107 protein-coding genes (2 of these 107 cut by a window edge) are annotated in these 112134 nt (G+C 73.1%); 64 read left to right on the forward strand and 43 right to left on the reverse strand.

What is annotated here, in order from left to right:
- On the forward strand, window positions 1–554 hold the 3' portion of the coding sequence (locus C9F11_RS31700; RefSeq protein ID WP_138962466.1) for a site-specific integrase. It extends 694 nt beyond the left edge of the window; only the last 554 of its 1248 coding nucleotides appear in the window; the start codon falls outside the window, past its left edge; the stop codon is at window positions 552–554.
- A gap of 77 nt (window positions 555–631) precedes the next feature.
- Here the strand turns inward: C9F11_RS31700 and C9F11_RS31705 are convergent, their stop codons facing one another.
- Both C9F11_RS31705 and C9F11_RS31710 read right to left on the reverse strand, forming a co-directional pair.
- Window positions 632–1141 carry a hypothetical protein gene (locus tag C9F11_RS31705; protein ID WP_138962467.1) on the reverse strand — a complete coding sequence of 170 codons (510 nt, stop codon included), beginning with the start codon at window positions 1139–1141 and terminating at the stop codon, window positions 632–634.
- 235 nt (window positions 1142–1376) lie between these two features.
- Entirely contained in the window at window positions 1377–2546 is a 1170-nt protein-coding gene (locus tag C9F11_RS31710) for a magnesium and cobalt transport protein CorA (RefSeq protein ID WP_138962468.1), read from the reverse strand.
- Between the two features lie 395 nt (window positions 2547–2941).
- Between C9F11_RS31710 and C9F11_RS31715 the strand changes: the two genes are divergently transcribed.
- The 3 genes from C9F11_RS31715 (at window position 2942) to dmpI (ending at window position 5456) form a co-directional block, all read left to right on the forward strand.
- Window positions 2942–4063 carry a winged helix DNA-binding domain-containing protein gene (locus tag C9F11_RS31715; protein ID WP_138962469.1) on the forward strand — a complete coding sequence of 374 codons (1122 nt, stop codon included), beginning with the start codon at window positions 2942–2944 and terminating at the stop codon, window positions 4061–4063.
- Between the two features lie 44 nt (window positions 4064–4107).
- On the forward strand, window positions 4108–5001 hold the full coding sequence (locus C9F11_RS31720; RefSeq protein WP_138962470.1) for a LysR family transcriptional regulator: 894 nt from the start codon (window positions 4108–4110) through the stop codon (window positions 4999–5001).
- Window positions 5002–5273: 272 nt separating this feature from the next.
- Window positions 5274–5456, forward strand: a complete 183-nt coding sequence (gene dmpI, locus C9F11_RS31725) for a 4-oxalocrotonate tautomerase DmpI (protein ID WP_138962471.1) — start codon at window positions 5274–5276, stop codon at window positions 5454–5456.
- A gap of 51 nt (window positions 5457–5507) precedes the next feature.
- Here dmpI and C9F11_RS31730 read toward each other — a convergent pair whose 3' ends face one another.
- A complete protein-coding gene (locus C9F11_RS31730) occupies window positions 5508–6347 on the reverse strand; it encodes a LuxR C-terminal-related transcriptional regulator (RefSeq protein WP_138962472.1) in 840 nt (279 codons plus the stop codon).
- A 151-nt stretch (window positions 6348–6498) separates the two neighbouring features.
- Between C9F11_RS31730 and C9F11_RS31735 the strand changes: the two genes are divergently transcribed.
- Window positions 6499–8424: an AMP-binding protein gene (locus tag C9F11_RS31735; protein WP_138967235.1), complete on the forward strand. Its 1926-nt coding sequence runs from the start codon at window positions 6499–6501 to the stop codon at window positions 8422–8424.
- The gene (locus tag C9F11_RS31740) at window positions 8421–10076 is read left to right on the forward strand and encodes an AMP-binding protein (RefSeq protein WP_275940276.1); all 1656 of its coding nucleotides are present in this window, start codon (window positions 8421–8423) and stop codon (window positions 10074–10076) included. The genes C9F11_RS31735 and C9F11_RS31740 overlap by 4 nt, the downstream gene beginning before the upstream one ends.
- 21 nt (window positions 10077–10097) lie before the next feature.
- Here the strand turns inward: C9F11_RS31740 and C9F11_RS31745 are convergent, their stop codons facing one another.
- Window positions 10098–10823: a hypothetical protein gene (locus tag C9F11_RS31745; protein WP_138962473.1), complete on the reverse strand. Its 726-nt coding sequence runs from the start codon at window positions 10821–10823 to the stop codon at window positions 10098–10100.
- Window positions 10824–11132: 309 nt separating this feature from the next.
- Between C9F11_RS31745 and gcl the strand changes: the two genes are divergently transcribed.
- Window positions 11133–12911 (forward strand): glyoxylate carboligase, encoded by a 1779-nt coding sequence (gcl, locus tag C9F11_RS31750; RefSeq protein ID WP_171076140.1) that lies wholly within the window; start codon window positions 11133–11135, stop codon window positions 12909–12911.
- A 12-nt stretch (window positions 12912–12923) separates the two neighbouring features.
- Here the strand turns inward: gcl and C9F11_RS31755 are convergent, their stop codons facing one another.
- Window positions 12924–14252: an MFS transporter gene (locus C9F11_RS31755; protein ID WP_171075890.1), complete on the reverse strand. Its 1329-nt coding sequence runs from the start codon at window positions 14250–14252 to the stop codon at window positions 12924–12926.
- 135 nt (window positions 14253–14387) lie between these two features.
- Here C9F11_RS31755 and C9F11_RS31760 point away from each other — a divergent pair, with 135 nt between their 5' ends.
- Window positions 14388–15092 (forward strand): TetR/AcrR family transcriptional regulator, encoded by a 705-nt coding sequence (locus tag C9F11_RS31760; protein WP_138962475.1) that lies wholly within the window; start codon window positions 14388–14390, stop codon window positions 15090–15092.
- Here C9F11_RS31760 and C9F11_RS31765 read toward each other — a convergent pair.
- The 4 genes from C9F11_RS31765 to C9F11_RS31780 form a co-directional block, all read right to left on the reverse strand.
- Entirely contained in the window at window positions 14984–15568 is a 585-nt protein-coding gene (locus C9F11_RS31765; RefSeq protein WP_249401953.1) for a hypothetical protein, read from the reverse strand. The genes C9F11_RS31760 and C9F11_RS31765 overlap by 109 nt on opposite strands.
- Before the next feature lie 402 nt (window positions 15569–15970).
- Complete coding sequence (locus C9F11_RS31770) at window positions 15971–17428, reverse strand: catalase (protein ID WP_138962476.1); 1458 nt, start codon at window positions 17426–17428, stop codon at window positions 15971–15973.
- A 187-nt stretch (window positions 17429–17615) separates the two neighbouring features.
- Complete coding sequence (locus C9F11_RS31775; RefSeq protein WP_138962477.1) at window positions 17616–18512, reverse strand: 2-hydroxy-3-oxopropionate reductase; 897 nt, start codon at window positions 18510–18512, stop codon at window positions 17616–17618.
- 49 nt (window positions 18513–18561) lie between these two features.
- Window positions 18562–19395, reverse strand: a complete 834-nt coding sequence (locus C9F11_RS31780; RefSeq protein WP_138962478.1) for a TIM barrel protein — start codon at window positions 19393–19395, stop codon at window positions 18562–18564.
- A gap of 191 nt (window positions 19396–19586) precedes the next feature.
- Here C9F11_RS31780 and C9F11_RS31785 point away from each other — a divergent pair, with 191 nt between their 5' ends.
- The 8 genes from C9F11_RS31785 (at window position 19587) to C9F11_RS31820 (ending at window position 26898) form a co-directional block, all read left to right on the forward strand.
- The gene (locus C9F11_RS31785) at window positions 19587–19850 is read left to right on the forward strand and encodes a thiamine-binding protein (RefSeq protein WP_138962479.1); all 264 of its coding nucleotides are present in this window, start codon (window positions 19587–19589) and stop codon (window positions 19848–19850) included.
- The gene (locus C9F11_RS31790) at window positions 19847–20209 is read left to right on the forward strand and encodes a helix-turn-helix domain-containing protein (protein WP_138962480.1); all 363 of its coding nucleotides are present in this window, start codon (window positions 19847–19849) and stop codon (window positions 20207–20209) included. Before C9F11_RS31785 ends, C9F11_RS31790 begins: the two co-directional genes overlap by 4 nt.
- Before the next feature lie 229 nt (window positions 20210–20438).
- On the forward strand, window positions 20439–20957 hold the full coding sequence (gene uraD / locus C9F11_RS31795; protein WP_171075891.1) for a 2-oxo-4-hydroxy-4-carboxy-5-ureidoimidazoline decarboxylase: 519 nt from the start codon (window positions 20439–20441) through the stop codon (window positions 20955–20957).
- Window positions 20958–20963: 6 nt separating this feature from the next.
- Window positions 20964–21362, forward strand: a complete 399-nt coding sequence (gene uraH, locus C9F11_RS31800; protein WP_138962482.1) for a hydroxyisourate hydrolase — start codon at window positions 20964–20966, stop codon at window positions 21360–21362.
- A 3-nt stretch (window positions 21363–21365) separates the two neighbouring features.
- On the forward strand, window positions 21366–22337 hold the full coding sequence (gene pucL / locus C9F11_RS31805) for a factor-independent urate hydroxylase (RefSeq protein ID WP_138962483.1): 972 nt from the start codon (window positions 21366–21368) through the stop codon (window positions 22335–22337).
- A 63-nt stretch (window positions 22338–22400) separates the two neighbouring features.
- A complete protein-coding gene (locus C9F11_RS31810) occupies window positions 22401–23798 on the forward strand; it encodes a nucleobase:cation symporter-2 family protein (protein WP_138962484.1) in 1398 nt (465 codons plus the stop codon).
- Window positions 23799–23876: 78 nt separating this feature from the next.
- The gene (locus tag C9F11_RS31815) at window positions 23877–25265 is read left to right on the forward strand and encodes an 8-oxoguanine deaminase (RefSeq protein ID WP_138962485.1); all 1389 of its coding nucleotides are present in this window, start codon (window positions 23877–23879) and stop codon (window positions 25263–25265) included.
- A 202-nt stretch (window positions 25266–25467) separates the two neighbouring features.
- A complete protein-coding gene (locus C9F11_RS31820) occupies window positions 25468–26898 on the forward strand; it encodes a nucleobase:cation symporter-2 family protein (protein WP_138962486.1) in 1431 nt (476 codons plus the stop codon).
- 68 nt (window positions 26899–26966) lie between these two features.
- Here the strand turns inward: C9F11_RS31820 and C9F11_RS31825 are convergent, their stop codons facing one another.
- Entirely contained in the window at window positions 26967–27920 is a 954-nt protein-coding gene (locus C9F11_RS31825; protein WP_138962487.1) for an alpha/beta hydrolase, read from the reverse strand.
- A gap of 119 nt (window positions 27921–28039) precedes the next feature.
- Window positions 28040–28903 (reverse strand): chitosanase, encoded by an 864-nt coding sequence (locus C9F11_RS31830; RefSeq protein ID WP_138962488.1) that lies wholly within the window; start codon window positions 28901–28903, stop codon window positions 28040–28042.
- Between the two features lie 465 nt (window positions 28904–29368).
- Here C9F11_RS31830 and C9F11_RS31835 point away from each other — a divergent pair, with 465 nt between their 5' ends.
- Complete coding sequence (locus C9F11_RS31835) at window positions 29369–30013, forward strand: DUF4360 domain-containing protein (protein ID WP_138962489.1); 645 nt, start codon at window positions 29369–29371, stop codon at window positions 30011–30013.
- A 105-nt stretch (window positions 30014–30118) separates the two neighbouring features.
- On the opposite strand, the gene C9F11_RS31840 is transcribed toward C9F11_RS31835, so the two are convergent.
- Window positions 30119–32338: an alpha-N-acetylglucosaminidase gene (locus C9F11_RS31840; protein ID WP_138962490.1), complete on the reverse strand. Its 2220-nt coding sequence runs from the start codon at window positions 32336–32338 to the stop codon at window positions 30119–30121.
- A 245-nt stretch (window positions 32339–32583) separates the two neighbouring features.
- Between C9F11_RS31840 and C9F11_RS31845 the strand changes: the two genes are divergently transcribed.
- A complete protein-coding gene (locus C9F11_RS31845) occupies window positions 32584–34401 on the forward strand; it encodes an alpha-L-fucosidase (RefSeq protein WP_138962491.1) in 1818 nt (605 codons plus the stop codon).
- Here the strand turns inward: C9F11_RS31845 and C9F11_RS31850 are convergent.
- The 4 genes from C9F11_RS31850 to C9F11_RS31865 form a co-directional block, all read right to left on the reverse strand.
- Window positions 34370–35197, reverse strand: a complete 828-nt coding sequence (locus tag C9F11_RS31850; RefSeq protein ID WP_138962492.1) for a GNAT family N-acetyltransferase — start codon at window positions 35195–35197, stop codon at window positions 34370–34372. The genes C9F11_RS31845 and C9F11_RS31850 overlap by 32 nt on opposite strands.
- The gene (locus C9F11_RS31855; protein WP_138962493.1) at window positions 35194–35772 is read right to left on the reverse strand and encodes a TetR/AcrR family transcriptional regulator; all 579 of its coding nucleotides are present in this window, start codon (window positions 35770–35772) and stop codon (window positions 35194–35196) included. The genes C9F11_RS31850 and C9F11_RS31855 overlap by 4 nt, the downstream gene beginning before the upstream one ends.
- A gap of 9 nt (window positions 35773–35781) precedes the next feature.
- Window positions 35782–36987: a Cmx/CmrA family chloramphenicol efflux MFS transporter gene (locus C9F11_RS31860; protein WP_138962494.1), complete on the reverse strand. Its 1206-nt coding sequence runs from the start codon at window positions 36985–36987 to the stop codon at window positions 35782–35784.
- 150 nt (window positions 36988–37137) lie between these two features.
- On the reverse strand, window positions 37138–37965 hold the full coding sequence (locus C9F11_RS31865) for an MOSC N-terminal beta barrel domain-containing protein (RefSeq protein WP_138962495.1): 828 nt from the start codon (window positions 37963–37965) through the stop codon (window positions 37138–37140).
- 254 nt (window positions 37966–38219) lie between these two features.
- On the opposite strand from C9F11_RS31865, the gene C9F11_RS31870 reads away from it, so the two are divergent.
- Window positions 38220–38900 (forward strand): S1 family peptidase, encoded by a 681-nt coding sequence (locus C9F11_RS31870; protein ID WP_138962496.1) that lies wholly within the window; start codon window positions 38220–38222, stop codon window positions 38898–38900.
- On the opposite strand, the gene C9F11_RS31875 is transcribed toward C9F11_RS31870, so the two are convergent.
- Together C9F11_RS31875 and C9F11_RS31880 are read right to left on the reverse strand one after the other, a co-directional pair.
- The gene (locus C9F11_RS31875) at window positions 38894–39142 is read right to left on the reverse strand and encodes a DUF397 domain-containing protein (protein WP_171075892.1); all 249 of its coding nucleotides are present in this window, start codon (window positions 39140–39142) and stop codon (window positions 38894–38896) included. The two genes, C9F11_RS31870 and C9F11_RS31875, sit on opposite strands and share 7 nt — an antisense overlap.
- Entirely contained in the window at window positions 39142–39972 is an 831-nt protein-coding gene (locus tag C9F11_RS31880; RefSeq protein ID WP_171076142.1) for a helix-turn-helix transcriptional regulator, read from the reverse strand. The genes C9F11_RS31875 and C9F11_RS31880 overlap by 1 nt, the downstream gene beginning before the upstream one ends.
- 192 nt (window positions 39973–40164) lie before the next feature.
- Here C9F11_RS31880 and C9F11_RS31885 point away from each other — a divergent pair, with 192 nt between their 5' ends.
- Window positions 40165–40557 carry an ATP-binding protein gene (locus C9F11_RS31885; RefSeq protein WP_138962499.1) on the forward strand — a complete coding sequence of 131 codons (393 nt, stop codon included), beginning with the start codon at window positions 40165–40167 and terminating at the stop codon, window positions 40555–40557.
- Between the two features lie 60 nt (window positions 40558–40617).
- Here the strand turns inward: C9F11_RS31885 and C9F11_RS31890 are convergent, their stop codons facing one another.
- Together C9F11_RS31890 and C9F11_RS31895 are read right to left on the reverse strand one after the other, a co-directional pair.
- A complete protein-coding gene (locus C9F11_RS31890; RefSeq protein ID WP_138962500.1) occupies window positions 40618–41049 on the reverse strand; it encodes a hypothetical protein in 432 nt (143 codons plus the stop codon).
- A 425-nt stretch (window positions 41050–41474) separates the two neighbouring features.
- Complete coding sequence (locus C9F11_RS31895) at window positions 41475–42146, reverse strand: DNA-binding response regulator (RefSeq protein ID WP_138962501.1); 672 nt, start codon at window positions 42144–42146, stop codon at window positions 41475–41477.
- A 101-nt stretch (window positions 42147–42247) separates the two neighbouring features.
- Between C9F11_RS31895 and C9F11_RS31900 the strand changes: the two genes are divergently transcribed.
- Window positions 42248–43168: an oxidoreductase gene (locus C9F11_RS31900; RefSeq protein ID WP_138962502.1), complete on the forward strand. Its 921-nt coding sequence runs from the start codon at window positions 42248–42250 to the stop codon at window positions 43166–43168.
- Between the two features lies 1 nt (window position 43169).
- On the opposite strand, the gene C9F11_RS31905 is transcribed toward C9F11_RS31900, so the two are convergent.
- The 6 genes from C9F11_RS31905 to C9F11_RS31930 all read right to left on the reverse strand — a co-directional run bounded on the left by C9F11_RS31905 (window position 43170) and on the right by C9F11_RS31930 (window position 48622).
- Window positions 43170–43622 carry an acyl-CoA thioesterase gene (locus C9F11_RS31905; protein ID WP_249401954.1) on the reverse strand — a complete coding sequence of 151 codons (453 nt, stop codon included), beginning with the start codon at window positions 43620–43622 and terminating at the stop codon, window positions 43170–43172.
- 117 nt (window positions 43623–43739) lie between these two features.
- Window positions 43740–44372, reverse strand: coding sequence for a hypothetical protein (locus C9F11_RS31910; RefSeq protein WP_138962503.1), 633 nt, complete (start codon window positions 44370–44372; stop codon window positions 43740–43742).
- Between the two features lie 419 nt (window positions 44373–44791).
- Window positions 44792–45391 (reverse strand): histidine phosphatase family protein, encoded by a 600-nt coding sequence (locus C9F11_RS31915; protein ID WP_138962504.1) that lies wholly within the window; start codon window positions 45389–45391, stop codon window positions 44792–44794.
- Between the two features lie 93 nt (window positions 45392–45484).
- Complete coding sequence (locus tag C9F11_RS31920) at window positions 45485–46702, reverse strand: FAD-dependent monooxygenase (protein ID WP_138967243.1); 1218 nt, start codon at window positions 46700–46702, stop codon at window positions 45485–45487.
- 48 nt (window positions 46703–46750) lie between these two features.
- Window positions 46751–47368, reverse strand: coding sequence for a C39 family peptidase (locus C9F11_RS31925; protein ID WP_138962505.1), 618 nt, complete (start codon window positions 47366–47368; stop codon window positions 46751–46753).
- Between the two features lie 42 nt (window positions 47369–47410).
- Entirely contained in the window at window positions 47411–48622 is a 1212-nt protein-coding gene (locus C9F11_RS31930; protein WP_138962506.1) for a pyridoxal phosphate-dependent aminotransferase, read from the reverse strand.
- A gap of 84 nt (window positions 48623–48706) precedes the next feature.
- Here C9F11_RS31930 and C9F11_RS31935 point away from each other — a divergent pair, with 84 nt between their 5' ends.
- Complete coding sequence (locus C9F11_RS31935) at window positions 48707–49342, forward strand: winged helix-turn-helix transcriptional regulator (protein ID WP_138962507.1); 636 nt, start codon at window positions 48707–48709, stop codon at window positions 49340–49342.
- 52 nt (window positions 49343–49394) lie between these two features.
- Here C9F11_RS31935 and C9F11_RS31940 read toward each other — a convergent pair whose 3' ends face one another.
- Window positions 49395–50147, reverse strand: coding sequence for a hypothetical protein (locus C9F11_RS31940; protein ID WP_138962508.1), 753 nt, complete (start codon window positions 50145–50147; stop codon window positions 49395–49397).
- Window positions 50147–51430, reverse strand: coding sequence for a VWA domain-containing protein (locus C9F11_RS31945; RefSeq protein WP_138962509.1), 1284 nt, complete (start codon window positions 51428–51430; stop codon window positions 50147–50149). The genes C9F11_RS31940 and C9F11_RS31945 overlap by 1 nt, the downstream gene beginning before the upstream one ends.
- Before the next feature lie 71 nt (window positions 51431–51501).
- On the opposite strand from C9F11_RS31945, the gene C9F11_RS31950 reads away from it, so the two are divergent.
- Complete coding sequence (locus C9F11_RS31950) at window positions 51502–52398, forward strand: HipA family kinase (protein ID WP_138962510.1); 897 nt, start codon at window positions 51502–51504, stop codon at window positions 52396–52398.
- A gap of 51 nt (window positions 52399–52449) precedes the next feature.
- Here C9F11_RS31950 and aceB read toward each other — a convergent pair whose 3' ends face one another.
- Together aceB and C9F11_RS31960 are read right to left on the reverse strand one after the other, a co-directional pair.
- Window positions 52450–54072, reverse strand: a complete 1623-nt coding sequence (aceB, locus tag C9F11_RS31955) for a malate synthase A (RefSeq protein WP_138962511.1) — start codon at window positions 54070–54072, stop codon at window positions 52450–52452.
- A 370-nt stretch (window positions 54073–54442) separates the two neighbouring features.
- A complete protein-coding gene (locus C9F11_RS31960; protein ID WP_138962512.1) occupies window positions 54443–55066 on the reverse strand; it encodes a nucleotidyltransferase family protein in 624 nt (207 codons plus the stop codon).
- A 97-nt stretch (window positions 55067–55163) separates the two neighbouring features.
- Here C9F11_RS31960 and C9F11_RS31965 point away from each other — a divergent pair, with 97 nt between their 5' ends.
- A complete protein-coding gene (locus tag C9F11_RS31965; protein WP_138962513.1) occupies window positions 55164–55475 on the forward strand; it encodes a DUF5955 family protein in 312 nt (103 codons plus the stop codon).
- A gap of 199 nt (window positions 55476–55674) precedes the next feature.
- Here the strand turns inward: C9F11_RS31965 and C9F11_RS31970 are convergent, their stop codons facing one another.
- Entirely contained in the window at window positions 55675–57144 is a 1470-nt protein-coding gene (locus C9F11_RS31970) for a PLP-dependent aminotransferase family protein (RefSeq protein WP_138962514.1), read from the reverse strand.
- Between the two features lie 120 nt (window positions 57145–57264).
- Between C9F11_RS31970 and C9F11_RS31975 the strand changes: the two genes are divergently transcribed.
- On the forward strand, window positions 57265–57786 hold the full coding sequence (locus tag C9F11_RS31975; RefSeq protein WP_138962515.1) for a universal stress protein: 522 nt from the start codon (window positions 57265–57267) through the stop codon (window positions 57784–57786).
- A gap of 111 nt (window positions 57787–57897) precedes the next feature.
- Here the strand turns inward: C9F11_RS31975 and C9F11_RS31980 are convergent, their stop codons facing one another.
- Complete coding sequence (locus C9F11_RS31980; RefSeq protein ID WP_138962516.1) at window positions 57898–58710, reverse strand: IclR family transcriptional regulator; 813 nt, start codon at window positions 58708–58710, stop codon at window positions 57898–57900.
- 344 nt (window positions 58711–59054) lie between these two features.
- Here C9F11_RS31980 and allB point away from each other — a divergent pair, with 344 nt between their 5' ends.
- The gene (gene allB, locus C9F11_RS31985; protein ID WP_138962517.1) at window positions 59055–60392 is read left to right on the forward strand and encodes an allantoinase AllB; all 1338 of its coding nucleotides are present in this window, start codon (window positions 59055–59057) and stop codon (window positions 60390–60392) included.
- Between the two features lie 5 nt (window positions 60393–60397).
- Window positions 60398–61510, forward strand: coding sequence for an allantoicase (gene alc / locus C9F11_RS31990; RefSeq protein ID WP_138962518.1), 1113 nt, complete (start codon window positions 60398–60400; stop codon window positions 61508–61510).
- Window positions 61511–61652: 142 nt separating this feature from the next.
- Here alc and C9F11_RS31995 read toward each other — a convergent pair whose 3' ends face one another.
- Window positions 61653–62393, reverse strand: coding sequence for an SDR family oxidoreductase (locus C9F11_RS31995; RefSeq protein WP_138962519.1), 741 nt, complete (start codon window positions 62391–62393; stop codon window positions 61653–61655).
- 238 nt (window positions 62394–62631) lie between these two features.
- On the opposite strand from C9F11_RS31995, the gene C9F11_RS32000 reads away from it, so the two are divergent.
- A complete protein-coding gene (locus C9F11_RS32000; RefSeq protein ID WP_138962520.1) occupies window positions 62632–63240 on the forward strand; it encodes a dihydrofolate reductase family protein in 609 nt (202 codons plus the stop codon).
- A 208-nt stretch (window positions 63241–63448) separates the two neighbouring features.
- A complete protein-coding gene (locus C9F11_RS32005; protein WP_138962521.1) occupies window positions 63449–63883 on the forward strand; it encodes a ribonuclease domain-containing protein in 435 nt (144 codons plus the stop codon).
- A gap of 16 nt (window positions 63884–63899) precedes the next feature.
- On the opposite strand, the gene C9F11_RS32010 is transcribed toward C9F11_RS32005, so the two are convergent.
- Window positions 63900–64109 carry a hypothetical protein gene (locus C9F11_RS32010; protein ID WP_138962522.1) on the reverse strand — a complete coding sequence of 70 codons (210 nt, stop codon included), beginning with the start codon at window positions 64107–64109 and terminating at the stop codon, window positions 63900–63902.
- Window positions 64110–64410: 301 nt separating this feature from the next.
- Here C9F11_RS32010 and C9F11_RS32015 point away from each other — a divergent pair, with 301 nt between their 5' ends.
- The 5 genes from C9F11_RS32015 to C9F11_RS32035 all read left to right on the forward strand — a co-directional run bounded on the left by C9F11_RS32015 (window position 64411) and on the right by C9F11_RS32035 (window position 70360).
- The gene (locus C9F11_RS32015) at window positions 64411–65610 is read left to right on the forward strand and encodes a histidine kinase (RefSeq protein ID WP_249402249.1); all 1200 of its coding nucleotides are present in this window, start codon (window positions 64411–64413) and stop codon (window positions 65608–65610) included.
- Between the two features lie 162 nt (window positions 65611–65772).
- Window positions 65773–66981, forward strand: coding sequence for a hypothetical protein (locus C9F11_RS32020; protein WP_138962524.1), 1209 nt, complete (start codon window positions 65773–65775; stop codon window positions 66979–66981).
- Entirely contained in the window at window positions 66978–68165 is a 1188-nt protein-coding gene (locus C9F11_RS32025) for a hypothetical protein (protein ID WP_212767844.1), read from the forward strand. The genes C9F11_RS32020 and C9F11_RS32025 overlap by 4 nt, the downstream gene beginning before the upstream one ends.
- 59 nt (window positions 68166–68224) lie before the next feature.
- Window positions 68225–68893: a response regulator transcription factor gene (locus C9F11_RS32030; protein WP_138962525.1), complete on the forward strand. Its 669-nt coding sequence runs from the start codon at window positions 68225–68227 to the stop codon at window positions 68891–68893.
- Between the two features lie 282 nt (window positions 68894–69175).
- Window positions 69176–70360: a cytochrome P450 gene (locus tag C9F11_RS32035; protein ID WP_138962526.1), complete on the forward strand. Its 1185-nt coding sequence runs from the start codon at window positions 69176–69178 to the stop codon at window positions 70358–70360.
- A 145-nt stretch (window positions 70361–70505) separates the two neighbouring features.
- Here C9F11_RS32035 and C9F11_RS32040 read toward each other — a convergent pair whose 3' ends face one another.
- Window positions 70506–71525 carry a Gfo/Idh/MocA family oxidoreductase gene (locus tag C9F11_RS32040; protein ID WP_138962527.1) on the reverse strand — a complete coding sequence of 340 codons (1020 nt, stop codon included), beginning with the start codon at window positions 71523–71525 and terminating at the stop codon, window positions 70506–70508.
- A 141-nt stretch (window positions 71526–71666) separates the two neighbouring features.
- On the opposite strand from C9F11_RS32040, the gene C9F11_RS32045 reads away from it, so the two are divergent.
- From C9F11_RS32045 to C9F11_RS32075, 8 genes are all read left to right on the forward strand, one after another.
- Window positions 71667–72416, forward strand: coding sequence for a GntR family transcriptional regulator (locus C9F11_RS32045; protein ID WP_138967246.1), 750 nt, complete (start codon window positions 71667–71669; stop codon window positions 72414–72416).
- A gap of 132 nt (window positions 72417–72548) precedes the next feature.
- Window positions 72549–72671 (forward strand): hypothetical protein, encoded by a 123-nt coding sequence (locus tag C9F11_RS49705; protein ID WP_269078101.1) that lies wholly within the window; start codon window positions 72549–72551, stop codon window positions 72669–72671.
- A gap of 191 nt (window positions 72672–72862) precedes the next feature.
- Window positions 72863–73846 carry a sugar ABC transporter substrate-binding protein gene (locus C9F11_RS32050; protein ID WP_138962528.1) on the forward strand — a complete coding sequence of 328 codons (984 nt, stop codon included), beginning with the start codon at window positions 72863–72865 and terminating at the stop codon, window positions 73844–73846.
- On the forward strand, window positions 73843–74901 hold the full coding sequence (locus C9F11_RS32055; protein WP_138962529.1) for an ABC transporter permease: 1059 nt from the start codon (window positions 73843–73845) through the stop codon (window positions 74899–74901). The genes C9F11_RS32050 and C9F11_RS32055 overlap by 4 nt, the downstream gene beginning before the upstream one ends.
- The gene (locus tag C9F11_RS32060) at window positions 74898–75734 is read left to right on the forward strand and encodes an ATP-binding cassette domain-containing protein (protein WP_138962530.1); all 837 of its coding nucleotides are present in this window, start codon (window positions 74898–74900) and stop codon (window positions 75732–75734) included. The genes C9F11_RS32055 and C9F11_RS32060 overlap by 4 nt, the downstream gene beginning before the upstream one ends.
- Window positions 75735–75950: 216 nt before the next feature.
- Complete coding sequence (locus C9F11_RS32065; RefSeq protein ID WP_138962531.1) at window positions 75951–77108, forward strand: ROK family glucokinase; 1158 nt, start codon at window positions 75951–75953, stop codon at window positions 77106–77108.
- Window positions 77109–77699, forward strand: coding sequence for a sugar kinase (locus C9F11_RS32070; RefSeq protein WP_138962532.1), 591 nt, complete (start codon window positions 77109–77111; stop codon window positions 77697–77699).
- A 268-nt stretch (window positions 77700–77967) separates the two neighbouring features.
- Window positions 77968–79236: a sulfite oxidase gene (locus tag C9F11_RS32075; protein WP_138962533.1), complete on the forward strand. Its 1269-nt coding sequence runs from the start codon at window positions 77968–77970 to the stop codon at window positions 79234–79236.
- A gap of 6 nt (window positions 79237–79242) precedes the next feature.
- On the opposite strand, the gene C9F11_RS32080 is transcribed toward C9F11_RS32075, so the two are convergent.
- Window positions 79243–80136 (reverse strand): ornithine cyclodeaminase family protein, encoded by an 894-nt coding sequence (locus C9F11_RS32080; protein ID WP_249401955.1) that lies wholly within the window; start codon window positions 80134–80136, stop codon window positions 79243–79245.
- A gap of 322 nt (window positions 80137–80458) precedes the next feature.
- Between C9F11_RS32080 and pcaC the strand changes: the two genes are divergently transcribed.
- The 3 genes from pcaC to C9F11_RS32095 all read left to right on the forward strand — a co-directional run bounded on the left by pcaC (window position 80459) and on the right by C9F11_RS32095 (window position 83296).
- Complete coding sequence (pcaC, locus tag C9F11_RS32085) at window positions 80459–81754, forward strand: 4-carboxymuconolactone decarboxylase (RefSeq protein ID WP_138962535.1); 1296 nt, start codon at window positions 80459–80461, stop codon at window positions 81752–81754.
- A gap of 81 nt (window positions 81755–81835) precedes the next feature.
- The gene (locus tag C9F11_RS32090) at window positions 81836–82468 is read left to right on the forward strand and encodes an MBL fold metallo-hydrolase (protein ID WP_138967248.1); all 633 of its coding nucleotides are present in this window, start codon (window positions 81836–81838) and stop codon (window positions 82466–82468) included.
- A gap of 48 nt (window positions 82469–82516) precedes the next feature.
- The gene (locus tag C9F11_RS32095; RefSeq protein WP_138962536.1) at window positions 82517–83296 is read left to right on the forward strand and encodes an exodeoxyribonuclease III; all 780 of its coding nucleotides are present in this window, start codon (window positions 82517–82519) and stop codon (window positions 83294–83296) included.
- Here C9F11_RS32095 and C9F11_RS32100 read toward each other — a convergent pair.
- On the reverse strand, window positions 83293–85068 hold the full coding sequence (locus C9F11_RS32100; protein ID WP_138962537.1) for an SGNH/GDSL hydrolase family protein: 1776 nt from the start codon (window positions 85066–85068) through the stop codon (window positions 83293–83295). The two genes, C9F11_RS32095 and C9F11_RS32100, sit on opposite strands and share 4 nt — an antisense overlap.
- A 170-nt stretch (window positions 85069–85238) precedes the next feature.
- Here C9F11_RS32100 and C9F11_RS32105 point away from each other — a divergent pair, with 170 nt between their 5' ends.
- From C9F11_RS32105 to C9F11_RS32130, 6 genes are all read left to right on the forward strand, one after another.
- Window positions 85239–85682 carry a DUF3093 domain-containing protein gene (locus C9F11_RS32105; RefSeq protein ID WP_138962538.1) on the forward strand — a complete coding sequence of 148 codons (444 nt, stop codon included), beginning with the start codon at window positions 85239–85241 and terminating at the stop codon, window positions 85680–85682.
- Between the two features lie 189 nt (window positions 85683–85871).
- Window positions 85872–86312: a DUF6278 family protein gene (locus C9F11_RS32110; RefSeq protein ID WP_138962539.1), complete on the forward strand. Its 441-nt coding sequence runs from the start codon at window positions 85872–85874 to the stop codon at window positions 86310–86312.
- A 179-nt stretch (window positions 86313–86491) separates the two neighbouring features.
- On the forward strand, window positions 86492–87235 hold the full coding sequence (locus C9F11_RS32115; RefSeq protein ID WP_138962540.1) for an amino acid ABC transporter ATP-binding protein: 744 nt from the start codon (window positions 86492–86494) through the stop codon (window positions 87233–87235).
- Window positions 87236–87251: 16 nt separating this feature from the next.
- On the forward strand, window positions 87252–88166 hold the full coding sequence (locus tag C9F11_RS32120; RefSeq protein ID WP_249401957.1) for a glutamate ABC transporter substrate-binding protein: 915 nt from the start codon (window positions 87252–87254) through the stop codon (window positions 88164–88166).
- 9 nt (window positions 88167–88175) lie between these two features.
- Window positions 88176–88820, forward strand: coding sequence for an amino acid ABC transporter permease (locus C9F11_RS32125; RefSeq protein WP_138962542.1), 645 nt, complete (start codon window positions 88176–88178; stop codon window positions 88818–88820).
- Window positions 88817–89707 (forward strand): amino acid ABC transporter permease, encoded by an 891-nt coding sequence (locus C9F11_RS32130; protein WP_138962543.1) that lies wholly within the window; start codon window positions 88817–88819, stop codon window positions 89705–89707. Before C9F11_RS32125 ends, C9F11_RS32130 begins: the two co-directional genes overlap by 4 nt.
- Before the next feature lie 48 nt (window positions 89708–89755).
- Here C9F11_RS32130 and C9F11_RS32135 read toward each other — a convergent pair whose 3' ends face one another.
- From C9F11_RS32135 to C9F11_RS32145, 3 genes are all read right to left on the reverse strand, one after another.
- Window positions 89756–91330, reverse strand: coding sequence for an alpha/beta fold hydrolase (locus tag C9F11_RS32135; RefSeq protein WP_138962544.1), 1575 nt, complete (start codon window positions 91328–91330; stop codon window positions 89756–89758).
- 136 nt (window positions 91331–91466) lie between these two features.
- Entirely contained in the window at window positions 91467–92645 is a 1179-nt protein-coding gene (locus C9F11_RS32140) for an Ig-like domain-containing protein (RefSeq protein WP_249402250.1), read from the reverse strand.
- Window positions 92646–92801: 156 nt separating this feature from the next.
- Window positions 92802–93548, reverse strand: a complete 747-nt coding sequence (locus tag C9F11_RS32145) for a hypothetical protein (RefSeq protein ID WP_138962546.1) — start codon at window positions 93546–93548, stop codon at window positions 92802–92804.
- Between the two features lie 104 nt (window positions 93549–93652).
- Between C9F11_RS32145 and ggt the strand changes: the two genes are divergently transcribed.
- Window positions 93653–95539, forward strand: coding sequence for a gamma-glutamyltransferase (ggt, locus tag C9F11_RS32150; protein ID WP_249401958.1), 1887 nt, complete (start codon window positions 93653–93655; stop codon window positions 95537–95539).
- Window positions 95540–95645: 106 nt separating this feature from the next.
- Here ggt and map read toward each other — a convergent pair whose 3' ends face one another.
- Window positions 95646–96413, reverse strand: coding sequence for a type I methionyl aminopeptidase (gene map / locus C9F11_RS32155; RefSeq protein WP_138962548.1), 768 nt, complete (start codon window positions 96411–96413; stop codon window positions 95646–95648).
- 48 nt (window positions 96414–96461) lie between these two features.
- Here map and C9F11_RS32160 point away from each other — a divergent pair, with 48 nt between their 5' ends.
- Complete coding sequence (locus C9F11_RS32160) at window positions 96462–96713, forward strand: helix-turn-helix transcriptional regulator (protein ID WP_138962549.1); 252 nt, start codon at window positions 96462–96464, stop codon at window positions 96711–96713.
- Here C9F11_RS32160 and C9F11_RS32165 read toward each other — a convergent pair.
- Window positions 96670–97881 carry a Cmx/CmrA family chloramphenicol efflux MFS transporter gene (locus C9F11_RS32165; protein WP_138962550.1) on the reverse strand — a complete coding sequence of 404 codons (1212 nt, stop codon included), beginning with the start codon at window positions 97879–97881 and terminating at the stop codon, window positions 96670–96672. The genes C9F11_RS32160 and C9F11_RS32165 overlap by 44 nt on opposite strands.
- 494 nt (window positions 97882–98375) lie before the next feature.
- On the opposite strand from C9F11_RS32165, the gene C9F11_RS32170 reads away from it, so the two are divergent.
- The 6 genes from C9F11_RS32170 (at window position 98376) to C9F11_RS32195 (ending at window position 105633) form a co-directional block, all read left to right on the forward strand.
- Window positions 98376–100067 carry a hypothetical protein gene (locus tag C9F11_RS32170; RefSeq protein ID WP_346347395.1) on the forward strand — a complete coding sequence of 564 codons (1692 nt, stop codon included), beginning with the start codon at window positions 98376–98378 and terminating at the stop codon, window positions 100065–100067.
- A 196-nt stretch (window positions 100068–100263) separates the two neighbouring features.
- Complete coding sequence (locus C9F11_RS32175) at window positions 100264–101106, forward strand: nitrilase-related carbon-nitrogen hydrolase (RefSeq protein WP_138962552.1); 843 nt, start codon at window positions 100264–100266, stop codon at window positions 101104–101106.
- Entirely contained in the window at window positions 101103–102383 is a 1281-nt protein-coding gene (locus tag C9F11_RS32180; protein ID WP_138962553.1) for an aspartate aminotransferase family protein, read from the forward strand. Before C9F11_RS32175 ends, C9F11_RS32180 begins: the two co-directional genes overlap by 4 nt.
- Before the next feature lie 69 nt (window positions 102384–102452).
- Window positions 102453–103856: a dihydropyrimidinase gene (hydA, locus tag C9F11_RS32185; RefSeq protein WP_138962554.1), complete on the forward strand. Its 1404-nt coding sequence runs from the start codon at window positions 102453–102455 to the stop codon at window positions 103854–103856.
- A 9-nt stretch (window positions 103857–103865) separates the two neighbouring features.
- On the forward strand, window positions 103866–104864 hold the full coding sequence (locus C9F11_RS32190; protein ID WP_138962555.1) for a TIGR03842 family LLM class F420-dependent oxidoreductase: 999 nt from the start codon (window positions 103866–103868) through the stop codon (window positions 104862–104864).
- A 52-nt stretch (window positions 104865–104916) separates the two neighbouring features.
- Window positions 104917–105633 carry a DUF4232 domain-containing protein gene (locus C9F11_RS32195; protein ID WP_138962556.1) on the forward strand — a complete coding sequence of 239 codons (717 nt, stop codon included), beginning with the start codon at window positions 104917–104919 and terminating at the stop codon, window positions 105631–105633.
- Here the strand turns inward: C9F11_RS32195 and C9F11_RS32200 are convergent.
- Window positions 105599–106663, reverse strand: coding sequence for a lipoate--protein ligase family protein (locus C9F11_RS32200; protein ID WP_138962557.1), 1065 nt, complete (start codon window positions 106661–106663; stop codon window positions 105599–105601). The two genes, C9F11_RS32195 and C9F11_RS32200, sit on opposite strands and share 35 nt — an antisense overlap.
- 107 nt (window positions 106664–106770) lie before the next feature.
- Here C9F11_RS32200 and C9F11_RS32205 point away from each other — a divergent pair, with 107 nt between their 5' ends.
- The 5 genes from C9F11_RS32205 to C9F11_RS32225 form a co-directional block, all read left to right on the forward strand.
- Window positions 106771–108594, forward strand: coding sequence for a gamma-glutamyltransferase (locus C9F11_RS32205; protein ID WP_138962558.1), 1824 nt, complete (start codon window positions 106771–106773; stop codon window positions 108592–108594).
- Between the two features lie 133 nt (window positions 108595–108727).
- Window positions 108728–109582: an inositol monophosphatase family protein gene (locus C9F11_RS32210; RefSeq protein ID WP_138962559.1), complete on the forward strand. Its 855-nt coding sequence runs from the start codon at window positions 108728–108730 to the stop codon at window positions 109580–109582.
- Between the two features lie 107 nt (window positions 109583–109689).
- Window positions 109690–111111 (forward strand): NAD(P)/FAD-dependent oxidoreductase, encoded by a 1422-nt coding sequence (locus tag C9F11_RS32215; RefSeq protein WP_138962560.1) that lies wholly within the window; start codon window positions 109690–109692, stop codon window positions 111109–111111.
- Window positions 111108–111638, forward strand: a complete 531-nt coding sequence (locus C9F11_RS32220) for an O-acetyl-ADP-ribose deacetylase (RefSeq protein ID WP_138962561.1) — start codon at window positions 111108–111110, stop codon at window positions 111636–111638. Before C9F11_RS32215 ends, C9F11_RS32220 begins: the two co-directional genes overlap by 4 nt.
- Window positions 111639–111789: 151 nt before the next feature.
- Window positions 111790–112134: the beginning of an AlkA N-terminal domain-containing protein gene (locus C9F11_RS32225; RefSeq protein ID WP_138967250.1), read on the forward strand. Its footprint extends 1155 nt past the window's final position; 345 of the gene's 1500 nt are visible here — the first part of the coding sequence; it begins with the start codon at window positions 111790–111792; its stop codon lies beyond the right edge, outside the window.

A 112134-nucleotide genomic window follows, 5' to 3' on the forward strand; every position in this document is an offset into this window, starting at 1 on the left:
TCCGCGTGCGCAGGCAGGTCCAACTACTCAACGGCCGCTTGTACTTCGCCCTGCCCAAGGGTGGGAAGACGCGCATCGTCGACATGCCTGGGTCGGTCGCGGCCGAGTTGGCAGCGCACTTCCTGCAGTACCCGGCCGTCGAGGTCGAACTGCCGTGGGGCGGGCCGGAGCCGGAGCGGGAGAAGCGGACGTTCCCGCTCGCCCTGACGACGACGTACGGCAACGCGCTGCGGGCCAACATCTTCAACGACGAGGTCTGGAAGCCCGCCCTCGCCGCGGCCGGGGTCATCCCGATGCGGGAGAAGGGGCAGCGCTGGAAGGCATCCCGCAAGGACGGCTTCCACGTGCTCCGGCACACCTTCGCCTCGGTCATCCTCGAAGCGGGCGAATCCGTCGTCACCTTGGCCCGCTGGCTCGGACACTCCAGCCCGACGATCACGCTCGACCACTACGCGCACTTCATGCCGGAGGCGGGCGGCAAGGGGCGTGCGGCCGTCGACGCTCTGCTCGGTGTGGTTCCCGAGTACGTCCCGGACAACCTCGCCAGCGCCTGAGGAAACAGAAGACGGGTGGTACAGCACATGCTGTGCCACCCGTTTCGCTGTGTGGACTCCGTGACGAGCCGCCAGAGTCAGCTCGTGAGGCTCTTGCGGCGAACACGCAGGGTGTACGTCTTCCTTCCCCCAGGTGCGCCGCTGCTGCCCCAGCCGCCGCTCGTGGCCACGTCCCACCCCTGCTGTTGCTTCATCTGAGCGGCGAAGGTGTGCCGGTCGTGAATCTCGCAGCCGCAGTCCAGCATGACGTCGACGCTGATGTAGGGGCTTCGAGGGCTGTCGTTCGCGTGGGATGCTGGCTCCCATCGCACGTCGTGGACGTGCTCCTTGAGGCCGGTTCGCTCCTCGTCGTGTTTGATGCCGTGCGCCTTCGCGTACTCGTCCAGGTCGTCGATCACGAACAAGTGGCTCGACCACTCGCCGGGCCAGACCGCGAACAGGCGGGACTTGCCGGCCACGGTCCGCTCGTACGCGGCGTGGCCGCCCCCGTGCGTCACGGTGCCGTCTTCGTGGATCTCGATGTAGCACGTCGTACGTGCGGTGTAAGGGAAGTCCTTCCCTGCCGCCGCGGCACTCCTCGGTTCCAACCGGTCCTCCCTGTGTACGCGGTCCTGCGGACCGTTCAGTCAACACTCACCGTGACGGCGTACGCGGGGATGTCGGCGGAAGTTGGCTGGCCGAGGCTTGTGGAATGGCTGGTGATGCGGACGGTGCCCCGCTCCCCGGCGCCGCTCATTCTCCCCAGATTCTCCCCAGAGGGGTCGGCAGCGCCCTTCGATTCCTTCGCACACGCGAAGTTGATCAAGGGTCGTCGGCTCCCCGCTACAGCCAGTCCCGGCGCTTGAACACGAAGTACAGACTCACGCACACGACACCCATCAGCAGAATCGCGAACGGATACCCCGCCGCCCACTTCAGCTCCGGCATCGTCTCGAAGTTCATGCCGTAGATCGTTCCCACCAACGTGGGAGCAAACAGAATCGCCGCCCACGACGAGATCTTCTTGATCTCCTCGTTCTGTTCGAAGCCCGCTTCGGCCAGGGCTCGCATTTCTGCGTTCTGTTGTTGGGTGACCAGGGTGGCGTTCACCGTGAGGATGTCTGCCAGGGCCTGGCGGAAGCCGTCCACCCGTTCGCTGGTGTGGGTGACGTGGTCGGCGACGTCGCGGAGGTAGCGCTGGAGTTCCTCGTCGGTGCCGTACTTGGCGAAGCCTGCCATGAGGGCGTGGAGCATGCCGACCAGGGGGCGGGTGGCGCGCTGGAACTCGACCATTTCCCGGGCGAGTTCGTAGATGCGCCGGGAGACCTCCGGGGCGCCGCTGAAGACCTCGGTCTCGATCTCGTCGATGTCGTTCTGGACGCCCGCGACGACCGGCGCGTAGCCGTCGACCACCGCGTCCAGGATGGCGTACAGGACGGCCTCGGGGCCCAGGCGCAGGAGTTCGGGGTCGTCCTCCATGCGGTGGCGCACCGCGGACAGGTCGGGGGCGGCGCCGTGCCGGACGGTGATGAGGAAGTCGGGGCCGACGAAGACGTGCAGCTCGCCGAAGTCGACCTCCTCGGGGGCGTCGAGGTAGCGGGCGGCCCGCAGGACCACGAAGAGGGTGTCGCCGTACCGCTCCAGCTTCGGGCGCTGGTGGGCCTCCATCGCGTCTTCCACGGCCAGCTCGTGCAGGTCGAACTCGGCCGCCAGGGAGAGCAGTTCGGCCTCCGTGGGGCGGGCGAGGCCGATCCACGCCATGCCGTCGGGGCGGGCGCGCAGTTCGCGGTAGGTCTCGGCGAGCGTGGTGGGCGAGGACACGCGGACGCCGTCGCGGTAGAGGGCGGCCTCCACCACGCTCGGTGCCTGGGGCGCGGTGTGCTCGGGTCGGCGGCGGGGCGGGTCGGCGGCCGGTGGTGTCGCGGGCCGCTCGGGCGTGCGGCGTTCCGCCGCGCGCCGCCAGGAGTGCTTGCGGGTCGACTGTGGGCGGTGTGCTCGTCGCTCCGGGGTCACCGGTAGCCCTTCCTGTCGCCGTACGGTCCTCACGCCTGCGGCCGCGAGGACCCTGAGCAGGATATATGCGGCAGATGACGCGAGTGTGACGCTGGTGTGCGGCCGCCCCGGGCCCCGGTGCGTCGCTGTCCTGGGCTGTGGCGCGTCGCCGTTCCGGGTCGGGGTACGTCGCCGTCCTGGGCGGTGGTGCGCCGCCGCTCCGGGCTCGGGCGTGCGGGCGGCCCGGCTGTGGTGCGCCGCCGCCCCGGCCCCGCCCCTTGGCGCGCTACCGCCCCCGCCCCCGCCCCAGGCCCTGGCCCGCCACCCCTCCCCGGCCCTGGAGCCCCCCGCCCCAACCCCCGGCACACCCCCCCTCGCGGACCAAACCTGTCCGCAACGCGCGTTAGCGTGCGGGCATGACGAAGACCCCGTCGGCCCCGGTGCTGAGTCGCCGCGCGCTGAACCGTGCCACCCTCGGGCGGCAGCTACTGCTGTGCCGGGTGCGGATGTCCGCCGCGGACGCCCTCGCGCACCTCGTGGGCCTCCAGGCGCAGAACGTGCAGCCGCCGTACGCCGCGCTCGCCGCCCGCCTCGACGGGTTCGCGCCCGAGGAGCTCTCGGGCCTGATGAGCGATCGCGCGGCCGTGCGGGCGGTCACCATGCGCTCCACCGTGCACACCCTCACCGCCGACGACCTGCTGCTGCTGCGCCCGCTGACGCAGGCCGCGCTGGACCGTGAGCTGCGGACGTTCCGCGAGGGGCTCGGCGGCGTCGGCCTGGACCGGCTCGCCACGCTCGCCCGCGCGTACGTCGAGGACGAGCCGCGCACCCCGGCCCAGCTCCGCGCCGAGCTGGCCCGCCACTGGCCGGGGGCCGACCCGCGGTCGCTCGGCATCGCCGCCCGCGCCCTCCTGCCGCTGGTCCAGGTCACCCCGCGCGGCCTGTGGCGGCGCAGCGGCCGGGTCGCGCTGACCACGGCCGAGCACTGGCTGGGCCGCCCGCTCGTGGTGGGGGCGGCGCCCGACGCCGTCGTGCCGCGCTACCTCGCCGCCTTCGGGCCCGCCTCCGTACGGGACATGCAGGCCTGGATGGGGCTGACGCGGCTGCGGGACGCCTTCGAGCGGCTGCGGCCCGGACTGCGTACGTTCCGCGACGAGAACGGCGTCGAGCTCTTCGACCTGCCGGACGCGCCCCGGCCGGACCCGGACACCCCGGCGCCGCCGCGCTTCCTGCCCGAGTACGACAACGTCCTGCTGTCCCACGCCGACCGCTCCCGCGTCGACCCCGCCGGGTACAAGGCCCGCACCTGGAAGGTCAACCAGCCCTTCCGCACCTTCCTGGTGGACGGGTCGCTCGCGGGGGTGTGGCGTCTCGACGAGGCCGCGGGCGGGGCGGTCACCGTCGTCGTCGAGCCGTTCGGGGCGCTGACGAAGGCGCAGCGCGCGGACGTCGAGGACGAGGCGGTCCGGACTGCGCGGGTGCTCGCCGAGGGGGCGCCCTCGTACGACGTGCGGTGCGGGGCCGTGGTCGACGGCTGAGCCCGCGGTCCGGGCGGGCGGCGCGGCTGCGTAGGGTCTCCGGCATGGAACTGCGGCAGCTGGGCTACTTCGTGACGGTCGCCGAGGAACTGCACTTCGGGCGGGCCGCGGAGCGGCTGCACATCGTGCAGTCGGCGGTGAGCCAGCAAGTGCGGCGCCTGGAGCGGGAGCTGGGGGCAGAGCTGTTCGACCGCGCGCCGCGCCAGGTGCGGCTCACCGCCGCGGGGGAGCGGCTGCTGCCCGAGGCGCGGGCCGTGCTCGCCGCCGCCGAGCGGGCCCGGGCCGCGGTCGGCGCGCGCCCGCCCGGCCTGCGGCTCGGCACCTGCACGGGGCTCGGCGAACACCTGGAGCGCGTGCTCGCCCACTTCGCCGAGCGGGCGCCCGGGGTGCCGGTCGAGCTCGTGGCCACCGGCGCGGGGGAGCGGCTCGCCAGGGTCGCGGACGGGCGGCTCGACGCGGCCTTCGTCCGGGCCGCCGAACCCGTGCCCGGGGTGCGGGTCGTACCGCTGTGGCGCGACCCCCTGGTGGCGGTCGTACCGGCCGGGCACCCGGTGGCCGCGCGCGCCGAGGCCGCCCTGGCCGACCTGGCGGAGGTGCCCCTCGCGCTCACCGCGCGCCGGGCCAACCCGGCCCTGGTCGACCTCGTCGTCGGCGCCTGTCACACGGCCGGTTTCACCCCGGTGCGCGGGCCGGTGGGCGGCTCGCTCCAGGACAACCTCGCGATGATCGGCGCGGGGACCGCGCCGCTGTGGACCGTCGTGTACGCGTCGCACGCGCGGCTGCTGCGCGGTCCTCGGGTGGCCTTCGTGCCGTTCGCGGCGGAGCTCGCCCTGGAGACGGGGCTCGCGGTACCGGAGGGGGCGCGGCGCGGCGCGGGCCCGCTGGACGGGTTCCTCGGGGCGTGCGCGGCCGCGGCCCAGGATCTCGGCGGGGCCTGACGATCCCGGGGAGGGCTGACGACCCCGGCCAGGGCTGACGGTCCCGGCCGGTGGTCCCGGGGTGCGCTGACTGGTCCCGGTCGCGGCCGGTGGTCCCGGCGGGGGCCGGTGGTCCCGCCCGCCGCTGACGATCTCGGTTCGTGATCGCCGCGATCGCGGGCTGCTCCTTGGTCGCGGCGCGCGGGTGGGCTGAACTGGTGTCGTCCCGCAGGGGGCACCGAGAGATCGCCTCACCTGGCCGGTGACTCCGGCCGTACACAAGGGAGTTCAGCATGCCTACCGTCACCGTTCAGCAGGGTCCCCGGGACGTCGTGCTCAAGCGGGAGCTGGTGCGGCGGATCACGGACGCGTTCGTGGACGCGTACGCGATTCCGGCGGAGACCGTCACGGTGTGGATCGAGGAGTACGGGGCGGAGAGCTGGGGGGCGGCGGGCACGCTCACCGCCGACAAGTAGGCCCGGGGCCGCGCCCCTCGCGGTCCGGCGGGGCGGCGGCGCGGTGGCCCGCTACGGCAGCAGCCCCGCCCGCCGTGCCGCCACCACCGCCTCCCACCGCGTGTGGACGCCCAGCTTGCGCATGGCCGAGCGCAGATAGGCCTTCACCGTCTCGGGGCGAAGGCCCAGGCGCTCCGCGGCCGTGGCATTGGTGGTGCCGAGGGCCACGCAGGTCAGGACGTCGAGTTCGCGCGGGGTCAGGGCGACGACGGGGGAGTCGCCCGCGGAGGTCAGCGTGGCGCAGACCGCGAGCAGCTCGTGGCGCAGGGCGGGGTCGCAGGTGCGCGCGGCCAGCGCCCGCAGGGCGCCGTGCGCCTCCCGTACCCGCTCCCAGGCGGCCGGGCCGGGCCCGGCCGCCGTGTCCCGCGCCGCCGCCACCAGGGCGCGGGCCTCGTCGCGCACCACGAGGGCCTGTTCGACGTCGCGCGCGGCGGCCACGGCCGCGGCCAGCGCGCGGTCCCCCAGCGGCTGCGCCGTGCGCAGGGCGCCGTACAGCAGGCCGCGCACCCGGCGGCGCACCACGAGCGGCACCGCGAGCACCGAGCGCAGGCCCTCGGCCTCGACGGCGGCGTCGTACTCGTGGCTGATGTGCCGCGAGGAGCTGTAGTCGGTGACGGCGCACGGCCGGGCCAGGGCGAGGGCCTTGCCGCCGAGGCCGTTGCCCAGGCGGATGCCGAGGCCCCGCAGGACGTGCGTGCCGGTGCCGCTGAGCTCCGCGATCCGCAGGTGCGGGGTGGCGGCGGGGGGCGTGTCCGTGAGCCCGCCGAACGCCACCGGAAGCCCGGTGGTACGCCGCAGCCGCACCAGCGCGGCCCGTACGTCCCCCGCCTCACCCGCGCCCGCAGCCGTCACGCGCCCGCCCTTTCACCGCACCGCACCCCCGTCCGGGGGTAGTGAGACCCACATCACGAACTCCACGATGGTACGGATGCGGAGTCGGCCGGGGAACGGCCGCGCGCCGGCCGTGTGGACGGCGGGGACCTAGGGAGAGCGGGGCATGCCGATGACGGTGACGGAGACGGGGGGCGCCACGGAGACGTTCCGGGCGGCCCGGGACTTTCTGCTGCGCCACCGCGAGGACTACGCGGCCGCGTACGAGGGCTTCGCCTGGCCGCGGCCGGAGCGGTTCAACTGGGCGCTCGACTGGTTCGACGTCATCGCCGACGGCAACGACCGCACGGCGCTGCACATCGTCGAGGAGGACGGCTCCGAGGTCCGGCTGACCTTCGCCGAGCTGGCGCGGCGCTCCGCGCGGGCCGCCAACTGGCTGCGCGGGCTCGGCGTCACCGCCGGGGACCGCCTCGTCGTCATGCTCGGCAACCAGGTCGAGCTGTGGGAGGTCGCGCTCGCCGCGATGAAGCTGCGCGCCGTGGTCATCCCGGCGACGCCGCTGCTCGGCGCGGCGGACCTGCGCGACCGGATCGAGCGCGGCCGGGCCCGGCACGTGGTGGTGCGGGCCGAGGACACCGCCAAGTTCGCGGACGTGCCGGGGGACTACACCCGGATCGTGGTCGGCCCCGGGGCGGCCACGCCCACCGGGGCAGCCACGTCGGCTGGGGCGGCCACACCCGCTGGGGCGGCTGCGTCAGCCGGGGCGGCCACACCCGCTGGGGTGGCCACGCCCGCCGGGGCAGCCACGCCCACCGGGGCGGCCACACCCGCCGGGGCGCCCGCGCCCGCCACGGCCACCGAGCCCGAGGGGCCCGCCGAGCCCGTCACGGCCACCACGGCCACCACGGACACCGCGCCCGCAGGGCCCGCAGGGCCCCTCTGGATCTCGTACGACGGCGTCGACACCGCCCCCGACGCCTTCACCCCCGACGGCGTCACCCTCGCCACCGCCCCGCTCATGCTCTACTTCACCTCCGGCACCACCGCCCGTCCCAAGCTGGTCGAGCACACCCATGTGTCCTACCCGGTCGGGCACTTGGCGACGATGTACTGGATCGGGCTCAAGCCCGGCGACGTGCATCTGAACATCTCCTCGCCCGGCTGGGCCAAGCACGCCTGGTCGAACCTGTTCGCGCCGTGGAACGCCGAGGCGACCGTCTTCATCCACAACTACACGCGCTTCGACGCGGGCCGGCTGATGCGCGAGATGGACCGCGCGGGCGTCACCAGCTTCTGCGCCCCGCCCACCGTGTGGCGGATGCTCATCCAGGCCGACCTGACCCAGCTGAAGACCCCGCCGCGCGAGGTCGTGGCCGCGGGCGAACCGCTGAACCCCGAGGTCATCGAGCGGGTGCGGAGCGACTGGGGAGTGACCATCCGCGACGGCTTCGGCCAGACGGAGACGGCCGTACAGGTCGCCAACACGCCCGGCCAGCGCCTCAAGCCCGGCTCCATGGGGCGCCCCACACCAGGCTTCCGCGTCGTGCTGCTCGACCCGGTGACCGGTGAGCCGGGGGCGGCGGAGGGCGAGGTCGCGCTCGACCTGTCCGCCGCGCCGGTGGGCCTGATGACGGGCTACCACGGCGACCCGGAACGCACCGCCGAGGCCATGGCGGGCGGCTTCTACCGCACGGGTGACATCGGCGCGCGCGACGCCGACGGCCATCTGACGTACGTGGGCCGCTCCGACGACGTCTTCAAGGCCTCCGACTACAAGATCTCGCCCTTCGAGCTGGAGAGCGCGCTGCTCGAACACGAGGCGGTCGCGGAGGCCGCCGTCGTGCCCGCGCCCGACCCGGTGCGCCTCGCCGTGCCGAAGGCGTACGTGGTGCTCGCCGAGGGCTACGCGCCGGGGCCCGACACCGCCAAGGCGCTCTTCGCGCACTCGCGCGCGGTCCTCGCGCCCTACAAGCGCCTGCGCCGCCTGGAGTTCGGCGCCCTGCCCAAGACGGTGTCCGGCAAGATCCGCCGCATCGAGCTGCGCGAGGCCACGGCCCAGGGGTCCGACGCCGAGTACCGCGAGGAGGACTTCCGGTGAGCGCCCCCGCTCCGGGCGGCGCCGCGGAAGCCGTCGAGGCCTCGTACGCGCACGAGCTGTCGTACGCGCACGGCACCAGCTCCGTCCCGCTGCTCGGCGACACCATCGGGCAGAACCTCGACCGGGCCGTCGCCGCCTGGCCCGACCGGGAGGCGCTCGTCGACGTGCCGTCCGGGGCGCGCTGGACGTACGCCGAGTTCGGCGCGGCCGTCGAGCGGCTCGCGCGGGCCCTGATGGGGGCCGGGGTCGCGCGGGGCGACCGGGTCGGGATCTGGGCGGTGAACTGCGCCGAGTGGGTCCTCGTCCAGTACGCGAGCGCACGCGTGGGCGCCATCATGGTGAACATCAACCCGGCCTACCGCTCCCACGAGTTGGCGTACGTCCTGAAGCAGGCGGGCATCGGTCTGCTCGTCGCCTCGCAGACGCACAAGAGCAGCGACTACCGCGCGATGGTCGAGCAGGTCCGCCAGGAGTGTCCGGAGCTGCGCCGGGTCGTCTATGTCGCGGACGGCTCGTGGGAGGAGCTGCTCGCCGCCGCGGACGCGGTCACGCCCGCGGAACTCGCCGCCCGCGAGGCCGGGTTGACCTGTGACGACCCGGTGAACATCCAGTACACGTCGGGCACCACGGGCTTCCCCAAGGGGGCCACCCTCTCCCACCACAACATCCTCAACAACGGCTACTGGGTGGGCCGCACCCTCGGCTACAGCGAGCAGGACCGCATCTGCGTGCCGGTGCCCTTCTACCACTGCTTCGGCATGGTCATGGGCAATCTCGCGGCCACCTCGCACGGGGCGTGCGTGGTCATCCCCGCGCCGTCCTTCGACCCGGTCTCCACGCTGCACGCCGTCGAGCGCGAGCGGTGCACGTCCCTGTACGGCGTGCCGACGATGTTCATCGCGGAGCTGAACCTCGCCGACTTCGCCACGTACGACCTGTCGTCGCTCCGGACCGGGATCATGGCCGGGTCGCCGTGCCCCGTCGAGGTCATGAAGCGGGTCGTCGCCGAGATGCACATGGAGCGGGTCTCCATCTGCTACGGCATGACCGAGACCTCGCCCGTGTCCACGCAGACCCGCGGGGACGACGACCTGGAGCGGCGCACCGCCACCGTCGGCCGCGTCCTGCCGCACATCGAGGTCAAGGTCGTCGACCCGGTCACCGGTGTCACCCTGCCGCGCGGCAGCTCGGGCGAGCTGTGCACCCGCGGCTACAGCGTGATGCTCGGCTACTGGCGCGAGCCCGAGCGCACCGCCGACGTCATCGACTCCGGGCGCTGGATGCACACGGGCGACCTCGCGGTCATGCGGGACGACGGGTACGTCCGGATCGTGGGCCGCATCAAGGACATGATCATCCGCGGTGGCGAGAACGTCTACCCGCGCGAGATCGAGGAGTTCCTCCACGCCCACCCGAAGATCGCGGACGTCCAGGTGGTCGGGGTGCCGGACGAGCGCTACGGAGAGGTGCCCCTGGCCTGCGTGATCCTCCACGAGGGCGTGGCGGAACTGACCCTCGACGAACTGCGCGGCTTCTGCGAGGGCCGCCTCGCGCACTACAAGGTCCCCGCGGCCCTCCGGATCCTGGACACGTTCCCGATGACGGTGTCGGGCAAGGTCCGGAAGGTGGAACTGCGCGAGCGGTTCGGCTGACGCACGCCTGACGGGCGGGGCCTAGGAACCGCGGGCGGCCAGCTCGTCCGCCGCCCCGTTCAGCGCCACGGGCACCCCGTCCAGCTCGATGCGGAACAGCGGTACGCCGAGCTCCGCGGCGCGCTCGCAGGCCTCGGGCGTGAAGTCGGACAGGGCGAAGCACACGCACGTGACCTCGTGGGTGAGCGCGGTGAGCCACGCGCACTCCAGGTCGCGCAGGCACGCGGGCCGCGCCGACGGCTCGACGTGCGCGAGGACGCCCCGCGCGGTGAGCCGCGCCCCGGACGGGGCGCGGCCGCCGGAGCCGGGCTCGGCGTCCCGCACGTCCGCGTAGCCGAGCCAGCGCAGATACAGCGCGGCCGTGGTCACGGCGTCGCGCGCGCTGCGCACCGGGACGGGCCGGAACGCGGGCCGGGGCGCGGGCGCCACCGCGGAGAGCGGCGGCCGGGGCGGAGCGGGGTCGGGCCCCGCCGGTGAGACGGCCTCCGTGAGGACCGGGATCCGCAGCACCGCCCCGCACGCGCAGCCGACTTCGGGCTGGGGCCAGTCCGCCGCGCGCCCGCAGGCCCGGCAGCGCACGGTCACCCAGTCGTCCGCCCAGCTCCGCTCGGTGACGGGGGTGGCGGCGGCGCCGTACGCGACCGGCGGGACGACGGGCGCGCCGCAGGAACAGGGGAACGCGGGGGGAGCGTAGGCCTGCTCGTGACGGCACACCGGGCAGTGCACCGGGACCCCGTCCGTCGTCATCTCCCTCACCGCCTCCCTCTCGTCACCCGTCACCCGTGGCCGCATCAGCCTGGGCCCATGGTCTTACGGAACGCAACTACCCCGATACGCGATTTTGAGCTTCGGGCCGCTCCGGGACCGGCACTCCCTTGACGGTCGGGCCGCCCCGTCCTACATTGCTTCCACATAACAGAATCTAAATTCCGCAATGTGAAAGATTAGCCCACGGCCGCGAGGCCGGCCCACCGCAGGACCGGAATTCACAGCTCACCGCGGGGCGCGACGGGAGCCCGGATCCGCCAGCTGGAGCAGGAGAACCCCATGGCTCGTATGACCGCCGCCCGCGCGGCAGTGGAGATCCTCAAGCGCGAGGGCGTCACCGCCGCCTTCGGCGTGCCGGGTGCCGCGATCAACCCCTTCTACAAGGCGCTGAAGGAGGGCGGTGGCATCGACCACACGCTCGCCCGCCACGTGGAGGGCGCCTCGCACATGGCCGAGGGCTACACCCGGACGAAGCCCGGCAACATCGGCGTCTGCATCGGCACGTCGGGCCCGGCGGGCACCGACATGATCACCGGCCTGTACTCGGCCATCGGTGACTCGATCCCGATCCTGTGCATCACGGGCCAGGCGCCCACCAGCGTGATCCACAAAGAGGACTTCCAGGCCGTCGACATCGCCTCCATCGCGAAGCCGGTGACGAAGATGGCCGTGACGGTCCTGGAGGCCGCCCAGGTCCCCGGCGTCTTCCAGCAGGCGTTCCACCTGATGCGCTCGGGGCGGCCCGGGCCCGTCCTGATCGACCTGCCCATCGACGTCCAGCTCACCGAGATCGAGTTCGACCCGGAGACGTACGCGCCGCTGCCCGTCTACAAGCCCGCCGCGACCCGCGCCCAGATCGAGAAGGCCATCGGCTTCCTCCTGGAGTCGGAGCGGCCGCTGATCGTCGCGGGCGGCGGCATCATCAACGCCGACGCCTGCGACCTCCTGGTCGAGTTCGCCGAGCTGACGGGCACTCCGGTGATCCCCACCCTGATGGGCTGGGGCGCCATCCCGGACGACCACGAGCTCAACGCGGGCATGGTGGGCCTGCAGACCTCGCACCGCTACGGCAACGCCACCTTCCTGGAGTCGGACTTCGTCCTCGGCATCGGCAACCGCTGGGCCAACCGCCACACCGGCTACAAGCTCGACGTGTACCGCGAGGGCCGCACGTTCGTGCACGTCGACATCGAGCCCACCCAGATCGGCAAGATCTTCGCCCCCGACTACGGCATCGCCTCCGACGCCAGGGCCGCGCTCGCGCTCTTCGTCGAGGTCGCGCGCGAACGGAAGGCGGCGGGCAGGCTGCCCGACCGCACCGACTGGATCGCCGCCGGGCAGGAGCGCAAGGCCACGCTCCTGCGCCGCACCCACTTCGACGACGTGCCGATCAAGCCGCAGCGCGTGTACGAGGAGATGAACAAGGCCTTCGGCCCCGAGACGCGGTACGTCTCCACGATCGGCCTCTCCCAGATCGCGGGCGCGCAGATGCTGCACGTCTACAAGCCCCGGCACTGGATCAACTGCGGCCAGGCGGGCCCGCTCGGCTGGACCATCCCCGCCGCGCTCGGCGTCGCGAAGGCCGACCCGGAGGGCCAGGTCGTCGCGCTCTCCGGCGACTACGACTTCCAGTTCCTCATCGAGGAGCTGGCGGTCGGCGCCCAGCACCGCATCCCGTACGTCCACGTCCTGGTGAACAACTCCTATCTGGGGCTGATCCGTCAGGCCCAGCTGGGCCTCGACATCAACTTCCAGGTCAACCTGGAGTTCGAGAACGTCAACTCCCCGGAGCTCGGCGTCTACGGCGTCGACCACGTCAAGGTCGCCGAGGGCCTCGGCTGCAAGGCGATCCGCGTGACCGACCCCAGTGAGCTCGGGGCGGCGTTCGAGCAGGCCAAGAAGCTGGCTCAGGAGTTCCGGGTGCCGGTGGTCGTGGAGGCGATCCTGGAGCGGATCACGAACATCTCGATGAGCCGCACGGCCGACATCAGCGACGTGACCGAGTTCGAGGAGGTCGCCACCGAGGCCTGGCACGTCCCGAGCGCGATCAAGACCTTCAAGGCCTGACGCTCCCCGCCCTCACGGGGCGACGTCCGCGTCCCCCCGGGCGGAACGCGCGGCCGCCGCACCGGAGTTCGGCTCCGGCGCGGCGGCCGCGGCGGCCGCGGTCCCGAGCCGCGCGCCCCGCAGCGACGGGAACGCCGCCGCCACCGCGAGCGTGGCCGCCACACAGACCAGGCCGCCCACCGTCACCGCGGCGGCGGGCCCGGTGAGTTCCGCGAGGAGGCCGACCGCGGCGTTGCCGAGCGCGGGCGACACCGTGGCCTGGGCCATCCACAGGCTGCTGACGCGGCCCCGCAGCCCGTCCGGCGTGCCGTGCTGGAGCAGCGCCGAGCGCAGCGTCTCGGAGATCAGGTCGCCGAACCCGGCGAGCGCGAGCAGCACGAGCGCGAGCGGCAGCCACGCGCTGAGCCCCACCCCGGTCAGCGCGGCGCCCCACAGCAGGACGGCGCCGATCAGCGCGTGCCCGCCCGCGCGGGCCGTCCAGCCGCTGGTGGCCGCCCCGGCGAGCGCGCCGAACGCGGGCGCCGCGTACAGGAGTCCGACGGCCGCGGGCCCGCCGCCGAACCGCTCGTCGGCCAGGGCCGGGTACAGGGCCTGCGGCATCGTGAAGACCATCGCCGCGGCGTCGATGAGGAGCAGGCCGAGGATCGCGCGGTGGCCCCGCACGAAGCGCAGGCCCTCGGCGAGCGAGCCGAACGCCTGCCGCACGCCCTTGCCCCCGGCGGTGGGCGCCGACGGCACGGGCAGCGGCCCGACGAAGAACAGCGCCGCCGTGAACACCAGGAACCCGGCCGCGTCCACCGCGTAGCACGCGGCGAGTCCGGGCCCGGCGATGAGCGCGCCGCCGATGGCGGGTCCGCCGAGCGCGGCGAGCTGGGTGGAGCCGGAGAGCAGGGCGCCCGCCGCGGCGAGGCGCTCGGTGCCCGCGAGGGCCGGGACCGCGGCCAGCATCGCGGGTCCGCCGAGGCCCGCGAGGAGCCCGGTCGCGGCGGTGGCCGCGTAGATCACCCAGAGCCGGGGCTGCGGAGCGAGCGCGTTGGCCGCGAGCGCGGCGGCCACCAGGACCAGCGGCAGCCGCGTGGCGATCATCAGCGTCCGGCGGTCGAACCGGTCGGCCAGGACCCCGCCGACGAGGACGCCGACGACCACGGGAAGCGCCCGGGCCAGGCTCACCAGGCCGATGTGGAGGGACGAGCCGGTCAGGTCGTACACCTGCACCGCGACAGCCACCGAGGTCATCAGGGTACCGGTCATCGCCCCGAGGAAACCGGCGTAGAGCAGCCGGAAGTCGCGGCTTTCGCGCAGCGGTCCGAGGTCCATGGCGAGGCCGGAGAGACGGGGCATCGAGACTCCAAGCTAGGTGAGGCAACCCTTAGTCGCCCTCACCCTGGCGGGCGTGACGCTTAAAGTCAACAGGTGTGAAGTTCAGGGCGCGGGCCGTGTCACCGGCGGCCCGCGCACCTCCGTTAGCCTCGGGGGATGAGCGGAACGACGCGGCGCAGACCCACCCACCGCAAGGGCCGGGCCACCCTGACCCGGGAGTCGGTGGGGGAGGCCGCGCTCGCCTATCTGGGGGAGCACGGCGCCGCGGCGCTCACCATGCGCTCGCTGGCCGCCGAACTCGGGGTGTCCGCCCGCGCCCTGTACAACTACGTGGACGACCGGCGGGACCTGGTCGCCGTCGCCGCCGGGATCTTCCAGGCGGGCTGGCGGCCGCCCCGCCTGGACCCGGCCCCCGGCGCCTGGCGCGCCGGCCTGGCCGCCTTCTGCGCGGACCTGCGCGCCCACTACCGCCGCCACCCCGGCATGACCACGCTCGCCCTCAGCGAGAACGTGACGATGGCCGGCCATCCCGTGATGCTCCGCAACGTGGACGCGCTCATCGGCTTCTACGCGGCCGTCGGGCTCACCCCGGCGGACGCCTACCGCGCCTGCATGGAGACCGTGCGCCTGGTCGTCGGCTTCGTGGAGTTCGAGGACGCGCCGCGGGACCGTCCCCCGGCCCATCTGGACCCGGGGGACCTCGCGGCGCACCCGCCGCCGTGGCTCCGTACCGAGGAGGGGGACGCGCTGCCTCACCTGGCGGCGGTCGCGGAGCTCGCGCCCGACTCGGCGGACACGCGGTTCGCCTTCGCCGTGGAGGTGTTCACGGAAGGCCTCGCCGCCCGGCGGCGCCGCGCGTAGTGCGCGGTGAGCGCCAGGACCAGCGGCCCCCACAGGCCCACGGGCAGGACGCAGATCCTGAACAGCAGGTCCCAGGCCGCGTTGTCGCCGGGGTCGAAGCCGAAGCCGATGCCGAGGGCGCCGAGGGTGAACGGCCCGAACAGCAGGGTCGCGCCGATGCCGCCGAGCGTCGCCGGGACCAGGGCCACCGCCGGGTGCAGCCGCCGTCCGCCGACCAGCGGCACCCAGTCCGGCGCCACTTCGCCCCAGCCCCGGATCAGGCCGAAGGACAGCAGCGCGAGCGCCTCGGTGAGCAGGCTCAGGCCGAAGACGTACGGCACGGAGATCCACAGGCTGCCGATGGAGCCCGTGCCGGTGCCCATGTCGAAGCCGAAGGCGAAGGGGAGTCGCCACAGGCACTGGGGGAGCAGGACGAGCGGGATGAGGTGGGCCACGCGCTCGGCCCAGCGGGGTACGGGGACTGCGGTCGTCGTCATGCCCCTGAGCCTTCCGCGGGGGCTCGCGGAGATCGTCACCGCACAAACTGAACCGCCTCCGCCGTGCGGCGGAGGCGGTGGTCGTCCCTGGGGGAGGAGCGGACAGTGCGCAGAATCGAGCCCGTCCGGCGCTTGAGGACGAGGCCGAAGGCCGATCGGCCGGTTCTGGCACGCTTCGCGAGGCACCGCGGCGACCGGGCGATGGCCCTCGGCCACGCCTCCTCTGGTCGAAGGGGCGGCCGGGGCCTTCACCACCGCACTGGCTCGCCTCGAGCCGCCGCGGTCCTCGTCCCCCCGCGTGCCGTGTGCCACCCCTCATCCGGGCGCACGGCCTCGCGGGATCCGCGCTGGGGGACCGACCTCCCGTCAAGTCCCCGGCGCAGTACTGGAGGTGAGGGTGGGTCAGTCCTCGCGCAGGGCGCGGACGGCCTCCTCCACGCGCTTGCCGTAGTCGGCGTCGGCGGCGTGGAAGTGGGCGAGGTTCTTCTCGACGACGTCCTCGCGGGACACCTGGGACAGACCGCCCGCGATGTTCGCGACCAGGCGGGACTTCTCCTCGTCCGACATCAGCCGGTACAGCTCGCCGGCCTGGAAGAAGTCGTCGTCCTTGGTGTGGGCCGGCGCCTCGTGCGTGCCGGTGTGGCCGGTCACGGCCAGCGGTGCGGAGAGCGGCCTGCCGGTCTCGACGGGGCCGTCGTAGGAGTTGGGCTCGTAGTTCTTGCGCTCGCGGCCGTAGGCGTTGGTGGCCATGAGGCCGTCGCGGCCGTAGTTGTCCGCCGTGGTCGCCTTCGGCGCGTTCACCGCGAGCTGGGTGTGGTTCACGCCCAGGCGGTAGCGGTGCGCGTCGGCGTACGCGAAAAGACGGCCCTGGAGCATCTTGTCCGGCGAGGGGCCGATGCCCGGCACGAAGTTGTTCGGCGAGAAGGCGGCCTGCTCGACCTCGGCGAAGACGTTGTCGGGGTTGCGGTCCAGGACCAGGCGGCCGACGCGCTGGAGCGGGTAGTCGCCGTGCGGCCACACCTTCGTCAGGTCGAAGGGGTTGAAGCGGTAGTGCGCCGCGTCCGCCGCCGGCATGAGCTGCACGTGCAGGGTCCAGGACGGGTTCACACCGCGCTCGATGGCCTGGAGCAGGTCCGTCTGGTGGGAGTTGGGGTCCTTGCCCGCGATCTCGGCGGCCTGCTCGGAGGACAGGCTGCGGATGCCCTGGTTCGTCTTGAAGTGGTACTTGACGAAGAAGGCCTCGCCCTGGGCGTTGGTCCACTGGTAGGTGTGCGAGCCGTAGCCGTTCATGTGCCGGTACGAGGCCGGGATGCCGCGGTCGCCCATCAGCCAGGTCACCTGGTGCGTGGCCTCGGGGGCATGCGCCCAGAAGTCCCAGACGTTGTCCGGCTCCTGCTTGCCCGTGAACGGGTCGCGCTTCTGCGAGTGGATGAAGTCGGGGAACTTCAGCGGGTCCTTGATGAAGAAGACCGGCGTGTTGTTGCCGACGAGGTCGTAGTTGCCCTCCTCGGTGTAGAACTTCAGGGCGAAGCCGCGCGGGTCGCGGACGGCGTCGGCGCCGCCGAGGTTGTCGGCCACGGTCGAGAACCGCAGGAAGACCTCGGTGCGCTTGCCGACCTCGGCGAGGAAGTCGGCGTGGGTGAAGCCGGTGACGTCGTCGGTCACCTCGAAGTAGCCGTACGCGCCCGAGCCGCGGGCGTGCACCACGCGCTCCGGGATGCGCTCGCGGTTGAAGCGGGCGAGCTTCTCCAGGAGGTGCTGGTCCTGGAGGAGGAGCGGGCCGCCGACACCTGCGGTGGCGGAGTTCTGGTTGTCGGCGACAGGGGCGCCGGACTCGGTCGTGAGCACGCGCTTCGGCATGGTGGTAGGTCGGCCTTCCGTGCAGAAATGCTGGAGCTGCTTGAGGTGACGCGAGCGTAAGGACGCCGGATCCGTCACGTCAACAGTTTGTTGAAGTTGGAGGTGGAGCGGGGTTCCGGGCCGCGGCGGAGCTTGGGCGCGACAGGACAGGTGTCAGCGCCGCCGCGGCCCGGAAGTCTGGGGGCGCTCAGACGGCCGGGCCGCCGGAGAGCCGCTCGACGGAGCGGAGCAGCGCGGAGTGGTCGAGGCCGCCGTCGCCCTGGGCGCGCAGGCTGGCGACGAGCTGGGCCACCACGGCGCCGACGGGCAGCGCGGCACCGACGTTGCGGGCGGCGTCCGTGACGATGCCCATGTCCTTGTGGTGCAGGTCGATGCGGAAGCCCGGCTTGAAGTCCCGGTTCAGGAAGTTGTCCTTCTTGCGGGTCAGGACGGTGGAACCGGCGAGCCCGCCGTTCAGCACGTCGAGGGCCGCGGCCAGGTCCACGCCGGACTTCTCCAGGAAGACCACGGCCTCGGCGCAGGCCTGGATGTTGACCGCGACGATGAGCTGGTTGGCGGCCTTCACGGTCTGGCCCGAGCCGTGCGGGCCGCACAGCACGACGGTCTTGCCGAGGGCGTCGAACAGCGGCCCGGCCGTGTCGAAGTCCGCCTGCTCGCCGCCGACCATGATGGACAGGACGGCCTCGATCGCGCCGGCCTCGCCGCCGGAGACCGGGGCGTCGAGCACCCGGATCCCCTTGGCCGCGGCGGCCCGCGCGAGGTCCACGGAGGTCTGCGGGGTGATCGACGACATGTCGATGAGCAGCGCGCCGGACCTGGCGTTCTCCAGGATGCCGTCGGGGCCGTAGGCGATGGCCTCGACCTGCGGCGACGCGGGCACCATCGTCACAATGACGTCGGCGTCGCGCACGGCGTCGGCGATCGAGGCGGCCGCGGTGCCGCCCGCGGCGGCGAGCCGGTCCAGCTTGTCCTGCTCCAGGGTGTAGCCGGTGACGGGGTAACCGGCCTTGATCAGGTTCTCGGACATGGGCGAGCCCATGATCCCGAGTCCGATCCACGCGACCTTGGGGAGCGTGCTGCTCATGAGGGGGACCTCTCTGCTTGCGTCGGTACGTGGTGAGATGGGCCGGGCGTCAGCCGCGGGCCCCGGCGGGCAGCCAGTCGAAGGACTCGTGGCTCGGGCGGTCGCCGGGCTTGTACTCCAGTCCGACCCGGCCCTCGTACCCGGCCTTGCGCAACTGGTCGAGCAGGTCCTCCAGGGGGAGCGACCCGGTGCCGGGGGCGCCGCGCCCCGGGTTGTCGGCGATCTGCACGTGGGCCGTCCTGTCGGCGTAGGCGGCGATCACCTGCGGCAGGTCCTCTCCGTTCATGGAGAGGTGGTACAGGTCCATGAGGAACTTCGCGTTGCCGAGCCCGGTCGCCTCGTTGACCTCGTCCACGACCTCGATGGCCTTGGGGGCGCTGACGATCGGGCAGCGCGGCGACTCGGGGGCGTTCAGCGCCTCGACGAGCAGCACCGCGCCCACGCGGTCGGCGGCACGGGCGGCCAGCACCAGGTTCTCCAGGGCGAGTGCGTCCTGGGCGGCCGGGTCGACGCCGTCGACGCGGTTGCCGTACAGGGCGTTGAGCGCCGTGCAGCCGAGGGACGCGGCGAAGTCCGCGGCGACGTCGACGTTCGCGCGGAACTTCTCGCTCTCCTCGCCGGGGATCGACAGGGCTCCCCGGTCGGGGCCCGGCAGCTGTCCGGCGTAGAAGTTCAGGCCCACCAGCTGGACGCCCGCGTCCTCGATCGCCTGCTTCAGGGCGTCGAGCTCGGACCGCTCGGGGGTGGGGGTCTCGACCCAGGGCCACCACAGCTCGACGGCCTTGAACCCCGCCGCGGCGGCGGCCGCGGGGCGCTCCAGGAGCGGGAGCTCGGTGAAGAGGATCGACAGGTTCACATCGAAGCGCTGGTCGGAGAATCCCATGGGGCTTCCGCGCTCCTTCCGTAGTGCCGTGGCCGGGGCGCGGTGGGGCCCGGAGTGCCGGGGCCGTGGCGCCGTGGGGCTGATTTCGTATGGCGGAAGTTCGTTTCTGCTTGATGGAAGACTGCCTCCGTTCTGCGGAAGCTGTCAAGAGGGGCTGCCGCGGATTCCGGAGTCCGACGTAGGTTGAGCCCGTGCGATTGAGAGTGGAGTTCACGACCGAGCCCTTCGATCTGGACGAGGCGCCCCCGCACGCGGTGGTCGCCCGCGAGGTGGTCCAGGGGGCGGGCCTCGACGCCGTGGACGTCGGCCCGTTCGGCAACACCGCGGAGGGCGACGCGGACGCCGTGCTCGCGGCCGTCGACGCGATGCTGCGCAAGACCCTGGGCGCGGGCGCCACCCGCGTCTCCCTCCAGGTGAACGTCGTCGAGGGCGGCGCCGGGGAGGCTGCGGGATGACCGGTTTCGCGGATGACCCCTTCGCCCTCGCGGTGAAGCCGCTGGTGGACGCGATGGGCGGGCGGATGCTGGCCCCCGAGGAGGCGGGCGAGGACGACGTCGTGCTCGCCTGGGAGGGGCGGGACGTCCTGGCCGTGCGGCTGCCGCAGCTCGCCGACTCCCTGGACCACATCCTGCTCGCCCTGGAGCGCAAGCACGGCAAGCCCCTCGCGGACCTCGACCGCAAGGCCAAGCAGGAGGTCGTCCGGATACTCGAGGCGCGGGGCGCCTTCGCCGTGCGCCACGGCGTGGAGACGGTCGCCACGGCGATCGGCGTGAGCAGGTTTACGGTCTACAACTACCTGAATCGCTCCACGTAGCCGCCGTCGGACAGGCTCCCGCGGGCCCGTCCGACGGGTGCGGACGGGGCGTCCGGCGTGTGTGGACGGGGCGTCCGGCGTGTGCGGACGGGGCGCGAAGCGCCGGTGAAGCCGCGCCCGGGGACCCGAGGCCCTTGTTAACCAAAGTTTTCAACAAAGTGTTGACGTCGACTTTCGGACGGCGTTAGCTATGCCCAGCCCGTCCAGCACAAAGGCCCCGGAGGCCCCCGTGACTTCGAGCACCAAGACGCCGGGCCTGACCCGGTTCAACGCCCTCGACGAGGCCGCGGCGCGCTCCGCACTCCACGAGGCCTGCGCCTCGACCGTCTGGGGCGACACGATCCTGGCCCGGCGCCCCTTCGCCACCGCCGACGCCCTGTACGCCGCGAGCGACGCCGCCACGGCCGAGCTGACCGCGGCCGACCTGGCCGAGGCGATGGCGGGACACCCGCCGATCGGCCGCCCGAAGCCGGGTGACCCGACCTCGTCCCGCGAGCAGCGGGGCATGGCCGGGGCGTCCGCGGAGCTCAAGGCCGAGATGCTCGAACTCAACCTGGCCTACCAGGACAGGTTCGGCCACGTCTTCCTCATCTGCGCCACCGGCAGGACCGGGGAGCAGATGCGGGACGCGCTCAGGGACCGGATCGGCAACACGCCCGAGCGCGAACGCGAGATCGTCCGCGCCGAGTTGGGCAAGATCAACCGGATCCGCCTCGCCCGACTCGTCGACGCCGTTGAAGAGGACTGACGCAGCATGAGCACAAGCACCACGGCCTCGGTGTCCACGCACATCCTGGACACCTCGGCCGGCCGGCCCGCCGCCGCGGTCGCCGTCCGGCTCTCCGCCCGCGGCGGGGCAGCCGCGGACTGGCGGGAGCTCGGCGGTTCGGTGACCGACGCGGACGGGCGCTGCAAGGACCTCCCGGCGCTGCCGGAGGGCACCACCCACGTGCGCCTCGACTTCGCCGTCGAGCCGTACTTCCTGAGCAAGCAAGCCAAGCAAGCCGAGGCGCAGCAGGACGCCCCCGCGAATCGGGACAGCGGTGCGTTCTTTCCAGAAGTGGGGATCACGTTCGCCGTCAAGCCCGGCGAGCACTACCACGTACCGCTGCTGCTCAACCCGTTCGGCTACTCCGTATATCGAGGGAGCTAGCAGATGGTCGACTCTTCCCGCCCCGCCCGCCCTGTGGTCCTGGGACAGAACCAGTACGGCAAGGCCGAGAACCGAGTCGTGAAGATCACGCGGGACGGCGACACCCACCACATCAAGGACCTGAACGTCTCCGTCGCCCTCTCCGGCGACCTGGACGACGTCCACTACAACGGCTCGAACGCCAACTGCCTGCCGACGGACACCACGAAGAACACCTGCTTCGCCTTCGCCAAGGAACACGGCATCGAGTCCGCCGAGAGCTACGGCATCCACCTCGCCCGGCACTTCGTGGAAAGCCAGCCCTCCATCCACCGGGCGCGCATCCGCATCGAGGAGTACTCCTGGGAGCGCATCGCCGCTTCCGACAGCAACTCCCAGTTCATCGGCGCCGACGAGGTCAAGCACTCCTTCGTGCGCAAGGGCCAGGAGACCCGCCTCGCCCAGATCACCTACTCCGCCGAAGGCGACGGGGAGCCGCAGTTCGAGGTGCTCGGCGGTCTGAAGGACCTGACCGTCATGAACACCACGAACTCGGAGTTCTGGGGCTACATCAAGGACAAGTACACGACGCTCAAGGAGGACTACGACCGCATCCTCGCCACGTCCCTGTCGACGTGGTGGCGGTACACCTGGACGGGCGACGACCAGCGCACGCCGAGCTGGAACAAGTCCTACGAGCAGGCGAAGAAGCACATCCTCCAGGCCTTCGTGGAGACGTACTCCCTCTCGCTCCAGCAGACGCTCTACCAAATGGGCTCGCGGGTCCTCAACAACCGCGGCGAGATCGACGAGATCCGCTTCTCCGCGCCCAACAAGCACCACTTCCGCCAGGACCTCTCCTTCTGCGGCCTCGACAACGACGCCAAGGACGGCGCGGTCTACTACGCCGCGGACCGCCCCTACGGCCTCATCGAGGCCACGATCCTGCGCGACGGCGCCGAGGCCAAGATCCCGGTCGACATGACCAACCTCTGACGCGGGACGCGCGCCCCGCCCGCCGCAGGGGCGGGGCGCGCCACACCGGAGGGAACGACAGCTATGGCACAGCCTGCCGAAGGGCCGACCGACGGCCCGTGTTCCACCCCGCCGGACGCATGCCACCCGGTGGATGAGAAGCTCCACGTCTCGCGGCTCGTCCCCGCCGCGCTCCAGCACATCGCCGCCATGTACGCGGGTGTCGTCACCCCTCCGCTCATCATCGGGCAGGCCGTCGGCCTCGACGCCGCCGCGCAGACCCGGCTCATCGCGGCCGGCCTGCTCATCGCCGGACTCGCCACGCTCCTGCAGACGCTCGGCGTCAGGAACGTCGTCGGCAACCGGCTGCCGTTCGTCAACGCCGCCTCCTCCGCGGGCATCGCGCCGATGCTCGCCATCGCCGAGAACAGCGCCACGGGCCACCAACTCCCCGCGATCTACGGGGCAGTGATGGTCGCCGGGCTCTTCTGCCTCGTCGTCGGACCGTTCTTCGGGCGGCTCCTGCGGTTCTTCCCGCCGCTGGTCACCGGCGTCGTCATCACGCTCATCGGCGTCACGCTCATGCCGGTGCCCGTCGGCTGGGCCCAGGGCGGCGACAAGGAGGCCGCCGACTTCGGCGACATGCGCCACCTCGCGCTCGCCGCGTTCACACTCGTGGTGATCCTGCTCTTCCAGCGGTTCGCACGCGGCTTCTTCAAGCAAGTGGCCCTGCTCATGGGCCTGTTGGTCGGCACGCTCGTGGCGGTCCCGTTCGGGCTCGCGGACTTCTCCTCGCTGCGGTCCGCGCCGGTCGCGGCGCTGCCCACGCCCTTCGCGTCCGGGGCACCCGAGTTCCAGCCGGCCGCGATCCTCTCGCTGTGCATCGTGATGCTCGTCCTCATGACCGAGTCCAGCGCGGGCATGCTCGCGCTCGGCGAGATCTGCGAGCGCAGGACCGACGGCGCCACCATCACCCGGGGCCTGCGCACCGACGGCATCGCCACCCTGGTCGGCCCCGTCTTCGGGGGATTCCCGACCTCGGCCTTCGCCCAGAACGTCGGCGTGGTCTCGCTGACCCGGGTGCGCAGCCGCTACGTCGTCGCCGTCGCGGGCGGCGCCCTGATCGTGCTCGGCGCCTTCCCCGTGCTCGGCGCGGTCGTCAGCCTCGTACCGATGCCGGTGCTCGGCGGCGCGGGCATCGTGCTCTTCGGCTCCATCGCGGTCAGCGGCATCCGCACGCTGTCCGAGGCGGGCCTCGACGACAGCTCCAACATCGTCCTGGTCGCGGTGGCGCTCGGCGCGGGCATCATCCCGCTCGCCGCGCCCACCTTCTACGCCGACTTCCCGGCCTGGGCGCAGACCGTGCTCGGCTCGGGGATCAGCGCGGGCGCGCTGGTCGCCGTCACGCTGAACCTGTTCTTCCACCATCTCGGCACCCGGGACGGCGCGCGCAGCGACGTCGCGGCACTCAAATCTCCCTAGGGTCCTGCCGTGCCCTCCCTCGCGCTCATCCGGAGCAGAGGGACCCCCTCCACGCCACCCACCCCAGAAGGACGCACCATGGCACCTTCGGCAGCCCCGCAGCGCACCGTCATCGAGAACGTCGCGATCGCGACCGTCGACGCCGAGGACACCGAGTACGCCTCCGGCCACCTCGTCGTCGCCGACCGCCGCATCGAGTCCCTCGGCGCCGGCCAGGCCCCCGAGGGCCTGGAGAACGTCGTACGCCGCGTCGACGGCACCGGACACCTCGCCACGCCCGGCCTCATCAACACGCACCACCACTTCTACCAGTGGATCACCCGCGGCCTCGCCACCGACCACAACCTCTTCGACTGGCTGGTCGCGCTGTACCCGACGTGGGCGCGCATCGACGAGGACATGGTCCGCGCCGCCGCCCGCGGCTCCCTCGCGATGATGGCCCGCGGCGGCGTCACCACCGCCATGGACCACCACTACGTGTACCCGAAGGGCTCCGGCGACCTGTCCGGGGCCATCATCGGCGCGGCCCGCGACATGGGCGTGCGCTTCACCCTCGCCCGCGGCTCCATGGACCGCGGCGAGAAGGACGGCGGCCTGCCGCCGGACTTCGCCGTGGAGAGCCTGGAGGGCGCGCTCGCGGCCACCGAGGAGACCGTGCGGGCGCACCACGACGCGTCCTTCGACGCCATGACGCAGATCGCCGTCGCGCCCTGCTCGCCGTTCTCCGTCTCCACCGAACTCATGGCGCAGGGAGCGCAGTTGGCCCGGCGCCTCGGGGTGCGGCTGCACACGCACGGCAGTGAGACGGTGGAGGAGGAGAAGTTCTGCCACGAGCTGTTCGGCAAGGGGCCCACCGACTACTTCGAGTCCACGGGCTGGCTGGGCGAGGACGTGTGGATGGCGCACTGCGTCCACATGAACGACTCCGACATCGCCGCCTTCGCCAGGACCGGCACGGGCGTGGCCCACTGCCCGTCCTCCAACGCCCGGCTCGCGGCGGGCATCGCCCGCGTCCCCGACCTGCTCGCCGCCGGGGTGCCCGTCGGGCTCGGCGTGGACGGCACCGCCTCCAACGAGTCCGGCGAGCTCCACACCGAGCTGCGCAACGCCCTGCTGATCAACCGGCTCGGCGCCCACAGGGAAGCCGCCCTGAACGCCCGTCAGGCCCTGCGCCTGGGCACCTACGGAGGCGCGCAGGTCCTCGGCCGCGCGTGTGAGATCGGCTCCCTGGAGGCGGGCAAGCTCGCCGACCTGGTCCTGTGGAAGATCGACGGCATCGGGCACTCCACGATCGCCGACCCGGTCACCGCACTCGTCTTCGGCGCCGCCGCGCCGGTGACCCTCTCCCTTGTGAACGGCGAACCCGTGGTCGAGCACGGCCGTCTGCTGACGGCCGACGAGGACGCCATCGCCCGCACCGCGCGGGACGAGGCACAGCGACTCGCGCGCATCGTCGCGGAGCGCTGACCGCGCGGGCGAGCGCAGATGTCCGGCTGAGGGGGACGGCCCTCAGTCGGCACCCGTGGACCCGAGCGGGGTCCGCGGTCACCGGGCCCGGGGGTGCGCACGCCGTGTGCGCCCCCGGACCCTCAGCTCCCACCTGCTCCACAGCACCACCTCCCTGACACCCGCGTCACACGGTGACGCGTAACCGACCGGAGGGTCCGCCGTGGCCAAGCCAAGCTCCCGCACGGACGCAGCGACTGCCGCTGCGCAGCACCCTGTCGACGAGCGCCTCCCGGCGCTCAAGATGGCCACCACCGGCCTCCAGCACGTCGCCGCGATGTACGCGGGCGTCGTGGCGCCGCCGCTGATCGTCGGCGCGGCGGTGGGCCTGTCCGCCACCGAACTGACCTTCCTCACCGGGGCCTGTCTGTTCACCGCGGGGCTGGCCACGTTCCTGCAGACCCTCGGCGTCTGGAACATCGGCGCCCGCCTCCCGTTCGTCAACGGCGTCACCTTCGCGGGTGTCGCGCCGATGCTCGCGGTGGTGGACTCCACCAAGGACAAGGACGACGCGCTGCCCGTCATCTTCGGCGCGGTGATCGTCGCCGGGATCCTCGGCTTCGTCGCCGCCCCGTTCTTCTCCAAGGCGGTCCGCTTCTTCCCGCCCGTCGTCACGGGCACGGTCATCACCCTCATCGGCATCTCCCTGATGCCGGTGGCCTTCGGCTGGGCCCAGGGCCCGAACCCGGGGGCCGACGACTACGGTTCGCGCAAGTTCCTGGCCCTCGCGGGCATCACGCTGCTGATCGTGCTGCTGCTGCGCCGGTTCACGCGCGGCTTCGTCAAGCAGGTCGCTGTCCTGCTCGGCCTGGTGATCGGCACGCTGGTGGCGATCCCGTTCGGTGTGACGGACTTCGACCCGGTCACGCAGGCGGACGTGGTCGGCTTCCCGACGCCGTTCCACTTCGGCGCCCCGCAGTTCACGGCGGCGGCGATCGTCTCCCTGTGCGTCGTCATGGTCGTCTCCATGACGGAGTCCACGGCCGACATGCTCGCGCTCGGCGAGATCGTCGACCGCCCCGCCGACGAGAAGACCATCGCGGCGGGCCTGCGCGCCGACACCCTCGGCTCGGCGGTCAGCCCGCTGTTCAACGGCTTCATGTGCAGCGCCTTCGCACAGAACATCGGCCTCGTGGCGATGACGAAGATCCGCAGCCGCTACGTCGTGGCGACCGGCGGCGGCTTCCTCGTCCTGATGGGCCTGTGTCCGATGGCGGCCTCGCTGATCGCGGTCGTGCCCCGCCCGGTCCTCGGCGGCGCGGGCGTCGTGCTCTTCGGCTCGGTCGCCGCCAGCGGCATCCAGACCCTCGTCAAGGCGGGCCTGGACAAGGACAACAACGTCCTGATCGTCGCGGTGTCCCTCGCCGTGGGTCTGATCCCGATCTCGGCGCCGGAGTTCTACCACGCGTTCCCGGAGACCGCGAGGATCATCCTGGACTCCGGCATCTCCACGGGCTGCGTCGCCGCGGTGGTCCTCAACCTCCTCTTCAACCACATCGGCAGGGGCAGCGAGGACGACGAGGTCACCGCCCCGATGGAGCCCGGCGACGAGATCTCGCAGTCCCGGGTCCCCAAGCAGGTGACCGCGCACTGACCGCCCGGCGCGGGGGCGGCGCCCACGGCCCGCCCCCGCGCCCTCGGCGTCTCAGCACCCTCGGCGTCTCAGTGCCCCAGCTCGGCGAGCGCGGCCACCAGCGGCTCGGGGTCGAGCGGTCCGATGTGCGAGGCCGTCGCGAAGTTCCGTACGCGGAAGGGGTTGCCGGGCGTCCGCTCGTCCGCGGCGGCGATCATGAGGTCCTGGAGGGCCGGGGTGATGAGGCGGTCCTTGCCGAAGCGCAGATACGTGCGCGGCACCCGGCCCCAGGTCCCGGCCCCGCCGACGGCGCGGTCGGTGGCCACCCGGTCCGACTCGTCGGGCTGGAGCCCGGCGAGCACGTTCCGGAAGGCGGCGTCGGGGTAGTCCGCGCAGACCATCTCCTTGAACAGCGCGAGGTCCTTGGGGTCGCCGGTGCGCAGGTTGAGCCGGATCACCCCCAGGACCGCCGGGTCGCCGATGACCTGCTCCTCGGGCACGATCGCGTCGGCGGCCTCGGGGGTGCCCATGCAGGCGGTGATGGTGGGGAAGGCGGGGGCCGGGCAGTACGCCGCCATGTAGACGAGGTGTTCCAGGAGTTCGGGCACGGCGTCGGCGACCCGGCTGACGGAGACGCCGCCCATGCTGTGCCCGACGAGCACCACCTTGCCGCCGCGCGCGCCGCGGGCCGCCCGGCGCACCACGCCGGTGACCCGCCGCTCGAAGTCGTCGAGTCCGATCCGTCCGAGCGGCGTCGGCTCGGTCGCGAACGCCGCCAGGTCCTGTGTCTGGTAGGAGGCGGGAAGGTATGCCTCCGCTCCGTGGTAGGGCTGGTCCACCGCGACGACGCGGTGCCCGCGCAGGGTCAGCTCCCGGGCGATGGGGGCCCAGAAGGCGCCCGCGCTGTTGGTGCCGTGCACCAGGACGTAGGTCCGCGCCGCGGTGGCCGCGGCCGCCGCGGGCCCGGCCGCCGTGAGCCCCAGCGCCGCGGCGCCCACGGCTGCGCCGGCACCGCCGCGCAGGATGTTCCTCCGGTCAGTCATGGTCGCGAACGTAGAGAGTCCGGAGGTGTGCCCACAAGAGCCTTTGGGGCAGATGTGGCGCGGGGTGCGCGCGGCCCCCCACGGGCCGTGCGCACCCCGCGCCCGCGACGGGGCGTTGCTCAGCGGTCGATGCGGTACGACTCGCCGTAGACCTTCCATGCCAGCGGCGGGTCCAGGTTCAGGTTCTTCTTGTTGAGGAAGACGCGCTGGGCGGTGTCCACACGGCTGGTGTCCTCGTGGGCCTCCTCCTGCTTCATGGCCCAGACGCGGGCGTCGAGGAAGGCGTTCAGGTACTTGGTCTCGTCGCCGCCCTGCGCCGGGGGCTTGGCGCTGCGCAGGGCGCGCTTGCGGATGCCGCTGAAGCTGGTGCTGTCGCCGCCGTCGCCGTGCATGACGATCGCGTCGTAGTACGCGAACTGGCCGAGGACGCCGATGCCGTCGGCCTTGCCCTGCTTGACGGCCGGGTTGAAGTAGACGCGGTCGCGCTCGTCGTTCTGCGCCTGCTGGAAGGCCGGGTCCTTGGCGGCCTTCTCCCAGTCCTTGGTGTAGTTGGGGTCCAGACCCGCGTGCGAGTCGGAGCCGTTCACGCGGCGCAGCGCGGGCAGGTACTTCTCCAGGACGTTGCCGGGCTTGCGCTTGGCGTAGAGCTCGACGAGGTCGAGCATGTCGCCGGTGCCGGAACAGAAGCCGATGATCCCCGCGGTGTAGCCGCGCTTGTCGCCGATGTCCTCGATGTACTTGTACTGCGCCTTCCAGTCGAGCGAGGAGTTCTCCGCGCTGGAGACCAGCTTCATGGCGATCTCCTTCTTCGCCGGGTCGTCCAGGCCGACGGCGGCGGAGCTCGCCGGTGCGGTGGCGCGGGGCGCGGGCGCGGCGCCCGCTGTCTGGGTGGCTATCAGGGGGCTCGCTATCAGGGCGGCGCCGATCAGGCCGATGACGGTGCGCCGTGTGCTGGTGCGGTGGGGGGTGTGGTGGGAGTGCAACGGAACCTCCAGAGGGGGGAGTTCGTGGTGCCGTGTGCGGGCCGTGCTTTGTTAGGAAGGTTTCCTACCAGAAATCGAGGATGACGTATACCCGTCAAGCACGGTCCGGTGTGCGGCCCGGTGCGCGCCCGGTTGGCCGCCCGGCCCGGTCCGGTTCGCGGCACAGGAGTCACGGCGGTCCCCCGACGCGGCACGAGGGCGTGTCCCAAAGGGCCCACGAGCGCGCTCGCACATGGCCGGTCATCGCCCTAGTCGCTGCTCACGCTGGTCCGTACGATCCCAACACCCTCAGCCTCCGCTCATCGCACGCCGACCGGTCGCCGACCCGTGAGCGGACCGCGTGAGCGGACCCGTGCGATGGCTGAGTCAGTTCCTCCCAGCACACGCTCCATCCCCCACCTCGCGGCGGCACGCCCTGCGTGCGTGCCGTCACGGGCCGAAGCACTCGATGGGAGAACCACGAACATGTCCGCTGCACTGCTCGCGGGTGGCGCCCTCGCCACCCTGCTCGCCGCGGGTCTGCCCGCTCACGACCCGACCGAGTTCAGCGACCCGCCGCCCGACAAGATCGTGATCGAGATCGCGACCGTGAACGGCTCGGGCTGCCCCAGAGGGACGGCAGCCGTCGCCGTCTCCGAGGACAACACGGCGTTCACCGTCACCTACAGCGACTACCTCGCCCAGGCGGGCGGCAACTCCGCCCCCACGGCGTTCCGCAAGAACTGCCAGCTCAGCCTGATCGTGCACGTCCCGCAGGGCTTCACCTACGCGATCGCGAGCGCCGACTACCGCGGCTTCGCGTCGCTGCAGCAGGGCGCCAGGGGCATCGAGAAGGCGTCGTACTACTTCCAGGGCTCCCCGGACACCGGCGCCAAGTCCCACGTCTTCAACGGCCAGATAGCCGACAACTGGCAGGCCACCGACGAGACCGAGGTCACCCAGCTGGTCTGGGCGCCCTGCGGCAAGAAGCGCAACTTCAACATCAACACCGAGCTGCGGGTGGACGTCGGCACCTCGGACCGCACCAAGACCAGCTTCATGACGATGGACTCCACCGACGGGGCCATCAGCACCATCTACCGCGTGAAGTGGAAGGAGTGCCCGCGCTGATCCGGCTCGGCTGAGGTACTGACCAGCTAGTTCCTGGTGAGGGGGCCGTGCCTCCGGCGGGGCTGACCGCCGTCCGGAGGCACGGCGACGACACCGGGCCCCGCGTCAGCGGGACCCGGCGAGCGCGTCGCGCACCTTCTTCGCGATCGCGTACGTGTCTCCGGCGGGGGCCACGGCGAGGCGCCCCGGCTCGCGGATCCAGCGTTCCTCCAGGGCGAACCAGTCGAACGCGTCGTCGGGCTCGGGCTCGCGGCCCTCGTCGAGCGCGGCCCGCAGCGCGTCGAAGTACGTCGTCCAGCGCAGCCGGTACAGACCACCGACGAGGCCCGCCCACTCGCGGTTGGCGTAGTCCTTCAGGCCCGCGTCGGCCCCGGCGCGGGTACCCCACACGGTGACCAACGACAGCTGGTCATAGGCCAGTTGCTCACGCTCCCGGGCGTTGGTGCCCCACGCGCGGGCGTCCGCCACCCACCGCCCGAGCAGCTGCCCGGCATCGGTGGCGGCGAGCCGGTCGAGCAGGTCCAGCAGGTGCAGCCAGGTGCGGGTGAGCCGCTCGAAGCGGGCGGTGTCCCGCGCGTCGTGGGCCGCCTTGATCCGGGGCAGCAGCACGCGGCTCCGGTTGGACAGCGCCTGCCGCGCCACGTCGAGCAGGTCGCGCCGGTAGGCCGCCGAGTCCCTCAACTCCCTTTTCACCAGCAGGAGTGCGTCGAGCGCGGGCTCGAAGTCCGCGGCCGGATAGCGGAGCTCCTTCGGTGACCAGGAGGCGGCGGAGCGCACGGTCAGGCCGGGCCGGGCGCCGAACAGGCCGTCGGCACCCTCGGCCCACCCGTCGGCGCGGGTGGTGCCGTAGCAGGTGCGCCGCAGCACGTGCCAGGCGCGCGCGGCATGCGCGTCGGTGCCGCCGTACCGGCTGGTGGCCCACTGCGCGAACCACTCCTTGAGGTCCAACGCGCCCTGTCTCCAGGCGAGTTCGGAGAACAGCTCGAAGGCGGCCGGGTTGTTGTCGGCGGCCTCCGGCAGCAGCGCGATGCCGCGCAGGGCGCTGCCGTCCCTGGTGCGCCACCGCTCGTACAGCTCCGCCCAGTCGGGGGTGTTCGCGCCGAGCGCGGTGTGCCCGCCGAAGTTCCAGATCGAGCCGAAGGCGTACGGCGTACCGCCCCAGTCGGCCTCGCGGTCGGTGACGTGCGGGAAGCGGTCGGACAGACCGTCGACGACGAGCATGCGGTCCCTGTCGACGGCGTCCGTGAGGGCCTTCGGCGGGTTGTGCTGCCAGCCGAGGATCACCCACAGGGCGTCCGGGCGGGCGGTCCGCAGCGCCCGCTCGACGGCCCGCGCGGCCTCGCCCACCGGTACGTCACCGGGATTCCCGCCTTCGTGGAGCAGGTCCATCTTGTACATCGTGGACGGTCCGAGGAGCTCGCCCTGGACGCGGTAGAAGGCGGCGGCGACCCGCGCGAAGGGGTCGGTGCGCGGATCCAGCCAGTCGGGCCGCGCGAAGCCCACCCAGTCGCCCTGCGGCACGGTCCGCGCGCCCGGGTTCCGCGCGGCGAAGCCGGGCGGGACGGTGCCGAAGTAGCCGGGGAACACGGGCGTCATGCCGAGCGCCCGGAGCCGGTCCGCGATGCGCCGCCCGAGCCGGGCGCGGTGCTCCAGGAGCTGCCGTGACACCGGGTGCGGGAAGGACGCCATGTTCTGCAGCAGCCACCATGGCTGGTGCGCCGGGCCCGGCACCCAGGCCCGCAGCTCCTCGTCCCCGTACCCGAACTCCTGGAACACCCGGTGGCGGACGGCGTCCGCGCCCGTGTGCACGAGGACCTCGTTGTAGCCGTGCAGCGCGAGCACGTCGATCTCGCGCTCCCAGTAGGCCCAGTCGTGGTAGGCGTTCGTGTAGCCGTCGTTGGTGTCGTTGAGGGCGAAGCGGTGCGGGGTGTTGGCGCGGCCGGTGAGCGGCGCGCCGGGTGCCGGGAGCACCCTGGGCAGGGCGAGTTGGTGCCCCGCCCAGGTGATGTTGGTGTGGCAGACGTGCTTCAGGTAGTGGTACAGGCCCTTGAGCTGGACGGCCGGGGTCGGTCCCGTGACGGTGACGCGGCCGCGCGTCCCGGAGACGCGGTAGGCGTCCGGGTCCCCGGACGCCTCGAACGCGAGCTGTTCCGCGTGCCGGGGCAGCAGCCGCCGCGCGGCGGCCGCGGCGCCCCCGGGGTCCCCGCTCGGGCCCACGGCCGCCCGGGAGGCGCCGTCGGCGGCGTGCCTCCCGGAGCAGGCCGCGGCGGTCCCGGCCGTGCCGGCGAGGGCGGTCAGCAGAGTGCGGCGGGGCAGGGGGGACATCGGGGCTCCCGGGGTCGGGCGGGCGGGGCGGACACCGAGGTGACTCCTGCCCCGGACGCCCCCGGTTCCTAACCACCCGTCAGAGAGCGCGCGGCGCACACCACGCCGGTGAGCAAGGAGATTCATCGGATCGGAAAGACCGGAGGAGGCTGATTGGTGGAAGACGAGGGGAAGTTGGGCCCATTGACATCCGATGTATCCGCTCCTACGTTCCCGAGCGTCCCGTAGTCGAACAGGAGCCGCTCATGCGACGAAGAGTCACCACGCTCGCCCTGCTCCTCACCGCCGCCGCCCTGCCGCTGTCCGCGCTCACGCCCGCGCAGGGCGCCCCGCGGCACCAGCGGGCCGCAGGGCCCGGTACGGACCACGCCGCCGACGACCCCTTCACGGCCGACCGCACCGACTGGTTCCGCCAGGACCGGTTCGGCATGTTCATCCACTTCGGCGCGTACTCCCAGCTGGAGGGCGAGTACGCGCGCCCCGACGGCACGGTCTGCCGCAACGCCGAGTGGATCAAGCGCCAGTGCAAGATCCCGACGGCCGAGTACGAGCAGCGGGCGCGGTCGTTCGATCCGGCCGACTTCGACGCCGGGGCCGTCGTGAAGGCGGCGAAGGACGCCGGGATGAAGTACATCGTGATCACGTCCAAGCACCACGAGGGCTACGCGATGTGGCCGACGAAGGTCAACTCCTGGAACCTGCGCGACCATTCGTCGTTCGACAAGAAGCGCGACATCCTCGCCGAGCTGAAGCGCGCCGCCGACGCGGCGGGCATCAAGCTCGGCTTCTACTACTCCATCTGGGACTGGCACGACCCGGACTTCCCCGACCCCGCGACCTTCCCGAAGTACGAGAAGCGCATGTACGCGCAGCTCAAGGAGCTGATCGACAGCTACGACCCGGCGCTGCTCTGGTTCGACGGCGAGTGGGACACCGACGAGCCGCACAACCCGTGGACCGCCCGCGACGGCGAGCGCCTGGAGGCGTACCTGCGCGGCCTGAACCCCGACCTGGTCATCAACAACCGCGTCGGCAAGCGCCGCGTGGTCGACGGCGACTACGGCACGCCCGAGCAGGAGATCCCCGACGCCCCGGTGGACGGCCAGCTCTGGGAGTCCTGCATGACCCTGAACGACCACTGGGGCTTCGCCCGCTACGACCAGAACTGGAAGTCCGGCGGGACGCTGGTGCGCAACCTCCTCGCCACGACCTCGCGCAGCGGCAACTACCTCCTGAACGTCGGCCCCGACGCGCGCGGCCGCATCCCGCGGCAGTCCGTGGACCGGCTCAAGGAGATGGGCACCTGGCTGCGCACGGCGGGCCAGGGCGAGGCGGTCTTCGGCGCCCGCTACGGCGGCCTGGTCGAGGAGCCGGACTGGGGCACGGTCAGCCGCAAGGGCGACACCCTGTACGCGGCGGTCACGCGCTGGCCGGGCGCGGGCCGACCCCTGCACCTGCGGGCGCGTACGGACTTCACGGTCACGTCGGCCCGGGTCCTCGGCAGTTCCCAGCAGGTCACCGTCGCCAAGTCCGGCGACGGGTACGACCTCACGCCGTCCGGCGCGGCCACCAACCCCACCGCCACCGTGATCGAGCTGAGGACCGACCCCGGCCGCGCGTCCCGCCCCGGCGACGGCAAGGGCCTCAAGCAGGAGGTCTTCGACAACGCGGAGCTGTCCGGCACGCCGAAGGTCACCCGGACCGACCCCACGGTCAACCACTCCTGGAAGTACACGGGTTCACCGCACCCGTCCGTCCCGGCGGACCGGTTCGGGGTGCGCTGGACGGGCTCGGTCGAGCCGCGCCGCTCGGAGACGTACACGCTCACCACGGTCTCCGACGACGTCGTGCGCGTCTGGATCGACGGCAAGCTGGTCATCGACTCCTGGAGCCCGCACGAGCCCAAGGTCGACAAGGCCCGGGTGCGCCTGGAGGCGGGCAGACGGCACGCCGTCCGCGTCGACTACGCGGAGCAGACCGGCGAGGCCCACATGAAGCTCCTGTGGTCCAGCCCGAACCAGCCGCAGGAGGTCATTCCCTCGACGCAGCTGCGGACCCGCTGACCACGGCGTACTCGGTGAACGTGCCGCAGACGGCGAAGCCGAGGGCGCGGTAGACGGGCTCGCCCTCGGGGGAGGCCTGGAGCACCGCCGTGCGCGCCCCCGCGGCGCGCGCGGCGTGCAGCGCGGCCAGGGTGACGGCCCCGCCGTAGCCGCGGCGGCGGTCGGCGGCGAGGGTCGAGATGTTGTAGATCCCGGCGACGCCCGCGTGCAGGAACGCCTCAGCGCTGCACACCGGCCGCCCGGCGACGTACCCGACGAGGTAGCGCGCGGGCGAAGCGGCGGCGAGCGCTCCCTCGGCGACGGCCGCGTAGAAGGCGCGGACCGTCGCCGCCGGGGGCTCCCAGTTGGCGGCCAGGACCGTGGCGTACGCGTCGAGTTCGGCGGGCGTGGTCACGGGGCGGATCTCCAGGCCGTCCGCGTGCGCGGGCGGCAGGGCGGCGTCCAGGCCGAGGCGCATGCCGGTCTCGGTCCCGGACGCGGGAAGACCGGCGGCGGCGAGCCGCGCCCCGAGGTCACCCGGCGTCGAGGTGTCACCCACCCACCACGAGAAGGCGCGCCCGGTGCCGGTCAGCTCCTTCACGGTGGCGGCGACGCGGGTGTCCGCGCTCTCCTCGGTGAACCGTGCCGCCGCGACGATGTTGAAGGTGTCGTCGTCGATGCCGCTGTCCGCGACGACCAGGTCCCCGTGGTCGGTGACGGTGGCGCCCGGCAGGTACCGGTGCAGGTGCCCGGCGTGCGCGGCGAGGTTCCGCTCGACGGCGTCGAGCGGCTCCGGGCCGGTCGCGGTCCCGCTCACAGTCCCTCCAGGACGGTGTCGACGGTGCTCTCCAGGGCCTTCCTGCCGTCCCGTACGCGGGCCAGGACGCGCAGGCCGTAGTACGTGCTCTGCACCAGGCGCGCCACCTCGCGCGGGTCGCGGCCGGGGGAGATCTCGCCGGCGGCCTGCCCGGCCCTGGTCACCGCGCACACCTCGTCCTCGACGCGGTCGAAGCCGCGCCGCACCGCCCGGCGCACGTCGCCGTCGAGCCCGGCCCGTTCGATGGCCGCGTTGATGGCGAAGCAGCCCCGGCCGTCGTCCGCGTCCAGGTCGCTCTCCAGGGAGTGCAGCATCATCGCCCGCAGCCGCTCCTTGGCGGAGCCGGGGCCCTGGAGCCGCTCGACCTGCGCGGCGGTGACCGTGTCGTAGTAGCGGTCGAGCGCGCGCAGATACAGCTCGCGCTTGCCGCCGAAGGTGTTGTAGAGGCTCGACGGGCCGAGGCCCGTCGACTCGGACAGGTCGCGCGTCGACGTGCCCTCGTACCCGCGGCGCCAGAAGGTCTCCATGGCCGCGCTGATGACGCGGTCCTCGTCGAACTGTCGTGGCCTGGCCATGGGCGGACCCTACCCGTTTTGGAATACCTTTTCAAAACTGGCCGACGCCGAGGCGGGAGGCGTCGGGGAGGCCCGCCGCTCCAGGAGCCCCGCCCCCACCGCGGCCGCGCAGCCGAGGGCGGCGAGCCCGGCCCCGACCCACGCGACGGCCGCGTAGCCGTAGCCCGCGTCGATGGCGAGCCCGCCGAGCAGCGGCGCGAGCGTGTTGCCGACGTTGAACGCGGCCGTGTTGGCCGCGCCGACCAGCGTGGGCGCGCCCGGCGCGAGCGTGAACACCCGTGACTGGAGGGCGGGGTTGGTGACGTACCCCGCCATGCCGAGCAGGAAGACGAGCGCCACCACGACGGCCACCGCCGAGCCCGCCGTCAGCGCGAGCACCGCCGAGATCGCCGCGAGCGCGCCGAGCCCCCACGCCAGCGTGGCGACCGCGTGCGTACGGGCCGTCCGGCCGCCGATGACCAGGCCGAGCATGCCGCCCGCCCCGAACAGCGCGAGCACCGCGGGCACCCACCCCTCGCCCAGGCCCGTCTCGTCGGTGAGCAGCGCGGCGAGATAGCTGAAGGTCACGATCACCGCGCCGAAGGCGAAGGCCGTGACGGCGTACGAGAGCCACAGCTGCGGCCGCGCCATCCCGCGCAGCTCCGCCCGCACGGACGGCGCCTCGCCCCGCTCGCCGCCCGGCACCGCCGCCACCGTGCACACCAGGCTGACCACCGTCGCCGCCGCGACCGCCCAGAACGCGGCCCGCCACCCCGCCGACTGGCTCAGTACGGTGCCCGCGGGGACGCCGACGACGGTCGCCAGGGTCAGGCCGCCCGCGACCAGGGCCACCGCCCTGCTCTTCGCCTCGCCCGGCACGAGCGCCACCGCCGTCGCCACGGCCACGCCCCAGAAGCCCGCGTACGCGAGCGCGCTGACGATCCGCGTCGCGAAGAGGAGCCCGTACCCGGGGGCCACCGCGCCCACCACGTGGCCCGCCACGAACACCGCTTGCAGGCTCACCAGGGCCGTCCGGCGCGGCCACCGCAGCGTCGCCACGGCGAGCAGCGGCGCCCCGACGACCATGCCGATCGCGAACGCCGAGATCAGCAGCCCCGCGTCGGGAACGGACACCCCCAAGTCCGCCGCCATGCCCGGCAGCAGCCCGGACAGCATGAACTCCGATGTCCCTTGCGTGAAGATCCCGAGCGCCAACACGTAGACCGCGAGCGGCATGGGTGTCCCTCCCTGATGTACGTACGCTGTTTTGGAGCAGTCGCTTCAAAACCAGGGTGGACGGTAGCACGAGCCACGAAGGCACGCGCCCCGAAGGGGCGCGGGGAACTGCGCAACCAGCCACGACGAACCCGCAGGTGAACGACTTGCTCAGCCAGTGGTCTCCCAGGCCGTCACCGTGAGTTCGTCACCGACGGCGAGCTTGCCGGTGCGCAGCACCGAGAACTTCACGCCCAGAGCCACACCCCCGCCCGGCTGCCGCCGATACGTGGCCAACGTACGCAGCGGCTCGGGCCCCGCCCGCTCACCCGAGTCCTGGTCGACCAGGGTGACCGCGCAGCGCAGCGCGAGCTTGGCGAAGCCCAGCTCGGTGTTGCCGATGCCGACGTTCCTGACGGAGTCCTCCGTGTGCGGCGCGTCCCACCCGTCCACGACGACGTTGGGCCGCAGCCTGCTCAGGGTGATCGGGCTGCGCCCCGCGGCCTCGATGCGGGCGTTGAGGTCGTCGTACGAGGCCCGGGACAGCAGGTGCAGCGCGCCGCTGTCGGCGAAGCCGGACGTGCCGGGGTGCAGCCCGTCGGTGACCCGCTGGTGCTCCGGCGGCACCCGCACCAGACGGCAGTCCGTGCCGAGCACGTCCGACAGCCAACGGGCCGCCTCCGCGCCCTGGTCGACGGCCCGGAACGGCGCCCCGAACAGATCCACGTCGCGGCGCGGCGACGTGATGTCGACCTCGATCTCCAGCGGCTCCGCGTCCGGGGCCCGCAGCGTCAGGCGCCCGCCGTCCCAGCTCACCTCGGGGCGGATGACCGCGAGCCGGGCGTCCTTGCGCTGGGTGCGGTACACGCCGGAGCCGTCGGTCACCATGAACGCGCGGTCGTGCGCGAGGCCCGCAGGCGTCAGGTCGCTCTCCGTGAGCGTGACCCCGGCGCACCCCTTGACCGGATAGGTGATGAGGTCCGTGACTACCGCTGTCATGCCGGTCCGATCGCCGCGATGTCGTCCATGAGCTGCCCTTCGGTCGGTCCACAGGTGGGTCCACGGGGCGATCTTCCCCGTCCGCCTCAGCATCGTTCGCCGACCCGTACGGCATCAATGCCTTTTGCCCAATGGAAAGGATCACGGTGGGGGAGCACGGGCCTCTGTAACGGTCGGCGTCCGTCCGATCGCCCCGCGTACGGCGGCTCCGCCACAATGGCGGCGCCCTCACCCTTCCCCACCGGAGGCGCGCCATGAGGCTTCGCACCGCCGTGTCCCAGCTCTTGTGTGCCGTACTCCTCGGCGCACTCGCCTTGGTGGCAGCCCCCGCCGCGGGCGCCACCGCCGCCCCGGCGCAGACACCGCTGCGCGGCGGCACCATGCTCTTCAGCCCGTCCGGCCGGTGCATGGTGGCCTTCAACGCCACCAACGGCACCCGCCACTACGGGATCATGGCGGGCCACTGCGGCGCCGTGGGCACGCAGTGGTACGCCGACCGGGGCCTCACCGTCCCGGTCGGCGTCACCGAGGCGGCCGTCTTCCCCGGCCAGGACTACGCGTTGGTGCGCTTCACCAACCCCGACTACACGTATCCGAGCGAGATCGCCGCGGGGGCGCAGGTCATCCGCATCAACCGCGCCGCGAACCCCGTCGTGGGCCAGTCCGCGTGCCGCACCGGACCCACGACGGGGACGCACTGCGGCACCGTCCAGGGCGTGAACGTCACCATCACCTACCCGCAGGGCACGGTGAGCGGCCTCTTCCGCACCAGCATCTGCGCCGAACCCGGCGACTCCGGAGGTTCCGCCTTCGGCGGCGACGCCGGGCTCGGCCTCCTGGTGGGCGGCAGCGGCAACTGCACCTCCGGCGGGACGACTTACTACCAGCCCTTGGTGCCCGTGCTCAGCGCGCACGGGCTGCGCGTGGGCTACTGAGCGCCGCCCGCGTACGAGACGAAGTCGGCCCACGCCCCCGGGGCAACGGTCAGCTGGGGCCCGGCCCGGTGCTTGGAGTCGCGGATGTGGATGGTGGTGGGGCAGGCGGCTACCTCTACGCAGTCGCCGCTTCCTCCACTGCTGTAGCTGGACTTGTGCCAGGAGAGGGCTACTTCTACGCAGTCGTCGCCCGATCCGCCGCTGTAGCTGCTCTTGAACCACACCAGTTTGGGGGTGCTCATCATGCTCCTCGCATCCGCTCCAGCAGGCTCACCGAGTCTTCGAGGGAGAGAGCCTGTGAGCGCATCCTGGCATACCGCATCTGGAGCATGCTGACCACTTTCGGATCTGAGATGATCAGTCCGCTCTCCTGGCCCTCGTTGTAGGCGAACCACTTGTTGTCAGGCGTCTCCAGGAGCTGCATGGGGCCGTCGAGTCCGGCATGGCTCTCCTTCACCAGCGGCATGATCTGGACTTCGATGTTCCTGCGATTGGCGAGCTGGAGGACGTGGTCGATGACCCCCCGGGTCACCTCGGCCCCGCCCATGTTCCGCAGGAACAGGTGCTCTTCGAGGATGAAGCTGTACGAGGTGTTCGGCCGGTCCGTAAGGAGTTTCTGGCGCTCGACGCGTGCCGCGAGCTGAGCCTGGATCTGTTCGTCGCCCAGCGGTGGGAGCTGGTTGGCGAACAGCCTCTCCGCGTACGCGGGTGTCTGCAACAGGCCCGGGATCAGGCGGCATTCGTACGTGTAGAGGGTGACAGCCTCTTGCTCAAGCTGAGCCCACCGGCGGAACCACGTGGCCAATCCCCGCTGTCGAGAAAGCTGGTTCACCATCAGCCGCAGCGTCCCGAAGGCGTCCAGGGTCGCCTCCGCCTGGTCCACGAAGCGCGGCGGCGGAAAGCGCCTGCCCTGCTCGATGGAGGCGATGAAGTGGGTCGAGTAGCCGATCTCGGGGGCCAGGGTCTCTTGCGTGTACCCGGCCCGTTTGCGGAAGCTCTTCAGTGCGGCGCCGAACGCCTTGAGCCCATCGCTCGGTTCGGGCTCCTGTGAGCCCGGCGTGCTTGACGACATCACGGGTATCCCCTGACGCTCGCTTACCGTCCCCGCCAACGCGCCCATGCTTACGGGGAGTTACCCCCACTGTCTACGTTTCGCACTCGTACACTTACGGAGCGTACGAGTTTTGTGCCTCCCGAACTGCGCGTTCACACGGTCACCGTGGACCGCATGCCACCCCAGGTATAAGCCCCCACACCAGCACATGTGTTCACGCGGCGTATCAACGCCAGTCCGCGAGGAGCGCGCCAGGCGAGAACGCTCGCCCGCGACCAGCTGAACGGCTGGGGAATCCCTTACGACAGTGAACTCTCCGACGCGGCCGCCCAGATCGTCGCCGAGCTGGCGGCCAACGCGGCCACGCACGGGCGGGTCCCCGGGCGCAGCTTCGAACTGAGGCTGTTGCTGCTCGCGGGGACGCTGCGGATCGAGACGTCGGACACCCGGGCGGAGTGCGCGCCGCCGCCGGAGGTGCGGCTGCCGCCGGAGGAGGCGGAGTCGGGCCGCGGTCTGGTCCTCGTGGCGGCGCTGGCCGACGCGTGGGGCGTGGAGAGCCGCGAGATCGGCAAGACCGTGTGGGCGCGCCTCTCGCTCGGCTGAACAGAAGGGGCCCCGGTCACGCGCAGGGGGCGTGACCGGGGCCTGCTGGGTCAGGGACGGCTAGTCGGCGGGGCCGATGAAGTGGAACGACCAGGCCTCATTGGGCGTGTCGTCCTCCTGGGCCAGCTTGACGTGACTGCCGATGTACTCGGCGCGCACGACGAGCCCCTTGTCCGAGGTGATCTGGAGACCGGACGGGGTGGGCTGGATCCGCCAGGGGGTCGGGGATCCCTGGCTGACGAAGACCTCTTCGCCGGTGTAGGTCAGATACTGGTCGGACGGGCCGACGTAGGGGCGTATGTGGTACTGCCCCGGCAGGTCCTCGCTGGCGCGCTCGATGATCCATTCCTGGGCGATCGGGGGGATCAGCTCGGGTGCCGCGATGACGGGCCGGCCGTGCTGGACGGCGTGCGGGGTGGGAGTGAGGACGATCCGGAAGCCGATGTGGGCTCCGATGACGTAGCGGCCGTTGGGAAGATTGACATCGGGCATGGTCTTAGTCCTCCGCTTCTCCGGGCCGGACAGGTGACGGACGTCACCGGCCTGTACACCGGATCACTCTCACGGCACACCCGGCACGACAGGCAGACGAAATGCGGCCATGCGGGGCGATGGCCCTAAATGCCCGTCAGATGGGCGGATACCGCCAACTTCTCCCGTGCAAGAGGAGGGCGAGGGGGCGTGCGGGGCCACGCACCGGCGCACTCGCCCAGTGCCCCGCCGACCACGACCGCCCCGACAACGACCGGAACGGCCGCCGCGACCGCGCTCTTCAGGCCCGCCGATTGCATCCGCCCGGCGAAGCTTGTAGCCCGTCCGGCGTTTGAGGACGAGGCGCGAAGCGCCGATTACCGGGGGTCCGGGGGCGGAGCCCCTGGTTTCGGGAAGGGGCGGGCCCGGGGCGCCACCCGCGAGGGCTACTGCCCCCGCACCCGCACCCCCGCCTGGAAGCGAGACGTAGCCCCCACCTCGGCCAGCAGCTCCGCGACCCGCCGCCGGTACGTCCGCAAGGACATCCCGAGCCGCCGGGCCCCGGCCTCGTCGGTCAGCCCGTCGCTCAGGGCGGCCAGCACGCGGCGGGCCTCCTCGTCCAGCGAGGGCACCGGCGCCCGCACCGCGTCGGCCAGCGGCTCGGCCGCCTCCCACGTCGCGTACAGCAGCGACCGCACCCCGTCGACGACTTCGGGGACCCGTACCACCGTGTACGTACGCGGCCCCCGGGCCTCCGAACCGGCGAGGACGGCGATCCGCCGGTCGATGACGATGGCCTCGCGGGCGAGGGGCGCCGACGAGATGCGGACGTCCGCGCCGGACGCGGCGATCGCCGCGAGCCGCCGCTCCGAGTACGGGTCGCCGAGCGCCTGCCGCGTGTACACCTTGCGCATGACGAGGCCGTCGCGCGGCGCGGGCTTCGGCAGGGGCGGCCGCTTGCCGTCGGCGAAGACCGCGTTGACGCCGCCCGACCAGGTGACGAGGTCGGCGGCCCCGCACAGGAACTCCTCGCGCGCGGCGGCGAACAGGTCCCCGGCGCGCAGCACCAGCTCCCGCTCCCCGCGCAGGGTGACGACGTCCTCGTAGCCCTCGCTCATCCCGCCCACCTCTCTCCGCGGCCCCTCTCAGGTCGCTCTCCGGCTGGCAACAACCTGCCACCCTCCCGGCCCCGGCCCGCACCGGCTCCAGAATTGTCCCCATGCCGCACGAGAACACCACCCCGCACGAGAACACCGCCCCGCACGAGACCAAGTCACCCGCCGCCCCCGCTGCCGCGGCCGGGCGCTGGCACGTGGGAGGCGACCTGCCGGTGAACCGCATGGGCTTCGGCGCGATGCGGCTGCCCGGCCGCACCTGGGAGGGCCCCGCGGGGGACCCCGAGGCGGCCGTCGCCGTGCTGCGCCGGGCCGTCGAGCTCGGCGTCGACCACATCGACACCGCCGCGTTCTACTTCTACGAGGACCTGTCCGCCAACGCCTTCATCCGGCAGGCCCTGCACCCCTACCCGGACGACCTGGTGATCGCCACGAAGGTCGGACCCGACCGCTCCCCGGGCCACGACTGGCTGGACGCCGCGGGTCCCGAGAAGCTCAAGGCCGACGTGCACCGGAACCTGCGCCAGCTCGGCGTCGACCGCCTCGACCTCGTCTACTTGCGCTTCCTCGCCGCGGACGGCCCCGGCGACGGCCGCTTCGAAGCCCTCGCCGCACTGCGCGAGGAAGGCCTCATCCGGCACCTCGGCGTCAGCAACGCCACCGCCGCGCAGCTCGCCGAGGCCCAGCGGATCGCGCCGGTCGCCGCGGTGCAGAACCGCTACAGCCCGGTGTCCCGCGACGCCGAGGCCGACGCCCTGGTCGAGCTGTGCGCCCGCCAGGGCATCGCCTTCGTGCCGTTCTTCCCCCTCGGCGGCGCGGGCGCGCCGCACGTCGCCGCGCTGCGCCGGGTCGCCGAACGGCACGGCGCGAGCCCCGCGCAGATCGGCCTTGCCTGGTCGCTCTCCGTGTCCCCGGCGGTCCTCGCCATCCCCGGCACGTCGTCGCTCGCGCACCTGGAGGAGAACGTGGCGGCGGCCGCGCTCAGCCTGGACGCGGAGGACCTGGCGACGCTCACCGCGGGCTGACCTACAGACCGAGGACCCGGGCGTCCGTCGCGAGCGCCCGGAAGTACTCCTTCGGGTCGTCGACCATCCGCCGCTCCTTCAGGTCGAGCAGCCCGCCCACGCCGGTCAGCTCCGCGGCGACCGTGCCGTCCGGCTTGGTGAAGATCTGCTCGATCCTGAAGGTCTTCCGCTCGCCCCACAGGAACCGGCAGGACACGGAGACCTCCTCCCCGGCGCGCAGCTCGCTGCGGTACCGCAGCGTGTTCTCCAGCGCGACGGGCCCGACGCCCTTCCCGATCAGGTCCGCCTGCCGGATCCCCGCCGCCATCAGGATCGACCACCGCGCGTGCTCCGCGTACTGGAGATACACGGCCTGGTTCAGATGCCCCTGCGTGTCCGTCTCGTACCCCCGAACGACAATCCCGACGGAGTACGCCTCCGCCCCCACCCCGTCCTCCGACTGCTGCTGCGCCACGACGCTCCCTCTCCCCGCTGTCCTGTCCGACCTGCTGACATGCCGCTGGTGCAAGCCTCAACTGCCCGTCCTGTCCCGGCATTCCCCGCGCGGGCCCAGCGGCGTCTCAGCGACACCTCAGCGACGTCTCGGTGACGCCACCACGAAGCGGCGGCCCGTCCGCGCGTCCCCGTGCTCGCTCACCAGCCATCCCGCCCGCTCCAGGGCCGTCCCACAGGCCCGCACGCCCTCCGCCGTCGGCTCCGACACCTCCACGGCGTCCGGTTGCACGGACTCCGCCACGCGGTACCCGTCCCTGCCCGCCGTCGAGGGCGCGCGGCCCGCGGCCTCCAGGGCTATCGCCACGGCCCGCACCTGGTGCGCCCGCTCCCACGCGCAGGGTCTCTCGCGGTCGCCTCCCGGGTTCGTCATCCGGCGCAGCTCCACGAGGCCGAGCCATGCCGCCCTGACCTCCCGCTGTCGGGCGGGGCCCTCTGCGGCGGGCGGGTCCGGCTCGGTGCCGGTGCGGGCCGCGAACACGCCCGGCTCCGCCTCCACCGGGGCCGTCTCCGGCGCGGCGTCCGTCGGCTCGTCCCTGACTCGGTGGCCCGCCGGGGTGAGGAAGTACGCGTGCGGGGGGCGGGGGTGCCTGAACGCGAGGCGCAGTCTGACCAGGGCGGTCAGCTGCGCCTCCGTGCCGCGCAGGCGGCCCGTCGCCGGGTCCGCCTCCGCGATGATCCGCCGCTGCGCGGCCGTGGTCGGCTTGGTCACGAGAACACCACCCCCTGTGCCCGATGGTGCCCCACCCCGCTGACAACGCCGCCCTGCCGGGAGCTCCCCAACCCCGCCCCTTCCCGAAACCAGGGGGCTTCGCCCCCTGGACCCCCCCCATCGGCGCTCCGCGCCTCGTCCTCAAACGCCGGACGGGCTGGAAGACCCCCGGCACGGCCCGGCCCCCACCTGCGGACCCATGGACGAACTCCGTTCCGCAGTGGGGATCCGGCCTGCGGTCGGGATCCGGCCCGCACCGGCACCATCCAGCCCGTCCGGCGTTTGAGGACGAGCGCGCAGCGCGATGGAGGGGCGGGTGGGCGGGGACGGAGCCCGCCCGGCGATTGAGGGCGAGCCCGGAGGGCGAAGGAGGGCGGGTGGGGGGGGAGGGAGCCCCGCGCAGCGGAGCGGAAGGGGCGCTACGCCGAGGGGCGTAGGTTCCAGGTGGCTACCACCGGGCGGCCGTGCTCGAAGCTGAGGCGGCTGACCGTACCCGTGGCCAGCTGGAAGTGCGCCCCGGCCGAGGCGGGGAGCCCAAGGCGGCGGGCGGCCAGGACGCGGAGGAAGTGCCCGTGGGCCACCAGGAGCACGCTGCCCTCCGTGTTGGCGAGGGCCGCGTCGACCTTGGCCAGCATGCGGTCGGCCCGCGCCCCGACCTGCTCGGGGGACTCGCCCGGATGCTCCGGAGGCCCCGCGGCCACGCCGTCCGTGAAGAGGAACCAGTCGGGCCGCGTCCGATGGATCTCCACCGTCGTCACGCCCTCGTACGCCCCGTAGTCCCACTCGGCCAGATCGTCGTCCACGCGCGCGTCCGCGAAGCCCGTGAGCGCGGCGGTCTCCCGCGCCCGCGCGCGCGGGCTGGTGAAGGCGGCGTCGACCCGGTACTTCCCGACCTGCGGCGCAAGGGACCGCGCCTGTTCGCGGCCGTGGTCGGTGAGGGGAATGTCGGTCCAGCTGGTGTGCTGGCCGGACAGCGACCACGCGGTCTCGCCGTGCCGGACCAGGAGGAGGTCACCCATGCGCGCGTTCCGTTCTGCTCGGTTCTGACTGGTGCGAACCGTCGCGGCGGTGGCCGTATTCCATGATCCGTCCGGCACCGGGGGAGGGGCCCGTCACTTCCGCCGCAGCTCCCGCCCCCCGAACGCCCCCGCGCCGTCCGCCCGCTGCCACCACGCCTCCAGGCCCGCCTGCCCGAGGGAGCGCCAGTCCGGCGTCTCCTGCACGAAGGCGCGGCCGAGGCGCCGCCCCAGGTCGACCATCGTGCGGCCCGCGACGGTCCGGTCGGCGTCGTAGGACTCCAGGGCGTCGGGCCAGGTCACCGCCGTGGTGATGGCGGACTCCAGGACGGTGGCGTCCTGGAGGGCCTTCACCGCGCCCGCGCCCGTGTGCGGCCGGGCCACGGTCGCCGCGTCGCCCGCGAGCAGCACCCGGCCCTGGGTGTAGCGCGGCGCGGTGTAGTCGTACATGGGCTGGAGGAAGAGCTCGGCCGGTGCGGTGGCGCGGACCACCGCGCCCCAGTAGGGCGGCAGGAGCACGTCGGCGACGTACGACAGATGGCCGCTGAGGGTGTCGGTGAGGCCGCCGGGCGGCAGGCTCCGGGGATCGTCGAAGGCCAGGTCCGCGTCCAGGCCGCGCGGCGGCGCCGTGTACAGCACCCAGTTCACGCGGCGCCCGCCCGTCCCGTCGGGGATGCGGTAGAGGATCAGGTGGCCGCCGTCGAACACGGCGTACACGCAGTCCTCGGCGCCCCACAGCTCCGGGTCGGGAAGCCGCTCCTCGGGGTACGCGCCGCGCCAGGCCAGATAGCCCGCGTACTCGGCCCGCAGGCCGGGGAACGCCGCCTCGCGCACCACCGAGCGGTAGCCGTCCGCGCCGACCACCACGTCGAACCGCTCCGTGCCGTCGTCCGTCTCCACCAGGGCCCCGCCCGGACAGGCCCGCACCCCGGTCACCGCGGTGGCGGTGCGGAACGTGACCGTCTCGGGCACCCGGCGCCGCAACTCGCCCCACAGCGGGCCCCAGTTGTACGTACGGAACGGGAAGGGCGTCACCGCGACCGTGTGCCCGCGCGGGTCCGGTGCCGCGTCGTCGCGCACGTACCAGCGGCGCCTGACGAGCTGCACCCACTGCATGTCCGCGTCCAGGTAGCCCGCCGACTCCAGCTCCGCGTAGCGGGAGTTGTGGACGGCCAGACCCACGCCCCGGTCGGCGAGGCGGCCCGCCGCCCGCTCGTACACGGTGATCTCGTCCGCGCCGCCCCGGTGCGCGGCCAGTGCGGACGCGCAGCCCGCGACGCTGCCGCCCACCACGGCGACCCTGCCCGAATGCATCATCGCGCCATCCTGACAGGGCGGGTGACGTCCTGTCATGACCAAAGGTCAGCGCATGGATACACCGCGTCCGGCGAAGAACGGCTCGAACTCCGCGCGCGGGAGCTCCGCCGTGCGCGTGGGCGCGTCGATCCCCGAGGGGTTGTGGAAGTGCAGGCTCCCGTCCGCCGTGCGCGCCGTGACCAGGACCAGATGCCCGCCGCGGCCGGGCGCCGGGCGCCCCGGGCGGCGGATCTCGTAGTGCACGGACGTGATCACCGTGTGCCCGGAGTCGACGAGGTCGGCCACCTCGTCGAGCGTCAGGTGCCGGTGCACCGTCGCCTCGCGGCCGAGCGTGTCGCGCACGTACTCGGCGAACGGCGCGTAGATCAGCCCCTTGATCGTGCCGTCGGCGGGGTCCTCCGTGTACGCGCCGTACTTGAGGGCCCCGTCGCGCAGTTCGAAGAGCGAGGGCGCGCCCTCGCCGAGGGCCATCCGCAGACAGGTGAGGCCGCACAGGTGGCCGCACCAGCGCGCGTAGTCGTCGAGGGTGGCCGCGCCCGACTCCCGCCAGGCGGGGTCGTCGGCGCGGTCGTGGCCCTCGTACACGATCTTCCCGACCAGGTCGGGCGAGGCGAACTGGGTCAGGGACGGGACCCGGCAGGTGGGGCAGGCGGTCACGGGCACGCTCCTCGTCGCGGGGCGGCCCCGGGCCGGGGCCGCGCGGGGCTACTGGCGATAGCCGCTCAGGAAGCGGCCGATGCGGCTGATCGCCGCGTCGAGATCGTCAGCGTACGGGAGCGTCAGGATGCGGAAGTGGTCCGGGTGCGGCCAGTTGAAGCCGGTGCCCTGGACGACCTGGATCTTCTCCTGGAGCAGCAGGTCGAGGACGAACTTCTCGTCGTCGTGGATGGCGTGCACCTTGGGGTCGAGGCGCGCGAAGGCGTACAGCGCGCCCTTCGGCTTCACGCAGCTGACCCCGGGGATCTCGTTGAGCTTCTGCCAGGCGCGGTCGCGCTGCTCGTACAGGCGGCCGCCCGGCGCGGTCAGCTCGTGGATGGACTGCCGGCCGCCGAGCGCCGCCTGGATCGCGAACTGGGCGGGCGCGTTGGCGCACAGCCGCATGGAGGCCAGCATCGTCAGGCCCTCCAGATAGTCCCGCGCGTGCTGCTTCGGGCCCGTCACGACCAGCCAGCCGGAGCGGAAGCCCGCCACCCGGTACGTCTTGGAGAGCCCGCAGAAGGTGAGCACCACCAGGTCGGGGGCCAGCGCGGCGACGCTGTGGTGCACCGCGTCGTCGTACAGGATCTGGTCGTAGATCTCGTCGGCGAACACCATCAGGCCGTGGCGGCGCGCCAGGTCGAGGATGCCTTCGAGGACCTCGCGCGGGTAGACGGCGCCCGTCGGGTTGTTCGGATTGATGATCACGACGGCCTTGGTGCGGTCGGTGATCTTCGCGGCCATGTCGTCGAGGTCGGGGTACCAGTCGGCCTGCTCGTCGCACAGGTAGTGCACGGCCCTGCCCCCGGAGAGGGTGGTCACGGCCGTCCACAGCGGGAAGTCGGGGGCCGGGATGAGGACTTCGTCGCCGTCCTCCAGGAGCGCCTGCACGGCCATGGTGACCAGCTCCGACACGCCGTTGCCGAGGAAGATGTCGTCTACGGAGACGTCGTCGATCCCCAGGGCCTGGTAGCGCTGCGCCACCGCGCGGCGGGCGGACAGGACGCCCCGCGAGTCCGTGTAGCCGTGGGCGCTCGGGAGCATCCGGATCATGTCCTGGACGATCTCCTCGGGCGCCTCGAAGCCGAACAGGGCGGGGTTGCCGGTGTTCAGCCGCAGCACGCTGTGGCCCGCCTCCTCCAGGGCGTTCGCGTGCTCGATGACCGGGCCCCGGATCTCGTAACAGACCTCGCTGAGCTTGCTGGACTGCCGGAACTCCATGCGGTGTGCCTCCCGTAGCGTGGGTTCCTTGGTTTTACCAAGCTGGAGCTTGGAAAGTCCAACAGCTTGTCTAGACTGCGACGCATGCCATATCGACCGCGCCGTAGCTACGACCAGTTCTGTGCCGCCGCCCGCGCCCTCGACGCCGTCGGCGACCGCTGGACCCTGCTGATCGTCCGCGAACTGCTCCTCGGTCCGCGTCGCTACACCGATCTGCACGCCGACCTGCCGGGCGTCAGCACCGACGTGCTCGCCTCGCGCCTGAAGGACCTGGAGCAGTCGGGCCTCGCCACCCGCCGCAGACTGCCGCCGCCCGCCGCCGCGTACGTGTACGAACTCACCGGGCGCGGCCGGGAGCTGACGCCCGTCCTGCGCGCCCTCGCGGCCTGGGGCGCCCCCGAACTCGCCGAGCGCCGCCCCACCGACGCGGTCCGCGCCCACTGGTTCGCCCTGCCGCTCCTCGACGCCGTCGCCGTGGCGGAGGGCCTGGTGGAGCTGAGCCTGGAGGAAGGCGAGTTCCACGTACGGACGGACGCCGACGGGGTGGTCTCGTACGGGGACGGGCCCGCGCCCGAGGCGCCCGACGCACGCGTCACCCTGGACGCCGGGACCGCCGTCGAGATCGGGCGGGGCGTGCTGAGCGTGGCCGACGGGGTGCGGGCGGGGCGGATCTCCGTGACCGGGGACGGGCCGCCGGCCAAGGCGTTGCGAGAAGGGTGAGGGGGTCCAGGGGCCGCCGTGCCCCTGGGCCCCCTCTGCGGGTGCCTCGCCCTCAGACGCCGGACGGCCTCGCGGGAGGCCTGCCGTTGCCGCGCGTCAGGGTGTAACCGCCCACGCCCGCGAGCGCGGCGAGGACGCCGCCGACGCCCGTCCAGACCCAGCGGTCCGTCCACCAGCCGGAGGACCAGCCGTCCTCGGGCTCGGCGGCGGAGGGCTTGGAGCCCGGCACCAGCGGGTCGCCCAGGGTGCCGTCCACCGCCGCCGAGCCGCCGATGTCCTTCGACGTGGCCTCGACCTCGGCGGTGACCGGCTGGCCCAGGTCGGCGGTGCGCAGGCCGGTCGCCGTCAGGCGCACGTAGTACGTGCCCGGCAGCGGGTCGTTGGCCCACGGCTCCGACCAGGCGCGCACCGTGCGCAGGGTGCAGGCGAGCTCGACGGAGGAGCTCTCGGCCTTGCGCGCCTGCATGCCGTACATGCAGGACTGGCGGCGCCGCAGCCCGTCGTACACGTCGATCCGCCACTTGGCGCCGGACGCCCCCGCGGCGGACTCGGGCAGCTTCACGGTCGCCTTGACCGTGGGCCGCTGGCCGGAGTCCGCGGGGAAGGACCAGTACAGGTAGTCGCCGGTGGAGGCGCTCGCCGTGGCCTTGTGGCCCTGCTCGATCTCCGTCGCCGTACGGAAGGAGGTGCCCGCGTCGGTCCGCTCCTTGTCGTCGTCACCGGAGGCCGCGAACGCCGGTCCCGAGGCCAGCAGCGCGCTGAGGCCGAGCAGGCCGGCGGCCGCCAACAGACGTGTCCTACGCATCAGTTGGTCCTCCAGACGGCGACGCGCCAGCGCGAGATCCAGCCCCACAGCACACCGCCCACGAAGCCGGTGAGCACGAGCGCGCCGAGCAGCCACCAGCCGCGGCCGAGGCCGAAGGCCGCCACGTCGGACGAGCCGTCGGGCGCGTCCACGACGTCGACGGCCAGTTCGAGGGGCAGACCGGGCTTGCCCTTCGCGGCGGCCCCGGCGGCGGCCGAGTAGGAGTGCGACACCTGGAGACAGACGGTCTCCTTCTCGTCGTCCTCGTCGTCGTCCCGCTCGGGCTTCGGATACCGGAGCCCGGTGGAGATCACGTCGGTGCGGCCGTCCCCGGCCTCCGAGCCGCGCACGACCTCGCGGTCGTGCTTCGTGACGGCCCGCAGGAGCACGCCGTAGTCGTTGTTCACGGCCCGGTCGGCGCCCACGCTCACCGAGGCGCGCAGCTCCTTGCCGGGCGCCACGTCCACGCGGTACCAGCGGTGCTCGCCGAACCCGGCGCGGTCGCTGTACAGACCGGGCTTGAGCTCCGGCGCGGCCGAGCAGCTGTCGGCGCCGTCGACGGCCACGGGGTTGACGACCGGGTCCGCCGCGCGGTCCACCAGCTGGCCCACCCGGTCGGTGAGTTCGTCGGTGTGCCGGACGGAGGTGTACGTGCCGCCGGTGGCCTCGGCGATGCAGCTCAGCTGCGCGCGCATCTTCGTGTTCGGGACCAGGCCCAGGGTGTCGACCGTCAGGTTGATGCCCTTGGCCGCGATCTCCCGCGCCACCTCGCACGGGTCGAGGGGCTGGCAGGTGTCCTCGCCGTCGCTGATGAGGACGATGCGGCGCGAGCCCTCGCCGCCCTTCAGGTCGTCGGCGGCCTTCAGGAGGGCCGGGCCGATCGGGGTCCAGCCGGTCGGCGAGAGCGTGGCCACCGCGGTCTTGGCGTCCGTGCGGTCCAGCGGGCCGACCGGGTAGAGCTGCTCGGTGTCCTTGCAGCCCGTTCTGCGGTCGTCGCCGCGGTAGTTGGCGCCGAGGGTGCGGATGCCCAGCTCGACGTCCTCGGGGGTGGCGTCGAGCACCTCGTTGAAGGCCTGCTTCGCCGCGGCCATCCGGCTCTTGCCGTCGATGTCGCGGGCCCGCATCGAGCCGCTCACGTCGAGGAGGAGCTCGACCTTGGGCTTCGCCCCGCCCTCGCTGTCGTCCGGTTCGTCGGCCGCGTGGGCGACGGTGGGCACGATGCCCATGCTCAGGGCCGCGAACAGGGCACAGAGCCCCGCCGCGAGCCGTTTTCTGGTGATCATCAGCGGATCCTATGGATCAAGGCGGGTCCGCTCCAAAAAAGCAGTTGAGGGCGCCGGTTAGGGTGGCGGGTGTGCTGCGAGAAGTGACGGCTGTCCGATATCTGGAACCCCTGCGGGCGGGCGGCTCCGTGCCCGGTGTCGTCGAGGCCGACGACCTCGGGACCTACGTCCTGAAGTTCACCGGCTCCGCGCAGGGCCGCAAGGCGCTCGTCGCCGAGATCGTCGTCGGGGAGCTGGCCCGCCGCCTCGGCCTGCGCGTGCCCGAGCTGGTCCTCGCCCACTTCGACCCGGCCCTCGGCGCGCACGAGCCGCACCAGGAGGTCCAGGACCTGCTGCACCGCAGCGCGGGCCTCAACCTGGGCATGGACTACCTGCCCGGGGCGCACGACTTCACCCCGGACACCGACCTCGACGTGGACCCGCTGGAAGCGGGCAAGGTGGTCTGGCTCGACGCCCTCACCGCGAACGTCGACCGCACCGTGCACAGCTCGAACCTCATGGTCTGGCCCACGTTCGGCGTCCGCCCGCCGCGCCTGTGGCTCATCGACCACGGCGCCGCCCTCGTCTTCCACCACCGCTGGGACGCCGCGTCGGTCCTCGCCACCGCCGAGAAGGCGTACGACTTCCGCCAGCACGCGCTCGGCCGCTACGGCCCCGACACGCGCGCGGCCGACGCGGAGCTGGCGCCGCTGGTGACCGAGGACCTGCTGCGCGCGATCACGGCGGACGTCCCCGACGCCTGGCTCACCGACGAGCCGGGCTTCGCGACCCCCGACGCGCTGCGCGAGGCCTACGTCACCTACCTCACGGCCCGCGCCCGCGCCTCCGCGACCTGGCTCCCCACCGACTTCCCGCCCCGCGCCCAACTGGCCGCCGAGGACGCCCTCCGCGCCCGCGCCACGGAGGCGTCCCGCCCGCCCTGGCTGAAGCGGGTCCCGAACCTCCACGGCAAGCCGCAAGTGCGCTGAGCGCCCCGCGGAGGTGCGGGGCGCTCAGCGACACACGGGCACTGCCCCGGCTCAGCGCAGGCGTTCGTACGCGGGGAGGGTGAGGAAGTCCGCGTAGTCGGCGTCCAGGGAGACCTGGAGGAGGAGGTCGTGGGCCTCCTGCCACTTGCCCGCCGTGAAGGCGGCCTCGCCGAGGTCGGCGCGGATCGCGGTCAGCTCGGCGGCGGCGACCTCGCGGGCGAGGTCGGCGGTGGCGGGCTCGCCGTTCTCGAAGACGACGCCCGCGTTGATCCACTGCCAGATCTGGGAGCGGGAGATCTCGGCGGTGGCCGCGTCCTCCATGAGGTTGAAGATGGCGACCGCGCCGAGGCCGCGCAGCCAGGCCTCGATGTAGCGGATGCCGACCTGCACGGCGTTGACCAGGCCCGCGTACGTGGGCCTGGCGTCGAGCGAGTCGATGGCGATCAGGTCACCGGCGGCGACGGACACGTCCTCGCGGAGGCGGTCCTTCTGGTTCGGCTTGTCGCCGAGGACCTTGTCGAAGGACTCCATGGCGATCGGGACGAGGTCGGGGTGGGCGACCCAGGAGCCGTCGAAGCCGTCGCCCGCCTCGCGGTCCTTGTCGGCGCGGACCTTCTCGAAGGCGACCTTGTTGACCTCGGCGTCCTTGCGGGACGGGATGAAGGCCGCCATGCCGCCGATGGCGTGCGCGCCGCGCTTGTGGCAGGTGCGGACGAGCAGTTCGGTGTAGGCGCGCATGAACGGGGCCGTCATCGTGACCGCGTTGCGGTCCGGCAGGACGAACTTCTGGCCGCCGTCACGGAAGTTCTTGACGATGGAGAAGAGGTAGTCCCAGCGGCCCGCGTTCAGGCCCGACGCGTGGTCGCGCAGCTCGTAGAGGATCTCCTCCATCTCGTACGCGGCCGTGATCGTCTCGATGAGGACGGTGGCGCGGACGGTGCCCTGGGGGATGCCGACGTGGTCCTGCGCGAAGACGAAGATCTCGTTCCAGAGGCGGGCCTCCAGGTGCGACTCCGTCTTCGGGAGGTAGAAGTACGGGCCCTTGCCGAGGTCGAGCAGGCGCTGGGCGTTGTGGAAGAAGTACAGGCCGAAGTCGACGAGGGCGCCCGGGACCGGTGTGCCGTCCCCGTCCGTGAGGTGCCGCTCGTTCAGGTGCCAGCCGCGCGGGCGCATCACGACGGTGGCGAGTTCGCCCGCGTCCTTCAGGGCGTACGACTTGCCGGTGCGCTCGTCGGTGAAGTCGATGCGGCGCTCATAGGCGTCGGTGAGGTTGAGCTGGCCGAGGATCACGTTCTCCCAGGTGGGGGCGGAGGCGTCCTCGAAGTCGGCGAGCCAGACCCGCGCGCCCGAGTTGAGCGCGTTGATGGTCATCTTGCGGTCGGTGGGGCCGGTGATCTCCACCCGGCGGTCGTTCAGGGCGGCCGGGGCGGGCGCCACCTTCCAGGAGTCGTCCGCGCGGACGGCGGCGGTCTCGGGCAGGAAGTCCAGACAGGACGTGCGGGCGATCTCGGCGCGCCGCTCGGCGCGGCGGGCCAGGAGCTCGTCGCGGCGCGGCGTGAACCGCCGGTGCAGCTCGGCCACGAAGGCGAGGGCCGCCGGGGTGAGGACCTCTTCCTGCCGGGGCAGGGGCTCGGCGTCGACGATGGCCAGCGGGGACGGCGCTGGTGCGGACATGAGCTGTCACTTCCTTCAGCGAGCGTGCTTCACGGGCGGCGCGGCGGTGGGGGCGGGGCGACCGTCGGCCCGGTCGTGTGGCACCGCGTGCCACGGTGCCGGGAAACGGCCGCGGGCGCCGTCCACCGGGTCAGGCGCTTCTGAACAGTGGATACTAGTTTCCTCATGGTGGAAGTTCAATCGTTTGTTGATGTCGAGATTCTCTTCGTCGACACAACGCGGCGCAGAGTGCCACCGCCGTCACCCCCAGTGGACCAGGGGTCCGGCGGGGCGGCCAGGGGGCGTCGGGTCCCTGGGGCGGTGGCCCCGCGCGGGGCGCGTCGGCGCCCCTTCGGCCGCCCCGGGCGCTTCGGCCTTCTCCCGGCTCCCGTCACTCCAGCCGCTCCAGGTCCGGGAGCGTGTCGATGTCGTACGGCTCCGCGATGTCGCCGCACTCCACGAGCGTGAGCGCGCCCGCGTGCTCCCGCAGATAGGCGCGCGCCCCCTGGTCGCCCGTCGCGGCCGCCGCGATGCCGTCCCAGTGGTCCGCGCCGAACAGGACCGGATGCCCGCGCTCGCCGTCGTACGCGGCCGCCGCGAGGTCCGCGGGGGAGCGGTGCGCGGCCAGGAGCCGGGCCACCGCGGCCGGGCCGATGCCGGGCTGGTCCACGAGCGTCACCAGCGCGGCCCGCGCCCCGGTGCCCGCCAGCGACGCCAGGCCCGCGCGCAGCGAACTCCCCATCCCCTCCCGCCAGTCCGGGTTGTCCACGAGCACGCACCCCGGGAGCGTCGCCTGCTCCCGTACGACGTCGGCGGTGGCCCCGAGCACGATGTGCACGCGGGTGCAGCCGCCCTCGCGCAGGACCCGCGCGGCGTGCTCCACGAACAGCTCGCCGCGGTGTTCGAGCAGGGCCTTCGGGCAGCCGCCCAGGCGCCGCCCGCCGCCCGCGGCGAGCAGCAGGCCGGCGACCTCGGCGGCGGGGGCGGACGGGGCGGGTGACAGGGATTCGGTCATGACCCTTGCTTACCGCATGGCTTCTGGGGACCCTGTTCCGGCCGGGGCGTGGCCGAAAGATGCGGCTGCCGCACAACGACGTGCGAGGGGGAGAGCTGTGTTGCGGAGCGTGGGGCGGAGAGCGGCGACGGGCGGCTACGAGGATCCGCGGGTGACGGAGCTGCGCGCCGCGGTGTCCCGCTTGCGCCGTGAACTGGCCTCCTACCCCGGGGAGTTCCCCGATCGGGCGATCGCCGAGGACGAGCTGGCGGCGCTGGCCGCGATGGCGGCGGCGGGGGCGCCCGATCTCCGCCGGCTGCGGAGGTCCCTCTTATTGGTCGCGGGGTCGATCGGCTCGGTCAGTGCCTTGACGGGGGCGCTGGGCGGGGTGCGGGGGGCGGTGGAACGATTCCGCGACCCTCGTGGCTGAGGCCCTCGCGGGGCGCCCCGGGCCCGCCCCTTCCCGAACAAGGGGGCTCCGCCCCCTTGGACCCCCGTATCGGCGCTCCGCGCCTCGTCCTCAAACGCCGGACGGGCTATGAATAGCCCCTCCGGCGTTTGAGGAGCGGGGGTCTGGGGGCGGAGCCCCCAGGAATCGGGAAGGGGCGGGATTGGGGACCCCGGTAGGGCTACGCCACCCAGTCGCCCGGCAGGGGTGCGCCCGCAGGGGCCTCCAGGCCGCTCGCGAGGGCGGCGGCCAGGCGGGCGGCCACGTCGTCGCACTGCCGCGGCGGCAGCGTGAAGGGAATCCGCAGCCGGTGCTCATGCGTACCGGGATCCGCACCGAACCGCGAGCCCCCCTCGATCCGCACCCCCTGCCCCAGCGCGGCCCGGGCCACCGCGGAGGCGACCGGCGCCCCCAGGTCCACCCACAGGGAGAGCCCCCCGGGCGGCAGCTGCCAGCGCCACTCGGGCACGTGCCGCGCCAGCGCAGCCGCGAGCGCCGCCCGCGAGGCCCGCAGCGAGGCGATCCGCGCGTGCAGCGTCGCCTCCATGCCCTCCAGGAGGTGCAGCGCCACGAGCTGCTCGATCACCGGCGTGGCCATGTCCGACGGCACCCGGGCCATGGCCAGCTCCGTGATCAGACGGGACCCGGCCCGCACCCACCCGATGCGCAGCCCGCCCCAGTGCGACTTGCTCAACGACCCCACGGTGACGACCTGTTCGGCCGCGCCGTGCGGCGCGAGCGAGGCGAACGGCGCGGGCGGCGGCACGTCGAGGGCGATGTCGGCGATGGTCTCGTCGACGAGCAGCCAGGTGCCCGTCGCCCGGGCGGCCTGGAGGATCCGCACCCGCTGCTCCCGGCCCATCAGGGCCCCCGTCGGATTCTGGAAGTCCGGTACGAGGTAGGCGATGCGGGGCGCCGCCTGCCGCAGCGTGGACTCGACCAGGTCGGTGTCCCAGCCCGCGTCGGTGACGGGCACGGGCGTCGCGCGCAGGCCCGCGCGGCGGATCGCGTCGAGCGCGTTGGGGTAGGAGGGGTTCTCCACCAGGGCCCGGTCGCCGGGGCGCCCGAGCAGCGCGAGCGCCAGCGAGATCGCGTGCTGGGCGCCGGTCGTGATCAGGATCTGGTCCGGCAGCGTCGGCAGGCCCCGGCGCGTGAACCGCTCCGCGACCGCCGCGCGCAACTCGGGTAGCCCGTAGGGGTGGTAGCCCGCCGTCGGCGCGTGCTCGGGCAGCCGGGCGGCGGCCGCAGCGAGCGCCGCGCTCAGCTCCGCCTGGGGTGCGGGCGGCGCGGCCACCGCCAGGTCGATGACCCCGTCGCCGACGGGGAACGCCGCCACGCTGGCCGGGCGGCGGCCCTCCGGCAGCTCCGTCCAGGTGCTCGCGCCCCGGCGGCTGCGCGCGAACCCGCTGTCGCGCAGCAGGTCGTACGCCGCCGTGACCGTGGCCCGGCTGACACCCAGTGCCGTCGCCAGTTCGCGCTCGGCGGGCAGCCGGGTGTGCAGCGGGACGCGGCCGTCGAGCAGCAGGGTGCGGACCGCCTGGGCGAGCGCGCGGTAGCCCGGCCGCTCCCCAGCCAGGTCCGTCACCAGACCGGCGAGCCGCGCCCCGCCGAGCCGCCGGTCCACGGAGTGGACCACGTGCGCCTCTGCCATGCCAGATCCTCCCGATTGGCCCTGCTGTCCAGGCCAATCAGCCTACACACTCGTGATCAGCCGCTGTTTTGGCCGACGTACTGGCCTGGCAGCGGCAGGAGAGACGTACGAGGAGACGACGTGAACGGCGAGCGGGACGAAGAGACGGCAGGGCCCGGGCGCGTGGTGGTCGGGGTCAGCGGTGACTCGCTGGCGAGCCTCGCCGCGCTGCGGGTCGCCGCGCGGGAGGCGCGGCGGAGCGGGCGGGTGCTGGTCGCGGTGCTCGCGTGGGAGCCGCCGGAGGGGGAGGCGCTGTATCTGCGCCACCCCGACCCGGCGTGGGCCGCGCACTGGCGGGGCGTGGCCCGGGGGCGGCTCGCGGGGGCCTTCGACGAGGCGTTCGGCGGGGGGCCGCCCGGGGTGGTGGTGGAGCGGCGCCCGGTGTGGGACCGGCCGGGGCCCGCCCTGTGCCGGGTGGCCTCGCGGCCCGAGGATCTGTTGGTGGTGGGGGCGCGGGGCGGGTGGTGGCGGGGGCGGGTCCGGCGCTACGCCGAGGCGCGCGCGGTCTGTCCCGTCCTGGTCGTGCCCGCGCCGCCGGTGCCGGTCGCCTTGCGGCGGGCGTTGCGGCGGGCCAGGCCGGTTGACTTCGCGGTGCGCCCCTGACCCGCCCCTTCCCGAACAAGGGGGCTCCGCCCCCTTGGACCCCCGTTTTCGGCGCTTCGCGCCTCGTCCTCAAACGCCGGACGGGCTGGATCTGGCGCCACCCGCGGGGGGCTACGCCGACGGGCCCGAGCTGGCCAGGGCCGTGGAGAGTTCGGCCGCGACCTGCTGGAGGACGGGGACGATGCGGCGGGTGGCCTCGTCGGTGACGCGGCCCGCGGGGCCCGAGATGGAGATCGCCGCGGCCGTGGGGGAGTCGGGGACGGAGACGGCGAGGCAGCGCACGCCGATCTCCTGTTCGTTGTCGTCGACCGCGTACCCCGCGCGGCGGACCTCGTCGAGCGCGTCGAGGAAGCCGTCGGCCGTGGTGATGGTCTTCTCCGTGGCGGCGGGCATCCCCGTCCGCGCGAGCAGCGCCCGCACCTCGTCCGGCGGCGTGTGCGCGAGCAGCGCCTTGCCCACCCCGGTGGAGTGCGGCAGGACCCGCCGCCCCACCTCGGTGAACATCCGCATGGAGTGCTTGGACGGCACCTGCGCCACGTACACGACCTCGTCGCCGTCGAGCAGCGCCATGTTCGCCGTCTCGCCGGTCTCCTCGACGAGGCGGGCGAGGTAGGGGCGCGCCCAGGTGCCGAGCAGCCGGGACGCGGACTCGCCGAGGCGGATCAGGCGGGGGCCGAGCGCGTACCGCCGGTTGGGCTGCTGGCGGACGTATCCGCAGGCGACGAGCGTGCGCATGAGGCGGTGGATGGTCGGCAGCGGCAGGCCGCTGCTCGCGGACAGTTCGCTGAGGCCGACCTCGCCCCCGGCGTCGGCCATCCGCTCCAGGAGGTCGAAGGCGCGCTCGAGGGACTGGACGCCCCCGCTCGCGGGCGCGGGGGCGGAGGACTTCGCGGCGTCGGTGGTGCTGGCGCTGGACGTCGGCACGGCGCGTTCCTTTCGACTGGCAGGCGGTATGCAGCCTACCGGGCGCCTGCGGGGACGTATCCGGCGCGGGCGGGGCGTCCGTGCCGGTCAGTGCGTGTTTGTCCGGTCTCCCGCGAGGCGGTCGGAGCGCCTTCGACGGTATGCGTCGTACAGAGCTACGTTCTGAACTACGGAATCTTACTTCCACTTTGTGGAAACGCATAGACCCTTGACGCGGCTCGCGGCGAAGTGAAAACTCCTTCAACAGAACGTTGAATTCCGCTGGCCGGAAGGCCGCCGGAGCCCAGGCCCGCCGGTAGGGGGCCCAACAGCCCCCGCGTGGGGCCCTACGGAGAGGGGTCGCGGTGCCCGACGTCGAACTGGTGCTGCGCTCGACGCGCGTCATCACCCCCGAGGGGACGCGTGCCGCGTCCGTCGCCGTCAGCGGCGGCACGATCGTGGCGGTCCGCCCCCACGACGCGCCCGTGGAGCCCGGCGCCCGTCTGGAGGACGTCGGGGACCACGCGCTGCTGCCCGGACTCGTCGACACGCACGTCCACGTCAACGACCCCGGCCGCACCGAGTGGGAGGGGTTCTGGACGGCCACGCGCGCGGCCGCGGCCGGCGGCATCACGACGCTCGTCGACATGCCGCTCAACTCCCTGCCGCCGACGACGACCGTCGGCCACCTCCGTACGAAGCAGGACGTCGCCCGGCCCAAGGCGCACATCGACGTCGGCTTCTGGGGCGGCGCGCTGCCCGACAACGTGAAGGACCTCAGGGCCCTGCACGACGCGGGCGTGTACGGCTTCAAGTGCTTCCTTTCGCCCTCGGGCGTGGACGAGTTCCCGGAGCTCGACCAGGACCAACTGGCCGCCTCCATGGGGGAGGTCGCCGGGTTCGGCGGGCTGCTCATCGTGCACGCCGAGGACCCGCGCGAGCTGGCCGCGGCGCCCGCCCGCGGCGGACCCAGGTACGCGGACTACCTGGCGACCCGCCCGCGCGTCTCCGAGGACACCGCCATCGAGGGCCTCATCGCCCTGGCCAGGCGCATCGGCGCCCGCGTGCACGTGCTGCACCTGTCCTCGTCCGACGCCCTGCCGCTGATCGCCGCCGCCAAGCGCGAGGGCGTCCGGCTGACCGTCGAGACCTGCCCGCACTACCTCACCCTCACCGCCGAGGAAGTCCCGGACGGCGCCAGCGAGTTCAAGTGCTGCCCGCCCATCCGCGAGGCCGCCAACCAGGACCTGCTGTGGCGGGCGCTCGCCGACGGCACCATCGACTGCGTCGTCACCGACCACTCCCCGTCCACGGCCGACCTCAAGACGGCGGACTTCGCCACCGCCTGGGGCGGCATCTCCGGCCTCCAGCTGAGCCTGCCCGCCGTGTGGACGGCGGCCCGCGCGCGCGGCCACGGCCTGGAGGACGTGGTGCGCTGGATGTCCACCCACACCGCGCGCCTGGTCGGCCTGGACCGCAAGGGCGCCATCGAGGCGGGCCGCGACGCCGACTTCGTGGTCCTCGCGCCCGACGAGACCTTCACCGTGGACCCCGCCCGGCTGGAGCACCGCAACCGCGTCACCGCGTACGCGGGCAAGACCCTCACCGGCGTCGTGAAGTCCACCTGGCTGCGGGGCCGACGCATTGTGTCCGAGGGCGAGTTCACCGCCCCCTCGGGCCGACTCCTGGAAAGGAAGAACTGATCACCGTGACGGCGATACCCACCTTCACCGGCGACGCCAACCCCTACGGCGGCGGCGAGCCCTACGCCGACTACCGCACCGCCGACTTCCCCTTCACCCAGTACGCCAACCTCGCCGACCGGCAGCTGGGCGCCGGCGTCATCGCCGCCAACGACGAGTTCTTCGCGATGCGCGAGAACCTGCTCCTGCCGGGCGCCGCCGAGTTCGACCCCGAGCACTTCGGCCACAAGGGCAAGGTCATGGACGGCTGGGAGACCCGCCGCCGCCGGGGCGTGTCCGCAGAGCAGCCCTGGCCCACCGAGGACGACCACGACTGGGCCCTCGTCCGGCTCGGCGCGCCCGGCGTCATCCACGGCGTCGTCGTCGACACCGCCCACTTCCGGGGCAACTACCCGCAGGCGGTGTCCGTCGAGGGCACGGCCGTCGAGGGTTCGCCGACGCCCGAGGAGCTCCTCGCCGACGACGTCAAGTGGACCGTGCTCGTCCCGCGCACGCCCGTCGGGGGCCACGCCGCGAACGGCTTCGCCGTGGACGCCGCGCAGCGGTTCACCCACCTGCGGGTCAACCAGCACCCCGACGGGGGCATCGCCCGGCTGCGCGTGTACGGCGAGGTCGTCGCCGACCCCGACTGGCTCGCCGCGCTCGGCACCTTCGACGTCGTCGCCCTGGAGAACGGCGGCCGGGTCGAGGACGCCTCCGACCGCTTCTACTCGCCCGCCACCAACACCATCCAGCCCGGGCGTTCGCGCAAGATGGACGACGGGTGGGAGACGCGGCGGCGGCGCGACCAGGGGCACGACTGGATCCGCTACCGGCTCGTGGCGCAGGCCTCCGTGCGGGCCCTGGAGATCGACACGGCGTATCTGAAGGGGAATTCGGCGGGGTGGGCCTCCGTGTCCGTGCGCGACGGCGACGACGGCGCGTGGGTGGAGGTGCTGCCCCGCACCCGGCTGCAGCCCGACACGAACCACCGCTTCGTGCTGCCCGAGACCGCCGTCGGCACCCACGCGCGCGTGGACATCTTCCCCGACGGGGGCATCTCCCGGCTCCGCCTCTTCGGCCGTCTGACGGAGACGGGCGCCACGGCACTCCGGGCCCGCCACCGCGAACTGGGCTGATCCCTCGCGGGGCTCCCCAATCCCGCCCCTTCCCGAACAAGGGGGCTCCGCCCCCTTGGACCCCCGTATCGGCGCTCCGCGCCTCGTCCTCAAACGCCGGAGGGGCTATGAATAGCCCCTCCGGCGTTTGAGGAGCGAGGGCCTACGCCGCGTGGCCGCCGTCGACCGACAGCTCCGCCCCCGTGACGTACGCCGCCTCGTCCCCGACGAGGTACGCGACCATCGAGGCCACCTCCGCGGGGCTCCCGTAGCGCCCGAGGGCGGTGTCCGCGGCCTGGGCCGCGGCGTAGGGCCCGTCGGCCGGGTTCATGTCGGTGTCGATGGGCCCGGGGTGCACCAGGTTGGCCGTGACGCCCCGCTCGCCCAGCTCCCGCGCCAACGCCTTGGTGAGGCCGATGAGCGCCGCCTTGCTGGTGGCGTACAGCGTCCCGCCGGGACCCGGTACCAGCTTGGCCATGCAGCTGCCGATGGAGACGACGCGCCCGCCGCGCGGCAGGAGCGCGGCCGCCGCCTGGGAGGCGAGGAACGCCGCCCGGACGTTCACGGACAGGACGCGGTCGACGTCGGCGAGGCTGAGGGACTCCAGCGGGCCGATGACACCGGCACCCGCGTTGTTGACCAGGATGTCGAGCCCGCCGAGGTCGTCCGCGGCCCGCGCGACGGCGCCCGCGGCGTCCCCGGCGTCGGCCGCGTCGGCCCGGATCGCGAAGCCGCGCCGCCCGGCCGCCTCGATCTTGGCGACGACCTCACGGGCCGCGTCCTCGCCCCGCACATAGGTGATCGCCACATCGGCGCCGTCCTGGGCCAGGCGCAGCGCGATCGCCGCGCCGATGCCGCGGCTGCCGCCGGTGACCAGGGCCTTCTTACCGGTGAGTGAAGACATGTCCGTACCGCGCTTTCGCATTCGTCCGTAGCGGCCGCCGGTCGCGGCCCCGTCCTTGCGTGCTCCATCAAAGTCCCGGCCGCGCCCCGGAGCTGGCGGGAAACGGACGCCGAGGCACGGGGTGCCGGACGGCGCTCGCAGAGCGATGAGTTCCGGGCGGTGCGAGGGTCGAAAGGGGTGAGGGCGGGCGCGGACGGCGTCCCGTCGGCCACGCGGCACGAGACAGAAGGCGGTCGCCATGAAGATCACGCTCACGCAGTTCCAGACCCTCGACGGCGTCATCCAGGCTCCGGGCGGCCCCGAGGAGGACACCAGCGACGGCTTCCCGCACGGCGGCTGGTCGGTGCCGTACGGGGACGAGGACTTCGGCCGCTTCGTCGAGGAGGTGTTCGGCCGGGTGGACGCCTTCCTCCTGGGCAGGCGCACGTACGAGATCTTCGCGGGGTACTGGCCGAAGATGACCGACCCCGCCGACCCGATCGCCTCCCGGCTCAACGCGCTGCCCAAGTACGTGGCGAGCCGCACGCTGACCGCCGCCGACTGGGCGGGCACCGAGATCATCGGCCGTGACGACCTGGTGAAGGACGTCGGCGCGCTCAAGGAGCGGCCCGGCCGGGAGCTCCAGCTGCACGGCAGCGCGGGCCTCGCGCAGAGCCTGCTGGCGCACGACCTGATCGACACACTGCACCTGCTGACGTTCCCGGTGGCTCTCGGCACCGGCAAGCGCCTGTTCGCCGAGGGCGGCCTGCCGACGGCGTTCCGGCACACCGCGTCCCGTACGACGTCCAAGGGCGTCGTGATCAACTCGTACGACCGCGCGGGCCGTCCGGAGTACGGGAGTTACTAGGGCCTGTCCGGCCATCGGACAGGTGCTGGGCGGCGGCACGGGCTCGGCCACCCGTGGCGGGCGGTACGGGCGAGGACGCTCGCGTCGGGCCGCACGGGTCCGGCCGCCCGTGCCGCGCGGCCGGACCCGGTTAACTCCAGGGAAATTCCTCGGACTTACCCCCCATTGTCATTGACACATCAACCTCTACGCGCGTCACACTGGGCCCATGCGAATCCCCCCACGGATCACCCGTCTCGTCAGTGCGTCCGCCCTCGCCGCCGCGTTCCTCGTCGGCGGCTCTCTCACCGGCGTCGCGAACGCCGCCCCGCAGCAGGGCCCGGCCGTCGTCGGCCCGGCCGGGTTCTCCGTCGCCTCGGTCGGCGACATCTGTTACTCGGCCCTGCCCTCGCAGGCCCACGACACGCTCCGACTCATAGCGAAGAACGGGCCGTTCCCGTACCCGCAGGACGGCACCGTCTTCCAGAACCGGGAGGGCGTCCTGCCGAAGCAGAGCACCGGCTACTACCACGAGTACACCGTCAAGACCCCGGGCTCCTCGACCCGTGGCGCCCGGCGCATCGTCACCGGCGAGCGCGGCCAGGAGGACTACTACACCGCCGACCACTACCGGTCGTTCGACCTGGTCGACCGAGGCTGCTGACCGGCGCCCAGGGGGTTCACCGGGCCTTCTCGGCGCTCTCGGCCGCCGCGAACAGGGCGACCGCGAGCACCACGAGCGCGATGCTCAGATACAGCTCGTAGCCGTCGGCGAAGCCCAGGTGCTGGATCACGCCCCAGCCGCGCAGCCAGCCGGTGAACTCGTGCACCAGCCCCGCGGCCCCCTGGACGAGCAGCAGGAAACCGATTCCTTCGAGAAGCTTCTTCATGGCACCGATCCTCGTCCCGCGGACCTTCCACGGACATCGGCCGCGGGGCGGGGCCCGCCGCGCCGGGCGGCCGCATCGGCGCCCGCCGGGATGCGCCCAAAGTCGCGCGCCATGTGACTTTGGTCGACGATCGCCGCTGGTGGGAGACCATCCGGCCGGGCGGTGCGTAGATTTGTCGCTTGTGAACGACAGCGCTGCCACACGACCGGCCGTCGACGGGGGACGGCCGGTCGGCGTGGACCGTCAAGCCGCACCGGAGCCCCCGTCAGGTGCCGAGCCCGTGCTGCCCAACACCTGGTTCCTGCCCTCGGCCGTCACCGCCGAGCTGGACCCGGACCGGCGCGAGGGCGAGGGCGGGCGCGTGCGGCGCACCCTGCGGGACTGGGTCGTCGACTTCGGCCTCTTCCTGATCGCCGTGGTCATCGGTCTCATCGGCGCGGACGGCGTCGCCAAGAACCCCGCGCTGTCCGACAGCACGGTCGCGATCGACCAGCTCATCGGCGCCGCGTCCTGTGCCGCCGTGTGGCTGCGCAGGCGCTGGCCGGTCGGCCTCGCCGTGGCGATGCTGCTCGTCGGCCTCGTGTCCGACTCCGCGGGCGGCACCACGCTCGTGGCCTACTTCACGCTCGCCGTGCACCGGCCGTTCAAGTACAGCGCGCTGATCGGCGGCCTCGGCGTCGCCACGATCCCGGTGTTCTTCTGGCTGCGGCCCGACGGCGAGACGCCGTACCTGGTGTCGGTCGTGCTGACCTCGATGCTCATCCTCGTCGTCCTCGCCTGGGGCATGCTCGTACGCTCCCGGCGCCAGCTCCTGATCGCCCTGCGCGACCGGGCCCGGCGCGCCGAGAACGAGGCCGCGCTCCGCGCCGAGCAGGCCCAGCGGCTCGCCCGCGAGGCCATCGCGCGCGAGATGCACGACGTCCTCGCGCACCGCCTGACGCTGCTCAGCGTGCACGCGGGCGCCCTGGAGTTCCGGCCCGACGCCCCCCAGGCGGAGATCGCCCGCGCCGCGGGCGTCATCCGGGAGAGCGCGCACGAGGCCCTCCAGGACCTGCGCCAGGTCATCGGAGTGCTGCGCGGCGGCGAGGCGGAGACCTCGTCCGGGCGGCCCCAGCCCACCCTCGCGGCCCTGGACACGCTCGTCGCCGAGTCCCGCGACGCGGGCATGAAGGTGGGGCTCGACCTGCGCGTGGCCGACCCCGCCGCGGTGCCCGCCGCGATCGGCCGCACCGCGTACCGCATCGCCCAGGAAGCCCTGACCAACGCCCGCAAGCACGCGCCGGGCGCCGAGGTCACCGTCACCGTCGCGGGCGCGCCCGACGAGGGCCTGACCGTGACCGTCCGCAACCCGGCGCCGCCCGGCGAGGTGCCGCCCGTGCCCGGCTCGGGCCAGGGGCTCATCGGGCTCACCGAACGGGCGTCGCTCGCGGGCGGACGGCTCTCCCACGGCGCCCGGCACGGCGGCGGCTTCGTCGTCGAGGCATGGCTGCCCTGGGGGTGAGCCCCCTGCCCGGATCGCCCCGCTTCCTCCCTCAACTCCGCACCCCCCAGGGCCTGGTGAGGGGCGCGGTCGCCCCCCCGGCTACGATCGGCCGCTGCACAGAAGCAAAGGCCCGAAAGCAGGGGCGGGCGGCAACGGCACGTAACCGGAGAGGTGAAGGCAGTGACGGGGGAGAGCGCGCCGGAGGACACCGGCCGCCCACAAGAGGGCAAACGGTTCATACGCGTACGGCAACGCCTCAGGGCCCGACGCGGCGCGCTCGCCGCCACCACCGTGGTCACGCTGCTCGCCGCGGGCCTCGGCACCTGGGCCACGGACACCTGGCCCTTCGAGGGCCGCGACCGCTACTGCTGGGGTGCCTGGGAGCGGGACAGCGGCCCCGGCATCCTCGGCGACGAGGCCTTCGACGGGGACGACGCCCACCGCCGCACGGCCGAGGAGACCGCGCCCACCCGGGCCCGGCCCCAGGGGCGGTGCGTGCTCGCCGTGCGCTCCGAGCACACCTTCAGCGACGGCGACAAGGGCGTACAGGACACCCGGGTGACGGTGACGTACGGACCGGCGCCCGAGCGGGCCGCCGCCCGCCTGGAGTGGCTCAACACCTTCGTCGGCGGGCGCGCGATGCCCCTGCCCGAGGGGCTGCCCGGCGCCGTCGACGGCAGCCACGGCCTGCTGGTCCTGCCCCAGCGCTGCGACACCCGCGACGGACGGCCCACCGCCGTCACCCTGCGGGCCGAGGAGAAGGGGCCGGACGACGTCATCGGCGGCACGGACCTCGGCGGCGCCGACGCCGCCGTCGAACTCCTCCTGACCGCCGCCGAGCAGGGCATGCGGGCCGCGGGCTGCGCCCCGGCGGAGCCGCCGCGCGCCACCTCGCCCCTGCTCAGGCTCCCGGAGAAGGACGACACCAACCCGTCGAGCGCCGTCTGCCGCATCCCGGGGCTCGACGTCGCGTCCGGCCTCGGCAAGGAAGCGGCCCTGCGGCTCGTCGCCCAGGCCGGGGCGGTCACCCGGGACAGACAGGCCTGCTCCGTACGGATCGGCCGCTCCCCGCGGCTCGGCGAGCGCGTGGACACCCGGGTCTTCGACGCCCTGATGATCCGCGAACCACGGCTCGGCGCGCTGCTCGACGGCGTGACCGGGAGCCGGCCGCCCGCGCGCGGCTGGCGCGGCACCGGCGTGTTCGCCGCCGGGCACCAGGTCGTCCGCGCCCGGTGCGCGGGCCGCCCCACGACGTTCCTGATGCTCGGCTCGCCGACGCGCGACACCGAGGGCTACTTCACCACGTTCACCGACGCGGTGACGCGACGCCTGGGGTGCGCGCCCCTCGCGCCGAAGACGCCTGCCGCCACCCCCGGGGAGCACCGATGAGCGAGCACCGCACGACGGCCGCGGCGGACACCGAGGACGGCGGGGGCGACGTGGCGGCCGCCATCGCGGCGGCCGTGCCGCGCCGCCCCTGGTGGCACTGGCGCCGGCTCACCCGCGGCCGCCTGCGGCCCGCCCTCGCCGCCGCCCTCGCCGGGGCGCTGCTCGGCGGCACGGCCGTGGCCTGGCAGGCGCAGGCGGGACCGTTCGCCGAGGAACGGGCCTGCTGGGGCGCGTTCGACGAGGACGACGTGGCCGACCTGTTCCACGGCAAGCGGGACATCGAGGCCGCCGACGTGCCCGTCACCACCAGCAGGACCGGCTCCGAAGGGCCGTCCGGGCTGTGCCGGTTGACGTCCCCGCGCGGCGCCCGCGTCACCGCCCGGCTGCACCGGCTCGACGTACGCTTCGGCGGCGCGGGCGACACCTGGGCCGACGAGTACCTGTCCGCGCGCATGACGCCCCTCGGCGGCGGACTGCTCGGCATGGTGTCCGACACGCGCGCGTGGCTCGCGGTCCCCGAAGGCTGCGTCGGCCGCCAGCGCGAGGACGAAGGGCCGCTCGTCGTCGACATGGAGACCGGCTGGACGGTGTACGACGACGAGGTCGACACCGACGAACGGGCCCGGCTCGCCCGCGCCGTGGTCACCCTCGTCAACGACTACATGACGGACCAGGGCTGCACCCGCGCCCTCGCCGACCCGGCCGACGGGCTCGGCGCCCCCGCCCGGTTCACCGACGAGAAGCGCGACGCGATCTGCGGCGTCGAGGGCCTGCGCACGCACGACGGGAAGGACGCCGACCACTACCGCCGTCCCCTGGTCACCGCGGGCGACGCCCCCGTGCGCACCTGCGACCGCGACGTCCTCTTCGGCCATCCGTCGCTGCGCCTGATGACGGTCGTGGACCCGCGCCTGGCCGTGCTCTACAAGGACCTCTCGTACGACGGCGGGCAGCGTCGCATCACGGCCGACGGCGACACCCGCAGGCACTCCCGGGGACACGGCTTCCTCCGCGACGACATGGCCCTCTACCAGGCCGAGTGCCAGACCGGTGACGTCACCTTCCTGATCCGGGCCGACGACGGGGAGCGCGCCGCCGACCTCCGCGCGCTCATGCCCCGTTACGTGGCGGCGGAGGCCGACCGCGTGGGCTGCGGCCCGCTGCGGATCCGGCTGCCCCGGTGACCGCCTCCCGCCCCGGACCCCGGCCGGGGCCGGTGACCGGGCTCGTTACGGTAGGGCGCATGAAACCGATCAGGCTCCTGCTCGTCGACGACGACCCGCTGGTCCGCGCCGGACTCTCCTTCATGCTCGGCGGTGCCGACGACATCGAGATCGTCGGCGAGGCGGGGGACGGCAGCGAAGTCGCCGCGCTGGTCGGTGAGGTGCGCCCGGACGTCGTCCTCATGGACATCCGGATGCCCACGATGGACGGCCTCGCCGCCACCGAGCTCCTGCGCAAGCGCCCCGACGCCCCCGAGGTCATCGTCCTCACCACGTTCCACGCCGACGAACAGGTGCTGCGGGCGCTGCGCGCCGGGGCCGCCGGGTTCGTCCTCAAGGACACCGCGCCCGCCGAGATCGTCGCGGCGGTACGGGCCGTGGCCGCCGGGGAGCCCGTGCTCTCGCCCACGGTGACGCAGCAGCTCATCTCCCAGGTGACCGGCGGCGGGCCGCAGCTCGACCGGCGCCAACGCGCCCTCGCGCGCCTCGGTGCCCTCGGGGAGCGGGAGCGGGAGGTCGCCGTGGCGGTGGGCCGGGGAGCCTCCAACGCGGACATCGCGGCGGAGCTGTTCCTGAGCGTGGCCACGGTGAAGGCCCACGTCTCCCGCATCCTGACGAAGCTCGACCTCAACAACCGGGTGCAGATCGCCCTCTTGGTCCACGACGCGGACCTCCTGGACGGCGCCTGAACCCTGCCGGGGGCTCCCCGATCCCGCCCCTTCCCGAAACTGGGGGCTCTGCCCCCAGACCCCCGCTCCTCAAACGCCGGAGGGGCTGAAACACAGCCGCAAGCGGCACCATCCAGCCCGTCCGGCGTTTGAGGACGAGGCGCGAAGCGCCGAAAACGGGGGTCCAAGGGGGCGGAGCCCCCTTGATCGGGAAGGGGCGGGCCTGGGGCGCCCCGCGAGGGAACGGCCCGGCCGCCCCGTTCGTTCCGCGGACACCAGGTAACCCGCACGAGGGGACGCCCCATGGCAGACGCAGTCATCGACCTCGCCTCCTACGAGGACTTCACCACCAACCCCCACCGGGCGTACGCCGAGTTGAGAGCCCGGGGCCCCGTCCACCGCGTCCGCTTCCCGCCCCCGGACCACGACACCGACCACTACTTGGTGGTGGGCTACGAAGAGGCCCGCGCCGCCCTCGCCGACCCCCGACTCACCAAGTCGAGCACGGGAATCGACCTGGCGTTACCGGACGAGGTGCTGATCGGCCCGCATCTGCTCACCGTCGACCCGCCGCACCACACCCGGCTGCGCTCCCTGATCGGCCGGGAGTTCACCGCCCGCCGCGTCCAGGCGCTGCGCCCGCGGATCCAGGAGATCACGGACGGCCTCCTGGACGGGATGCTCGCCAAGGGAAGCCGCGCCGACCTGGTGGAGGCCCTCGCCTTCCCGCTGCCGATGACGGTCATCTGCGAACTGCTCGGCGTCCCCGACCTGGACCGCGAGCGCTTCCGCCAGCTGTCGAACGAGGCCACCTCACCCACCACCGAGGAGTGGGAGGAGACGGTCTTCGTCGCCCTCGCCGCCTACTTGGACGAGCTGATCGAGACCAAGCGCGCGGTCCCCGGCGACGACTTGCTCAGCGCCCTCATCCGCACCCGCGCCGAGGACGGCGACCGGCTCTCCCACGAAGAGCTGCGCGGCATGGCGTACCTCCTGCTCATCGCGGGACACGAGACGACGGTCCACCTCATCACCAACACCGTCCACGCCTTGCTCGCCCGCCCCGCCCAGCTGGCCGAGCTGCGGGCCGACCCGGGCCTCCTGGACGGCGCGATCGAGGAAGGCCTGCGCCACGAGGGCCCGGTGGAGAATTCCACCTACCGCTTCACCACCGAGCCCACCGAGATGGCGGGCACGCTGATCCCGGCCGGTTCCGTCGTCGTGGTGGGCCTCACCGCGGCCGACCACGACCCGGGCAAGTACGGGGCGCCGGACGACTTCGACCTCCACCGCGCCCCGCAGGGCCACGTCGCCTTCGGGCACGGCATCCACTTCTGCCTGGGCGCCCCGCTGGCCCGCGTCGAGGGCCGGATCGCCCTCGCCTCGCTCCTGGAGCGCTGCCCGGACCTCGCCCTGGACGGCCCCGCGACGGACTGGCGCCCGGGCCTGCTGATGCGGGGCCTGCGCCGCCTGGACGTCCGCTGGTAGCACCCGCCCGGGACCTCCGCCCGGTGTGACCTGCTGACCGGCGGCGGCGAGGGCGCCGAGACGCCCTGTGCCCTGGCCCAGGGCACGGTCCGCGCGACGGGCTGAGCCCCGGGCCCGCGCAGGGGCGGGCCGGGGCGACCGGGGCTCAGGCCCCGGGGATCTCCGTGAGCCGCACGGGCCGCCGCTCGGCCCGCGACAGCTCGCACGCCTCGGCGATGCGCAGCGCGTGCAGCGCCTCCCGGCCGTCGCAGGGGTTGGCCAGCTCACCGCGCACGACGTCGACGAACGCGGCGAGCTCCGCCTCGTAAGCGGGGGCGAAGCGCTCAAGGAAGCCGGGCCACGGCTTGTCGGGGCCGCCGGGCGCCTCCGGTTCGGCGGAGGTGAGCGGGGTGCGGGCGGTCACGCCGACCGCGATCTGGTCGGCCTCCCCGGCCAGTTCCATGCGGACGTCGTAGCCCGCGCCGTTGCAGCGGGTCGCGGTCGCCGTGGCCAGGGTGCCGTCGTCGAGGGTGAGCAGCACGGCCGCCGTGTCGACGTCGCCCGCCTCGCGGAACATCGCGGGACCGGCGTCGGACCCCGTCGCGTACACCTCGGTCACCTCGCGCCCCGTCACCCAGCGCAGGATGTCGAAGTCGTGCACGAGGCAGTCCCGGTACAGGCCCCCCGACAGCGGCAGATACGCGGCGGGCGGCGGCGCCGGGTCCGAGGTCATGGCCCGTACGGTGTGCAGCCGTCCGAGCTGCCCGGCGCGCACGGCCGCGCGCGCCGCCGCGTACCCGGCGTCGAAGCGGCGCTGGAAACCGAGCTGCAGGATCGTTCCGGCGGACTCGACCTCGGTGAGCGCGGCGAGGGTGCCCGGCAGGTCGAGCGCGATGGGCTTCTCGCAGAACACCGGCAGGCCCGCCCGCGCCCCCCGGGCGATGAGCTGCGCGTGCGCGGCGGTCGCCGCCGTGATGACCAGCGCGTCCACGCCGGGACCCGAGGCCGCGCCCGGGAACAGCGCGTCCACCGAAGGGGCCGCCGTCGCCCCGAGCCGCGCCGCGAGGTCCGCCGCCCGCGCGGTGTCCACGTCCGCGACGACGAGCGATTCCACCTCCGGACGGCGGACGAGGGCCGCCGCGTGGAAGGTGCCGATACGTCCCGTTCCGATCAGTCCGATGCGCATGGGCCCCACCCTCGCGACGGAACCGCGCTCCTGTCAATGGTTTGTCCTGACAACAGAACTTCCGAACTTCCCGTCATCATCTCCCCGGACTACGCTCGCTCCGTGACCGAACAAGGAGCAGCCAAAGCCGCGAAACCGGCCGTGGACCCCACCGTGGCCCTGCACCTCGGCGTCGACCGCAGCAGCCCGGTCCCGCTCTACTTCCAGCTGTCCCAGCAGCTGGAGGCGGCGATCGAGCGCGGTGCCCTGACGCCCGGAAGCCTGCTCGGCAACGAGATCGAGCTCGCCGGGCGCCTCGGCCTCTCCCGGCCCACCGTCCGCCAGGCCATCCAGTCGCTCGTCGACAAGGGCCTGCTCGTGCGCCGCAGGGGCGTCGGCACCCAGGTCGTGCACAGCCAGGTCAAGCGCCCCCTGGAGCTCAGCAGCCTCTACGACGACCTGGAGGCGGCGGGCCAGCGCCCCGAGACCCGGGTCCTGCGCAACGTGGTCGAGCCCGCGTCCGCCGAGACCGCGGCCGCCCTCGGCGTGGCCGAGGGCAGCGACGTCCACCTGGTCGAGCGCCTGCGGCTCGCGCACGGCGAGCCCATGGCCAGGCTGCGCAACCACATCCCGGCCGGGCTGCTCGCCCTCGACACCGAGGCCCTGGAGGCCACCGGCCTGTACCGGCTGATGCGGGCCGCGGGCATCACGCTGCACAGCGCCCGGCAGTCCGTGGGCGCCCGCGCCGCCGCGGGGGAGGAGGCGGAGCTGCTCGCCGAGCCGGAGGGCGCGCCGGTGCTCACCATGCGGCGGACGACCTTCGACGACACGGGCCGCGCGGTCGAGTACGGCTCGCACATCTACCGCGCCTCGCGGTACTCCTTCGAGTTCCAGCTCCTCGTGCGCCCCTGACCTCGCCCGGCGCCACAGAAGTAAGAATGTTCTGACAAAGTCATTGACGGTGGGCCGCGCCCCCGGCTACAACTCCCTCCAGCCGCACAGCAGCGGCGGCCGGGAGCAAGCCGGGAGAAGGGTGGCACCACCATGCGTACAGCCCGCACGGCATCAGCCGTCACAGCGGTCGTCGCGCTCGCGGCAGGCCGCGGCAGCTCCGGCGCCGAGCGCGACGAGAACGGCGCGGACGGCGCGGACGTCGGTACCCGATGACCATCCGGGGCGGCGGCGTGACCGATACTTGGGCGGCTGGGTCCGCTGACCGGGCCCAGCGGCACGAGAGGCTCGGCAGGGCGCGGCACACTGTGCACACCGCGAACACGGCGATCTCAGCAGGCACTGCAAGCACGGCACAGCAAGAAGGGCACGGCGACGTGGCAAGGGTTCGAACGGGAGTACGTGCGGTGGGTGCCGTGCTGGTTGCGGTGCTCGGGGCGTCCCTCGTGGGATGCAGCAGCACCGGCGGCAAGCGCGCCGAGGACGCGCGCAAGGCGGCGCAGGCGTCGGGCAGGGCCGCGGTCGACACGCCGCGCTGGACCTTCGCGATGATCACCCACTCGGGCGACGGCGACACGTTCTGGGACATCGTCCAGAACGGCGCGAAGCAGGCCGCCGTCAAGGACAACATCAAGTTCCTGTACTCGCACCACGACGAGGCGCAGCAGCAGGCCCAGCTCGTGGACGCGGCCATCGACAAGAAGGTCGACGGCATCATCGTCACGCTCGCCAAGCCGGACGCGATGAAGGCCGCCGTGGCCCGCGCCCGCAAGGCGGGCATCCCGGTGGTGACCGTGAACTCGGGCTCGGAGGAGTCCAAGGCCTTCGGCGCCCTGACCCACATCGGCCAGGACGAGACGATCGCGGGCGAGGCCGTCGGCGAGGAGCTGAACAAGCGGGGCAAGAAGAAGGCCCTGTGCGTCCTGCACGAGCAGGGCAACGTGGGTCACGAGCAGCGCTGCGAGGGCGCCAAGAAGACCTTCAAGGGCGAGATGAAGAACCTGTACGTGGAGGGCACCAACATGCCCGACGTGCAGTCCGGCATCGAGGCCAAGCTCCAGGCCGACAAGGACATCGACGCGGTCGTCACGCTCGGCGCCCCGTTCGCCGACACCGCGGTGAAGGCCAAGGAGGGCGCGAACAGCAAGGCGGAGATCGACACCTTCGACCTGAACGAGAAGGTCGCCGGGGGCCTGAAGTCCGGCACGCTCGGCTTCGCCGTCGACCAGCAGCCCTACCTCCAGGGCTACGAGGCCGTGGACCTGCTGTGGCTCTACAAGTACAACGCCGACGTCCTCGGCGGCGGCAAGCCGGTCCTCACGGGCCCGCAGATCGTCACCAAGGACCAGGCGGGCGAGCTCGAGGACTACGCGAAGCGGGGAACCCGATGAGCGCGACCGCACCGGCCCCGCACAAGCCCGCGAAGGCGGCGGACGAGCGCCTCCTGACGACCTCCCCCCTCAAGAAGCTCCTGGGCCGCCCCGAGCTGGGCTCGGTCGTCGGCGCCGTCGCGGTCTTCCTGTTCTTCGCGATCATCGCGGACAGCTTCCTCCAGGCCAACAGCATCGCCACCGTCCTGTACGCGGCCTCCACCATCGGCATCATGGCGGTGCCGGTGGCGCTGCTCATGATCGGCGGCGAGTTCGACCTGTCGGCGGGCGTCATGGTCACGACGTCCGCGCTGATGTCGTCGATGTTCAGCTACCAGATGACCGCGAACGTCTGGGTCGGCGTCGGCGTCTCGCTGCTCGCGACCCTCGCCATCGGCGTGTTCAACGGCGTCATGCTGATCCGCACCGACCCGCCGAGCTTCATCATCACGCTCGGCACGTTCCTGATGCTGACCGGCATGAACCTCGGCTTCACCAAGCTGATCAGCGGCACGGTCTCCACCAAGTCGATCTCCGACATGGAGGGCTTCTCGTCCGCCAAGGACGTCTTCGCCTCGACGATCACCATCGGCGGCGTCGACTTCAAGATCACGATCGTCTGGTGGCTGGCGATGGTCGCGGTCGCCACCTGGATCCTGCTGCGCACCCGCGCGGGCAACTGGATCTTCGCGGTCGGCGGCGGCGAGCAGGCCGCCCGCGCGGTCGGCGTCCCCGTCGGCAGGACGAAGATCGGCCTCTATATGGGCGTCGCCTTCGGCGCCTGGGTCTCCGGCCAGCACCTGCTGTTCAACTACGACGTCGTCCAGTCCGGCGAGGGCGTCGGCAACGAGCTGATCTACATCATCGCGGCCGTCATCGGCGGCTGTCTGATCACCGGAGGCTACGGCTCGGCGGTCGGTGCCGCGGTCGGCGCGCTGATCTTCGGCATGACCAGCAAGGGCATCGTCTACGCCGAGTGGAACCCGGACTGGTTCAAGTTCTTCCTCGGAGCGATGCTGCTCCTCGCGACCCTGCTGAACGCCTGGGTCCGCAAGCGCGCGGAGGCGACGAAATGACGACTGAGGCCGCATCCAAGGACGTCACGGCCCCCGCGGACGGTACGCCGCTCGTCGAGCTCGACGACGTCAGCAAGTACTACGGCAACATCCGCGCCCTGGAAGGCGTCTCCCTGGAGGTGCACGCGGGGGAGATCTCCTGCGTGCTCGGCGACAACGGCGCGGGCAAGTCGACCCTCATCAAGATCGTCGCGGGCCTGCACCGGCACGACGCGGGCACCTTCCGCATCGAGGGCGAGGAGACCCGGCTCGCCAGCCCCCGCGAGGCCCTGGACCGCGGCATCGCCACCGTCTACCAGGACCTGGCGGTCGTCCCGCTCATGCCGGTGTGGCGGAACTTCTTCCTCGGCTCCGAGCCCACCAAGGGCACCGGGCCGTTCAAGCGCCTGGACGTGGAGTTCATGCGCAGGACCACCCACGCCGAGCTCCTTCGCATGGGCATCGACCTGCGCGACGTCGACCAGCCGATCGGCACCCTCTCCGGCGGCGAGCGCCAGTGCGTGGCGATCGCCCGCGCCGTCTACTTCGGCGCGAAGGTCCTCGTCCTGGACGAGCCGACGGCGGCGCTCGGCGTGAAGCAGTCCGGCGTCGTCCTGAAGTACGTGGCCGCGGCGCGGGACGCGGGGCTCGGCGTGGTCCTGATCACCCACAACCCCCACCACGCCTACCTCGTCGGCGACCGCTTCGTCCTCCTCAAGCGCGGCCGGATGTCCGGCTCCTACACGCGAGCCGACATCACCCTCGACGAGCTGACCCGCCAGATGGCCGGGGGCTCCGAGCTCGACGACCTCCGCCACGAACTGGAACGCACCCCGGGGAACACCGCCCCCTAAGGGGCGCGGGGAACTGCGCGCTCAGCCGGCGAAGAGCCGCAGACGCATCTGCCGAGTACCGAGCAGACGCGTCTGCGGCTTTTTCGTGGCCGGTCGCGCAGTTCCCCGCGCCCCTGGAAGGGGCACCTCCCGCCAGCCCGGGCGGGAAGCCCGGGGCGGCCGCGCCCCGGGTCCCCGTTGTGCGCGCCCCCGCGAGCGTGAGGCAGAATCGGCGCGATGAGCACCTACCGCGACCTCACGCACCGCGGCTCCGCCCGAGCCACCGTTCTGCGGACCGTGGGCACGCGTGAGCGCCGTTCGCACCTGACGGCCCCCCGCGTCCCCACGGTCGGCATCGACATCGGCGGCACCAAGGTGATGGCGGGCGTCGTGGACGCCGACGGCAACATCCTGGAGACCCTGCGCACCGAGACGCCGGACAAGTCCAAGAGCCCCAAGGTCGTCGAGGACACCATCGTCGAGCTGGTCCTCGACCTGTCCGACCGGCACGACGTGCACGCCGTCGGCATCGGCGCCGCGGGCTGGGTCGACGCGGACCGCAACCGCGTCCTGTTCGCCCCGCACCTGTCCTGGCGCAACGAACCCCTCCGGGACCGCATCTCCGGCCGTCTCGCGGTGCCCGTCATGGTGGACAACGACGCGAACACCGCCGCCTGGGCCGAGTGGCGCTTCGGCGCGGGCCGCGGCGAGGACCATCTGGTCATGATCACCCTGGGCACCGGCATCGGCGGCGCGATCCTGGAGGACGGCCAGGTCAAGCGGGGCAAGTTCGGGGTCGCGGGCGAGTTCGGCCATATGCAGGTCGTGCCCGGCGGACACCGCTGCCCGTGCGGCAACCGCGGCTGCTGGGAGCAGTACAGCTCCGGCAACGCGCTCGTCCGCGAGGCCCGCGAGCTGGCCGCCGCCGACTCGCCGGTCGCGTACGGGATCATCGAGCGCGTCAAGGGCAACGTCCCCGACATCACCGGGCCCCTCATCACCGAGCTGGCCCGCGAGGGCGACGCCATGTGCGTCGAGCTGCTCCAGGACATCGGCCAGTGGCTCGGCGTCGGCATCGCGAACCTCGCCGCGGCCCTCGACCCGTCCTGCTTCGTCATCGGCGGCGGCGTCAGCGCCGCCGACGACCTGCTCATCGGCCCCGCCCGCGACGCCTTCCGCCGCCACCTGACCGGGCGCGGTTACCGCCCCGAGGCCCGCATCGCCCGCGCCCAGCTCGGCCCCGAAGCCGGCATGGTCGGCGCCGCCGACCTGGCCCGGCTCGTCGCCCGCCGCTTCCGCCGCGCCAACCGCCGCCGCGTCGAGCGCTACGAACGCTACGAGCGCTACGCCGAGGCCCGCCGCGCCAACGACCGCACCGCCCAGGGAAGCCAGTAGATGACCGTCCCCCGCCAGCCCTCGTCCCCGGACCTGCCCGGCCCCGCGGAGCCGGAGCCCCGCCCCGAGGACCGCCGCCACATGCTCCGCCGCCGCTGGCTCACCGCGACGATCATCGTGCTGCTCATCGGCGTGCCCGCGGTCTATCTGCTGATCTCCGCGAACCAGTCCCGCGACAGCGGCCGCGACAAGGAGAAGAAGTACTCCGCGACCGGCCTCACCGCGGGCTGGCCCTCCAAGGTCCAGCGCCGCCTGTACGACGTGTCGGTGCCGCCGTACTCGGCGGAGGTCGCCTACTACGAGACGAACAACTGGCGCACCAGCCGGCTGTACGTCCAGTTCCTCACCAGCAACGAAGGCCTGGAGAAGTTCCTCAAGGAGACCGGCACCAGCGCGAGCAAGCTGAAGAAGGACGACATCACCATCAGCAAGCGCGACCAGAACGTCGTCGGCTGGGAGTTCACCGGCCCCGGCCCCTGGTGGGGCGTGACCCACGACCAGGACAACCCGGCGCCCACCCAGGACATCGTGGTGAGCCGCGCCAACCCGAAGCACCCGATGGTCTACGTGGTCTCCGCGACGACGCCCTAGGGGCACGTCAAGGGCAGGAGAAGGACAGGAAGAGGCCGTGGCGGGTTCCGCCGCGGCCTCGTAGCATGGCGCCGTGATCCTCGGCCGCGGCAGCTTCGTCCCCGGTGCCCACCGGGCCCGTGCGCTGCCTTCGCGCGGCTGTTGTTGATCCTTCAGCACACCCCCGCCGAGCACGTCCCGTACGCCGTGTGACCTTCGTCCGGCGTACGCGCCGTGCCGCACCCCTCCTGTCACCCCGCCCTGTCACGCCGCGCGGAAGGCCGCCCCCATGACGCTGCCCCACCCCTCCCCGACCGAAGCCGACCACGACCGGCGCAGGCTGCGCCAGTGGCTCGCGGGCCAGGCCCGCGCCGACGGCGTGGCCCGCCGCGACCTGCTGCGCCTCGCGGCAGCCGCGGGCCTCGCGGCCGCCGTGCCGGGCGTCTGGAGCGCCCCGCGCGCCCACGCCGCCACCGCGCCGGGCATCGTCAAGGCGCTGCCCGCCGAGGTGTTCACGCCGCGCGGCACGAACGCCGAGACCAGGTTCGAGGCCCTCGCGGAGACGGGCCACCTCACCCCCGCGTCCCACTTCTTCGTCCGCAACCACACCGCCACGCCCCAACTCGCCGCCGACGGCTGGAAGCTCACCGTCTGGGGCGACGGACTCACCGGCGGCCCACGGGAGTTCACCCTCGCCGACCTCCACCGGCTGCCGTCGACGACCCGCAGCGCGTTCGTCGAGTGCGCGGGCAACGGCCGCAGCCTGTTCACCGTCCAGCAGGGCCAGCAGGTCTCCGGCACGGCCTGGACGCTCGGCGCCATCGGCCAGGCGCGCTGGCGCGGCGTGCGCCTCGCCGACGTGCTGCGCGAGGCGGGCCTCGCGCGTAACGCCGTGGACGTCATGCCCCGCGGCCTCGACAGCGACTACGTGACGGCGGACGGCACGAACCTCGGCCGGGTGCGCCGCCCGCTGCCCCTCGCCAAGGCCCTGGACGACGTACTCCTCGCGTACGAGATGAACGGCGAGCCGCTGCCCGCCGACCACGGCCACCCGGTGCGGGTCGTCGTGCCCTCGTGGATCGGCATCGCGTCCATCAAGTGGGTGGGCGACATCGAGGTCTCGGCGACCCCGCTCTACTCGCCCTGGAACACCGACTTCTACCGCCTGTTCGGCCCCGGCCACCCGCCGGAGGGCTCCGCGCCGCTCACCCGCCAGACCCTCAAGTCCGCCTTCGAGCTGCCCTGGAACGCGCCGCTGGCCGCGGGCACCCGGCACCGCCTCACCGGCCGCGCCTGGTCCGGCGCGGCGGCCGTCGCCCGCGTCGACGTCAGCACCGACGGCGGCGCCACCTGGCACCCGGCCCGGCTGCGCGACGAGCCGCGCCGCGGCTCCTGGGTGCGCTGGAGCACGACCTGGCGCCCGCGCGCCACGGGGCCGGCCACGCTGCTCGCCCGCGCCACCGACGCGACGGGCCGCACCCAGCCGCCCACGACGCCGCACAACACCCAGGGGTACCTGTTCGACGCCGTCGTACGGCACCCGGTGACGGTGGTGTGAGAACCGTCAGCCCTGTTGGCCCGCACCCCGCCTCTCGTACGCCGCCACGGCCACCGCCAGGTCCTGCCACGCCATCCCCGCCGACTTGAACAGGCGCGGCCTGTCCGGCGTGACCGGCACCTCGCCGCGCACCAACTCGCCGAGCGTGCGCAGCCCTTGCGGGTCGAAGGCGCGGGCGGCCACGGCCTGCACGAGGTCGCCGCACTCGCGCAGCGCCACGGCCCGGGCCTCGGCGACGACCGTGGCCCGGCCCACGAGGTGCTCGTCCACCTCGCGCGCGTCGGGCTCGTGCGAGCCGACCGCCGCGACGGCCGCGTGCGGCGCGAGCAGTGCGCTGTCGAACAGCGGCTCGCGCGCCGTCGTGCAGCAGCACACCACGTCGGCGTGCGCGACGTCCTCGGGCGTCGCGGCCGCCGCCGTGAGCCCCGCGCCCCGGCAGCGCTCCACGAACGCCGCGCGCCGCCCCGGGTCCCGGCCCACCACGTCCACGTGCGCGAGCCCGGGCCGCACCGCCCGCACCGCCTCCACGTGCCCCCACGCCTGCGGCCCCGTCCCGAACACCAGCAGCCGCCGGGCCCCCGGCACGGCCAGGTGCCGCAGCGCCGCTCCCGACACGGCGGGCGTGCGCAGCGACGTCAGCGCGATGCCGTCGAGCAGGGCCAGCGGAGTGTGGGTCGTCCCGTCGAGGAGGAGGTAGAGGCCCTGGACGCGCGGCAGCCCGCGCGCGGGGTTGTCCGGCGTGACGGAGGCGACCTTCACGCCCGCGTACGCCGTCGTGGCCGAGGGCATCAGGAGCAGCTGCCCACCCGGCACCCCGACCACGGCCCGGGCGGGCTCCGCCTCCGGGTCGAGGCCGCCCCCGGCGAGCGCGGCCTCGACGGCGTCGACGGCGACGGCCATGGGAACGAGCCGGGCGACGGCGTCGGCGCCGATGTGAAGGAGAGGATTTCCTGAAGGTTCTGGGGAGACGGGTAGCGGATTCATCCCATGACCCTCACCGATGCCGACGCCCCCGAAACACCGCACTGGACCGGGCAACGGCCCCCTGAGGGGCGCGGGGAACTGCGCGACCAGCCACAACAGTCCCGCAGACGCGCAAGCACAGCCACCGGGCAGACGAGAGGGCGGCCTCCCACCGGCAAGGAGGACACCGGCGCGGAGGCCCGGTCCAGACGATGCCCCCGTCACTCGACGCCGAAGGCGACTGGCTAGCGTGGAGCGGGTGAGTGAGACGAAGAACCCCGCCCTCCAGTTCCGCTTCGACGGTCCGGACGACGCTCCGGTACTGGTCCTCGGGCCGTCGCTCGGGACGACGTGGCACATGTGGGACCGGCAGGTGCCCGAGCTGAGCAAGCACTGGCGGGTGCTCCGCTTCGACATGCCCGGACACGGCGGCGCCCCCGCCCGCCCCGTGGACTCCGTCGGTGAGCTCGCCGCCGGCGTGCTGGCCACGCTCGACGAGGTGGGCGTGCAGCGCTTCGGCTACGCGGGCTGCTCGCTCGGCGGCGCCATCGGCGCGGAACTGGCCCTCAGGAACCCGCAGCGGGTCGCCTCGCTCGCGCTGATCGCCACCTCGCCGCGGTTCGGCACCGCCGACGAGTGGCGCCAGCGCGGCGTGATCGTCCGCACCAACGGCCTCGACCCCGTCGCCAGGACCTCGCCCGAGCGCTGGTTCACGGCCGGCTTCGCCGCCGCCCAGCCCGCCATCACCGACTGGGCCGTACAGATGGTGCGCACCACCGACCCCGGCTGCTACATCGCCGCCTGCGAGGCGCTCGCCGCCTTCGACGTCCGTGGCGAGCTCGGCAGCATAGGAGTGCCCACACTGGTCCTCGTCGGCTCCGAGGACCAGGTGACCGGCCAGGGCGAGGCCCGCACGCTCGTCGCGGGCATCCCCGACGCCCGCCTCGCCGTGGTGCCCGGCGCCTCCCACCTCGCGCCCGTCGAGCAGCCCGCCGCGGTCACCGATCTGCTCGTCCGCCACTTCGGCAGCGCCTGGCAGGCCGCGCCGGACATCGGCGCGACCGGACAGCACGCGATCGCGGCGCCGCCCGTCAAGCCCGTGCTCGCCCCGCCGCCCGCCGCGCCCCCGGCGGAGATCGCGCCCGTGGAGCGGCCCGAGGAGCAGGCCGCGCGCCCCGACGCGTACGCCACGGGCATGAAGGTGCGCCGCGAGGTCCTCGGGGACGCGCACGTCGACCAGGCCCTGGCCGCGGCCGACGGGTTCGCCGAGGACTTCCAGGAGCTCGTCACGCGCTACGCCTGGGGCGAGGTCTGGAGCCGCCCCGGCCTCGACCGGCGCACCCGCAGCTGCGTCACGCTCACGGCCCTCGTCGCGGGCGGCCACCTGGAGGAGCTGGCCTTCCACGTCCGCGCCGCGCTGCGCAACGGCCTGACCCCGCCCGACATCAAGGAGGTGCTCCTCCAGGCCGCCGTGTACTGCGGCGTGCCCGCGGCCAACAGCGCCTTCCGGGTCGCGCAGGCGGTCATCCGCGAGGAAACGACGCCCCAGGAGTAGCGCGGGACCCCGCGGCGAGCAGGATGGGGACCACCGAACGGAGAAGGGGAATCCATGACGAAGGCCACCGGCAGCACCGGCATGAAGCTCACCAAGCAGTCCCACGCGTGCGTACGCCTGGAGAAGGAGGGCCGGACGCTCGTCGTCGACCCCGGGGGGTTCAGCGAGGCCGACGCGGCCGTCGGCGCCGACGCGATCCTCGTCACCCACGAGCACCCCGACCACTTCGACGAGTCCCGCCTGCGCGCCGCCATGGAGGCGAACCCGGCCGCCGAGATCTGGACCCTGGCGGCCGTCGCCGACCGGATCGCGGCGGCCTTCCCCGGACGCGTGCACCGGGTCGGCCACGGCGACACCTTCACGGCCGCCGGGTTCGACGTCCAGGCCCACGGCGAGCTGCACGCCGTGATCCACCCCGACATCCCGCGCATCACCAACGTCGGCTACCTGGTGGACGGCTCCGTGTTCCACCCCGGCGACGCCCTCACCGTCCCCGAGCACCCCGTGGACACCCTCCTGGTCCCGGTGATGGCCCCCTGGAACAAGATCTCCGAGGTCATCGAGTACGTCCGCGAGGTCAAGCCGCAGCGCGCGTACGACGTCCACGACGCGCTGCTCACGGATCTGGCGCTGCCCATCTACGAGGGGCACATCGGCAGGCTCGGCGGCACCGAGCACACGCGGCTCGCGCCGGGCGAGTCCGCGCGGGTGTGACCGCCGCCGGGCCGCCCGCTGTCACACCCGGCAGGTAGGTTGTCCGTCATGCGCATCGCCACCTGGAACGTGAACTCGATCACCGCACGCCTTCCCCGTCTCCTGGCCTGGCTGGAGAAGAGCGGCACGGACGTCCTGTGCGTCCAGGAGACCAAGTGCACCGCGGAGCAGTTCCCCACCGAGGCCCTGCGCGAGCTGGGCTACGAGTCGGCGGTCAACGCCACCGGCCGGTGGAACGGCGTCGCGCTGCTCTCCCGCGTGGGCCTCGAGGACGTCACCACCGGCCTGCCCGGCGGCCCCGACTACGACGGCGCGCAGGAGCCCCGGTCCATCGCGGCCACCTGCGGCCCCCTGCGCGCCTGGTCGGTCTACGTGCCGAACGGCCGCGAGGTCGACCACGCCCACTACGCCTACAAGCTCCAGTGGTTCGAGGCCCTCAAGGCCGCCGTCACCGCCGACGCCGCGGGCCCGCGCCCCTTCGCCGTCCTCGGCGACTACAACGTCGCGCCGACGGACGACGACGTCTGGGACGTCGCCAGGTTCGAGGGCCTCACGCACGTCACCCCCGCCGAGCGCGCCGCCCTCGCGGCCCTCCGCGAGACCGGCCTGACGGACGTCGTCCCGCGCCCCCTCAAGTACGACCACCCCTTCACGTACTGGGACTACCGCGAGCTGGGCTTCCCCAAGAACAAGGGCATGCGCATCGACCTGGTGTACGGCAACGCCCCGTTCGCCAAGGCCGTGAGCGACGCCTATGTCGACCGCGAGGAGCGCAAGGGCAAGGGCGCGTCGGACCACGCCCCGGTGGTCGTGGACCTCGACCTCTAGCCCCGGAGCACCTCCAGGGGCACCGCCCGGGCCAGGGCGGCCAGGCCCGCGTCGCCGGGGTGCAGATGGTCGCCGCTGTCGTACTCCGGCAGCAGGCGCGAGGGAAGCGCCGGGTCGCGGAGCGCCGCGTCGAAGTCGAGCACGGCGTCGAAGCCCGCCCCGTCCCGCCGCAGCGCCGCGTTGACCGCGGCCCGCTCCGCGTCGACGGCCGCCGTGCACCGGGCCTCCCCGGCGCACGGCACCAGCGTCGCCGCGACGACCCGCAGCCCCCGCGCGCGGGCCCGCGCGGCGATCTCCCGCAGGCCGCCCAGGACCTCCGCCGCGGGCGCCTGGGCCCGCAGGTCGTTGATGCCCTGGAAGACGACCACGGTGCGCGCGGACGTCTGCGCGAGCACGTCGCGGTCGAGGCGGTGCAGCGCGCTGACGCCCCCGGTGTCGGTGGACACGCCGTCCCCGGGGTAGCGGTCGCCGACGACGCGGTTGGCGGAGACGCCCTGGTTGAGGACGCCGCGGCGCGGCGCCCCCGGCTCCTCCAGGAGCCGCCGCGCGAGCACGTCGGGCCACCGCCGGTTCGTGTCGGGCGTGGAGCCGACCCCGTCCGTGATGGAGTCGCCGAGCAGCACCACGGAGCCCGCCCCGCCCGCCACGTCGACCCCGGTGAGCAGCGGCCACACCCCCACCGTGGAGGTGTACGAGGCCCCCGCCCCGTCCGCGGCGTGATCGCCCGGCTCGCTCACGTACGAGGTCTGGAGGGCCTGGCTGTGCACGGGCGTCGCGGTCACCGTCCCCGGCAGATGGAAGCTGACCAGCAGATCCGCGCCCGCGGGCACCGCGAACCGCAGCGGGTCGCTGAACACCCGCGCCCCCGCCGGGATCTCGGCCCCCCGCGCCCCGTCGAACGTCAGCGCCGCGGGCGCGCCCCGCGCCCGTGCCCCAGCGTCCCGCACGGCGACGCTGGCGCTCCCGACGCGCACGGGCGCCCCCGCGAAGGTGTTGTCGAGCCGGATCCGCACCCGGGGCCCGCCCGCACTGGTGTGCACCACGAGCCGCACGGTCCGGTCCGCCCACGGGCCCACGGGCGCGTACCCGGCGGTGGACGCCGACCACGTCCCCGTCCACCCGGTGGCAAGGGAGCGCACCGACAGGGCGAAGACATGCAGGTCGGCCGCCCCGGGGTCGCGGGGCAGGCGCACCGACGCCACCTCGCGCCCGCGCGCGAGCGGCACGGTGACGACGTACAGCCGGGCCTTCTCGGCGCGTTGTCCGTCCGGCGCGTTGACGTGCGGCAGGGCGACGGACTTGGTGGCGAGCGGACCGGTGCGCCAGTCGGGGGCGGTCAGCCGGTACGCGGAGCGCGACCCGTCGCGGTAGCGCACGGTCCCGCTGCCCCGCGCGTCGCCGCCCGTCCCGGCCACCAGGAAGGCGAGCGCGTCGCCGCGTCCGCGCAGCCGCACCCACTGCCCGTCGGCCCGCACGTTGTCCGGCTCGCCCGCCCGGGTGTCCGGCCGGACGAGGTGCGCGCCCTCAACTCCCAGGACGCGCCCGGGAGTCCACCCGGCCGCCGCCAGGTCCGGCGCGGACAGCGAGGCGCCCGAGCCGTCGAAGTCCGCGTCGCCGGGCCGCGCGTCGTCGCTGATGGCGCGGTTGTCGAAGAGCCGCTCCAGGGGGAGCGGCCCGGATCCGTGCGGCGCGGCACCCGCCGCGCCCGCGGGGGCCGGAATCCCCAGGAGCGCGAGTACGACGGCGGCGGTGCCCCAGACGCGTCGGCGCACGACGGCCCCTTCCCGAGCCTCGGTGTTCCCGGTGTGACGGTGCACGCGCCCTGAAGCCGTGATGGTGGACGCGCCCTGAAGCTAAGGAGCCGTCAGACGCCAGTCAAGACAGCGGCCCGTGTCCGTCACCCCGGCCGCCGGTCCCCGAACCCCTTTGCCAGGATGGGCCCATGCATCTTTACGATGAGCGTCTGACTGTCCCGGTCGCATGGTGGTTCCTCGTCGTGCTCGGCGGCGGGCTCTTCGCCGGGCTGCTGCTGCCGTTCGGCCCCGTGGCCGCCGCGGTGGGTCTCCTCCTCGTCGTCGCCGTCTTCGGCCCGCTCGTGCACCGGTACGGCTCGGCGCGCATCGTCGTGACGCCGGGCACGCTCGTCGCGGGCGGCCGGGCGATCCCCGTGGACGAGCTCGGCCCGACCGAGATCCTGGACGCGGGGGAGGCCTTCGAGTGGCGCACCCGCAAGGCGAACGCGTACGCGCACCTGCTGCTGCGCAGCTATGTGCCGACCGCCCTGCGCGTGGAGCTGCGGGGCCCGCACCACACCGTGCCCTATCTCTACCTGTCCACGCGCCGTCCGATGAACCTGGCCACGATCCTCGCCTTCACGCGCCGCTGAGCCTCTACCCGCCGCCGGGCACCCCCGCGCCGACGGCACCCCGTACGGCACCGCCCCGGGCGCGACACGTACACCGGGTGCACCAAGCGGAGTGATTCGCCTGATTCCGTGATCAACTGCCGCAAGATACATTCCTTGGAATGCAAAGCCGCCGTCCGAACGCTCGGGCGCCCCACGGAGAGGCCGGTCATGAACATTCCGTTCCTGGACAAGTGGCGCAAGCGGCACGCGGATGGGGCGGGACTGAAGCTCGCCGCCGCCTTCGAGGCCGACCCGGAGGGGGTGGCCGAGCTGCTCTCGGAGTGTGAGCTGCTGCGCTCCCAGGCGGCGCGCGCCGGGCTCGAACTGGACGACACGCCCGCGTCGTTGGCGGCGCTCGACCAGCTCACGCCGCGCTGGCGGGAGGACCCGGAGACCCTGCCCTGGTTCGGCAACGACGCGGGCCTCTACCTCGGTACGGTCATCGTCCGCACCGTCCCCGGCGCCGTGTGGCACGTCCTGCCCGGCGGCACGCCCGTCGTCCGGCTCGTCTCGGGCCGGGAGCTCCAGGTGGTCGCCGCGGGCCTCGACTGGGCCGTCCAGGGCACCCCCGAGCTGTCCCAGATGTACGCCGAGACCTCCGAGACGTAGCCGGGGCGTGACCGGCGCATGACCAGCACATGGCCGAAACCCGGCTGGTCCGTGGCCGGACGGCGAACCTCCGGTCTCAAATACGGTTAATGCCCGTAAGTGCGTGTCGTCCCATAAGTCCAGTTTTGCCGTGGATAGTTTGCGCGGACCGACACAGCTGAGAGTGAGCAGGTCTGGGCATGGCCGTCGATCCGTTGATCGAGCTGCGTGATGTGAACAAGTACTACGGCGAGTTGCATGTCCTGCAGGACATCGACCTCACCGTCGGCAAGGGGGAGGTGGTCGTGGTCATCGGCCCGTCAGGGTCGGGCAAGTCGACGCTCTGTCGGACGATCAACCGTCTTGAGACCATCCAGTCGGGCACCATCCGCCTCGACGGACAGCCGCTGCCCGAGGAGGGCAAGGCCCTGGCCCGGCTCCGCGCCGAAGTCGGCATGGTCTTCCAGTCGTTCAACCTCTTCGCGCACAAGACCGTGCTGCAGAACGTCTCCCTGGCCCAGACGAAGGTCAGGGGCCGCAAGAAGGACGAGGCGGACCAGCGCTCCCGCGAGCTCCTGGAGCGGGTCGGGCTCGCCGCGCACGCGCAGAAGTACCCCGCGCAGCTCTCCGGCGGCCAGCAGCAGCGCGTGGCCATCGCCCGCGCGCTCGCCATGGACCCCAAGGTCATGCTCTTCGACGAGCCGACGTCGGCCCTCGACCCCGAGATGATCAACGAGGTCCTCGAAGTCATGCAGTCGCTCGCGCGCGAGGGCATGACGATGGTCGTCGTCACCCACGAGATGGGCTTCGCCCGCTCGGCCGCCAACCGCGTGGTCTTCATGGCCGACGGCCGGATCGTCGAGGACCGGGCCCCCGAGGACTTCTTCACCCACCCGGAGAGCGACCGCGCCAAGGACTTCCTCTCCAAGATCCTCAAGCACTGACGGGGGGATGAGTCCCATGCGTACGACACGTCTGCTCGGGCTGCTCACGGCCCTGTCGCTCACCGCGCTCGCCACCGCCGCCTGCGGCAAGGAGGGCAGCCCCCCGACCAAGGGCCCCGCCGCCGGGAAGCTGCCCGTCTACCGGGTCGCCGAGGGCTTCGAGCTGCCCGGGTCCGGCACCTGGCGCAAGGCGAGGAGCCGCGGCCACTTCGTCGTCGGAGCCAAGGAGGACCAGCCCTACCTCGGTGAGAAGGACCCCGCGACCGGCCGCTACTCGGGCTTCGACATCGAGATCGCCAAGATGGTCTCGGCCTCGCTCGGCCTGGACCCGAAGCGCGTCTCCTTCAAGACCATCGCCTCCGCGAACCGCGAGACCGCCCTGCAGAACGGGCAGATCGACTACTACGTAGGCACCTACACCATCAACGACAACCGCAAGAAGCTCGTCGGCTTCGGCGGCCCCTACTACATGGCGGGCCAGGGCCTGCTCGTGCGCCACGACGAGGAGGACATCAAGGGCCCGAAGGACCTCGACGGCAAGCGCGTGTGCTCGGCCGCGGGCTCCACCCCGTACCAGCGCATCCAGAAGGACTACCCGAAGGCCACGCTCGTCGCGTACGACACGTACTCGGTGTGCGTCGACAACCTGCTGACGTACCAGGTCGACGCGGTCACCACCGACGACGCGATCCTCATCGGCTACGCGGCCAAGGTCCCCGACGAGCTGAAGGTGGTCGGCAAGCCCTTCTCCGAGGAGCCCTACGGCATCGGCGTCCCCCGGGGCGACACCACGCTGCGGTTCGCCATCGACGACGCCCTCGCCGCCCGCGAACGCGACGGCGACTGGAAGAAGGCGTACGACGCGACCCTCGGCCTGTCCGGGGTGCCCGCGCCGAAGCCGCCCGCCATCGACCGCTACCCGGCGAGCTGAGGAGGCGTCGTGGACGTACTGACGGACAACTTCTCCACCTACGGCGAGGGCTTCCTCGGCACGGTCGAACTCACCGTGTACGCCTCCGTCCTCGCGCTCGTGCTCGGCTTCGTCATGGCCTCCTTCCGGGTGGCGCCCGTCGGCTCCTTCCGGGTGTTCGGCGCGGTGTGGGTGGCGGTCCTGCGCAACACCCCGCTGACGCTGCTGTTCTTCGCCGTCCTGCTCGGCCTGCCGCGCTTCGGACTCGTGCTGCCCTTCAAGGTGTTCGCCGTCCTCGCGCTCGGCTGCTACACCTCCGCCTTCATCTGCGAGGCGCTGCGCTCCGGCATCAACACCGTGCCCAGGGGGCAGGGCGAGGCCGCCCGCAGCCTCGGCATGACGTTCGGTCAGACCCTGTCCGTCGTGGTGCTCCCGCAGGCCTTCCGCTCGGTGATCCCGCCCGTGGGCTCCACGCTCATCGCGCTCGCCAAGAACTCGGCGATCGCGGGCGCCTTCAGCGTCACCGAACTGCTCGGCACCTACAAGACGCTCAGCGAGCTCGGCTACAACATCGTCTGGACCTTCCTCTGGATCGCCCTTGGCTATCTGATCATCACCCTCGCCATCAGCGCCGTCTTCCACATCCTCGAAAAGCGCTGGGGAGTCGCCCGATGACCACCACCGCCGCCGAAGCCACCGCCCTCTACGACATCCCGGGCCCGAAGACCCGCAGGAGGCACCTGCTGTACGGCGTGCTCTCGACCGCCGTCATCGTCGGGCTCGTCGCCTGGGTCCTGTACCTGCTGTTCGACACCGACCAGTTCACGCGCACCAAGTGGACGCCGTTCGAGTACAAGGGCATCCAGGAACTGCTTCTGCGCGGGCTCGGCAACACGCTCAAGGCCTTCGCCATCGCCGCCGTGCTCTCCCTTGCGCTCGGCGCGCTGCTGGCCACCGGGCGCCTCTCCGAGCACCGCGTGGTGCGCTGGCTGGCCACGCTGGTCGTGGAGTTCTTCCGGGCCATGCCCGTACTCGTGATGATCTTCTTCGTCTTCGTGGCGCTGAAGGTCCAGCCGCTTCCGGCGCTCGTCGCCGGGCTGACGCTCTACAACGGCTCCGTGCTCGCCGAGGTGTTCCGCTCCGGCGTCAACTCCGTCGAGCGCGGACAGAGGGAGGCCGCCTACGCGCTGGGGATGAGAAAGACTCAGGTCATGTCGTACGTCCTGGTGCCACAGGCCGTGCGGGCCATGCTGCCCGCCATCATCAGCCAGTTGGTCGTGGCCCTGAAGGACACCTCGCTCGGTTATCTGATCACCTATGAGGAGTTCCTGCACGCCGGGAAACTGATCGCGTCGAACCTCGACTACGATTTGCCTTTCATCCCCGTGGTCATGGTGATCTCACCGATCTACATCGGGATGTGCATGCTGCTGTCGTGGTTCGCCTACTGGGTGTCCAAGCGCCAGCGGCGCAGTCCCAAGACAGAGGCCGTGGACGTCGCCCCGGCTGAACCAGGGACGCTGCTGCCGGGAGGGGGTCCCCCCAGGGCCCCCGCCCCCTAGGGGGGAGCAGTAGCTGGAGGGCCAGGCCCGCCCGGCAGCAGCCGGTGATCACTGCTCGCGCAGGGGGATCGACACGTACGACGGGTCGGTCCCGGGCGAGGAGAAGGTCAGCTGCGCGCCGGACGGGTTGTGCTCGATATAGAGCGGGTCGACCGTGTCGACCACCAGGGCGAGCCTGTGTCCTGCCGGGACGTCGTAGGCCGTGGAGAACAGCTCCAGGTCGACGGCGAACGGCTTGCCGGGGGTCTTGCCGTGGAAGGTGTACGGCGCGTTGCTGACCAGCTTGCCGAGGCCGAGCGGGCCCACGTCGTAGAGGTACGCGACGAGGGTTCCGCTCTCCTTGGTGCTGGTGAGCGTGGTGTGCAGCTTCGCGGTGCCGCGCACCCGCTGGGGCCGCTCGGCCCGCTGCCCCTGCCAGACGGCCGCGTAGCGGCGCGGCAGCAGCGGCATCGACGCCACGGGCGGCAGCTTCAGGAACTGGTCGAGGGCGTTGGAGAGCATCACGATGCCGCCGTTGGCGCCCGAGTCGACGTTCGCGCGGATCGTGGTGGTGCCCGCGAGGTCCAGCTTGTGCCGGGTGGCGCCGACCGACTTCCAGTCGGGGTAGCCCTCGTAGCCGCCGGTGGAGCGGGACTTCAGCTGGACGGGCTGCTCCTGGTCGATGCCGTTCCGCTCGCCCTTCAGATAGCGGTCGAACCAGCGCCGGGTGTTCGTCCAGGTGTCGTTGGGCAGGCCGAACAGGCCGGTCGCCTCGGCCGTCGCGTGGTCGCCGGGGCGGAACTCCAGGCGCTTGGGGCCCTTGAGCTTCTCGTAGAACGCGGCGTACGCGTTGGGCGGGAAGATGGTGTCCCCCCAGGCGTTGCCGAGCATGACGGCGGCGCCGTTGCTGTTGATCCGGTCCAGATGCGTCGCGGGGGAGCGCTCGGCACCCCACGCGATCATCTCGTCCTCCTGGTCGAGGTCGGAGGCGAGGAAGTCCTTCAGGATCCGCTGGAGCTCGGCGCTCGGGCGGCCGGTGAGATAGCCCGCGCCGCCGAGCAGGGCGCCCGCCTGGACGTGCTGGGTGCGGCCGCTGTAGATGGACTCGACGAGGTCGCTCCAGCCGCTGAGGGCCGCGACCGCCTTGACCCGCTTGTCGTGCCCGGCGGCCAGCAGGCTGATGCCCGCCCCGTAGCTGACGCCCGCCATGCCGACCTTGTCCGGGTCGGCGGGGGTGTTCCGCAGCGTCCAGTCGATGACCCGGGAGGCGTCCGCGACGTCCTCGGGGCCGCCGACCTCGATCTCGCCGCCGGACTGCCAGAAGCCGCGCGAGTTGTAGCTCACCACCACATAGCCGGCGTCGGCGAGCTTCTTGGCCTGCGCGATGTACTCGATCTGCGGCATGGCCCAGCTCGTGGGCAGCACGACGACGGGGTACGAACCGCCCGCCGCGGAGCCGGCGGGCGTGACGACGTTGGCCTTGAGGACCGTGCCGCCGTCACCGGGGATGTCGACGAAGCGGACGCCCGGGGCGGCCGCGGGGGACGGGGGTGCCGCCTGCGCGGCGGGCACGGCACCGGCGACGAGCGCCGCCGATACCGCACCCAGGGCAGTGGTCCGCACAGCTCTGCGCGTCTTTCCCACGGGTCACTCCTCACACGTGCCGGTGCAAAGTGACCTGACGGTAACCGCGCGGGATTACCTCGGGTAACCCGTCGGTAAGTTACGTACGGGTAACGATAGTTGAGCGGTGGAGTTCCCCGGCCGCCCGTCGTGGGTCTCAGCGCAGCGCGCTCTTGGCCTGCCAGTCCGCCCACGACAGGTTCCACTCGCCGAAGCCGTTGCCCGGGTCCGGCGTGCCCTTGGAGCCGTTGCCCGAGACCTCGAACGGGTCGCCGATCTGGACCTCGCCGTACAGCCACGCGGCGTTGCCCGTGCTCATGCCGACGCAGCCGGAGCTGTGGTTGGTGTTGCCGAAGTACGCCGCGTTCCAGGGGGCCGCGTGGGCGTACATGCCCGACCAGGTCAGGCGCATCGAGTAGTCGACCATCTTGTCGTAGGCGTTGCCCAGGCCGACGGTCTCGGAGCGCATGTTGATCGTGCCCTCCTTGGCCATCAGGACCGACGTGCCGCCCCAGGAGGCCTTCTCGCCGCCGGGCGTGCCCGCGGACATCGGTACGGACTTGACGGTCTTGCCGTCGCGCGTCAACGTCGCGGTCTTGTTGTCAAGATTGACCTTGACGACCTGGTTCTTGCCGACGGTCATCGCGGTGTCGTAGTCGCGCACGAACCAGCCGCCGTCGGTGCCGGAGTCGACCCCGTTGAGCTGGGCGTCGAGGGCGACCTTGGTGCCGGACTTCCAGTAGTCCTTGGGCCGCCAGTCGACGCGGTCCTTGCCGTCGTAGTTCTTGATCCAGCCCCAGGAGCCGACGGTGTCGTCGGACGTCTTCACCTTGAGGTGCTTCTCGACCTCCGCCTTGTTCTTGACGGGGTGGTCGAAGACGATCGACAGGGGCTGGGCCACGCCGACGGTCTTGATGTTCCGGCCCGGCGTGATGGTGACCTTGTTGACCTTCTCGGGCGCGGCCGTGGTGAACGCCTTGGCGGCCTTGCCGCCCTCCTGCGTGGTGGCGCGCACGGTGTAGCTGGTGCCGGGCGCCGCCACGCGCGCCGAGGTCCAGCCGCGGCCGTCGGCGGAGACCTTGCCGGGCAGCTCGGCGCCCTCGGAGTCGGCGACCTTCACGTCCTTCAGCTTGGCGTCTCCCGCGGCCAGCTTCACGGTGACCGGGACGCCCGCCTTGGCCTGCTTGCCGGTGAGGTTCACCGAGAGCTTCGGCTTCTCGGCCGCGGCGTCGGCACCGGAGCCGCCGCCGGAGCAGGCGGTCAGGGCGGCCGCCAGGGCCGCGGCACCCGCGACGGCCGCGTACCGGGGGCGTATGGAGCGGCGGCTGGGGCTCAGGGACCTGCGGGACCTCAAGGAAACGTACCTCCGTGCGGATGTTCATGCCTGCCCGGAGTGAGAGGGCGGAGGGATTCCCGTGGTTGCCTGTTGTCCGGAAAATCCGGACTGCGTCATGGAAGCGTTATGCGGGTCTTGCGTTCCGTGAACGTTTGCTCACTTGGCGCGATGTGAGCTGCGCGCGGACTGCGCCGGCAGCGGTTCCCGGGCGGCGTGGGTCACCTCTCCGATCAGCTCGACGACGTCCGGGCCGTACGCCTGGGAGTTCACGACCTTCAGGAGCAGGACGAAGGAGCCGCCGTGCTTGCGCGCCAGGCGCTCGTGGTGGCGGGCGAGATAGCGGGCGGCCGCCTGGTTGGTGATCGCGCGCTGGCCGCAGAAGAGGAACACGGGCCGCGCGTCCTGCCCGGCGGTGAGCCGCGCGAGCAGCACGTACTCCGCGATGCCCGCCTCCATGCGGTAGCGCTCGCCGCCGATCTGGAAGGCGCCGCGGTCCGGGCCCGGCTCCGGGTCGGCGTTCACCCGCACGCCGGGCAGCAGCGAGTGCATGTGCGCGGCCATCCGGCGGTGGATCGCGGGGTTGCCGAGGCAGAACTCGGTGCGCTCGCCGAAGCCCTGCTGGGCGGCGTCGTGGGCGACGACCTGGGTGTGCGCGCCGCAGTCCTTCACCACGGCGGAGAGTTCGAGCAGGGAGAGCACGTCGTGCCGGGTCACGGTCAGCTCCGGGCCGCCCGCCTCGCGGTTCACGACGAACAGCGACTCGGAGTGCTCGGGCAGCCCGAAGAACGCCCGCTTGCGCCGCAGCCTGCGCCGCGCCAGGTACGCGCGGGCGTACAGGGCCAGGGCGGCGCTCACGACGGCCGCGCCGGGGCCGAGGACGAGAAGGCGTACGTCTTCAGTCATGGGCGCGCATGCTAGCGGCCGTCCCCGGCCACCTCGGGAGGCGCCGTGGCCGGGGACGGGGCACGAAGTTACGCTGCGCGGAGGGTTGTTGACCGGAGGTGTTCATGCGGCATGACGTGGTACGGAATCTGACGCTATTGGCGGTGGGCGGGGTATTGGTGACGGTCGGTGCGGCCGCGCCCCCTTCGCCTTCGCGCACAGCGGAACCGGGCAGTGCGGCCGAAGCGGCCACACATGCCCAAGCGGGCACAAGACCGGATTCGGCCGGTACGGCCGGTGCGTCCCGGCCCCCGGAGAAGGTGCCGGAAGCCGTCGGCTACGGCGGGGCCGTCGCGAGCGTCGACGCGGACGCGTCCGCCGTCGGCATCGAGGTCCTGAAGAAGGGCGGCAACGCCGTGGACGCGGCCGTCGCCACGGCCGCCGCGCTCGGCGTCACCGAGCCGTACTCGGCGGGCGTCGGCGGCGGCGGGTACTTCGTGTACTACGACGCGAAGACGCGGAAGGTGCACACGCTCGACGGGCGCGAGACGGCCCCGCGCACCGCGGACGCGGACCTCTTCCTGGAGGACGGCAAGCCCCTGCCGTTCGCGGACGCCCAGACCAGCGGCCTCGGCGTGGGCACGCCCGGCACCCCGGCCACCTGGAAGGCGGCGCTCGACAACTGGGGCAGCGAACGGCTCGGCACGCTCCTGCGGCCCGCCGAGCGCCTCGCCCGCGACGGCTTCACGGTGGACCGGACGTTCCGCGCGCAGACCGAGGCCAACCAGGCGCGCTTCAAGGACTTCCCGGACACGGCGGAGCTGTTCCTGCCGGGCGGCAAGCTGCCGGTCGTCGGCTCCACGTTCAAGAACCCGGACCTCGCGCGCACCTACGCCGAGCTGCGGCGCGAGGGCATCGGCGCGCTGTACCGGGGCGACATCGGCAAGGACTTCGTCCGGACGGTCAACAAGCCGCCGGTGGACCCGGCCGCGGAGCGCGTCGCGCGCGCCGGTGACCTGTCGATGAAGGACCTGCGCGGCTACGAGGTCAAGGAGCAGGCCCCCTCGAAGACCACGTACCGCGGGCTCGGGGTCTACTCGATGGCCCCGTCGACGTCCGGCGGCACGACGGTCGGCGAGGCCCTCAACATCCTGGAGCGCGGCGACCTCTCCCGGGTGAGCAAGGCGCGCTATCTGCACCGCTTCATCGAGGCGAGCCGGGTGGCGTTCGCCGACCGGGGGCGCTGGGTGGGGGACCCCGACTTCGAGGACGTCCCGACCAAGCAACTGCTCTCGCAGCGGTTCGCGAACTCCCGCGCCTGCCTCATCAAGGACGACGCGGTGCTCAAGAGCCCCGTGGCGCCCGGTGACCCGCGCGACCCGCAGCCCTGCGCCAGCGGCGGCAAGGCGGCCCCGACGACGTACGAGGGCGAGAACACCACGCACCTGACGGCGGCCGACAAGTGGGGCAACGTCGTCGCCTACACCCTCACCATCGAGTCCACCGGCGGCAGCGGCATCACCGTGCCCGGGCGCGGCTTCCTGCTGAACAACGAGCTGACCGACTTCTCCTTCGCGCCCGCCCGGCCCGGCGTGCACGACCCGAACCTGCCGGGGCCGGGCAAGCGGCCGCGCTCGTCGATCGCGCCGACCATCGTGCTCGACGAGGACCGCGAGCCGGTCGTCGCGCTCGGCTCGCCCGGTGGCGCGACCATCGTGACGACGGTCCTGCAGACCCTGACCGGCTTCCTGGACCGGGACCTGGAGCTGGTCGACGCGATCGCGGCGCCGCGCGCCAGCCAGCGCAACGCCGCGCAGACGGAGCTGGAGCCCGGCCTGTGGGACAGCCCGCTGCGGCGCGACCTGGAGGCGCTCGGCCACTCCTTCAAGCAGAACCCGGAGATCGGGGCGGCGACCGGCGTCCAGCGGCTGCCCGACGGCAAGTGGCTGGCGGCGGCGGAGCCGGAACGCCGGGGCGGCGGTTCGGCGATGGTGGTGCGCCCGAGCTCCTAGCGCCGCTCGGCCACCGTGTGCGCCGGGGCCCGCACCGCTCACTGGGGCGGTGCGGGCCCCGTACGAGTCCCTCAGGCGGGCCCCAGGGGCTCCGTACGGGCGTCGGTCAGAGGGCGGTCAGGACGCGCGGCCCCGCGGCCGTGATGGCCACCGTGTGCTCCGCGTGGGCGGCGCGGCTGCCGTCGTCCGTGCGCAGCGTCCAGCCGTCCGGGGCGGCGTGGAAGCCGTCCTTGCCGCCGCCGATCACCATCGGCTCGATGGCGAGCACCATGCCGTGGCGCAGGGGCATGCCGCGGCCCGGCCGCCCCTCGTTCGGCACGGCGGGGTCCTCGTGCATCTGGCGGCCGATGCCGTGGCCGCCGAAGCCGTCCGGGATGCCGTACCCCGCGGCGCGGCAGACGGTGCCGATGGCGTGGGCGATGTCCCCGATCCTGTTGCCCACCACCGCCGCGTCGATGCCCGCCTGGAGGGCGCGCTCGGCGGTCTCGATCAGGCGGACGTCCTCGGGGCGGGGCGTGCCCACGATGAAGCTGATCGCGGAGTCGCCCGCCCAGCCGCCGAGGTGCGCGCCGAAGTCGGCGGAGAGCAGGTCGCCGTCGCGCAGGACGTAGTCGCCCGGGATGCCGTGCACGATCGCGTCGTTCACCGAAGCGCAGAGCGTGGCCGGGAAGGGGACCGGGGCGAACTCCGGGTGGTAGTGCAGGAAGGGGGAGGTCGCGCCCGCGTCCTTGAGCACCTGGTGCGCCACGTCGTCCAGGTCGCGCAGGCTGACGCCGACGGTGGCCGCGGCCCGCACCGCGGCCAGGGCCCGTGCGACCACGCGCCCCGCCTCCCGCATCGCGTCGATCGATGTGTCTGTCTTGAGTTCCACCATGCCAATTACTATACCGGTATTTGAATGGGGTGCGCGTACACTGGCGCCATGGTGCGCACTCCTCTGACCCCCGAAGAGCGCGAGCGCGGTGAGCGGCTCGGCCGACTGCTGCGGGAGGCGCGTGGCGCGCGGAGCATGGTGGAGGTCGCCGCGAGCGCCGGCATCTCCGCGGAGACGCTCCGCAAGATCGAGACGGGCCGGGCGCCGACGCCCGCGTTCTTCACGGTCGCGGCGCTCGCGGTGACCCTGGAGCTGTCTATGGACGAGGTGGCGCGGACGTGCGTCCTGGTCCCGGTGTGAGGCCCGCGGGGCGGACCTGCGCCGAGCGGCGGGCCAGGAGGGCCGCGCCGCCCCCCGTCGCGAGCGCGAGCGCCGTCAGCGCGGCGCTGACCCACAGCGGCGAGCGGTAGTCGAGCCCGGCGTCGAGCGCCCGGCCCCCGGCCCAGGGGCCCACCGCCGCGCCGATGTTGAGCGCCGCCGTGGCGAAGGCCCCGCCCAGGGTGGGCGCCGCCGTCGCCGCGTACAGCGCGCGGGCGATCAGCGTGGAGCCCACCGCGAACGACAGCGTGCCCTGGACGAAGGCGAACGCCACGGTCGCCGCGGTGTGCTGGGCGGTCAGTGCGAAGGCCGCCCACCCCGCGAGCAGCGCGAGCGAACCGGCCACGAGCAGCGGCAGCGGACGGCTGTCGGCCACGCGCCCGCCGAGCGTGACCCCGGCGAAGGAACCGAGCCCGAACAGCGCGAGAAGGCCGGGCATCCAGGTGTCCCCGACCCCGGCGACGTGCGTGGCGAGCGGTTCGAGATAGGTGAAGGCGCAGAACGTGGCGCCGTTCACGAGCGCGCCGAGCAGCAGCGTCACCAGCAGGTGCGGGGCGCGCAGGGCGGCCAGCTCCGAGCGCGCGCCCGCCGGTGCGCCGCCGGGGGAGTCCGACGGCACGGAGCGCGCCACCGCGACGACGGCGGGCAGCGTCACCAGGGCCACCGCCCAGAACGCGGCGCGCCACCCCCAGAGCTGGCCGAGCAGCGCGCCGCCCGGCACGCCCGCGACGCACGCGAGCGTGGTGCCGCCGAGCAGCACCGACGTCGCCCGGCCCTTGGCGTCCGGCGCGACCAGGCCCGTCGCGGTCGCGAGCGCCACCGCGAGGAACCCGGCGTTGGCGAGCGCGCCGACGACCCGGGTGGCCAGCAGGACGCCGTAGCTCGTGGTGAGCGCGCCCACCACGTGGGCGAGGAGGAAGGCCACCAGGAAGGCGAGCAGCGCCCGGCGGCGCGACCAGCGCAGGCTCAGGACCGCCATCAGTGGCGCCCCGACGACCATTCCCACGGCGAACGCCGAGGTCAGCGCGCCTGCGGCGGAGACCGGCACGTCCATGTCGGCGGCGATGTCCGACACCAGGCCGGACAGCATGAACTCGGACGTGCCCTGGGCGAACACGGCGAGGGCGAGCAAGTAGAGGACCAACGGCACAGCGGGACTCCAGAGCCACGTCAGCCACTCCGTGGGCACGGCGAACGGCCCACGGAGTGGATGAGGAAAAGGGGAAAGGTCCGTGACTGCGGCGCGGCGGTGGTCCCGAGGCTTGGCCGCCGCGGAGCCCCGTGCGGGGCTGCTGCGCGGCGTCGGCCGGATCGGTCGGCTCGGATCGGCCGACTCGGCTCAGTCGGCTCGGATCAGCCGGATCGGCTCGGGTCAGCCGACTCGGCTCGGATCAGGAGCGAGGCCACCGGAGCGCGCCGGTGGCCGGCGTCTGTCGGCTTCGGGACTGGACATGTGCGCAGACTAGCCACGCTTCCCGCCGCACGTCCACGTAATTAACGAGGGCTCCGGAAAACCACGTGTAGCCGTCCCGTAACGCGTCTGGTGTTATCTTCCGGACCGGCAGACCCTAGTCTCCCAGGGGACGGTGCCCGACGATGGCAGTGGGACAACTCCCGGAACGAATAAGGGAGTTCGCACGGTACTTGAACGACCTCCTGGCGCGCCTCGACCAGAGCGCCGGGTGGTGCGGCGTGTTCTGGTCCCGCGACCCCGACGGCATGCGGGCCTGCCTCGACGGCACCGAGGTGCCGCCCTGGGACGTGGTGCAGGCGCTGCTCCACGACCTCGCGGCCGACGTCGGCGTGGGGGTCGCGCAGGCGGAGACCGGCCGCGCCCGGTCGCTGCACGCCGCGTCCGTGGCGGCGCACGACGATCGCCCCGGCGGCCGTGAACTCCTCAGCGACCGGCTCGACATGATGCTCCAGGAGCAGCGGTTCGCGGTCGAGCGGGAACAGGAACTCGCCCGCGCCCTCGCCCTCGCCGCGACGCCCGACGAGGTGGACCGCATCCATCTCGACCTGGCCTGGGTGCGCGACGACCACGAGCGCGCCGCGGCGCGCTGTGGCGAGCTGCGCCGGCGCATGGAGCGGCTCGACCGGGCGCGGGCGCCGCGCTGGGTGGACTTCGGCGGCGCCCCCTCGGACGGCGGGGACTTCGACGTCAGGGAGTTCCCCGCCGACCCGTCCGGCACCGCGGCCGGGCCCCGCGCCGCCGCCGACCGGGGCGCCGCGTACGACGGTCAGGGCGGCGCGTCCGACGACGACCGCGCGCCCTCTTCCGGCTACGACGACGACGGCCGTGCGCTCCCCTCCGGCTACGACGACGGCCGCCGTGCGCCCTCCTCCGGCTACGACGGCGACGACCGTGCGTTCCCCTCCGGCGACGGCGGTGACGCCCGCGCGCTCTCCTCCGGCTACGACTACGACGGTGACGGCCGCGCGGAGGCCTACGACCGTGACGGCCGCGCCGCCGCCTACGGCACGGACGGCCACGACACCGCCTGCGGCCACCCCCAGGGCCCCGAGGACCCCGATCCGCCCCGCAGGGACGCCGAGCGCGCGCCCGGCCAGGACGTGGCCCCGCGGGTTCCCGCGCAGCCCGGCCGCTCCCGGCTCGGGGTGCGGCGGCGCCCGCGCGGCGCCCGGTTCGCGGGCCTCGACGGCGCGGGCGACGACACGGCCGGGCCCGTCGCCGAGCCGACCGCGGCGGCCGCCCCGGGCACCCCGCGCGGCGCCCGCTACGTCCAGGCCGTCGACGCGCCGCCGCGGGCGCACCCGGAGCCGCCGGCCGCCCCGGACGGCGCCGCGGCCGACGAGCGCGCCACCGTCGACGCGGTCAAGGCCCTCATCCGGCTGCGCGGCGAGGGCCGCAGCGGCGAGGCGCACGGCGTGCTCGTGGAGGCGGCCGGGTGGCCCGCCGCGCGGCTGCCGCTGTTCGCCGACGAGCTGCACCACGCGGGCCTCGCGGCCGACTGGGCGACCCTGCTGTGGGAGGCCGCCTCGCTGCCGCCCGACCGCCTCGTGGCCGTCGCCGACGCGCTCGCGGGCGCGGGCCGCGCCGACGACTGCCGCAAACTCCTGCGCCAGGGCGTGGCCCGGCCCGCCCCGGAGATCGCCGAGTCGCTGCTCGCGCTCCTGGACGCGGGGCGCGAACGCGAGGCCCGCGCGCTCCTTGACGCGTATGTGCGCGTGCGCAGCGCCGAGGACGTCGCGGCCTGCGCGCACGCCGACGCGCAGCGGCTCATCCCGCTGCTCCTGGAGATGGCCAAGGGGGTCTCCGACGCGCACCACTGGGACCTCGTGCACGCGCTGCGCGTCGCGGGCTTCACCACCTGAGCCCCGCCCCCGCGGTGTGCGCGGCCGTGCGTCCCGCACCCGCTCGGGTGATCGGTGGCCCGTGAAACAAGATCGACTCCGCCGCGTTGAGGTGATGGTCTTGGCAAGGCCGTCCATGGGGCTTACGTTCGTCTGTCTACGCACCAAGTCTACGGGCGTAGAGGCTCTCTGACGTCCTGTCGAAGGAGCACAGCTCATGGTCAACGTCGTACGCGCCGCACTCGTCCAGGCGACCTGGACCGGCGACACCGAATCCATGATCGCCAAGCATGAGGAGCACGCCCGCGAGGCCGCCAGGCAGGGCGCCAAGGTGATCGGCTTCCAAGAGGTCTTCAACGCCCCGTACTTCTGCCAGGTCCAGGAGAAGGAGCACTACCGCTGGGCGGAGCCGGTGCCCGACGGGCCGACCACGCGCCGGATGCGGGACCTGGCCCGCGAGACCGGCATGGTGATCGTCGTGCCCGTCTTCGAGGTCGAGCAGTCCGGCTTCTACTACAACACCGCGGCCGTGATCGACGCCGACGGCAGCTACCTCGGCAAGTACCGCAAGCACCACATCCCCCAAGTCAAGGGGTTCTGGGAGAAGTTCTACTTCCGTCCGGGCAACCTCGGCTGGCCGGTCTTCGACACCGCCGTCGGCCGCGTCGGCGTCTACATCTGCTACGACCGGCACTTCCCCGAGGGCTGGCGGCAGTTGGGCCTGAACGGCGCCCAGCTCGTCTACAACCCTTCGGCCACCTCGCGCGGCCTGTCCGGCCATCTGTGGCAGCTGGAGCAGCCCGCCGCCGCGGTCGCCAACGAGTACTTCGTCGCCGCGATCAACCGCGTCGGCCGGGAGGAGTACGGCGACAACGACTTCTACGGCACGAGTTACTTCGTGGACCCGCGCGGGCAGTTCGTCGGCGAGACGGCGAGCGACAAGACGGAGGAGCTCCTCGTGCGCGACCTGGACTTCGACCTGATCGACGAGGTCCGCGAGCAGTGGGCGTTCTACCGGGACCGCCGCCCGGACGCGTACGAAGGGCTGGTCACGCCGTGAAGGACCTGCACACCCGGCACAAGGCCGTCCTGCCCGACTGGCTCGCGCTCTACTACGGCGAGCCGATCGAGCTCACCCACGGCGAGGGCCGCTACGTCTGGGACGCCCGGGGGCGGCGCTACCTGGACTTCTTCGGCGGCATCCTCACCACCATGACCGCGCACGCGCTGCCCGAGGTCACCAAGGCCGTCGCCGAGCAGGCGGGCCGCATCATCCACAGCTCGACGCTGTATCTGAACCGCCCGATGGTGGAGCTCGCCGAGCGCGTCGCCGCGCTCTCCGGCATCCCGGACGCGCGCGTGTTCTTCACGACGTCCGGCACGGAGGCGAACGACGCGGCACTGCTGCTCGCCACCGCCCACCGGGGCTCGAACCAGATCCTGGCGATGCGCAACAGCTACCACGGCCGCTCCTTCTCGGCCGTCGGCATCACCGGCAACCGCTCCTGGTCGCCCACCAGCCTCTCCCCGCTCCAGACGCTCTACGTCCACGGGGGCGTGCGCACCCGCGGACCCTACGCGGCCCTGAGCGACGCCGAGTTCACCGAGGCGTGCGTGGCGGACCTCAGGGACATGCTCGGCCAGACCCGTGGCGTCGCCGCGCTGATCGCCGAGCCGATCCAGGGCGTCGGCGGCTTCACCTCGCCGCCCGACGGCCTGTACGCGGCCTTCCGCGAGGTGCTGGAGGAGCACGGCGCCCTGTGGATCGCCGACGAGGTGCAGACCGGCTGGGGCCGCACCGGCGACCACTTCTGGGGCTGGCAGGCGCACGCCCAGTCGGGCCCGCCGGACCTGCTCACCTTCGCCAAGGGCATCGGCAACGGCATGTCGATCGGCGGCGTCGTCGGCCGCGCCGAGGTCATGAACTGCCTGGACGCCAACTCCATCTCCACCTTCGGCGGCTCCCCGGTGACGATGGCCGCGGGCCTGGCCAACCTCACGTACCTGCTCGAACACGACCTCCAAGGCAACGCGCGCCGGGTCGGCGGGCTGCTCATCGAGCGTCTGCGGGCGATCTGCGCGACGCTGCCCGGCGTCCGCGAGGTGCGCGGCCGCGGCCTGATGATCGGCGTCGAGCTGGTCAGGCCCGGTACCGACGAGGCCCACCCGGAAGCGGCCGCCGCCGTCCTCGAAGCGGCCCGCGAGGGCGGCCTCCTCATCGGCAAGGGCGGCGGCCACAGCACCAGCGTGCTGCGGATCGCGCCACCGCTGACCCTCACCGTCGCCGAGGCGGAAGAGGGCGCGGCGATCCTCGAACGGGCCCTCCGGGAGGTCTAGTCCGCGGGCGCGCCCGCGCCCGCCCGCCGCCGACGCCCGTCACCCCCGTACGAAAGGGAGCGCACCACCATGAGCACCCGCACCCTGATCCGCGGCGGACTCGTCGTCACCGCCGCCGAGGAACTCCACGCCGACGTGCTCGTCGAGGACGGCCGGATCGCCGCGCTCGCCGCCCGCGGCACCGAGGCCGCGGCGGCCTGGACCGCGGACCGCGTCATCGACGCGAGCGAGAAGTACGTCATCCCGGGCGGCGTGGACGCCCACACGCACATGGAACTCCCCTTCGGCGGCACCTTCGCGTCGGACTCCTTCGAGACCGGCACCCGCGCCGCCGCCTGGGGCGGCACCACCACCATCGTGGACTTCGCCGTGCAGACCATGGGCCGGTCCCTGCGCTCGGGCCTGGACGCCTGGTACGCGAAGGCCGACGGCAAGTGCGCGATCGACTACGCCTTCCACATGATCCTCTCCGACGTCAACGAGCGGACCCTGAAGGAGATGGACCTCCTCGTGGAGGAGGGCATCACGTCCTTCAAGCTGTTCATGGCCTACCCGGGGGTCTTCTACAGCGACGACGGACAGATCCTGCGCGCCATGCAGCGCTCCGCGGCCAACGGCGGCCTGATCATGATGCACGCCGAGAACGGCATCGCCATCGACGTCCTCGTCGAGCAGGCACTCCAGCGCGGCGAGACCGACCCCCGCTACCACGGCGAGGTCAGGAAGGTCCTCCTGGAGGCCGAGGCGACGCACCGCGCGATCCAGCTCGCCCGGGTCGCGGGCGCCCCCCTGTACGTCGTGCACGTCTCCGCCGAGGAAGCCGTCGCCGAGCTCGTGACCGCTCGCGACAAGGGCCTGCCCGTCTTCGGCGAGACCTGCCCGCAGTATCTGTTCCTGTCCACCGACAACCTCGCCGAGTCCGGCTTCGAAGGCGCCAAGTACGTGTGCTCGACGCCGCTGCGGCCGCGCGAGCACCAGGCCGCGCTCTGGCGCGGCCTGCGCACCAACGACCTCCAGGTGGTGTCCACCGACCACTGCCCCTTCTGCTTCACCGGCCAGAAGGAGCTCGGCCGCGGCGACTTCTCGAAGATCCCGAACGGCCTGCCGGGCGTCGAGAACCGCATGGACCTGCTCCACCAGGCCGTCGTCGACGGGCACATCAGCCGCCGCCGCTGGATCGAGATCGCCTGCGCCACGCCCGCGCGCATGTTCGGCCTCTATCCGAAGAAGGGCACCATCGCGCCCGGCGCGGACGCCGACGTCGTCGTCTACGACCCGGCCGCCACCCAGGTGCTCTCCGCCGAGACCCACCACATGAACGTCGACTACTCGGCGTACGAGGGGAAGCGGATCACCGGCCGCGTCGAGACGGTCCTCTCGCGCGGCGAACCGGTCATCGACCAGCGCACGTTCACCGGGCGCGCCGGGCACGGCGTCTACACGCCCCGCGCGACCTGTCAGTACCTGAACTAGGAGGCACCCGTGGATTTCGGACTCGTCCTGCAGACCGACCCGCCCGCGTCCGAGGTCGTCGGCCTGATGCGGCGTGCCGAACAGAACGGCTTCGGCTACGGCTGGACCTTCGACTCGGCCGTCCTGTGGCAGGAACCCTTCGTGATCTACAGCCAGATCCTGGAGCACACCCAGGAGCTGATCGTCGGCCCCATGGTCACCAACCCGGGCACCCGCACCCCTGAGGTCACCGCCTCCACCTTCGCGACGCTCAACGACATGTTCGGCAACCGCACCGTGTGCGGCATCGGCCGCGGTGACTCCGCGATGCGCGTCGCGGGCCGCAGGCCCCACACGCTCGCCCGGCTCGGCGAGGCGATCGAGGTGATCCGCGACCTCGCCGAGGGCCGCGAGGCCGACGTCGGCGGGCAGGCCCTGCGCATCCCGTGGATCAAGAACGGCAGGCTTCCCGTGTGGATGGCCGCGTACGGCCCGAAGGCGCTCGCGCTCACCGGCGAGAAGGCCGACGGGTTCATCCTCCAGCTCGCCGACCCCTATCTGACGGAGTGGATGGTCAAGGCCGTACGGGACGCGGCCGCGGCCGCCGGACGCGACCCCTCGGCCGTCAAGATCTGCGTGGCCGCGCCCGCGTACGTCAGCGCCGACGTGGCGCACGCGCGCGAGCAGTGCCGCTGGTTCGGCGGCATGGTCGGCAACCACGTCGCCGACCTCGTCGCCAAGTACGGCGAGCACTCCGCGAAGGTCCCCGAGGCCCTCACCGCGTACATCAAGGAGCGCGAGGGCTACGACTACAGCCACCACGGGCGGGCCGGGAACCCCGACACCACTTTCGTGCCCGACGAGATCGTCGACCGCTTCTGTCTGATCGGGCCCGCCGCCGCGCACATCGAGAAGCTGCGCGCCCTCAAGGACCTCGGCGTCGACCAGTTCGCCCTGTACGCCATGCACGACGCCCGCGAGGAGGTCATCGACGCCTACGGCGCCGAGGTCATCCCGGCCCTGAACTGATCCCGCCACGAGCCGCCGTGGGCGCGGCGCCGGGCGTGGCATCATCCCCGGCATGAGCCGCATATCCCCGGGGCGCGCCGCCGCGCTCGGTGCCGTCGCCGTCGCCCTGCTCGTCTCCGGCTGCGGCCGCCAGGACGGGAGCGGCGGGAGCGGCGGGCACGGGCGGGGCGGTGGCCCCGGGGCAGGCGTGCCCTCGCAACCGGTTACCGCCGACTCGCTCGACCCCGATGCCCCGCGCTACGGGGCGGAACCGGCGGAGCGGCCCGCGCAGCCCTCGCGCGACTGCACCGGCAGGACCGGCACCCTGCTCGAACCGGGCCCCGTCGACAGCGCGATGGGCCTGCGGGCCATGACGGTGTGGCTCACCCACTGCGGCACCGGCACCTACCGCCTCGACGGCTACCCGACGCTCCAGGTCCTCGCCGAGGACGGCACCGCCTTCGACGTCCACAGCCTGCGGGGCGCGCAGGCCGTCACCACCGGCGTGGAGGACCCCGGGCCGCACCCCGTGACGCTGCGGCACGGCGAGTCGGCGACCGCGGGGGTGGTGTGGCGCAACACCTACGCCAACACCACCAAGGCCCCTGTCGAGGGAGCCCGCCTCCAGGTGCTGCCGGCCCCCGGAAGGCCCGCGCGGACCATCGCCCCGGACGGCGGGATCGACCTCGGCAGCACGGGCCGCATCGGCACCACGGCCTGGCGGAAGGCGGCGGCCGAGTCCGGCGCGGGGCGGCCTACGGGACCCGCGCCGTCCACTCCGGCGAGCTGAACTTCGTCCGCGCGAGCTCCTGCGCGCGGGCCAGCTCGCCCCCGGTGACCTTGCCCGCCGTCAGGCCGTACCGCCCGCGGAAGGAGTCGACCATCCGCTCGATGACGGCCTCGCGGGGCAGGCCGGTCTGGCGACGCAGCGGGTCCACGCGCTTCTTGGCGCTCTTCGTGCCCTTGTCGGAGAGCTTCTCGCGGCCGATGCGCAGGACGTCGAGCATCTTGTCGGCGTCGATGTCGTAGGCCATGGTCACGTGGTGAAGGACCGCGCCCGGGCCGCCCTCGGGGCCGACCATCCGCTTCTGCGCGGCGCCCGCGATCTTCCCGGCGTCCGTGGCGATGTCGTTCAGCGGCTGGTACCAGGCCTTGACGCCCATGTCGCCGAGCGCGCCGAGCACCCAGTCGTCGAGGTAGGCGTAGCTGTCCTGGAACGACAGGCCCTGCACGAGGGCGTCGGGAACGGACAGCGAGTAGGTGATGGTGTTGCCCGGCTCCACGAACATCGCGCCGCCGCCGGAGATCCGCCGCACCACGTCGATGCCGTGCCGGGCCGCGCCCTCGGGGTCCACCTCGTTGCGCAGCGACTGGAAGCTGCCGATGATCACCGAGGGCGCGCCCCACTCCCACACCCGCAGCGTCGGCGGCCGGCGCCCGGCGGCGACCTCCTCCGTGATGACCTGGTCGAGCGCCATGTGCAGCGCGGGCTGCTGCGGCCCCTCGTGGACGAGCTGCCAGTCGTAGTCCGTCCAGTCCGTGGCATGCGCGAGCGCCCGCCGCACGGCGATCGCCACGCCCTCCGCCGTCAGCCCGTACATGACGGTCCCCGCGGGCAACGCCGCCTCCACCCGCGCGGCGAGCCCGACGGCGTCCGTATCGGCGGGAGCCCCCTCCAACGCGGCGTCGATGGCGAGGATCGCCTCATCGGGCTCAAGAAAGAAGTCCCCGGCCACACGCACGTTCCGCAGCCGGCCGTCCTCGACGTCCAGGTCCACCACGACGAGCTTGCCGCCAGGGACCTTGTACTCGCCGTGCACCGCGATCCTCCTGTTGTCCGCTGCCTTCCGGGCCCCGCCCGGAAAGTCCCCCTACGCTAACTCAGCACCCCTGTGGCGAGAGGCGGGGCGGCGTTAGCCTGCCGGGCATGTTTACGTCGCGGCCTACTCTTCAGGGCACTTTCGGCATGGTGTCCTCCACGCACTGGCTCGCCTCGCAGTCCGCGATGGCTGTTCTCGAGGACGGGGGGAACGCGTATGACGCGGCTGTCGCCGCGGGGTTCGTGCTGCATGTCGTCGAGCCGCATCTGAACGGGCCGGCGGGGGAGGTGCCGATCATCCTGGCGCCCGCGGGCGGGCCCGTGCGGGTGCTGTGCGGGCAGGGCGTCGCGCCCGCGGGGGCGACCGTCGCGCACTACCGGGACGAGCTGGGCCTGGACCTGGTGCCCGGCACCGGGCCGCTGGCCGCGGCCGTACCCGGTGCGTTCGACGCGTGGATGCTGCTCCTGCGCGACCACGGCACGAAGCGCCTCGGAGAGGTCCTGGCGTACGCCATCGGGTACGCGGAGGACGGGCACCCGCCCGTGGAGGGCGTCGGCCGGACCGTCGAGGCGGTGCGGCGGCTGTTCGAGACGGAGTGGCCCTCCTCGGCGGAGGTGTACCTGCCGGGCGGCACCGCGCCCACCCCGGGCGAGCTGTTCCGCAACCCCCGCCTCGCCGTCACCTGGCGGCGCCTGGTCGCCGAGGCCGAGGCGGCGGGCGGCACCGACCGCGTCGCGCAGATCGAGGCCGCCCGCGAGGTGTGGCGCTCCGGCTTCGTCGCCGAGGCCCTGGTGCGCCAGGCCGCGCGCCCCACCCTGGACACCAGCGGCGCGCGGCACACGGGCACCCTCACGGCCGCCGACCTGGCCGGGTGGTCGGCGACGTACGAGGAGCCCGTGACGTACGACTGGCGGGGCTGGACGCTGTGCAAGGCCGGCCCGTGGAGCCAGGGCCCGGCCTTCCTCCAGCAGCTCGCCCTGCTGCCCGACGAACTGCCCGCGTACGGCTCCGCCGACTACGTGCACCTGCTCGTCGAGGGCTGCAAGCTCGCCATGGCGGACCGCGAGGCCTGGTACGGCGACGCCGCCGACGTCCCCCTGGACGCGCTGCTCTCCGCCGCCTACAACGCCGAGCGCCGGGCCCTGATCGGGGCCGAGGCCTCCCACGAGCTGCGGCCCGGGACGCCGGGCGGACGGGAGGCGAAACTGGCCTCCCGCGCGCGGGCGGCCGCCTCCGGCGCGTCCCCGTACGACCCGCAGGGCATCCTGGCGGGCACCGGCGCCGCCGCGGGCGCCGGGGAGCCCACCGTCGCCCAAGACGGCGCGACGCGGGGCGACACCTGCCACCTGGACGTCGTCGACCGCTGGGGCAACATGGTCGCGGCCACGCCGTCCGGCGGCTGGCTCCAGGCCAACCCCGTCGTGCCCGAACTCGGCTTCCCGCTCGGCACCCGGCTCCAGATGGTCTGGCTGGAGGAGGGTCTGCCCAACTCGCTCACCCCGGGCCGCCGCCCCCGCACCACCCTGACACCCTCCCTCGCGCTCAGGGACGGCGTACCGGCCCTGGCCTTCGGCACGCCCGGCGGCGACCAGCAGGACCAGTGGCAGCTGCACTTCTTCCTGGCCGTCGCCCTGCGCGCGACCGTGCGCGGCGGCCTCGACCTCCAGGGCGCCATCGACGCCCCGAACTGGCACAACGACTCTTTCCCCGGCTCCTTCTACCCGCGCGGGATGCGCCCCGGCAGCGTCACCGTCGAGTCCCGCACGGACCCGGCCGTCGTCGAGGAGCTGCGCCTTCGGGGGCACGACGTGACCGTGGGGGAGCCGTGGTCGGAGGGGCGGCTGTGCGCGGTGGCGCGGGACCCGCGCACCGGGGTGCTCTCGGCGGCCGCGAATCCCCGGGGGATGCAGGGGTACGCCGTGGGGCGGTGAGGCCGGACCCCGGGGCCGCCGCCGGTCCGCCGACGGCCGGGCGGTGGCCCGGCGCCGGGCGATTTCATCCTGATTCCACCCTTTGTTCACCCCCTCCGCACGGGATGTCAGTGGCGCGTGCTCTCATGGAGGCATGATCGAAACGCAGGAAATCAAGGAAAGCATCGACGACTTTCTCGCACGTCAGGCCGCCGACGTGGAGCGCGTGATCCGCGCCGCCGCCGCCGCGGAGATCACTCCGCGGTTCCGGCAGCTCGCCGAGGACGAGGTGGTCCAGAAGAGCGGCCCGCACGACCTGGTGACCGTCGCCGACCGCCTGGCGGAGGAGTTCCTCACCCGCGAGCTCACGGCGCTCCTGCCCGGCTCGGTCGTCGTCGGCGAGGAGGCGGTGCACGCCGACCCGTCGACGTACGAGGCGATAGCCGAGGGCGCCCCGGTGTGGATCGTCGATCCCGTCGACGGGACACGCCAGTTCGTCCGCGGCGACGCCGGCTTCTGCACCCTGGTCGCCCTCGCCCTGGACGGCGTGGTCCTGGCCTCCTGGACGTACGCCCCGGCGCTCGACCAGTGCGCGGTGGCCGTCCGCGGCAGGGGCGCGACGCTGAACGGCACGCCGCTGCGCGCCGGGACCCCCGAGCCCGGCCGCCCCCTCACCGTCGCCACCTCCCACCCGGACTTCACGACGGACGACCAGAAGCACGCCCTGCTCGGCGTGTTCACCGACGGCTTCGCGGCCCGCCCGTGCGGCTCCGCGGGCCTGGAGTACCTGGCGGTGGCGCGCGGCGAGCTCGACGCCGTCGCGTTCACCTGGGAGCTGGCCTGGGACCACGCGGCGGGCCTGCTCCTGGTCGAGGAGGCGGGCGGCGCCCACCTCACCCGCGAGGGCGTGCCCTTCGCCATCACCGGGGGCAACGCGCTGCCGTTCACGGCCGCCCGGGACGCGGCCACGGCCCGCCGGGTCGCGGACGCGCTGGTGGCCGGGGCCTGACCGCCGCGCCCTGCCGCCGGGGCCCGCGGCCGGGGTCCCGCCGGTCCTGCGGCATATCCTGTGCGGCACTGGCCACCGGCTGACGAAGGAGTCCGAAGGTGCCGTCGATGCTCGATGCCGTCGTCGTGGGAGCGGGTCCGAACGGTCTGACCGCCGCCGTTGAGCTGGCCCGCCGAGGCCTCTCGGTGGCCGTCTTCGAGGCCAGGAGCACCGTCGGCGGCGGCGCCCGCACCGAGGAGCTCACGCTGCCGGGCTTCCGGCACGACCCCTGCTCGGCCGCGCACCCCCTGGGCATCAACTCCCCGGCGTTCCGCGCCCTGCCCCTGGAGCGGTACGGCCTGCGGTGGCTGCACGCCCCGCTGCCCATGGCCCACCCGTTCCCCGACGGCAGCGCCGCCGTGCTCGCGCGCTCCGTCGCCGAGACGGCGGCCTCCTTCGGCCCCCGCGACGCGGGCACCTACCGGCGCCTGGTCGAGCCCTTCCTGCCGCACTGGGACACCCTGGCGCGGGACTTCATGTCCCTGCCCCTGACCGCCCTGCCGCGCGACCCCGTGCTGCTCGCCCGGTTCGGGCTCCAGGGGCTCCCGCCGTCGACGTGGCTGCTCCGGCGGTTCCGGGACGACCGGGCGCGCGCGCTGTTCGCCGGGCTCGTCGCCCACGTCATCGCGCCCCTCAACGGCTTCGCGACGACCGCCGTCGGCATGGTCTTCGCCCTCGCCGCCCACGCGCGCGGCTGGCCCGTCGCCCGCGGCGGCTCCCAGGCCATCTCCGACGCGCTCGCCGCGTACCTCAAGGACCTCGGCGGCGGCGTCCACACCGACTACGAGGTCAAGCGCCTCGACGACCTGCCGCCCGCGCGCGCCTACGTCTTCGACACCTCACCCACCGCGCTCGCCCGCATCGCCGGACTCGGCCGCTACTACGACGCGTACCGGTACGGCGCCGGTGTCTTCAAGGTCGACTACGCCCTCGACGGCCCCGTGCCCTGGACCGCCGAAGCGCCGCGCCGGGCGGGCACCGTGCAGATCGGGGCCACGAGCCAGGAGATCGGCACCGCGCTGCGGGCCGCCTCGCGCGAGGGCCGGGCCCCGGACACGCCGTTCCTCATCACCGTCCAGCCCGGCGTCGCCGACCCCACCCGCGCCCCCGCGGGCAAGGAGGTCTTCTGGGCGTACGGCCACGTGCCCAACGGCTGGCAAGGCGATCTCACCGACGCCGTCGAGCGGCAGCTGGAGCGCTTCGCGCCCGGCTTCCGCGACCGCGTCCTGGCCCGCGCCACCGCGGGCCCGCCCCAACTCGCCACGCGCAACGCCAACTACGTGGGCGGCGACATCGCCTGCGGCGCCGCCAGCGGGCTGCAACTCCTGCTCCGGCCCCGGCTCACCGCGTTCCCCTACCGCACCCGGCACCCGGCCGTGTTCCTCTGCTCGTCCGCGACACCCCCGGGACCCGGCGTGCACGGCATGTCCGGGCACAACGCCGCGAAGGCCGTCTGGAAGCGGCTCCGGCACCAGGACGCGACCTCATGACCGCCCGCGTCACGCTCGTCCAGGGCGACATCACCGAGCAGCACGCCGACGCCGTCGTGAACGCGGCGAACTCCTCGCTCCTCGGCGGAGGCGGCGTCGACGGCGCCATCCACCGCCGGGGCGGCCCCGAGATCCTCGCCGCCTGCCGCCGCCTGCGCGCCGGCCACTACGGCAAGGGCCTCGCGACCGGCGAGGCGGTCGCCACGACGGCGGGGAAGCTGGCCGCCGCGCACGTCATCCACACCGTCGGCCCCGTCTGGTCGGCGACCGAGGACCGCTCCGCGCTGCTCGCCTCCTGCTACCGCGCGTCCCTGCGGGCCGCCGCCGGACTCGGCGCCCGCACGGTCGCCTTCCCGGCGATCTCGACGGGCGTGTACCGCTGGCCGATGGCGGACGCCGCCCGCATCGCCGTCCACGCGGTACGCGAGGCCCTGGCGGCGCACCCGGAGGTGAGCGAGGTGCGGTTCGTCCTCTTCGACGCAGCGGCGTACCGGGCCTTCGAGGAAGCGCTGGCCGCCGAAGGCTGATGTCGGATTCCCGCCAGCCCCAGGGGCGGCGATCGCCGATCCTTGAGCCATGCCCACCGTGACGCCCAGCGCATCCGAGCCGCGTACGCCCGCCGAGCCGCACCCGGCACCGCAGGCGCGGGACACCCCGGCGACCGCCGCGCCCACCGGGATGCACGGGGACTTCGACCGCTGCGTGCGGGCCGTGCAGTCCAAGGACGACCGGTTCGACGGATGGTTCTTCACCGCCGTCCTGACCACCCGGATCTACTGCCGCCCCAGCTGCCCCGTCGTACCGCCCAAGCCCGAGAACATGACGTTCTACCCGAGCGCCGCCGCCTGCCAGCAGGCCGGGTTCCGCGCCTGCAAGCGGTGCCGCCCCGACAGCAGCCCCGGCTCACCCGAGTGGAACCAGCGCGCCGACCTCGTCGCCCGCGCCATGCGCCTCATCGGCGACGGCGTGGTCGACCGCGACGGCGTGCCAGGACTCGCCGCACGCCTCGGCTACAGCACCCGC

Source organism: Streptomyces sp. YIM 121038 (assembly GCF_006088715.1).
Classification (GTDB): domain Bacteria; phylum Actinomycetota; class Actinomycetes; order Streptomycetales; family Streptomycetaceae; genus Streptomyces.

What these genes read in the sequence shown, in the direction of transcription:
- C9F11_RS31775 (WP_138962477.1), bottom strand. Translation starts at nt 18,512, where the DNA reads ATGAGCAGCACGCTCCCCAAGGTCGCGTGGATCGGACTCGGGATCATG.
- C9F11_RS32220 (WP_138962561.1), top strand. Translation starts at nt 111,108, where the DNA reads ATGACCGCCCGCGTCACGCTCGTCCAGGGCGACATCACCGAGCAGCAC.
- C9F11_RS31825 (WP_138962487.1), bottom strand. Translation starts at nt 27,920, where the DNA reads ATGACTGACCGGAGGAACATCCTGCGCGGCGGTGCCGGCGCAGCCGTG.
- C9F11_RS31815 (WP_138962485.1), top strand. Translation starts at nt 23,877, where the DNA reads ATGGCACCTTCGGCAGCCCCGCAGCGCACCGTCATCGAGAACGTCGCG.
- C9F11_RS32205 (WP_138962558.1), top strand. Translation starts at nt 106,771, where the DNA reads ATGTTTACGTCGCGGCCTACTCTTCAGGGCACTTTCGGCATGGTGTCC.
- C9F11_RS31890 (WP_138962500.1), bottom strand. Translation starts at nt 41,049, where the DNA reads ATGCCCGATGTCAATCTTCCCAACGGCCGCTACGTCATCGGAGCCCAC.
- C9F11_RS31855 (WP_138962493.1), bottom strand. Translation starts at nt 35,772, where the DNA reads ATGGCCAGGCCACGACAGTTCGACGAGGACCGCGTCATCAGCGCGGCC.
- ggt (WP_249401958.1), top strand. Translation starts at nt 93,653, where the DNA reads ATGCGGCATGACGTGGTACGGAATCTGACGCTATTGGCGGTGGGCGGG.
- C9F11_RS31870 (WP_138962496.1), top strand. Translation starts at nt 38,220, where the DNA reads ATGAGGCTTCGCACCGCCGTGTCCCAGCTCTTGTGTGCCGTACTCCTC.
- C9F11_RS32065 (WP_138962531.1), top strand. Translation starts at nt 75,951, where the DNA reads ATGAGCACCTACCGCGACCTCACGCACCGCGGCTCCGCCCGAGCCACC.
- C9F11_RS31760 (WP_138962475.1), top strand. Translation starts at nt 14,388, where the DNA reads ATGAGCGGAACGACGCGGCGCAGACCCACCCACCGCAAGGGCCGGGCC.
- C9F11_RS31745 (WP_138962473.1), bottom strand. Translation starts at nt 10,823, where the DNA reads ATGACGACGGACGGGGTCCCGGTGCACTGCCCGGTGTGCCGTCACGAG.
- C9F11_RS32030 (WP_138962525.1), top strand. Translation starts at nt 68,225, where the DNA reads ATGAAACCGATCAGGCTCCTGCTCGTCGACGACGACCCGCTGGTCCGC.
- C9F11_RS32095 (WP_138962536.1), top strand. Translation starts at nt 82,517, where the DNA reads ATGCGCATCGCCACCTGGAACGTGAACTCGATCACCGCACGCCTTCCC.
- C9F11_RS31720 (WP_138962470.1), top strand. Translation starts at nt 4,108, where the DNA reads ATGGAACTGCGGCAGCTGGGCTACTTCGTGACGGTCGCCGAGGAACTG.
- C9F11_RS32115 (WP_138962540.1), top strand. Translation starts at nt 86,492, where the DNA reads ATGGCCGTCGATCCGTTGATCGAGCTGCGTGATGTGAACAAGTACTAC.
- C9F11_RS31770 (WP_138962476.1), bottom strand. Translation starts at nt 17,428, where the DNA reads ATGCCGAAGCGCGTGCTCACGACCGAGTCCGGCGCCCCTGTCGCCGAC.
- C9F11_RS32195 (WP_138962556.1), top strand. Translation starts at nt 104,917, where the DNA reads ATGAGCCGCATATCCCCGGGGCGCGCCGCCGCGCTCGGTGCCGTCGCC.
- C9F11_RS31930 (WP_138962506.1), bottom strand. Translation starts at nt 48,622, where the DNA reads ATGGAGTTCCGGCAGTCCAGCAAGCTCAGCGAGGTCTGTTACGAGATC.
- aceB (WP_138962511.1), bottom strand. Translation starts at nt 54,072, where the DNA reads ATGTCCGCACCAGCGCCGTCCCCGCTGGCCATCGTCGACGCCGAGCCC.
- hydA (WP_138962554.1), top strand. Translation starts at nt 102,453, where the DNA reads ATGAGCACCCGCACCCTGATCCGCGGCGGACTCGTCGTCACCGCCGCC.
- C9F11_RS32010 (WP_138962522.1), bottom strand. Translation starts at nt 64,109, where the DNA reads ATGAAGAAGCTTCTCGAAGGAATCGGTTTCCTGCTGCTCGTCCAGGGG.
- dmpI (WP_138962471.1), top strand. Translation starts at nt 5,274, where the DNA reads ATGCCTACCGTCACCGTTCAGCAGGGTCCCCGGGACGTCGTGCTCAAG.
- C9F11_RS31900 (WP_138962502.1), top strand. Translation starts at nt 42,248, where the DNA reads ATGCCGCACGAGAACACCACCCCGCACGAGAACACCGCCCCGCACGAG.
- C9F11_RS31765 (WP_249401953.1), bottom strand. Translation starts at nt 15,568, where the DNA reads ATGACGACGACCGCAGTCCCCGTACCCCGCTGGGCCGAGCGCGTGGCC.
- C9F11_RS31970 (WP_138962514.1), bottom strand. Translation starts at nt 57,144, where the DNA reads ATGGCAGAGGCGCACGTGGTCCACTCCGTGGACCGGCGGCTCGGCGGG.
- gcl (WP_171076140.1), top strand. Translation starts at nt 11,133, where the DNA reads ATGACCGCCGCCCGCGCGGCAGTGGAGATCCTCAAGCGCGAGGGCGTC.
- C9F11_RS31880 (WP_171076142.1), bottom strand. Translation starts at nt 39,972, where the DNA reads ATGTCGTCAAGCACGCCGGGCTCACAGGAGCCCGAACCGAGCGATGGG.
- C9F11_RS32060 (WP_138962530.1), top strand. Translation starts at nt 74,898, where the DNA reads ATGACGACTGAGGCCGCATCCAAGGACGTCACGGCCCCCGCGGACGGT.
- C9F11_RS31790 (WP_138962480.1), top strand. Translation starts at nt 19,847, where the DNA reads ATGACCGGTTTCGCGGATGACCCCTTCGCCCTCGCGGTGAAGCCGCTG.
- C9F11_RS32090 (WP_138967248.1), top strand. Translation starts at nt 81,836, where the DNA reads ATGAAGCTCACCAAGCAGTCCCACGCGTGCGTACGCCTGGAGAAGGAG.
- C9F11_RS32035 (WP_138962526.1), top strand. Translation starts at nt 69,176, where the DNA reads ATGGCAGACGCAGTCATCGACCTCGCCTCCTACGAGGACTTCACCACC.
- C9F11_RS31935 (WP_138962507.1), top strand. Translation starts at nt 48,707, where the DNA reads ATGCCATATCGACCGCGCCGTAGCTACGACCAGTTCTGTGCCGCCGCC.
- C9F11_RS31780 (WP_138962478.1), bottom strand. Translation starts at nt 19,395, where the DNA reads ATGGGATTCTCCGACCAGCGCTTCGATGTGAACCTGTCGATCCTCTTC.
- C9F11_RS31995 (WP_138962519.1), bottom strand. Translation starts at nt 62,393, where the DNA reads ATGTCTTCACTCACCGGTAAGAAGGCCCTGGTCACCGGCGGCAGCCGC.
- C9F11_RS31945 (WP_138962509.1), bottom strand. Translation starts at nt 51,430, where the DNA reads ATGATCACCAGAAAACGGCTCGCGGCGGGGCTCTGTGCCCTGTTCGCG.
- C9F11_RS31960 (WP_138962512.1), bottom strand. Translation starts at nt 55,066, where the DNA reads ATGACCGAATCCCTGTCACCCGCCCCGTCCGCCCCCGCCGCCGAGGTC.
- C9F11_RS32075 (WP_138962533.1), top strand. Translation starts at nt 77,968, where the DNA reads ATGACGCTGCCCCACCCCTCCCCGACCGAAGCCGACCACGACCGGCGC.
- map (WP_138962548.1), bottom strand. Translation starts at nt 96,413, where the DNA reads ATGGTGGAACTCAAGACAGACACATCGATCGACGCGATGCGGGAGGCG.
- C9F11_RS32070 (WP_138962532.1), top strand. Translation starts at nt 77,109, where the DNA reads ATGACCGTCCCCCGCCAGCCCTCGTCCCCGGACCTGCCCGGCCCCGCG.
- C9F11_RS31860 (WP_138962494.1), bottom strand. Translation starts at nt 36,987, where the DNA reads ATGCCGCTCGCGGTCTACGTGTTGGCGCTCGGGATCTTCACGCAAGGG.
- C9F11_RS32040 (WP_138962527.1), bottom strand. Translation starts at nt 71,525, where the DNA reads ATGCGCATCGGACTGATCGGAACGGGACGTATCGGCACCTTCCACGCG.
- C9F11_RS31940 (WP_138962508.1), bottom strand. Translation starts at nt 50,147, where the DNA reads ATGCGTAGGACACGTCTGTTGGCGGCCGCCGGCCTGCTCGGCCTCAGC.
- C9F11_RS31810 (WP_138962484.1), top strand. Translation starts at nt 22,401, where the DNA reads ATGGCACAGCCTGCCGAAGGGCCGACCGACGGCCCGTGTTCCACCCCG.
- C9F11_RS32005 (WP_138962521.1), top strand. Translation starts at nt 63,449, where the DNA reads ATGCGAATCCCCCCACGGATCACCCGTCTCGTCAGTGCGTCCGCCCTC.
- C9F11_RS31845 (WP_138962491.1), top strand. Translation starts at nt 32,584, where the DNA reads ATGCGACGAAGAGTCACCACGCTCGCCCTGCTCCTCACCGCCGCCGCC.
- C9F11_RS32145 (WP_138962546.1), bottom strand. Translation starts at nt 93,548, where the DNA reads ATGACTGAAGACGTACGCCTTCTCGTCCTCGGCCCCGGCGCGGCCGTC.
- C9F11_RS32215 (WP_138962560.1), top strand. Translation starts at nt 109,690, where the DNA reads ATGCTCGATGCCGTCGTCGTGGGAGCGGGTCCGAACGGTCTGACCGCC.
- uraH (WP_138962482.1), top strand. Translation starts at nt 20,964, where the DNA reads ATGAGCACAAGCACCACGGCCTCGGTGTCCACGCACATCCTGGACACC.
- C9F11_RS31895 (WP_138962501.1), bottom strand. Translation starts at nt 42,146, where the DNA reads ATGAGCGAGGGCTACGAGGACGTCGTCACCCTGCGCGGGGAGCGGGAG.
- C9F11_RS32055 (WP_138962529.1), top strand. Translation starts at nt 73,843, where the DNA reads ATGAGCGCGACCGCACCGGCCCCGCACAAGCCCGCGAAGGCGGCGGAC.
- C9F11_RS32105 (WP_138962538.1), top strand. Translation starts at nt 85,239, where the DNA reads ATGCATCTTTACGATGAGCGTCTGACTGTCCCGGTCGCATGGTGGTTC.
- C9F11_RS32080 (WP_249401955.1), bottom strand. Translation starts at nt 80,136, where the DNA reads ATGGCCGTCGCCGTCGACGCCGTCGAGGCCGCGCTCGCCGGGGGCGGC.
- C9F11_RS31835 (WP_138962489.1), top strand. Translation starts at nt 29,369, where the DNA reads ATGTCCGCTGCACTGCTCGCGGGTGGCGCCCTCGCCACCCTGCTCGCC.
- C9F11_RS31840 (WP_138962490.1), bottom strand. Translation starts at nt 32,338, where the DNA reads ATGTCCCCCCTGCCCCGCCGCACTCTGCTGACCGCCCTCGCCGGCACG.
- C9F11_RS32110 (WP_138962539.1), top strand. Translation starts at nt 85,872, where the DNA reads ATGAACATTCCGTTCCTGGACAAGTGGCGCAAGCGGCACGCGGATGGG.
- C9F11_RS32130 (WP_138962543.1), top strand. Translation starts at nt 88,817, where the DNA reads ATGACCACCACCGCCGCCGAAGCCACCGCCCTCTACGACATCCCGGGC.
- C9F11_RS32000 (WP_138962520.1), top strand. Translation starts at nt 62,632, where the DNA reads ATGAAGATCACGCTCACGCAGTTCCAGACCCTCGACGGCGTCATCCAG.
- C9F11_RS31715 (WP_138962469.1), top strand. Translation starts at nt 2,942, where the DNA reads ATGACGAAGACCCCGTCGGCCCCGGTGCTGAGTCGCCGCGCGCTGAAC.
- C9F11_RS32175 (WP_138962552.1), top strand. Translation starts at nt 100,264, where the DNA reads ATGGTCAACGTCGTACGCGCCGCACTCGTCCAGGCGACCTGGACCGGC.
- C9F11_RS32160 (WP_138962549.1), top strand. Translation starts at nt 96,462, where the DNA reads ATGGTGCGCACTCCTCTGACCCCCGAAGAGCGCGAGCGCGGTGAGCGG.
- C9F11_RS31920 (WP_138967243.1), bottom strand. Translation starts at nt 46,702, where the DNA reads ATGCATTCGGGCAGGGTCGCCGTGGTGGGCGGCAGCGTCGCGGGCTGC.
- C9F11_RS32120 (WP_249401957.1), top strand. Translation starts at nt 87,252, where the DNA reads ATGCGTACGACACGTCTGCTCGGGCTGCTCACGGCCCTGTCGCTCACC.
- C9F11_RS32025 (WP_212767844.1), top strand. Translation starts at nt 66,978, where the DNA reads ATGAGCGAGCACCGCACGACGGCCGCGGCGGACACCGAGGACGGCGGG.
- C9F11_RS49705 (WP_269078101.1), top strand. Translation starts at nt 72,549, where the DNA reads ATGCGTACAGCCCGCACGGCATCAGCCGTCACAGCGGTCGTCGCGCTC.
- C9F11_RS31915 (WP_138962504.1), bottom strand. Translation starts at nt 45,391, where the DNA reads ATGGGTGACCTCCTCCTGGTCCGGCACGGCGAGACCGCGTGGTCGCTG.
- C9F11_RS31865 (WP_138962495.1), bottom strand. Translation starts at nt 37,965, where the DNA reads ATGACAGCGGTAGTCACGGACCTCATCACCTATCCGGTCAAGGGGTGC.
- pucL (WP_138962483.1), top strand. Translation starts at nt 21,366, where the DNA reads ATGGTCGACTCTTCCCGCCCCGCCCGCCCTGTGGTCCTGGGACAGAAC.
- C9F11_RS31755 (WP_171075890.1), bottom strand. Translation starts at nt 14,252, where the DNA reads ATGCCCCGTCTCTCCGGCCTCGCCATGGACCTCGGACCGCTGCGCGAA.
- C9F11_RS31875 (WP_171075892.1), bottom strand. Translation starts at nt 39,142, where the DNA reads ATGAGCACCCCCAAACTGGTGTGGTTCAAGAGCAGCTACAGCGGCGGA.
- C9F11_RS31735 (WP_138967235.1), top strand. Translation starts at nt 6,499, where the DNA reads ATGACGGTGACGGAGACGGGGGGCGCCACGGAGACGTTCCGGGCGGCC.
- C9F11_RS32210 (WP_138962559.1), top strand. Translation starts at nt 108,728, where the DNA reads ATGATCGAAACGCAGGAAATCAAGGAAAGCATCGACGACTTTCTCGCA.